General features: G+C 35.9%; 112 protein-coding genes and 1 tRNA gene (2 of these 113 running past the window's edge). 66 read left to right on the top strand and 47 right to left on the bottom strand.

Annotated elements, in window-relative coordinates; translation table 11 throughout:
* The 5 genes from gpmI to PFY09_RS01710 form a co-directional block, all read left to right on the top strand.
* Positions 1-1,189, top strand: the 3' portion of a protein-coding gene (gene gpmI, locus PFY09_RS01690) for a 2,3-bisphosphoglycerate-independent phosphoglycerate mutase (RefSeq protein WP_271161199.1). It extends 353 nt beyond the left edge of the window; only the last 1,189 of its 1,542 coding nucleotides appear in the window; its start codon lies beyond the left edge, outside the window; the stop codon is at positions 1,187-1,189.
* A gap of 259 nt (positions 1,190-1,448) precedes the next feature.
* Positions 1,449-2,429: an acyl-ACP desaturase gene (locus PFY09_RS01695; RefSeq protein WP_271161200.1), complete on the top strand. Its 981-nt coding sequence runs from the start codon at positions 1,449-1,451 to the stop codon at positions 2,427-2,429.
* Positions 2,430-2,521: 92 nt separating this feature from the next.
* Positions 2,522-2,953, top strand: a complete 432-nt coding sequence (locus PFY09_RS01700) for a BT0820 family HAD-type phosphatase (RefSeq protein WP_271161201.1) — start codon at positions 2,522-2,524, stop codon at positions 2,951-2,953.
* A 92-nt stretch (positions 2,954-3,045) separates the two neighbouring features.
* Entirely contained in the window at positions 3,046-3,855 is an 810-nt protein-coding gene (gene map / locus PFY09_RS01705; protein ID WP_271161202.1) for a type I methionyl aminopeptidase, read from the top strand.
* Positions 3,855-4,622, top strand: a complete 768-nt coding sequence (locus tag PFY09_RS01710; RefSeq protein WP_271161203.1) for a class I SAM-dependent methyltransferase — start codon at positions 3,855-3,857, stop codon at positions 4,620-4,622. The genes map and PFY09_RS01710 overlap by 1 nt, the downstream gene beginning before the upstream one ends.
* A gap of 51 nt (positions 4,623-4,673) precedes the next feature.
* On the opposite strand, the gene PFY09_RS01715 is transcribed toward PFY09_RS01710, so the two are convergent.
* The 3 genes from PFY09_RS01715 to PFY09_RS01725 form a co-directional block, all read right to left on the bottom strand.
* Positions 4,674-5,378 carry a T9SS type A sorting domain-containing protein gene (locus PFY09_RS01715; RefSeq protein ID WP_271161204.1) on the bottom strand — a complete coding sequence of 235 codons (705 nt, stop codon included), beginning with the start codon at positions 5,376-5,378 and terminating at the stop codon, positions 4,674-4,676.
* Positions 5,379-5,503: 125 nt separating this feature from the next.
* Positions 5,504-5,833, bottom strand: a complete 330-nt coding sequence (locus tag PFY09_RS01720) for a DMT family transporter (RefSeq protein ID WP_271161205.1) — start codon at positions 5,831-5,833, stop codon at positions 5,504-5,506.
* Between the two features lie 127 nt (positions 5,834-5,960).
* Entirely contained in the window at positions 5,961-6,527 is a 567-nt protein-coding gene (locus PFY09_RS01725; protein ID WP_271161206.1) for a Crp/Fnr family transcriptional regulator, read from the bottom strand.
* Positions 6,528-6,871: 344 nt separating this feature from the next.
* Here PFY09_RS01725 and PFY09_RS01730 point away from each other — a divergent pair, with 344 nt between their 5' ends.
* The 4 genes from PFY09_RS01730 to PFY09_RS01745 all read left to right on the top strand — a co-directional run bounded on the left by PFY09_RS01730 (position 6,872) and on the right by PFY09_RS01745 (position 10,294).
* Positions 6,872-7,870 (top strand): LacI family DNA-binding transcriptional regulator, encoded by a 999-nt coding sequence (locus tag PFY09_RS01730; protein WP_271161207.1) that lies wholly within the window; start codon positions 6,872-6,874, stop codon positions 7,868-7,870.
* A gap of 6 nt (positions 7,871-7,876) precedes the next feature.
* Positions 7,877-8,800 carry a carbohydrate kinase family protein gene (locus PFY09_RS01735; RefSeq protein ID WP_271161208.1) on the top strand — a complete coding sequence of 308 codons (924 nt, stop codon included), beginning with the start codon at positions 7,877-7,879 and terminating at the stop codon, positions 8,798-8,800.
* Positions 8,801-8,921: 121 nt separating this feature from the next.
* Positions 8,922-9,797: a GTPase Era gene (gene era / locus PFY09_RS01740; protein WP_271161209.1), complete on the top strand. Its 876-nt coding sequence runs from the start codon at positions 8,922-8,924 to the stop codon at positions 9,795-9,797.
* A 68-nt stretch (positions 9,798-9,865) separates the two neighbouring features.
* Positions 9,866-10,294: a DoxX family protein gene (locus tag PFY09_RS01745; RefSeq protein WP_271161210.1), complete on the top strand. Its 429-nt coding sequence runs from the start codon at positions 9,866-9,868 to the stop codon at positions 10,292-10,294.
* Between the two features lie 59 nt (positions 10,295-10,353).
* On the opposite strand, the gene PFY09_RS01750 is transcribed toward PFY09_RS01745, so the two are convergent.
* Positions 10,354-10,515, bottom strand: coding sequence for a hypothetical protein (locus PFY09_RS01750; protein ID WP_165814839.1), 162 nt, complete (start codon positions 10,513-10,515; stop codon positions 10,354-10,356).
* 121 nt (positions 10,516-10,636) lie between these two features.
* On the opposite strand from PFY09_RS01750, the gene PFY09_RS01755 reads away from it, so the two are divergent.
* The 4 genes from PFY09_RS01755 (at position 10,637) to PFY09_RS01770 (ending at position 14,962) form a co-directional block, all read left to right on the top strand.
* Positions 10,637-13,039 (top strand): alpha/beta hydrolase family protein, encoded by a 2,403-nt coding sequence (locus tag PFY09_RS01755; RefSeq protein ID WP_271161211.1) that lies wholly within the window; start codon positions 10,637-10,639, stop codon positions 13,037-13,039.
* A 63-nt stretch (positions 13,040-13,102) separates the two neighbouring features.
* The gene (locus tag PFY09_RS01760) at positions 13,103-13,531 is read left to right on the top strand and encodes a hypothetical protein (RefSeq protein ID WP_271161212.1); all 429 of its coding nucleotides are present in this window, start codon (positions 13,103-13,105) and stop codon (positions 13,529-13,531) included.
* A 296-nt stretch (positions 13,532-13,827) separates the two neighbouring features.
* Positions 13,828-14,406, top strand: coding sequence for a Crp/Fnr family transcriptional regulator (locus PFY09_RS01765; protein WP_271161213.1), 579 nt, complete (start codon positions 13,828-13,830; stop codon positions 14,404-14,406).
* A 52-nt stretch (positions 14,407-14,458) separates the two neighbouring features.
* Entirely contained in the window at positions 14,459-14,962 is a 504-nt protein-coding gene (locus PFY09_RS01770; RefSeq protein ID WP_271161214.1) for a GNAT family N-acetyltransferase, read from the top strand.
* Between the two features lie 46 nt (positions 14,963-15,008).
* Here PFY09_RS01770 and PFY09_RS01775 read toward each other — a convergent pair whose 3' ends face one another.
* The 9 genes from PFY09_RS01775 to PFY09_RS01815 all read right to left on the bottom strand — a co-directional run bounded on the left by PFY09_RS01775 (position 15,009) and on the right by PFY09_RS01815 (position 25,628).
* The gene (locus PFY09_RS01775) at positions 15,009-15,728 is read right to left on the bottom strand and encodes a hypothetical protein (protein WP_271161215.1); all 720 of its coding nucleotides are present in this window, start codon (positions 15,726-15,728) and stop codon (positions 15,009-15,011) included.
* Positions 15,729-15,787: 59 nt separating this feature from the next.
* On the bottom strand, positions 15,788-17,146 hold the full coding sequence (locus PFY09_RS01780; protein ID WP_271161216.1) for an MATE family efflux transporter: 1,359 nt from the start codon (positions 17,144-17,146) through the stop codon (positions 15,788-15,790).
* Positions 17,147-17,239: 93 nt separating this feature from the next.
* Positions 17,240-18,424, bottom strand: coding sequence for a sigma-54-dependent transcriptional regulator (locus tag PFY09_RS01785; RefSeq protein WP_076390353.1), 1,185 nt, complete (start codon positions 18,422-18,424; stop codon positions 17,240-17,242).
* 56 nt (positions 18,425-18,480) lie between these two features.
* On the bottom strand, positions 18,481-19,140 hold the full coding sequence (locus tag PFY09_RS01790; protein WP_271161217.1) for a YggS family pyridoxal phosphate-dependent enzyme: 660 nt from the start codon (positions 19,138-19,140) through the stop codon (positions 18,481-18,483).
* A 437-nt stretch (positions 19,141-19,577) separates the two neighbouring features.
* Positions 19,578-20,444, bottom strand: coding sequence for a polysaccharide deacetylase family protein (locus tag PFY09_RS01795; RefSeq protein ID WP_271161218.1), 867 nt, complete (start codon positions 20,442-20,444; stop codon positions 19,578-19,580).
* Between the two features lie 117 nt (positions 20,445-20,561).
* Positions 20,562-21,290 carry a DUF72 domain-containing protein gene (locus PFY09_RS01800; RefSeq protein ID WP_271161219.1) on the bottom strand — a complete coding sequence of 243 codons (729 nt, stop codon included), beginning with the start codon at positions 21,288-21,290 and terminating at the stop codon, positions 20,562-20,564.
* 240 nt (positions 21,291-21,530) lie between these two features.
* Entirely contained in the window at positions 21,531-24,371 is a 2,841-nt protein-coding gene (locus PFY09_RS01805) for a heavy metal translocating P-type ATPase (RefSeq protein ID WP_271161220.1), read from the bottom strand.
* Between the two features lie 298 nt (positions 24,372-24,669).
* Positions 24,670-25,230: a helix-turn-helix domain-containing protein gene (locus PFY09_RS01810; protein WP_271161221.1), complete on the bottom strand. Its 561-nt coding sequence runs from the start codon at positions 25,228-25,230 to the stop codon at positions 24,670-24,672.
* Complete coding sequence (locus tag PFY09_RS01815) at positions 25,227-25,628, bottom strand: acyl-CoA thioesterase (protein WP_076390346.1); 402 nt, start codon at positions 25,626-25,628, stop codon at positions 25,227-25,229. Before PFY09_RS01815 ends, PFY09_RS01810 begins: the two co-directional genes overlap by 4 nt.
* A 429-nt stretch (positions 25,629-26,057) precedes the next feature.
* Between PFY09_RS01815 and PFY09_RS01820 the strand changes: the two genes are divergently transcribed.
* The gene (locus PFY09_RS01820) at positions 26,058-26,456 is read left to right on the top strand and encodes an RNA recognition motif domain-containing protein (protein ID WP_271161222.1); all 399 of its coding nucleotides are present in this window, start codon (positions 26,058-26,060) and stop codon (positions 26,454-26,456) included.
* A 54-nt stretch (positions 26,457-26,510) separates the two neighbouring features.
* Here the strand turns inward: PFY09_RS01820 and PFY09_RS01825 are convergent, their stop codons facing one another.
* Both PFY09_RS01825 and PFY09_RS01830 read right to left on the bottom strand, forming a co-directional pair.
* The gene (locus PFY09_RS01825; protein ID WP_076390344.1) at positions 26,511-26,999 is read right to left on the bottom strand and encodes a BlaI/MecI/CopY family transcriptional regulator; all 489 of its coding nucleotides are present in this window, start codon (positions 26,997-26,999) and stop codon (positions 26,511-26,513) included.
* A gap of 8 nt (positions 27,000-27,007) precedes the next feature.
* Positions 27,008-27,610, bottom strand: a complete 603-nt coding sequence (locus PFY09_RS01830; protein WP_116547566.1) for a phosphatase PAP2 family protein — start codon at positions 27,608-27,610, stop codon at positions 27,008-27,010.
* 127 nt (positions 27,611-27,737) lie between these two features.
* On the opposite strand from PFY09_RS01830, the gene pdhA reads away from it, so the two are divergent.
* From pdhA to PFY09_RS01880, 10 genes are all read left to right on the top strand, one after another.
* Complete coding sequence (gene pdhA / locus PFY09_RS01835) at positions 27,738-28,739, top strand: pyruvate dehydrogenase (acetyl-transferring) E1 component subunit alpha (RefSeq protein WP_076390342.1); 1,002 nt, start codon at positions 27,738-27,740, stop codon at positions 28,737-28,739.
* 108 nt (positions 28,740-28,847) lie between these two features.
* Positions 28,848-30,467 carry a pyruvate dehydrogenase complex dihydrolipoamide acetyltransferase gene (locus PFY09_RS01840; protein WP_271161223.1) on the top strand — a complete coding sequence of 540 codons (1,620 nt, stop codon included), beginning with the start codon at positions 28,848-28,850 and terminating at the stop codon, positions 30,465-30,467.
* Between the two features lie 195 nt (positions 30,468-30,662).
* Positions 30,663-31,598 carry a bile acid:sodium symporter gene (locus tag PFY09_RS01845; RefSeq protein ID WP_271162367.1) on the top strand — a complete coding sequence of 312 codons (936 nt, stop codon included), beginning with the start codon at positions 30,663-30,665 and terminating at the stop codon, positions 31,596-31,598.
* Between the two features lie 60 nt (positions 31,599-31,658).
* A complete protein-coding gene (locus PFY09_RS01850) occupies positions 31,659-32,327 on the top strand; it encodes an ABC transporter ATP-binding protein (RefSeq protein WP_087709976.1) in 669 nt (222 codons plus the stop codon).
* A gap of 11 nt (positions 32,328-32,338) precedes the next feature.
* Positions 32,339-32,920 (top strand): murein L,D-transpeptidase catalytic domain-containing protein, encoded by a 582-nt coding sequence (locus tag PFY09_RS01855; RefSeq protein WP_271161224.1) that lies wholly within the window; start codon positions 32,339-32,341, stop codon positions 32,918-32,920.
* 20 nt (positions 32,921-32,940) lie between these two features.
* Positions 32,941-33,618 (top strand): RadC family protein, encoded by a 678-nt coding sequence (gene radC / locus PFY09_RS01860; RefSeq protein ID WP_271161225.1) that lies wholly within the window; start codon positions 32,941-32,943, stop codon positions 33,616-33,618.
* On the top strand, positions 33,615-34,481 hold the full coding sequence (locus PFY09_RS01865) for a hypothetical protein (protein ID WP_271161226.1): 867 nt from the start codon (positions 33,615-33,617) through the stop codon (positions 34,479-34,481). Before radC ends, PFY09_RS01865 begins: the two co-directional genes overlap by 4 nt.
* A gap of 77 nt (positions 34,482-34,558) precedes the next feature.
* Positions 34,559-35,071: a DUF7935 family protein gene (locus PFY09_RS01870; RefSeq protein ID WP_076390335.1), complete on the top strand. Its 513-nt coding sequence runs from the start codon at positions 34,559-34,561 to the stop codon at positions 35,069-35,071.
* A 22-nt stretch (positions 35,072-35,093) separates the two neighbouring features.
* On the top strand, positions 35,094-35,705 hold the full coding sequence (locus PFY09_RS01875; RefSeq protein WP_076390334.1) for an inorganic pyrophosphatase: 612 nt from the start codon (positions 35,094-35,096) through the stop codon (positions 35,703-35,705).
* A 512-nt stretch (positions 35,706-36,217) separates the two neighbouring features.
* A complete protein-coding gene (locus tag PFY09_RS01880) occupies positions 36,218-38,944 on the top strand; it encodes a sodium-translocating pyrophosphatase (protein ID WP_271161227.1) in 2,727 nt (908 codons plus the stop codon).
* 177 nt (positions 38,945-39,121) lie between these two features.
* Here the strand turns inward: PFY09_RS01880 and PFY09_RS01885 are convergent, their stop codons facing one another.
* A complete protein-coding gene (locus PFY09_RS01885) occupies positions 39,122-40,261 on the bottom strand; it encodes an aminotransferase class I/II-fold pyridoxal phosphate-dependent enzyme (protein ID WP_271161228.1) in 1,140 nt (379 codons plus the stop codon).
* A gap of 88 nt (positions 40,262-40,349) precedes the next feature.
* Here PFY09_RS01885 and PFY09_RS01890 point away from each other — a divergent pair, with 88 nt between their 5' ends.
* From PFY09_RS01890 to PFY09_RS01905, 4 genes are all read left to right on the top strand, one after another.
* Positions 40,350-41,396 (top strand): M28 family metallopeptidase, encoded by a 1,047-nt coding sequence (locus tag PFY09_RS01890; protein WP_271161229.1) that lies wholly within the window; start codon positions 40,350-40,352, stop codon positions 41,394-41,396.
* Between the two features lie 75 nt (positions 41,397-41,471).
* Positions 41,472-41,915: a GNAT family N-acetyltransferase gene (locus PFY09_RS01895; RefSeq protein WP_271161230.1), complete on the top strand. Its 444-nt coding sequence runs from the start codon at positions 41,472-41,474 to the stop codon at positions 41,913-41,915.
* Positions 41,912-42,274 carry a VOC family protein gene (locus PFY09_RS01900; protein ID WP_271161231.1) on the top strand — a complete coding sequence of 121 codons (363 nt, stop codon included), beginning with the start codon at positions 41,912-41,914 and terminating at the stop codon, positions 42,272-42,274. Before PFY09_RS01895 ends, PFY09_RS01900 begins: the two co-directional genes overlap by 4 nt.
* 66 nt (positions 42,275-42,340) lie before the next feature.
* On the top strand, positions 42,341-42,841 hold the full coding sequence (locus PFY09_RS01905) for an endonuclease V (RefSeq protein ID WP_271161232.1): 501 nt from the start codon (positions 42,341-42,343) through the stop codon (positions 42,839-42,841).
* Positions 42,842-43,033: 192 nt separating this feature from the next.
* On the opposite strand, the gene PFY09_RS01910 is transcribed toward PFY09_RS01905, so the two are convergent.
* Positions 43,034-43,402, bottom strand: coding sequence for a winged helix-turn-helix transcriptional regulator (locus PFY09_RS01910; protein ID WP_076390327.1), 369 nt, complete (start codon positions 43,400-43,402; stop codon positions 43,034-43,036).
* Between the two features lie 247 nt (positions 43,403-43,649).
* On the opposite strand from PFY09_RS01910, the gene PFY09_RS01915 reads away from it, so the two are divergent.
* Positions 43,650-44,567, top strand: coding sequence for a ClpXP adapter SpxH family protein (locus tag PFY09_RS01915; RefSeq protein ID WP_271161233.1), 918 nt, complete (start codon positions 43,650-43,652; stop codon positions 44,565-44,567).
* A 401-nt stretch (positions 44,568-44,968) separates the two neighbouring features.
* Here the strand turns inward: PFY09_RS01915 and PFY09_RS01920 are convergent, their stop codons facing one another.
* Positions 44,969-45,739 (bottom strand): alpha/beta hydrolase, encoded by a 771-nt coding sequence (locus PFY09_RS01920; protein ID WP_271161234.1) that lies wholly within the window; start codon positions 45,737-45,739, stop codon positions 44,969-44,971.
* 269 nt (positions 45,740-46,008) lie between these two features.
* Positions 46,009-48,801 carry an excinuclease ABC subunit UvrA gene (gene uvrA, locus PFY09_RS01925; RefSeq protein WP_271161235.1) on the bottom strand — a complete coding sequence of 931 codons (2,793 nt, stop codon included), beginning with the start codon at positions 48,799-48,801 and terminating at the stop codon, positions 46,009-46,011.
* A gap of 187 nt (positions 48,802-48,988) precedes the next feature.
* Here uvrA and PFY09_RS01930 point away from each other — a divergent pair, with 187 nt between their 5' ends.
* From PFY09_RS01930 to PFY09_RS01945, 4 genes are all read left to right on the top strand, one after another.
* Positions 48,989-49,924, top strand: a complete 936-nt coding sequence (locus tag PFY09_RS01930; RefSeq protein WP_076390323.1) for an IS1595 family transposase — start codon at positions 48,989-48,991, stop codon at positions 49,922-49,924.
* Between the two features lie 202 nt (positions 49,925-50,126).
* Positions 50,127-50,348 carry a hypothetical protein gene (locus PFY09_RS01935; RefSeq protein WP_271161236.1) on the top strand — a complete coding sequence of 74 codons (222 nt, stop codon included), beginning with the start codon at positions 50,127-50,129 and terminating at the stop codon, positions 50,346-50,348.
* A 333-nt stretch (positions 50,349-50,681) separates the two neighbouring features.
* A complete protein-coding gene (locus PFY09_RS01940; protein WP_271161237.1) occupies positions 50,682-52,493 on the top strand; it encodes a TonB-dependent receptor plug domain-containing protein in 1,812 nt (603 codons plus the stop codon).
* A gap of 74 nt (positions 52,494-52,567) precedes the next feature.
* The gene (locus PFY09_RS01945; RefSeq protein ID WP_076390320.1) at positions 52,568-53,284 is read left to right on the top strand and encodes a DUF2490 domain-containing protein; all 717 of its coding nucleotides are present in this window, start codon (positions 52,568-52,570) and stop codon (positions 53,282-53,284) included.
* On the opposite strand, the gene PFY09_RS01950 is transcribed toward PFY09_RS01945, so the two are convergent.
* The 4 genes from PFY09_RS01950 to PFY09_RS01965 all read right to left on the bottom strand — a co-directional run bounded on the left by PFY09_RS01950 (position 53,281) and on the right by PFY09_RS01965 (position 56,551).
* Complete coding sequence (locus PFY09_RS01950) at positions 53,281-55,332, bottom strand: M48 family metallopeptidase (RefSeq protein ID WP_271161238.1); 2,052 nt, start codon at positions 55,330-55,332, stop codon at positions 53,281-53,283. The two genes, PFY09_RS01945 and PFY09_RS01950, sit on opposite strands and share 4 nt — an antisense overlap.
* A 20-nt stretch (positions 55,333-55,352) precedes the next feature.
* Complete coding sequence (locus tag PFY09_RS01955) at positions 55,353-55,799, bottom strand: phosphohydrolase (protein ID WP_084196341.1); 447 nt, start codon at positions 55,797-55,799, stop codon at positions 55,353-55,355.
* An 81-nt stretch (positions 55,800-55,880) separates the two neighbouring features.
* Entirely contained in the window at positions 55,881-56,213 is a 333-nt protein-coding gene (locus PFY09_RS01960) for a YegP family protein (RefSeq protein WP_271161239.1), read from the bottom strand.
* 26 nt (positions 56,214-56,239) lie between these two features.
* Entirely contained in the window at positions 56,240-56,551 is a 312-nt protein-coding gene (locus PFY09_RS01965) for a hypothetical protein (RefSeq protein ID WP_116547741.1), read from the bottom strand.
* Between the two features lie 155 nt (positions 56,552-56,706).
* Between PFY09_RS01965 and PFY09_RS01970 the strand changes: the two genes are divergently transcribed.
* Positions 56,707-57,111 (top strand): DUF805 domain-containing protein, encoded by a 405-nt coding sequence (locus tag PFY09_RS01970; protein ID WP_087710015.1) that lies wholly within the window; start codon positions 56,707-56,709, stop codon positions 57,109-57,111.
* Between the two features lie 52 nt (positions 57,112-57,163).
* Here PFY09_RS01970 and PFY09_RS01975 read toward each other — a convergent pair whose 3' ends face one another.
* The 9 genes from PFY09_RS01975 to PFY09_RS02015 form a co-directional block, all read right to left on the bottom strand.
* Positions 57,164-58,942, bottom strand: coding sequence for an acyl-CoA dehydrogenase family protein (locus tag PFY09_RS01975; protein ID WP_268053968.1), 1,779 nt, complete (start codon positions 58,940-58,942; stop codon positions 57,164-57,166).
* Positions 58,943-58,990: 48 nt separating this feature from the next.
* The gene (locus PFY09_RS01980) at positions 58,991-59,347 is read right to left on the bottom strand and encodes a four helix bundle protein (protein ID WP_271161240.1); all 357 of its coding nucleotides are present in this window, start codon (positions 59,345-59,347) and stop codon (positions 58,991-58,993) included.
* 36 nt (positions 59,348-59,383) lie between these two features.
* Positions 59,384-60,565: an acetyl-CoA C-acyltransferase gene (locus tag PFY09_RS01985; RefSeq protein WP_271161241.1), complete on the bottom strand. Its 1,182-nt coding sequence runs from the start codon at positions 60,563-60,565 to the stop codon at positions 59,384-59,386.
* Positions 60,566-60,569: 4 nt separating this feature from the next.
* On the bottom strand, positions 60,570-60,989 hold the full coding sequence (locus tag PFY09_RS01990) for a hypothetical protein (protein WP_271161242.1): 420 nt from the start codon (positions 60,987-60,989) through the stop codon (positions 60,570-60,572).
* A gap of 5 nt (positions 60,990-60,994) precedes the next feature.
* Complete coding sequence (locus PFY09_RS01995) at positions 60,995-63,388, bottom strand: 3-hydroxyacyl-CoA dehydrogenase/enoyl-CoA hydratase family protein (protein ID WP_271161243.1); 2,394 nt, start codon at positions 63,386-63,388, stop codon at positions 60,995-60,997.
* Positions 63,389-63,484: 96 nt separating this feature from the next.
* Positions 63,485-63,934, bottom strand: a complete 450-nt coding sequence (locus PFY09_RS02000; RefSeq protein WP_076390553.1) for a MarR family winged helix-turn-helix transcriptional regulator — start codon at positions 63,932-63,934, stop codon at positions 63,485-63,487.
* A 164-nt stretch (positions 63,935-64,098) separates the two neighbouring features.
* The gene (locus PFY09_RS02005) at positions 64,099-65,022 is read right to left on the bottom strand and encodes an ABC transporter ATP-binding protein (RefSeq protein ID WP_271161244.1); all 924 of its coding nucleotides are present in this window, start codon (positions 65,020-65,022) and stop codon (positions 64,099-64,101) included.
* A gap of 449 nt (positions 65,023-65,471) precedes the next feature.
* The gene (locus PFY09_RS02010) at positions 65,472-66,443 is read right to left on the bottom strand and encodes an iron ABC transporter permease (RefSeq protein WP_271161245.1); all 972 of its coding nucleotides are present in this window, start codon (positions 66,441-66,443) and stop codon (positions 65,472-65,474) included.
* A 12-nt stretch (positions 66,444-66,455) separates the two neighbouring features.
* On the bottom strand, positions 66,456-67,010 hold the full coding sequence (locus PFY09_RS02015) for a TlpA family protein disulfide reductase (protein ID WP_271161246.1): 555 nt from the start codon (positions 67,008-67,010) through the stop codon (positions 66,456-66,458).
* A 33-nt stretch (positions 67,011-67,043) separates the two neighbouring features.
* Between PFY09_RS02015 and PFY09_RS02020 the strand changes: the two genes are divergently transcribed.
* Together PFY09_RS02020 and PFY09_RS02025 are read left to right on the top strand one after the other, a co-directional pair.
* Positions 67,044-68,168 (top strand): ferredoxin--NADP reductase, encoded by a 1,125-nt coding sequence (locus PFY09_RS02020; RefSeq protein WP_271161247.1) that lies wholly within the window; start codon positions 67,044-67,046, stop codon positions 68,166-68,168.
* Entirely contained in the window at positions 68,165-68,782 is a 618-nt protein-coding gene (locus PFY09_RS02025) for a SanA/YdcF family protein (protein ID WP_084196340.1), read from the top strand. The genes PFY09_RS02020 and PFY09_RS02025 overlap by 4 nt, the downstream gene beginning before the upstream one ends.
* Positions 68,783-68,823: 41 nt before the next feature.
* Here PFY09_RS02025 and tamL read toward each other — a convergent pair whose 3' ends face one another.
* Positions 68,824-71,001: a translocation and assembly module lipoprotein TamL gene (tamL, locus tag PFY09_RS02030; RefSeq protein WP_333781134.1), complete on the bottom strand. Its 2,178-nt coding sequence runs from the start codon at positions 70,999-71,001 to the stop codon at positions 68,824-68,826.
* Positions 71,002-71,421 carry a hypothetical protein gene (locus PFY09_RS20880; RefSeq protein WP_333781135.1) on the bottom strand — a complete coding sequence of 140 codons (420 nt, stop codon included), beginning with the start codon at positions 71,419-71,421 and terminating at the stop codon, positions 71,002-71,004.
* Here PFY09_RS20880 and PFY09_RS02035 point away from each other — a divergent pair.
* The gene (locus tag PFY09_RS02035; RefSeq protein WP_271161248.1) at positions 71,407-72,138 is read left to right on the top strand and encodes a TrmH family RNA methyltransferase; all 732 of its coding nucleotides are present in this window, start codon (positions 71,407-71,409) and stop codon (positions 72,136-72,138) included. The genes PFY09_RS20880 and PFY09_RS02035 overlap by 15 nt on opposite strands.
* Positions 72,139-72,268: 130 nt before the next feature.
* Here the strand turns inward: PFY09_RS02035 and PFY09_RS02040 are convergent, their stop codons facing one another.
* From PFY09_RS02040 to porQ, 5 genes are all read right to left on the bottom strand, one after another.
* Positions 72,269-72,766, bottom strand: a complete 498-nt coding sequence (locus PFY09_RS02040; protein ID WP_076390304.1) for a phosphoribosyl-ATP pyrophosphatase — start codon at positions 72,764-72,766, stop codon at positions 72,269-72,271.
* Positions 72,767-72,769: 3 nt separating this feature from the next.
* Entirely contained in the window at positions 72,770-73,078 is a 309-nt protein-coding gene (locus PFY09_RS02045) for a phage holin family protein (RefSeq protein ID WP_076390303.1), read from the bottom strand.
* 84 nt (positions 73,079-73,162) lie between these two features.
* On the bottom strand, positions 73,163-73,507 hold the full coding sequence (locus PFY09_RS02050; protein WP_076390302.1) for a YtxH domain-containing protein: 345 nt from the start codon (positions 73,505-73,507) through the stop codon (positions 73,163-73,165).
* Between the two features lie 95 nt (positions 73,508-73,602).
* A complete protein-coding gene (gene cmk, locus PFY09_RS02055; protein WP_271161249.1) occupies positions 73,603-74,277 on the bottom strand; it encodes a (d)CMP kinase in 675 nt (224 codons plus the stop codon).
* 97 nt (positions 74,278-74,374) lie between these two features.
* Positions 74,375-75,367, bottom strand: coding sequence for a type IX secretion system protein PorQ (gene porQ / locus PFY09_RS02060; protein WP_076390300.1), 993 nt, complete (start codon positions 75,365-75,367; stop codon positions 74,375-74,377).
* A gap of 381 nt (positions 75,368-75,748) precedes the next feature.
* Here porQ and pyrH point away from each other — a divergent pair, with 381 nt between their 5' ends.
* The gene (pyrH, locus tag PFY09_RS02065; RefSeq protein ID WP_040999212.1) at positions 75,749-76,456 is read left to right on the top strand and encodes a UMP kinase; all 708 of its coding nucleotides are present in this window, start codon (positions 75,749-75,751) and stop codon (positions 76,454-76,456) included.
* A 105-nt stretch (positions 76,457-76,561) separates the two neighbouring features.
* The gene (frr, locus tag PFY09_RS02070; protein WP_076390299.1) at positions 76,562-77,116 is read left to right on the top strand and encodes a ribosome recycling factor; all 555 of its coding nucleotides are present in this window, start codon (positions 76,562-76,564) and stop codon (positions 77,114-77,116) included.
* 64 nt (positions 77,117-77,180) lie between these two features.
* On the opposite strand, the gene PFY09_RS02075 is transcribed toward frr, so the two are convergent.
* The 6 genes from PFY09_RS02075 to PFY09_RS02100 all read right to left on the bottom strand — a co-directional run bounded on the left by PFY09_RS02075 (position 77,181) and on the right by PFY09_RS02100 (position 84,441).
* The gene (locus tag PFY09_RS02075) at positions 77,181-77,819 is read right to left on the bottom strand and encodes a hypothetical protein (protein WP_271161250.1); all 639 of its coding nucleotides are present in this window, start codon (positions 77,817-77,819) and stop codon (positions 77,181-77,183) included.
* Positions 77,820-78,131: 312 nt separating this feature from the next.
* Positions 78,132-78,920, bottom strand: coding sequence for a hypothetical protein (locus tag PFY09_RS02080; RefSeq protein ID WP_076390297.1), 789 nt, complete (start codon positions 78,918-78,920; stop codon positions 78,132-78,134).
* A gap of 130 nt (positions 78,921-79,050) precedes the next feature.
* On the bottom strand, positions 79,051-80,511 hold the full coding sequence (locus PFY09_RS02085; protein WP_271161251.1) for an LptF/LptG family permease: 1,461 nt from the start codon (positions 80,509-80,511) through the stop codon (positions 79,051-79,053).
* A 109-nt stretch (positions 80,512-80,620) separates the two neighbouring features.
* Complete coding sequence (locus PFY09_RS02090; RefSeq protein WP_185204480.1) at positions 80,621-81,268, bottom strand: LolA family protein; 648 nt, start codon at positions 81,266-81,268, stop codon at positions 80,621-80,623.
* Between the two features lie 106 nt (positions 81,269-81,374).
* Complete coding sequence (locus PFY09_RS02095) at positions 81,375-81,854, bottom strand: hypothetical protein (protein ID WP_271161252.1); 480 nt, start codon at positions 81,852-81,854, stop codon at positions 81,375-81,377.
* A 13-nt stretch (positions 81,855-81,867) separates the two neighbouring features.
* Complete coding sequence (locus PFY09_RS02100; RefSeq protein ID WP_271161253.1) at positions 81,868-84,441, bottom strand: FtsK/SpoIIIE family DNA translocase; 2,574 nt, start codon at positions 84,439-84,441, stop codon at positions 81,868-81,870.
* Between the two features lie 416 nt (positions 84,442-84,857).
* Between PFY09_RS02100 and ccsA the strand changes: the two genes are divergently transcribed.
* The 3 genes from ccsA to PFY09_RS02115 all read left to right on the top strand — a co-directional run bounded on the left by ccsA (position 84,858) and on the right by PFY09_RS02115 (position 90,040).
* A complete protein-coding gene (ccsA, locus tag PFY09_RS02105) occupies positions 84,858-88,103 on the top strand; it encodes a cytochrome c biogenesis protein (protein ID WP_271161254.1) in 3,246 nt (1,081 codons plus the stop codon).
* A 510-nt stretch (positions 88,104-88,613) separates the two neighbouring features.
* Positions 88,614-89,480, top strand: a complete 867-nt coding sequence (locus PFY09_RS02110) for an SPFH domain-containing protein (RefSeq protein WP_076390292.1) — start codon at positions 88,614-88,616, stop codon at positions 89,478-89,480.
* Positions 89,481-89,851: 371 nt separating this feature from the next.
* Positions 89,852-90,040 carry an Arc family DNA binding domain-containing protein gene (locus PFY09_RS02115; protein WP_076390291.1) on the top strand — a complete coding sequence of 63 codons (189 nt, stop codon included), beginning with the start codon at positions 89,852-89,854 and terminating at the stop codon, positions 90,038-90,040.
* Between the two features lie 88 nt (positions 90,041-90,128).
* Here the strand turns inward: PFY09_RS02115 and PFY09_RS02120 are convergent, their stop codons facing one another.
* Entirely contained in the window at positions 90,129-90,329 is a 201-nt protein-coding gene (locus tag PFY09_RS02120) for a hypothetical protein (RefSeq protein WP_076390290.1), read from the bottom strand.
* Between the two features lie 136 nt (positions 90,330-90,465).
* Between PFY09_RS02120 and amaB the strand changes: the two genes are divergently transcribed.
* From amaB to PFY09_RS02170, 10 genes are all read left to right on the top strand, one after another.
* Positions 90,466-92,016, top strand: coding sequence for an L-piperidine-6-carboxylate dehydrogenase (gene amaB, locus PFY09_RS02125; protein ID WP_076390289.1), 1,551 nt, complete (start codon positions 90,466-90,468; stop codon positions 92,014-92,016).
* A 97-nt stretch (positions 92,017-92,113) separates the two neighbouring features.
* Positions 92,114-93,439: an L-lysine 6-transaminase gene (gene lat, locus PFY09_RS02130; RefSeq protein WP_271161255.1), complete on the top strand. Its 1,326-nt coding sequence runs from the start codon at positions 92,114-92,116 to the stop codon at positions 93,437-93,439.
* A 62-nt stretch (positions 93,440-93,501) separates the two neighbouring features.
* Positions 93,502-93,729, top strand: coding sequence for a DUF2007 domain-containing protein (locus PFY09_RS02135; RefSeq protein WP_076390287.1), 228 nt, complete (start codon positions 93,502-93,504; stop codon positions 93,727-93,729).
* A 209-nt stretch (positions 93,730-93,938) separates the two neighbouring features.
* The gene (locus tag PFY09_RS02140; RefSeq protein ID WP_076390286.1) at positions 93,939-94,208 is read left to right on the top strand and encodes a SemiSWEET family sugar transporter; all 270 of its coding nucleotides are present in this window, start codon (positions 93,939-93,941) and stop codon (positions 94,206-94,208) included.
* A gap of 29 nt (positions 94,209-94,237) precedes the next feature.
* Positions 94,238-94,750 carry a GNAT family N-acetyltransferase gene (locus PFY09_RS02145; RefSeq protein ID WP_271161256.1) on the top strand — a complete coding sequence of 171 codons (513 nt, stop codon included), beginning with the start codon at positions 94,238-94,240 and terminating at the stop codon, positions 94,748-94,750.
* A 117-nt stretch (positions 94,751-94,867) separates the two neighbouring features.
* Positions 94,868-95,320 (top strand): transcriptional regulator, encoded by a 453-nt coding sequence (locus tag PFY09_RS02150; RefSeq protein ID WP_087710068.1) that lies wholly within the window; start codon positions 94,868-94,870, stop codon positions 95,318-95,320.
* A 2-nt stretch (positions 95,321-95,322) separates the two neighbouring features.
* Positions 95,323-96,507 carry an efflux RND transporter periplasmic adaptor subunit gene (locus PFY09_RS02155; RefSeq protein WP_271161257.1) on the top strand — a complete coding sequence of 395 codons (1,185 nt, stop codon included), beginning with the start codon at positions 95,323-95,325 and terminating at the stop codon, positions 96,505-96,507.
* Positions 96,507-99,653 (top strand): efflux RND transporter permease subunit, encoded by a 3,147-nt coding sequence (locus PFY09_RS02160; protein ID WP_271161258.1) that lies wholly within the window; start codon positions 96,507-96,509, stop codon positions 99,651-99,653. Before PFY09_RS02155 ends, PFY09_RS02160 begins: the two co-directional genes overlap by 1 nt.
* Before the next feature lie 89 nt (positions 99,654-99,742).
* Entirely contained in the window at positions 99,743-101,158 is a 1,416-nt protein-coding gene (locus PFY09_RS02165) for a TolC family protein (RefSeq protein ID WP_076390281.1), read from the top strand.
* Between the two features lie 200 nt (positions 101,159-101,358).
* Positions 101,359-101,432: transfer RNA gene (locus PFY09_RS02170), tRNA-Ala, on the top strand.
* Positions 101,433-101,757: 325 nt separating this feature from the next.
* Here PFY09_RS02170 and PFY09_RS02175 read toward each other — a convergent pair.
* On the bottom strand, positions 101,758-102,237 hold the full coding sequence (locus PFY09_RS02175) for a hypothetical protein (RefSeq protein WP_271161259.1): 480 nt from the start codon (positions 102,235-102,237) through the stop codon (positions 101,758-101,760).
* Between the two features lie 428 nt (positions 102,238-102,665).
* Here PFY09_RS02175 and PFY09_RS02180 point away from each other — a divergent pair, with 428 nt between their 5' ends.
* From PFY09_RS02180 to hisA, 14 genes are all read left to right on the top strand, one after another.
* On the top strand, positions 102,666-103,043 hold the full coding sequence (locus tag PFY09_RS02180) for a hypothetical protein (protein WP_271161260.1): 378 nt from the start codon (positions 102,666-102,668) through the stop codon (positions 103,041-103,043).
* A gap of 421 nt (positions 103,044-103,464) precedes the next feature.
* Positions 103,465-104,031, top strand: a complete 567-nt coding sequence (locus PFY09_RS02185; RefSeq protein ID WP_408640196.1) for a C40 family peptidase — start codon at positions 103,465-103,467, stop codon at positions 104,029-104,031.
* 511 nt (positions 104,032-104,542) lie between these two features.
* Entirely contained in the window at positions 104,543-105,355 is an 813-nt protein-coding gene (locus PFY09_RS02190) for a 2,3,4,5-tetrahydropyridine-2,6-dicarboxylate N-succinyltransferase (protein WP_076390279.1), read from the top strand.
* A gap of 77 nt (positions 105,356-105,432) precedes the next feature.
* Complete coding sequence (locus PFY09_RS02195; protein WP_271161262.1) at positions 105,433-106,029, top strand: hypothetical protein; 597 nt, start codon at positions 105,433-105,435, stop codon at positions 106,027-106,029.
* A 5-nt stretch (positions 106,030-106,034) separates the two neighbouring features.
* Entirely contained in the window at positions 106,035-107,216 is a 1,182-nt protein-coding gene (locus tag PFY09_RS02200; RefSeq protein ID WP_271161263.1) for a glycosyltransferase family 87 protein, read from the top strand.
* 2 nt (positions 107,217-107,218) lie between these two features.
* Entirely contained in the window at positions 107,219-108,148 is a 930-nt protein-coding gene (locus PFY09_RS02205) for a glycosyltransferase family 2 protein (RefSeq protein ID WP_087710078.1), read from the top strand.
* Positions 108,149-108,925, top strand: a complete 777-nt coding sequence (locus PFY09_RS02210; protein WP_271161264.1) for a polysaccharide deacetylase family protein — start codon at positions 108,149-108,151, stop codon at positions 108,923-108,925.
* Entirely contained in the window at positions 108,922-110,016 is a 1,095-nt protein-coding gene (locus PFY09_RS02215) for a glycosyltransferase family 4 protein (RefSeq protein WP_271161265.1), read from the top strand. Before PFY09_RS02210 ends, PFY09_RS02215 begins: the two co-directional genes overlap by 4 nt.
* Before the next feature lie 244 nt (positions 110,017-110,260).
* Positions 110,261-111,118 (top strand): ATP phosphoribosyltransferase, encoded by an 858-nt coding sequence (gene hisG, locus PFY09_RS02220; protein WP_271161266.1) that lies wholly within the window; start codon positions 110,261-110,263, stop codon positions 111,116-111,118.
* 1 nt (position 111,119) lies between these two features.
* Positions 111,120-112,412 carry a histidinol dehydrogenase gene (hisD, locus tag PFY09_RS02225; protein WP_271161267.1) on the top strand — a complete coding sequence of 431 codons (1,293 nt, stop codon included), beginning with the start codon at positions 111,120-111,122 and terminating at the stop codon, positions 112,410-112,412.
* On the top strand, positions 112,399-113,424 hold the full coding sequence (gene hisC / locus PFY09_RS02230) for a histidinol-phosphate transaminase (RefSeq protein ID WP_271161268.1): 1,026 nt from the start codon (positions 112,399-112,401) through the stop codon (positions 113,422-113,424). Before hisD ends, hisC begins: the two co-directional genes overlap by 14 nt.
* A 66-nt stretch (positions 113,425-113,490) precedes the next feature.
* The gene (gene hisB, locus PFY09_RS02235; RefSeq protein WP_271161269.1) at positions 113,491-114,585 is read left to right on the top strand and encodes a bifunctional histidinol-phosphatase/imidazoleglycerol-phosphate dehydratase HisB; all 1,095 of its coding nucleotides are present in this window, start codon (positions 113,491-113,493) and stop codon (positions 114,583-114,585) included.
* Complete coding sequence (gene hisH, locus PFY09_RS02240) at positions 114,585-115,163, top strand: imidazole glycerol phosphate synthase subunit HisH (RefSeq protein WP_271161270.1); 579 nt, start codon at positions 114,585-114,587, stop codon at positions 115,161-115,163. The genes hisB and hisH overlap by 1 nt, the downstream gene beginning before the upstream one ends.
* Positions 115,164-115,171: 8 nt before the next feature.
* Positions 115,172-115,343, top strand: partial view of a 1-(5-phosphoribosyl)-5-[(5-phosphoribosylamino)methylideneamino]imidazole-4-carboxamide isomerase gene (gene hisA, locus PFY09_RS02245; RefSeq protein WP_271161271.1) — the 5' end (the start) only. The gene runs 551 nt beyond the window's last position; the window shows 172 of its 723 coding nt (coding positions 1-172); it begins with the start codon at positions 115,172-115,174; its stop codon lies beyond the right edge, outside the window.

Raw genomic sequence — 115,343 nt, forward strand, 5'->3', positions numbered from 1 at the left:
TGGAGGAGTACATTCACATATCAACCATTTAAAAGGACTTTTAACGGCAGCTCACGAATTCGGACTGAATGAAAATGTTTTCGTTCATGCCTTTACAGACGGGCGCGACTGCGATCCGCTTTCAGGAAAAGGGTTTATCGAAGAACTTCAGGATCACATGGAAAAAACAGTAGGAAAACTGGCAACCGTAGTCGGAAGATATTATGCCATGGATCGTGATAAAAGATGGGAGCGTGTAAAACTCGCTTATGATGCGATGGTAGAAGGAGTGGGAGAACAGTCGACGGATGCATTGGCTTCAATTCAGAAATCTTATGATAATCACGTGACGGATGAATTTATAAAGCCGATTATCATGATCGATTCCACACAGACAGGAAATGTGGTTCCGATTGCTAAAATAACAGATCAGGATGTGGTAATCTGCTTCAATTTCCGTACAGACAGAGGTCGAGAGATCACTGAAGTACTTTCCCAGAAAGATTTCCCGGAGTTTTTCATGAGAAAACTGCCGCTTTACTATGTTACTTTAACAAACTATGATAAAACGTTCCAGAACGTTCATGTAGTTTTCGATGAAGAAGTTTTGCACGAAACGATGGGCGAGATTTTAGAAAAAAATCATAAGACACAGATCAGGATTGCGGAAACAGAAAAATATCCTCACGTTACCTTTTTCTTTTCAGGAGGGAGAGAAGCTGAATTTGTGGGCGAAAAAAGATTGCTTTGCCCAAGTCCGAAAGATGTTCCAACCTATGATTTAAAACCCGAAATGTCAGCATACGATATTACCAACGCGATTGTTCCCGAGCTGGAAAACGAAACCGCGGATTTTATCTGTCTGAATTTTGCAAACGCAGATATGGTAGGTCATACCGGAGTTTTTGAAGCAGCCGTTAAAGCAGCCGAAACCGTAGATCAATGCATTGAAAAAGTGGCAACTACAGCTTACGAACACGGTTATGCCGTTTTCATTTTGGCAGATCACGGAAATTCTGATGTGATGATTAATCCGGACGGAACCCCAAATACACAGCATTCCACCAATCTGGTTCCTTTCATCGTAATGGACAAAGATCAGACATGGAATCTTAAGCCCGGAAAATTGGGCGATGTGGCACCTACGATCTTAAAAGTAATGGGAGTGGAAATTCCTGAGATTATGACTGGCGATATTTTAGTCAGCTAAACAAGAGATAAAAGTTTTAAAGAATGAAATCATGGTTAAATGCGACAGACTTTTCAAACTTAAAAAAGGACAGTAGAAAAAATCCTAACGAACTTTAATCTAAAATATTATTTAAAATTCAGAAATAATAAAGAAAAAATGCCGTTATTATTTACATAGCGGTATTTTTTTATGACTAATATCAGAAATAATTAACAAAATATTATGTCCTAAATAATAAATAAAACTATAAATTTGCAGTTTAATCTAAATTCTAAAAATGTATCAAAAGCTTGTAAGGAAAGAAGTAATGGGAATTTTGGAAAAGGAGGTAGGTTCTTTTCTGAATAAATTTTTAACACCAATCGAGAAAATCTGGCAGCCTTCCGATTATCTTCCGGATCCGTCGAGTGAAGATTTTAAACATGATTTAGAAGAAATACAGACTTTCGCACGCGAAATGCCTTATGATCTTTTCGTAACGCTTATTGGCGACTGTATCACAGAAGAAGCTTTGCCTTCTTACGAATCCTGGTTAATGGGAGTAGACGGAGTAGATCAGGAGCAGAAAGAAATCGGCTGGGCAAACTGGGTAAGAGCATGGACTGCTGAAGAAAACAGACACGGAGATCTTTTAAGCAAATATCTTTACCTGTGCGGAAGAGTGAACATGAGAGAAGTTGAGGTTACCACTCAATATCTTATTAATGACGGTTTCGATCTGGGAACAAGCATGGATCCTTACAGAAACTTCATCTATACAAGTTTTCAGGAAACTGCGACCAACATTTCTCACCGAAGAGTAGGAACTCTCGCAAAACAGTCCGGAAACGGAAAATTAGCTAAAATGTGCGGAGTAATTGCGGCGGATGAAGCAAGACACGCGAAAGCTTACAAACATTTTGTAGAAAAAATCCTTGAGATCGATCCTTCAGAAATGATTCTTGCTTTCGAAGACATGATGCGTAAAAAAATCGTAATGCCGGCTCACATGATGAGACAGTCCGGACAAAAAGCAGGAGAGCTTTGGGGACATTTCTCAGACGCTGCGCAAAGATGCATGGTGTATACAGGACAGGATTACATTAATATCCTTAAAAACCTTCTGGACGAATGGAAAATCGAACACGTAAAAGGTCTTAATGAAAAAGCTGAAAAAGCACAGGAATATTTAATGAAACTTCCTGCAAGACTTCAGAAAATCACGGACAGAATTTCAACGCCGGATCTTCAGTTTCAGTTCAGTTGGGTGAAAAGTTAGTTCTATAATTGGATAAATTATAAAGTAGGAGTGCTAAGTGTTTTTGGCACTCTTTTTATTTTGTATCTTTGCATTTCTAAATCTTAAATATAATGATGAATAATAAGAAAATTGCTGTTGATTTCGACGGAACCATCGTAGATGATGCGTACCCTGGAATCGGCAAGACAAAGGTTTTTGCTTTCGAGACACTTAGAAGACTTCAGGCAGAGGGGTTCAGATTGATTCTGTGGACATACAGACACGGAAAAACATTAGATGAAGCAGTAGAATTCTGCAGAAAAAACGGGATTGAATTTTATGCAGTCAATTCAAGTTTTGAAGGAGAAGTTTTCGATCCGGAAACACAATCCAGAAAGCTGGATGCAGATTGGTTTATAGATGACCGAAATCTGGGAGGTTTTCCGGGATGGGGCGAAATTTACAATATTATTCAGGAAAGAATAGAATTCCGTGTGGAAGGAAAAGAGGTTTTAGCCTATTCAAAACTAAAAAAAGAAAAGAAAAAAGGATTATTCTGGTAGGATAATTAAAATGTAACGATTTAATAATGTATCAATTTACCAATTATTGATATTGTTACATTAATATACTAATACATTGGTAAATTAAAACAATGATTCAATTAAAAACAATAGACGAACTACGTCTTATGAAAGAAAGTGCCCGTTTGGTTTCCAGAACATTAGGAATGTTGGCGAAAGAAATCAAACCCGGGATTACCACTTTATATCTGGACAAATTAGCGCACGATTTCATCAAGGATCATGGTGCAGAACCTGCATTTTTAGGATATGGAGGATTTCCGTACTCTTTGTGTATTTCTCCGAATGAGCAGGTGGTTCACGGTTTTCCGAGCAAAGAAGAAATTAAAGAAGGAGATGTGCTTTCTGTAGACTGTGGTGCTATTCTGAACGGTTTCGTAGGCGATCATGCCTATACTTTCGAAATCGGAGAAGTAAAGCCGGAAACCAAAAAATTATTAAAAATAGCCAAAGAATCTCTTTATAAAGGAATTGAGCAGTGTGTGAGAGGAAAAAGAATCGGGGATATTTCCCACGCTATTCAGGCGCACTGTGAAAAAGAAGGATACGGAGTAGTAAGAGAATTGGTGGGTCATGGTGTCGGAAGACAGATGCATGAAGATCCGCAGGTTCCGAATTATGGAAGACAGGGAAGCGGAAAAGTGATTAAAGACGGATTAACGATTGCAATCGAACCGATGATTAATCTGGGAACTGAAAAAGTGAAATTCCATAATGATGGATGGACGGTGACAACTTTAGACAATCAGCCTTCTGCGCACTTCGAGCACGATGTTGCGGTAATTAACGGAAAACCGGTGTTGCTTTCAACGTTCCAGTATATTTATGATGCTTTGGGAATCGTAAGCGATGAAGAAAAAGCCTTCCAATTGGATTTTTAATGAAAAAAGTCACTAAACTTTTACTGAATAAGATTCCGCGTCCGATGCTTATCAAAATGAGCATTTGGGCACGGCCACTTATCTATCAGTTCTTTAAAGGCGATACGTTTTTTGATCCTATTGACGGAAAATCTTACCGTAAATTTCTTCCTTACGGATACGGAAGTCAGCGTGAAAACGCCTTGTCTCCCGGAACGTTGAGTCTGGAAAGACACCGCCAGATGTGGCTTTACCTGCAAAATGAGACCGATTTTTTCATTAAAAATTACAAAGTTCTGCATATTGCTCCGGAACAGGAATTCCTTAGAAAGTTTAAAAGAATGAAAAACTTAAACTACATTTCAGCCGATCTTTTTTCGCCGATTGTAGACGTAAAAGCAGACATTCTCGATCTTCCTTTTGAAAATGAAAGCTTCGATATTATTTTTTGCAACCACGTTCTGGAACATATTGAAGATGATGCCAAAGCCATGAGCGAACTGTACCGTGTTTTAAGACCGGGAGGTTGGGGAATTCTGCAGGTTCCGATGAGAAATTCTCTGGAAAAAACGTACGAAGATTTTACGATAAAAGATCCGAAAGAACGTAAGAAACATTTCGGGCAGTACGATCACGTTCGTTGGTACGGAATGGATTATTTCGACCGACTGAAAAAAGCTGGATTTGAAACGGATATTAATTTCTATTCCAAGCAGTTCACCCAAGAGGAAATAAAAAAATACGGGCTTAGAGAAAATGAAATTCTGCCTTTAGTGTATAAAAAATAAGAAAAACGTCTTCATTGCGAAGACGTTTTTTGCTATATTAATCACAAGGAATTATTCTTTAATAAATTTCAAAGGTTTTTGTCCTTCAATTATTAAAATATATTGTCCTTTTACAAAATTCCGGGTATCAATCTTCACTTTTTTGTCAGATGTTTTACCTTCATACATCATTTGTCCAAGCATATTGAAAACCTTTACAGGAAGATCATTTTCCAGATTTATCACAATTAAATTGTCCTTTACAGGATTTTGAAAAGAAAAGGTTGCTTTGAGATTATTCTCTTTTGTTGATAAAATGGAACTGTTGTAATAGATTTTATTACCATTAGAAGGATTTGTTATAATTAAAGTCTTTCCTGAACCATTGGGAACAACCTGATAATTATAAACCTGACCAATTGCCGGATTAACGTAAAAGTCGCAGTTTTTTTGATCATATCCTTGTACAGCCGTCATATTGTTTCCCCAGTAATCTGCCAACGTACATCCTGCAGAACTGTTTTTAATAAAGGAATCATCTATCGTAGAAAAGGTAAGCGGTATTCCGGAAACATTAAAATACTTTGAAGTAAAAACGTTACTTCCGGATGAATTTGAAAATGTGGAAGGCTGAAGAGACTGATCCATAGTCGGCGTAACAATGGTCTGTCCGCTAATGGTCATTTGTGAAATATACCAGTTTGTATTGAATAGTTGGGAACTATTCTGTGCAAAGATAAGACTGCTTGTAAATAACAATAGTAAAGTTTTTTTCATGGTTGAAATTTTCTCAAAGATAATTAAAATTATAAACTTTCTGTAATAAAAAAAACCGCTTTCAAATTCTGAAAACGGCTTTGCTATAAAGCATTTAACAAGATTATAAATTTATCTTTAATTTTTTAATGTGCAGAAACAGCTTTCAGTCCAACCACAGATCCAATTAAAGTCACAATAAAGAAAATTCTCCAGAAGCTTACCGGATCTTTAAAGAAGAAAATTCCCATTAAAACAGTTCCTACCGCTCCGATTCCCGTCCAGACTGCATAGGCGGTTCCGATGGGCAGAGTCTGGGTAGCTTTGATCAGTAGAAGCATACTTACCGTTAAAGAGATCAGAAAGTAAGCAAACCAAAAATACATTGCTGTACCGCTTGTTTCTTTTACTTTCCCCAAACATGAAGCAAAGGCAACTTCAAATAATCCTGCAATAATTAAGATAATCCAATTCATTTTTCTGTAATTTTCAACTGCAAAGTTCTGTAATTTGGAAAGAATAAAATTTTACAATTGTTAAAAAATCTACTGTAAAGATTAAATTTCATCTATCCAAACCCTCCAACCCTCCAACTCTCAAACGCTACAACTTAATCTCCGCTCTTATTCTGCTCAGGCTTACCTGCGAAATCCCTAAATAAGAAGCAATGTGCCCAAGCTGAACCCTTCTGAGCAGGTCAGGTTTATTTTTTACAAGATCTTTATATCTTTCAAGAGCCGTTTTATATTGCCTAGAAATGATCAGTTCTTCGGTTTTTACAAGTTCTCTTTCCGCAAACTTTCTTCCCCAATTGGCTATATGAATATCCTCGTTGAATAATTTTTTAAGATGCTCTGTTTCCAGTTTGTAGAATTCGCAGTTTTCCAGCAGTTCAATATTTTCGTATCCGGGATTGTTTTCCACATAACTTTTCATGGAAACCACCGGTTCGCCTTCACTTCCGAACCAGAACGTAATATCTCTTTCTTCTGTGGATGCGTATGCGCGTACAATTCCTTTTTTCAAAAAATAGATATGAGGAATTATTTTTTCAGCTTCCATCAGACAGAAATTCTTGGGATAAGAAACTTCTGTAATGTATTGTTTCAGTTTTATTTTTGAGATTTCAGGAAGTATGTATATGCAGTCGAGAATTTGGTCAATTTCCATAATTAAGTCTTGGATAATTTGTCTAAAATATTGGTTTTAACAACAGAAAACAAGAAAATTATTCTCCTCTGTTTTGAATTAAATTAAAAATTAAATAAATTTAGAAGGTAAAACGTTTAACCAAAACAACAGTCGGGAAGTATATAAAGACTGCTGTTGAATTAATATACAAACAATTTAAATTTAGAATTATTTTTAATTAATTGATTTTCAGTCGTTTGTATTTTATTTCATTTTGATTTTGAAAAATTGCCAATCTACAATTATTTTCAAAACGACCAAAAAAATCGTCTATTGTTTTTTATATTTTTTATGAAATATTTTTGCACCAAAGTCAGAAAATTATGAAAAGAGCTTCTATTAAAGACATAGCAAGAATTGCAGAAGTTTCTGTGGCTACTGTTTCCTATGTTCTCAACAAAAAAGAAGGAAGCAGAATTAGCGAAGCCACAAAAACAAGGATTCTGGAAGTGGCAAAAAGCATCAATTATACGCCCAATAAAATTGCAAAAAGTCTGAAAATGAACAAAACGAAGCTTATCGGGCTGATTGTTGCAGATATTTCAAACGACTTTTACTCCAACATTGCAAGAAATATTGAAGATGAAGCCATGAAGCTGGGATATACACTTCTGATCGGAAGCTGCGATGAAAATCCTGAAAAATTTAAAAAATTAACGGAGCTTTTCTCAGAACAGCAGGTCGACGGAATGATTATCGCTCCGGTTGTGGATTCGGATGAAGCCATCAATAAGCTCATTCAGGAAGAATATCCGATTGTAACCATCGACCGCTATCTTAAAAATGTAAGTCTTCCGGGCGTAATGATCAACAATTCAGAAATTTCAGAACATATTTGCGATCATCTGGTAAAAAAAGACTTTGATGAAATTATTTATGTAGGTTACGATACAGAGCTACCGCATTTGCTGGACAGACAGGATGGATTTGATAAGAGAATTGGTGAGTCGGATATTTCGACGAAAAGAATTTTAATCGGAATTCATAATATTACGGAAGAAGTGCATCAGAAAATGCAGGAAAATCTGGATCTTTCCAAAAAAACGGCCATTTATTTTTCAAGTAATAAACTGGGAATTGCAGGTCTCAGATATCTGATCGATCATAACATCAGTGTTCCGGAACAGGTTTCACTGGTTGCGTTCGATGAGACTGAAGCCTATTATCTTTTCCCGACGGAAGTTTCATTTGTACAGCAGCCATTGTATGATATGGCAAGAGAATCGGTAAAACTTCTTGACAATCAAATAAACAATTATACAACAAACGGAAAAAGGGTAACCTTCCATGCTAAATTTATGGAAAGAAGCTCCGTAAAATAATAAAAAATGATAATGACAGAAGATGTAATGACGACAGAAAAAAAGCCTTATATTGTATGTTTCGGTGAAGTTTTGTGGGATATTTTCCCGGAAGGTTCAAGAGCAGGAGGTGCACCTTTTAATGTTGCCTATAATGTTCATAAAATGGGCATTGACGTAAAAATGCTGAGCAAAACAGGAAAGGATGAACTGGGAGAAAAATTAACCGATAAAATTAAAAGTTGGGGAATTACCACAGATTTTATTCAGGTAGATGAAGTTCATCCTACGAGTACGGTGATCGCTAAAATAGATGAACACAATGAAGCGAGCTACGAAATCGTTGAAAATGTAGCATGGGATTTTATAGATTTTCTTCCTGAACACCAAGATTTGGTTGCCAATGCGAAAGCTTTTGTTTTCGGAAGTCTTTCTGCCAGAAATGAAAAGACCAGAGAAACCTTGCTTCAACTGCTTGAATTGGCAAAACTGAAAATTTTTGATGTAAATTTCAGACCGCCTTTTATCGATTTTGAATTCATTAAAATATTGTTGAATAAAGCCGATATTGTAAAGATGAACAAAGCGGAAATGAAGCAGATTCTTGAATTTATTGGGGAAGAGTATAAAAGTGAAGAAGAAAGTGTTTCATTCATTCAGAAGAAATTTAAGGTTAATGAAATTATTTTAACCAAAGGAAGCAAAGGCGCAGGTTATTTTGTGGGAAGTCAAAATTACAGTTTTCCTGCCGTTCCCATCACCATTGCAGATACAGTAGGAAGCGGTGACGCTTTTCTTGCCGGTTTTATTTCCAAAAGGATTCAGAATCAGGAGCCTGAAGAAATTATTAAGGAAGGAATTGCTTTAGGAGCATTCATCACTTCAAAATCAGGGGCGTGTCCGGATTACAGGTATTCCGAATTTAAAAATTTTAAAGACTCAAAATTTTAATTTTACAAGAAAATCAAAGGCTTTTTCTAACCGGAAAAGTCTTTTTTTGTCGGTAAAAGTTTCCAATTAATTCCAAAGACCGATTAAGTTTAGTAACTTTGCAAATCCTAATATAATTTTTATGCACAAAGCAGGATTTGTAAATATAGTTGGAAAGCCCAATGCCGGAAAATCTACCTTGTTGAACCAACTGATGGGGGAGAAACTGGCGATTGTAACCCAAAAGGCTCAGACAACACGCCACAGAATTTTCGGAATTTATAATGAAGAAGACTTACAGATCGTATTTTCAGACACTCCCGGAGTTCTGGATCCAAAATACGGTTTACAGGAAAAAATGATGGATTTTGTAAAGGATTCTTTGCAGGATGCCGATGTTTTCCTTTTCATTGTAGATGTTACCGACAAAGCTGAACCTTCGGAATTTCTGATTGATAAGCTGAACAAAATTCCTGTGCCTGTTTTGCTTTTGCTGAATAAAGTTGACCAGACCAATCAGGAAGGTCTTGAAAAACTGGTTGAAATATGGCATGAGAGAATTCCGAAAGCGGAAATTCTGCCTATTTCTGCATTAAATGCTTTTAATACAGACATTATTTTACCGAAACTTAAATCTTTACTGCCGGAAAATCCGCCTTATTACGATAAAGACCAGTATACGGATAAGTCTGAAAGATTCTTTGTAAATGAAGCAATCCGTGAGAAAATCCTTTTAAATTACGAAAAAGAAATTCCGTATTCTGTGGAAGTGGTTACGGAGCAGTTCAAGGAAAAGGAAGGAATTATCTTCATCGATTCTATTATTTACGTGGAAAGAGATACCCAGAAAGGAATTATCATCGGACATAAAGGAGAAGCGATCAAAAAAGTAGGGACAGAATCCAGACTGGATCTTGAAAAATTCTTCAATAAAAAAATTCACCTGAACCTTTTTGTTAAAGTAAAAAAAGACTGGAGAAAAAACGACAGAGATTTGAAAAATTTTGGGTACAGATAGACTAAAAACCATCTAAAAACCGTTCTATTAGAAGAATTTTCACTATCTTTAAATGTAAATTGCTTTTAATGAACTATTCGAACACAACAAATTCAGATTCTGTTTTAAAAGATGTTGCATTGCTTATCGTGCGGGTTTTCATTGGTTTTGCCATGCTCTCTCACGGTTTTCCAAAGCTTCAGATGCTTTTAGAAGGAAAGTCAGACTTTTTCGATTTTTTAGGATTAGGATCGCAGATCACTTTAGGTTTAACGGTTTTCGCAGAATTTGCCTGTTCAATTCTCCTTATTTTAGGACTGTTCTCAAGAATTTCATTAGGATTTCTGATGTTTACCATGATTATTGCGGGTTTCGTAGTTCATGGAGCAGATCCTTTTGAAAAGCGGGAAATGAGCCTTATTTATCTTTCCGTCTATCTTTTACTGATGGTTTTCGGGGTAGGAAAATTTTCTGTCGATTATATGATTGAGAAAAGAAAAAGAGCCAATGATTGGTAACGATTTTTACAATATAAATTAAAAAGAGCAGTTGTTTTCAACCGCTCTTTTTTGTTTTTCTAAGGGTTACAGGGAAGGTTGGACGGAATGCAGCTCCATTTCGGAAGTTCACTCGTTTCATCGATTTTCATGCAGGGTTTGTATCCTGAAGGACATTGCGGCGCATTTCCGCCATTCATGGCGCGAAGTTCTCTTCGCTCTAATTTTCTTAGATTTTTCATAATGATTCTGAATTTGATGAATACTAAAGATAATATTATTTTATTAAATCCCATAAAAGTGTTTTAATATAGAATTGTATATTCTCTAATTTTCATTAATTTCGTGGAAATTGAAATTATTATGAAGATAAGACTGACCATATGCCTTCTTGCGTTCCTCAATTTCTATGAAGCGCAGGAAAATATTACCTACCAAAAGCCGTCTCCGGAAATTCTGAAACTGGCTGATTATGAAAGACCGCCAAGTGTTTTAATGAACAGTAAAAAAGACTGGATTGTTTTTACCTACCGTCCGACTTATAAAACTCTGGAAGATTTAAGTCAGCAGGAAATGAAGCTCGGAGGATTGAGAATAAATCCGGTAACCAATATTTCAAGTTCAGCAACGTATGCCAATAACCTGAAAGTGAGAAAAATGAACGATAAAACGGAAGTTCAGGTTAAAAATTTACCTTCCAATCCAAAAATCACCAATACTTCATTCTCTCCGGACGAAAAAAAACTGGCGTTTACCAATACCACCAATAAAGGTGTGGAGCTTTGGATTGTGGACCTTGAAACCGCTACCGCAAAGAAAATAACTTCAGATAATTTAAATGCAAATTTGGGAAGTCCTTACATCTGGTACAAAGATTCTCAGAATTTATTAATCAAAACCCTTCCGCAAAACAGACCTGCTTTAATCGATTCGAGCAAAGATCTTCCGACAGGTCCCATTGTTTCTACGGCAGATGGAAAAGTTTCGCAGAACAGAACGTATCAGGATCTTCTGAAAAATCCGCAGGATGAAAAGAATTTTGAGGTTTTAACCGCTTCAGAAATTTATAATGTTGATCTGAACGGAACTTTAAAGAAAGTAAAAGATCAGGATATGTATTCCGGATTGAGCTTTTCGCCGGACGGAAATTATCTGATGGCGACAACCATTAAAAAACCGTTTTCTTACATTGTTCCACTAAGCAGATTTCCGATGACAACCACGGTGTATGACATGAACGGAAATGTAGTAAAAGTTGTAAACGAGACACCTCTGAACGAAATTATGCCTAAAGGATTCTCTTCCGTAAGAACAGGAAAAAGAGATATGGGATGGAGAAGCGATATGCCTGCAATTTTGGTATATGCAGAAGCTCTGGACGGAGGAGATCAGTATAAAAATGCCGAATTCAGAGATGAGATTTTTACCTGGGAAGCACCTTTCACCAACGCACCGAAATCTTTCTTTAAAACAAAACAGAGATACGAAGATGTAAGCTGGACGAATGATCATTACGCCATTGTTTCCGAAGGTTGGTACGATACAAGAAATACAAAATCTTTCTTAGTTGATCTGAACAACGGAGAGTCCAAAGTCATTGACGACAGAAATTATCAGGATGTGTACAGCGATCCCGGAAATTTCAACACCACAAAAAACCAGTACGGAAGATACGTTGTCGACATGAAAGGAGGAAAGTCTTACCTCATCGGAGCCGGATTCACAAAAGACGGACAGCATCCTTTCATTGATGAGATGGATGTGAAAACCATGAAAAAGAAAAGACTGTATACTTCCAATCTTAAAAATGCCAAGGAAGAAATTATTGATATTTTAAATCCTGCCAAAGGAGAAGTTCTTACAATTCAGCAGTCTTCAAGTCAATATCCGAATTATTTTAAAAAGAGCATTAAATCCAGTAAGACAGAAGCGGTAACCAATTTCGCGAATCCTTTTGAAAGCATTAAAGATGTCTACAAAGAAGTGATTACCTATAAAAGAAATGACGGCGTTACGCTTACCGGAACACTTTATCTTCCTGCTAACTACGACAGAAAGGCAAAAACAGAAAAATTACCATTGCTGATCTGGGCTTATCCTACCGAATATAAAGATAAAAACACGGCAGGACAGAATACGCAGAATCCAAACGATTTCACTTTCCCTTACTACGGTTCTTTCGTGTATTGGACAACGAAAGGATATGCCGTTTTGGATGATGCCGCATTCCCGATCATCGGAGAAGGAAAAACAGAACCGAATGATACATTTATTCCTCAATTGGTAGCCAATGCAGAAGCAGCAATTAATGCGGTAGATCAGTTAGGGTATATTGATAAGAAAAAAGTGGCTGTAGGAGGACATTCTTATGGGGCTTTTATGACGGCAAATCTTTTAACCCATTCCAAGCTTTTCGCATGCGGAATCGCGAGAAGTGGAGCTTATAACAGAACTTTGACGCCTTTTGGTTTTCAGAGCGAACAGAGAAATTACTGGGATGTTCCGGAAATCTATAACACCATGTCCCCTTTCATGAATGCGGATAAGATGAAAACGCCGCTTTTACTGGTTCATGGAGATGCAGACAACAATCCGGGAACGTTCACTTTGCAGACGGAAAGATATTTTCAGGCGCTTAAAAATCTCGGAGCCCCTGTAAAAATGGTTCTTCTGCCTAAAGAAGCTCACGGATATGCCGCGAAAGAGAATATTCTTCATTTGCTTTGGGAACAGGATCAGTTCTTGGAGAAATGTTTGAAAAAATAATAATTTACATAAAAACTCGTTCAATTTTGGACGGGTTTTTATTTTCTTTGTTAAAAAATTCAAATGCCAATCATAAGACGATCAGAACAAAATCAACAGTCACTGCAGGATTTTTATAGAGAATTTCTTCCCAAACCAGGTGATACATTTGGAAATGCAGGAATTCCGATGCTTAAAATTTTAGATTTTATAAATGATACTTTTAAAGATACCTTCATTTATGGTTTGACGTCACATGCACATTTGCTTTTATTTAATAATGATGAAGAGGATAAACACTATGTTGAAATTATAGGTTTTCAATCAGAATCTTATGAAGTATTTGCGGTGCAGTATTTCATTCCGGAACACAAAAGTCCGTGGAAAAATGCTGTTGTAAAAGGTGAAACGACACAATTTGAAGAGTTTAAAAAGATGATTGTCATTTCCATGATGGAATCTGGCGGTTGGAAAGATAATTTAGAACTGATAAACTTTCAGAAGATCATGTAAAATTTGTTTTAAAAAACTGTTCCCATTTTGTATTAGATTTATTTCTCGCTGATAATGCAGATTTAATTTCAAAGTCTATTAAACAGATATTCAGTTAAAATCAATCGGAGAAGAATATGTTAAGAAAAATAATGCTAAAAATTACAGACAATTAGATCTAAGTAGACTTTACCGGAACATCAAAAACAATTTGATTACTTACATTATTCATATTCTGTTTACTTTAGTTTTTGTAATTTTCAGCCCGCAAAATTCAGTAAAAAATAAAAAAACAGGGACATTGATTCCGAAAAGATATGTTAAGAACCAATCAGACATTTTTAGACTACCTTGAAGGACTGTACAGCAGTGAAGAACATAAAGGGAATATTGTTTTAGAATCTTTTGAAAAAGGCGATAAAATATTAATTCAAAATCAGATCTCCACAAAGATCATGCTCGTTAAAAGCGGCATTACCAAATGCTATTTCGTGGAAGAAAACGGAAAAGAATATATTGTTGAATTTATGGGAAAAGGAGAGATCATCGGTGAAATCGAAGTCATTAAAAATGTTCCCTGCATCTGCAGTATTGAAGCGATTACGGAAGTTACCGTTTATTCGATGTCGATTCCCTATTTTCAGGCATTGATCAAAAAAGATCTTACCCTCAATAATTTATTGTTGGATGTTTTTGCAGAGCGTATTTTCAATACTTCAAGCCGCGCTTCTTATCAGCAGCTTCACAAGACAGAACATACACTTTCACAACTTTTGGAAGTGAAATCCAGAGAAATGGAAATTTCAAAAGAAGATATGGCAACCTATCTCGGAACTACCGTGGAAAGCCTGAACCGAGCGTTGGAAGAGTTTCAGGAGAATAATTCTGAAGAATAAATTTAAAGGATTTAAACACTTCTTTTATCTTTGCAGAAATATGCTGAAATCAATGGAAGAACTGAAATTCAGGAATGCTGAACTGAAAGATTTGCCCAAAATTGTAGAAATTTATAACTCAACCATTTCTTCAAGAATGGTGACTGCCGATACGGAAAATATCTCTGTAGAAAGCAGAATCAAATGGTTTCATGACCACAATCCTGAAAAAAGACCACTCTGGATCATTGAAAATGAGCAGAACGAAGTTTTAGGCTGGGTTAGTTTTTCATCATTCTACGGAAGACCGGCCTACAACGGAACGGTGGAACTCAGCATTTACATGGATGAAAGCTCGCGCGGAAAAGGCTACGGAAAAAAAGTACTGCAATACTGCATTGATAACGCACCAAAATTTGAAGTAAAAATACTATTGGGATTCATCTTCTTACATAATAAACCCAGCCTGAAATTATTCCGACACTTTGGTTTTGAAGACTGGGGCGTTTTTCCGAATGTTGCCGTTTTGGACGGCATTGAAAGAACTTTGGTGATCTTGGGAAAAAGAGTAGGGTAGTTTGTCATTGCGAGGAGCGAAGCGACGAAGCAATCTCTAAAGTTATTTAAATTAATTCCAGAAATATTTTTGCCTTGCTCTTTATTTCAGTAATAATATTTTCGCTTTTATTACTTTCTTTCATCATCCAATACTTATTCTCATTCCATCCAAATTCGCGGTTAATTCCTGATCCATGTTGTGTTATAAATCCCCAGAACCAAAGATCATCCCAGACTTCGATTTCTTTTCCTGTGTAGTGTTTTTCCAATAATGTATTAATACTTTTAAAATTCCATTTACCTTCTTGCATTTTATTGAAGATTGAAATTATTACAAAATCCACAGGCAAAAAGAATTTGTCATCATCTAAAAATGACGGAGTATCGTCCCAAATCGAAAATTTCTTAGCATACTCTTTATTGTGTAAATGGAATATTACTTTTGTAAATAAAGCGGCTGTTTTATCTCCCCATCCTTTTTGTTTTTTCATTCCATCAAATAAAGATTTATAATTTTTTGGACTATTAGGATTTATTTTTTCAGTAAAATTGTTGAAAGATGCTAAAATATTTGAATGTGAGTGAATTGATTTAAAAAAATCTGACAGTTCATCAATTTTCGGTCTACTTTGAGTTGATGCTATATTATAAAGAATGGAAATTAACTTTTCCTCTTTAGTTTTGAAAGGCTTAATAAGTGATGAGTAATATTTTTTTTGAAAATCTTTATTGTATTGTCTATTTTCTTTTAAGAATTCAAAAATAGCCTTAAGTTTTTGTTCCATATTATGTTTTGATTTAACAAATATAAAAAAGCGATCCAAAAAAGACCGCTTTCCTATTACTAATTCTGTTTAATTCTTTTTGCAGACATATTCAAAAATCGTTTGACAAGCATGACCGCGGAAACCGTTAATCCCAGTCCTAAAGCGATCCACATTCCGAAAGCACCCATTTCCATCTTTACACAAAGGAAATATCCTAAAGGAATTGTGATAACCCAATACGCAATAAACGTATAAATAGAAGGAATTTTTACATCCTGTAAACCTCTCAACATTCCCAAAGCTGTCACCTGAATTCCATCTGATAACTGGAACAACGCAGCAATTATCATTAATCTGGAAGCTAAAGCAATCACTTCAACTTCCTCTTTTTTGGTGAAAAATGTCGGAAGAATATTTCGTCCCAAAATGAAGACAATTCCGCAGATGCACATAAAAATAAAGGCAATTTTCAAATTGTTGATTCCTACCTTTCTTAATTCAACGAAATTCTGTTCGCCCAGTTTTCTTCCGATCATAACCGTTGAAGCCACACTGAAACCGATACATAAATTAAAGGTAAAAGAAGCCATGCTTAATGCAATCTGGTGAGAAGCAATATCGTGCGCCGAAATCAGTCCGCAGATAAAAGCGGCTCCCGCAAAAGCAGTTACTTCAAAAAACATCTGTAAAGCCGTTGGAAAACCGAGTCTTATCATCTTTTCAAACATTTTCTTTGAAAAAACTTCAATTTTTAACGAAAAATCTTTGATGTACTGTTTCGTCTTTTTCTCATTGGAGAGCACAAAATACAGGAAAACCACCATGAAAATTCTCGCAATTAAACTTGCGAGGGCAGAACCTTTTACGCCCATTTCCGGGAAAATCCAAAGTCCTTTAATGAAAACATAATTTAAAACAATATTAATGACATTGGCAATAATAGTCGCTTTAGTAACTCCAATCGTGTAAGAAAGCCCTTCCGAAACTTCTCTTAACGTCTGAAAAGCCATAAAAGGAACAATGCTGATTGCCATAATTGTTAAAAAATCAACCGTATCCGGAATGATCTTCTCCGGCTGTCCGGATTTGTAAAGCAGCGGCATTCCCAGAAGTAAAATTGCCATCAGCAAAATTCCCACCGTCATATTGATAATAAAGCCATGACTGAAGACCGAAATAATCGTCTTATGGTCATGTTTCGAATGCGCTTCCGAAACCAAAGGCGGAATGGCAAAAGAAAATCCCAAAGCCAATACAAACATCGAGAAAAACACAGCATTTCCCAATGAAACTGAAGCCAGAGCATCTGCTCCCAGAAGATTTCCTACAATAATATTATCAAAAAGATTCACCGAAACCTGCCCGACCTGCGTTAACATCACAGGAAGAGCCAGAGTAAGGCATTCTTTCGTATAGTTTTTATTTAAAAAGTTCATAATTGTTTACAATTCATATAGTTTTTATTCAAAAAAAATTGCAGTAACAAATGATACTGCAATTTTCATAATTTATTTAAAGTAATAATTACATTATTTCCTTACAAAACTTGCAACGTCTTCGGCAGAAACTGTATTTCCTCCTAAAATAATCAATCTTTCTACAACGTTTCTCAATTCTCTGATATTTCCGGTCCATGAAAGCGCTTTTAAAGCATCAATCGCCTTATCATCGAATTTTTTTACAGCAGTACCATGTTCATCAGCAATCATTCCGGAGAAATGCTCAACCAGTAATCTGATGTCTTCTTTTCTTTCATCCAATGGCGGAACATAGATTTCAATAACAGAAAGTCTGTGGTAAAGATCTTCTCTGAATCTTCCCGCTTCAATTTCCTTCTGCATATTTTTGTTGGTTGCTGCAAGAACTCTTACATCTACCTTAATTTCCTTATCGCTTCCTACAGGCGAAACTTTGCTTTCCTGTAATGCTCTCAACACTTTTGCCTGAGCAATTAAGCTCATGTCTCCGATCTCGTCAAGAAAAATCGTTCCTCCGTTTGCCTGCTCAAATTTTCCCTGCTTATCTTTAATAGCACCTGTAAAAGACCCTTTTACGTGACCGAAAAGTTCAGATTCAATCAATTCAGAAGGAATCGCAGCACAGTTTACCTCTATCATCGGACCTCTTGCTCTGTCACTTTGGTTATGAATGGCATGAGCAACCAATTCTTTTCCGGCTCCGTTTGGTCCCGTGATCAAAACCCTTGCGTCAGAAACTGCAACTTTACCGATCATATCCTGAATTTTCTTCAAACCTGCGGATTCGCCGATCATCTGGTATTTTTTGCTTACCTTTTTCTTTAGCGTTTTATTTTCTGTCTGAAGATTTTTATTTTCTTTTTTCAGCGTTTCTTTAGCTAAAGCGTTTTTAACGCTGGTAATCAGTCTGTTGATGTCGATTGGCTTGGAAATAAAATCATAAGCACCGTCTCTAAGGCATGAAACCGCAGAATCGATGTCTGCGTGTCCTGAAATCATGATGAAGGTAGATTCTGGTTTCAGCGCTAAACTTTGCTTTAAAAGTTCAGTTCCTGAAAGTTTTGGCATCTTGATATCGGAAATAATCAGTGCGAAATCTTCTTTTTCTACCTGTTTATAGCCTTCAAGCCCGTCTTCGGCAATTACAAATTCATAGTCGGTTAGTTCGTCAGAAAGAATACTGTGGAGTACTCCTGAGATTGCTTTTTCGTCTTCTACAATAAGGATTTTTTGCATAGTTGCAAATTTAGATTTTTTTGATTGAATTATTAGCAAAAACTATACCTAATCGTTTAGTTGGAATAATCTCTTCTCCCGAAAATCGCCGATCCCACTCTTACGGAATTCGCACCGCATTCAATGGCAATCGGAAAATCGTCACTCATTCCCATTGATAATGTTTCGAGCTTTTTTAATTGATTTAATTCATCAAAAAGATTTTTCAGGTTTAAAAATTCCTTCTTTACCTGATCTTTATCGTCCGTGAAAGTTGCCATTCCCATCAATCCGGTAATTTCAATATTCTGAAATTCTCCGCTGAGATACTGTTCAAATATATCTTTAGCTTCATTAATTTCAAGTCCGAATTTGCTTTCTTCTTCGGCAATTTTCACCTGAAGCAATACTTTAATAATCCGGTTGTGCTTTGCTACTTCTTTGTTGATCTCACGGATCAGCTTTTCAGAATCTACGCTTTGGATCGTATCCACAAATTCAGCGATATATTTTACTTTATTCGTCTGAAGATGCCCAATCAGATGCCATTGAATATCTTTGGGAAGGAGCGGATATTTTTCTGCCACTTCCTGAACTTTATTTTCACCAAAAACTCTCTGTCCAAGATCATAAACTTCCTGAATCGCAGAAACAGGATGTGTTTTTGAAACAGCAACCAACTGTACATCAGAAGGAAGCTGGCTTTTAATATGATTGTAATTTTCCTGAATACTCATAATGCAAATTTCCGAATTTTAAAGACGAAAAGCTAATGAATATTGAAATTTTTAGACTTGAGATTCTTATTGAGTCTAAAACAGAATGTCTGTCATTCTGACGAAGGAAGAATCTAAATTTTATTGTTAAAGATTCTTCACTCCACTTCGTTTCGATCGGAATGACAGACATACAATATATTAAATTTCAATATTGTCCGATAAAACATATAAACAAATTTATGAGCTCAATGTTGATTGCACAAATCGACAGTTCGTTCCTCTGGAGCTTTTTTTGATGGCGTCTTTTTTTCTACTAACAGTAAATCCCGATGGGATTAAATGCAGCTCCATTAGGAGCAAGCTGTTCATAGAAAATAGTTATTCTTAGAATTTAAGCTCCAGAGGAGCGACCTTATAATTGTGTTTCAATGTTTATCGGACAAGGATGATTAAATTTAATTCAAAACCTCATTAATTTTAGGATATTCCGAGATTTTTCTGAAAACAAAACGGTTGCTTTTCTGAAGTTTTTCAATAAAAAGATCGAGTTCATTTATGGAATCTGCATCGGTTAAATACTGGTCATGCGTAAGAAAAACCAGATGTCTTGAAGTTTTTTCAAGGTCATTAAAGAAAATACTGTCCACTTTTTTCAGCATTTCTTCATGTTTTCCCTTTAATGCCATTTTATTGGTCGGTTTCCACTCAAGATCCCAACCGATCACCTTATAACCTGCCTGTTTTAGCTTATTCGCAGCTTCGGTAGAACTTTTAAGATCGGTTACGGTAATGTTATTCAGTCTCCAGATATTTCTTCCCGGAGTTCTCGCAATTTTATCATACAGTTTCAGGCTGTCTTTTGCTGCATTGAAATCTTCAACAACACCCGCCGGATTTTTGTAAAAATCGGTGTATTTGTTGTGCGCGTGCGTGAAACTGTGATTCGCAAGTTCTATTAAATGATCTTTTCTCAACAGTTCCAGATCTTCCTGCTGCTTTTTGCTTCCGTAAGCGTGTTTGCCTACAAGAAATGCGGTGGCGCAGATGTTTCTTTTGTGTAAAATTTTCAGAAGATTTTCGGTTCCGCGATTCGGACCGTCATCAAAGGTCAGATAAATTACTCTTTTATTTGAAGGAACATTTTCATCATCAAGTTTGGGGACAATTTTTGCGACGGGATGGTCTTTCGGAATCAGTTTTTCAGATTCTTTCTTGTCTTTTTTTTGATTACAGCTGTTGAATAAGATTGAAGTTGCACTCACCAATGCAAGCATCCCAAGAAAAGTCTTGTTTCTAGACTTTTCCGCAAAAGTTTTTGTCATAAAATTTAATGGAATTTTGTTGTTAAAAATTGTTAATTTTTCCAAATTATTCTTAACAAAAATTACGCCAAATTTCACTTATTTTTGACTTTTTAAGTTTATTTTAATAAAATATTTTTACTCCAGAATTTTCTTTAAATACAGTGAATTTTTAATGGCAGCATTTCCCCACGTATTATTGAAAAAGATAAATGATTTATGTTGTAAATTTTTAATCTTTTCAGCTAATTTTTCAAGAAATTCATTGCTGTATTCAGATTTGTAAAGCACAGGTTTTCCGTGAAGCCGATAATATAAAACTTCAGGATTATTGATGATAACATCTTCCGGTAGATTTCCGGGAAAACTGACACCGGAAAAAATGACCTTATTTTCTGCCAAAATTTTAAATACCTGTTCATTCCACCACGATTCGTGACGGAATTCAATGACATTCAGATAATTGAAATTAAGATTATTAAGGATTAAATCAATATTTTCCTGAGTATTTTTAAAAGAGGGAGGGAACTGGTACAAAAATCCGGAAAGTTTTTCCTTCAAATGAGATTGAATATGATGACAGAATTCTGAAATTTCTTCTTTGCATTCTTTCAGTCGCTTTTCATGGGAAATGGCTTTCGGAATTTTAATGAAAAATTTAAAATCATCGGACGTTTCATCATACCATTTCAACAACGTTTTTGCAGTAGGTTTTCTGTAAAAAGTAGAATTGATTTCCACACAGTTAAACTCCTTTGAATAAAGAATTAGAAAGTCTTTACTTTTAGAATCTTCAGGATAGAATGAACCCTTCCAGTCATTATTGTAGAATCCCGAACAGCCAATGGATAGATTTTCTTTTTTCATATCGTTACTTTTTGCTTTCGCAGATTTAGGAGATAATTGTACTGTTATTATTTACGTTTATTAATAAGCCTGTTTTAAACAAATTCAGAATTAACCGCAAAAGTTGCAAAAGACATTCATACAGCGATTATCAGAATTTTTAAAGTTCTCAAAAGAATAAAAATCAAAGATTTTTAAAAGCTATTGTGATCTTTTTTGTTGATAATCAGTGATTTTAGTCTCCAAATCTGCGAGAAAAATTTATTCAATATCCAAATCCACCGAATTCAGTCGCAAAGAGTTTAAAATTACAGAAAGAGAACTAAAACTCATCGCCGCTGCTGCAATCATCGGAGATAACAGTATTCCAAAAAACGGGTACAATAATCCTGCCGCAACGGGAACTCCCAAAACATTGTATATAAAAGCGAAAAACAGATTCTCTTTAATGTTTTTCAGTAGTTTTTCACTTAACAGTTTTGCTTTTGCAACGCCTAAAATATCTCCTTTCAGCAAAGTAATTTCTGCACTTTCGATGGCAACATCGGTTCCTGTTCCCATCGCGATTCCGATATTTGCCTGAGCTAAAGCGGGAGAGTCGTTGATTCCGTCGCCGGTCATTGCAACAATTTTCCCTTGTTTCTGAAGTTTTTTTACTTCGTTTAATTTATCTTCAGGAAGACAGTTTGCTTTAAAATGTCTGATTCCCAATTCCTCTGCAACGGCTTTTGCAGTGTTTTGATTGTCTCCGGTCATCATGATAATGTCAATTCCCTCACTCAATAACTGCTGAACCGCTTTTTTAGAACTTTCTTTAATTTTATCGGTAAAACTGATGAATCCTAAAACTTCGTTTTCCTGAGCGACATAAGAAATGGTATGTGCTTTCGCCTGGATTTCTTCTGCCTTTTGTTTTATATTTTGAGTAATAAAAATCTGATGTGAGGTTAAAAGACCTTCGTTTCCAAGGAAAATTGTTTTTCCGTTGATGTTTCCTTTGATTCCTTTTCCGGAAATATTTTCAAATTGTTCTACTTTTTCAGGAGTTATACTTTCAGCTTTTGCCTTTTTAATCACTGCATTTGAAAGCGGATGTTCCGAATTCTGATTTAATGAATAGGCTAATTTTAAAATGAATTTTTCGTCTTTATCAACTGTTTCAATATGTTCTAAGGATGGTTTCCCTTCGGTTAAAGTTCCTGTTTTATCAGTAATCAGCACATTTACCATATTCATCTGTTCAAGAGCTTCTGCATTTTTAATCAGAATTCCGTTTTTTGCACCTTTCCCGATTCCTACCATCAGAGACATTGGTGTTGCCAAACCTAAAGCGCAAGGACAGGCCACAATTAAAACAGCGACCGCATTGACAAAAGCAAACAGGATTTTCTGACCTTCCGGACCGAAAATCTGCCACAGAATAAAGGTTAAAACGGCAATCAATATAACAGCAGGAACAAAAATTTTAGAGACTTTATCCGTCAGTTTCTGAATCGGAGCTTTGCTTCGGCTCGCTTCATTAACCATTTTAATAATTTGGGAAAGCAGGGTTTCATCGCCAACTTTTTCCGCTTTCATGATGAAAACATGATTTCCGTTGATGGTTCCTGAAGAAACTTTATCATTAACGTTTTTCTCAATGGGAATCGGCTCTCCTGTAATCATACTTTCGTCAACTACAGAACTTCCTTCCGTTATTTTTCCGTCCACCGGAATTTTCTCCCCCGGTTTTACTTTTAATAAATCGCCGATTTTAATCTGTGAAAGCAGTACTTTTTTCTCTTCTCCGTTAACGATAAGATTGGCTTCATCGGGTGATAAATTCATCAGTTCACGGATGGCGTTTCCTGTTTTTTTGTGCGCCGCAGCTTCCATTAGCTGTCCCAAAATAACCAGCGTTAAAATAACACAGACCGCTTCGAAATATAAAGGAATTTCGTGATGGCTGCCACGAATTTCATGTGGAATTATATCAGGAAAAATTAAGGCGACAATACTGAAAATAAATGCGGCTGCAACTCCCAGAACAATCAGGCTGAACATATTTAAGTTCCCTGTTTTGAAAGAAACAAATCCTCTTTTCATTAAAAACCACCCTGAATAAAAAATGACAGGAAGCGTTAAAATCAATTCAATAATTCCCTGAATTTGATGGGAAAAAGGAAAATTAAACAGCATTCCGCCCATCGAAAGAATGAAAACGGGAACGGTAAAAGCCAGTGAAATGATGAATTTCTTTTTTAATATATTGTAGGTTTCATCTTCTTCCTCATCTTTATCGGGCATTCTTACGAGATCCATTCCGCAGATCGGGCAGTCTCCCGGTTCGTCACGAATGATTTCAGGATGCATCGGACAGGTGTATTTTGCCACTTTTTTCTCAGGATATTTTACGAGATCCATTCCGCAAACGGGACATCCAACATTGCTGTCGTAGACTTTATCGCCTTCGCAATACATCGGACAATAGTATTTTCCAGCCATTTCATCGGTTACTTTCGGTGCTTCTTGATGATGGGTATGATCGTGAGAATGTTGATGCGAATTTGAAGTGGAATTTTTAACTAAATCCCCTGTAATTTCTTCCAGATGCATATTGCAGACAGGGCAGTCTCCTTTTTCATGATAAATTTTATCGCTTTCGCAGAACATCGGGCAATAGTACTTTCCAATATTGTCTTTGAAATTTTCAGGTAGATTTGTTTTGGAATAAGCCGGTCTAAAATTGGGATCTTTAGCGTGCTTTTCCTCAATTGGAACCAGATACATATTGCAAGTCGGACATCTTTTTCCCTGCTGAAAATAAACTTTTTCTCCTTCGCATTCCATTGGGCAATAGTAAACCGAAGACGGAGAAACTCTGTTCTGTGGTTTAATGAACGCTTTTTCAGGATTGTCCGGATCTTCTAGTTTGTAGTTGCCGATTTCTTCGATCGCTTTATTTAAAGTATGCAGTTCAAATTCTTCGTCGGAGATAATGATTGCCGTATTGTTTTCGAGATTTATATCAGCTTTTATATTTTCTAAACTGTTCAGTTTTTCAGAAATCTTTTTCTGACATCCGGAACAGGTCATTCCGAGAATTTTATATTGCTTTTCCATGATCCTTCTGATTTATGGTACAAATTTCTAAAAAGCAATCGGAAGCCTGTTATAATTTTAAGGATAATGTTTACAGAATTCTGTCTTATGAGTGGGAGGGGTTTTGTGTTTTAGGGTATTGGAGTTTTAGGGTAAGAGTGTGTTTTTTAATTTTTCTCGCAGATTTTGGCAGATTGATTACGCAGTTTCTTTTTTAATTTAAATACAAGAGAAATTTACACAAACATCTGCTTAACCTGATAGATCTGCGCGATTTTAAACCTAAAAAGCTCTCAAACTCTAAATATTCTCCAACCAATTAAATTTGGTCCAGCGGTTTTCTGTTGTGAATTTTCAGTTTTTTAAATTCAGTAGGAGTGAAGCTTATGCTGTTTCGGAACTGGGAAGATAAATGCTGAACACTCTTATAGCCAAGTTTTCCTGCGATCTCTGTTAAAGTAAATTCATTATATAAAAGAAGTTCTTTTACTTTTTCAATTTTTTGAAGAATGAAAAACTGTTCAAGCGTGATGTTTTCGTTCTGAGAGAAGGTTTTTGAAAGAGAACTGTACTCTTTATGGAGTCTGGAGGTTAAAAATTCAGACAAAAGAAAACTTTCAGCGATATCCAGTTCGCTGATTTTTACAATAATTAAATTTTTAATTTTCTCAATTAACTGATGGGCAGAGTCTTTAATTCTTTCAAAACCTGTTTTCTGAAGAAGTTCCTCAAGTTTTTCCATATCATGAACTGAAATATCCTGCTGAGTCTCCACTTCTCCGAGAGTGATTGATTTTAAAGGAATACATGCTTCAGCAAATATAGCTTCCACAGCAGAAATGCATCTGCCGCAGACCATATTTTTTATGAAAATTTTCATAAGGAGCTTTGGTTGTTCAATCTGTCTTTCACAAATTCCACTTTCGTTTTTCCGTGAGGAGCAGGATTTCCGTTTTCGTCGAGATTTACCATAACGATTCTGTCGACGGTGATGATGGTTTGATGGGTCATTTTGTTTCGCACTTCACATCTTAAAGTAAGAGAAGTTGAGCCGAACGCCGAAACTTCGATCCCGATTTCAATGATATCTCCTTGTTTTGCGGAGCTTACGAAATTGATTTCTGAGATAAATTTGGTGACTACTTTTTTGTTTTCAAGCTGAATAACTGCATACAACGCAGCTTCTTCATCGATCCACTGCAACAGTCTTCCTCCGAAAAGAGACTGATTGGGATTAAGGTCTTCCGGTTTTACCCATTTTCTTGTGTGATAGTTCATATCTGAAATTTTACTGCACAAATTTAGCTTTTATAACCGGCTTTGTCAAAAGATTTAGATTCAGTAATCCGAAAAGAAATATTTATATTCTCAATTATTTCTTTGGGAGCGTATGGTTTTTACTTTTGAGATTCATGTTTTGGATTTAAATTTATCCAAAGTAGGAGGTCACGGTGTTCCGTTATTTTGTAGATGTCACTCTTTTTAATGATTATTCATAAATATTTCATGATAAATTAATACTTTTTAACGAAATAATATTTTGATTGAAAAATTTATTGAAATAATTTCAAAAAAAGCTTTGATATGAAATTAATAATCGTATCTTGCACCTGTATTATATCTGGAATCAATATTTGTTCATTCTTTATGTTGTTTTTCTTTTATAAACCAAATCATTTTTAACTTATTTTAATTTTATTAATCAAGATGAACATTTTTGTTTCAAACATCAACTACGCAACTAAAGATTATGAGTTGCAGGATTTATTTTCAGAATTTGGAGAAGTTTCTTCTGTAAAAATCATTACAGATAAAGAAACTGGTCGTTCTAGAGGTTTCGGATTTGTCGAAATGGAGGACGCAGAAGGACAACAGGCTATTGAAGCTCTTAACCAGAAAGAATTCAACGGAAAAGAACTTAACGTTTCGGAAGCTAAACCAAGAGAAGAAAAGCCAAGAAGAACTTTCAGCAACAATGGTGGAGGTAACAGAGGTGGCGGTTACGGAGGTAACAACAGAGGTGGCTACGGTGGCGGTAACAGAAGCGGTGGCGGTGGCTACGGTGGAGGAGATCGCGGCGGAAACGGCGGTGGAAAACGTTGGTAAAAAATATAAGCGGTTCTTTTGGAACCGCTTTTTTTATGATGTTTTTTAAAGGAATTATTCTTTTTCCTTCTTTTTTTTCTTTTTCCTGTCTTTGTCTTTTTCCTTATCCTTGTTTTTCTTTTTCTCCTTTTTAGGATTCAGAATTTCATTGGCATACTCAAATTCTTCTTTTACTTTCAGAGGTTTTATCTCTATTGCAGGATTAAGTTCCTTCAGATCTTCCTGAGAAATTAATTTTTCCTGAAGCAAAAGATTTAAAATTTCCTTACCCGAATTGTCAAAAAAATGCTGTGAAAGTTCTTTTAATAAAAATTTCCGGTATTCTTCCAAAGGTACAATCACGGAATATTTAAAGATCCTTCCTTCCTTTTCTGTAGAAAGATATCCTTTTTCAACCAGTATTTTAAGGTAAGTGGAAACGGTATTCTGATGGGGTTTGGGTTCAGGATGCTGTTCCATAATATCCTTTAAATAAAATGATTCCAGCTTCCAGAACAGCTTCATTAAATTTTCTTCCGCAGATGTAAGATGATTGATTTTCATATAAATTCTTAATGTTGAAACTGAATATTGCAATAAAGGTAAAGAAAAGATACTATAAAAGCAATTCCGGCTCCCATGAACACCTCTTTTGGTGTATGCCGTTTTAGAATAATTCTTGTAATTCCTACGAGTATCGCAATGCCTAACCAGATGATTCCCATTGTGGTATTCAGCGCAAAAAATAAAGCAGCTACAAATATATTAAATGCAGTATGCATCGAACTTTTGATGAAATAATTGCTGATCTGCAATGCAAAAAGCAATATCAGAATAAAGAGCATTACAAAATCGATCTGTCCGTTTCTGAAATAATTAAAGCCGATATACGATATCACAGAAGCTGCAATAAAAATATATAAAGTTTTTCGCTGTACCCTGTTGGATACATCCATATTGGTATATCTTCCTGTTTTTACATTCCAGACCAGCCAGATAATGACAGGAGCAATTACTATTATTAATATAGGAAGAAATGAGGTAATGGCTTCTTTCAGAGAGTATTTCAGAAAACTCATGTAAACGAAAAATATAAACAGGGAGAGCAGAGGATTGAAAAAATCGGATATAATTCTTGATATTTTATGCAATAATGAAGGCTGTTTTTCTTCCATATAAAGGTTTAATGATGTAAATATAATACTATAACCAAAAAAACAATAGGTAGGTATACAATAAAAATGAAGTTTTTTTTATAATTTTGCTCAACTATTTCATAATAAATTAGCAAGAGCTCAACACATGAAAGAATTTTCTAAAGAGGTATACCTGAAGTGGTATGAAGATATGACAATGTGGAGAAGGTTTGAAGACAAATGCCGTTCTCTTTATCTAAAACAAAAAATCAGAGGTTTTTTACATTTGTATAACGGTCAGGAAGCGATCCCTGCAGGTTTTACGCATGCAATGGATTTAACTAAAGATAGTATGATCACTGCTTACAGATGTCACATCCATCCGATGGCGATGGGAGTAGATCCTAAAAGAATCATGGCAGAACTTTGTGGTAAAGCTACAGGTACTTCCGGAGGTATGGGCGGATCTATGCACATTTTCAGCAAAGAGCACAGATTTTACGGAGGTCACGGTATTGTAGGAGGACAGATTCCTTTGGGAGCAGGTATTGCTTTTGCAGATAAATATTTTGACAGAAAAGCGGTAAATATCTGTTTCTTCGGAGACGGAGCGGCTAGACAGGGTTCATTACATGAAACGTTTAACATGGCAATGAACTGGAAGCTTCCTGTAATTTTTGTTGTAGAGAACAACCAGTATGCAATGGGAACTTCCGTAAAAAGAACAGCAAACCATGAAGATATCTATAAGTTAGGTTTAGGATACGAAATGCCTTGTCTTGCAGTAGATGCAATGGATCCTGAAAAAGTAGCTGAAGCGGCTTATGAAGCAATTGAAAGAGCAAGAAGAGGAGACGGACCTACTTTTATTGAAGCAAGAACTTACCGTTACAGAGGACACTCTATGTCTGATGCAGAACCATACAGATCTAAAGATGAAGTGGCTCTTCACAAAAATGATGACCCTATCGAGCTGATCAAACAAAGAATTTTGGCTAACAGTTGGGCAACAGAAGAAGAACTGGAAGCGATGGATAACAAATCGAGAGATTTTGTGGAAGAGTGTATCGAGTTCATGGAAAACTCTCCTTATCCGGATGCAGAGAAGATCTACGAGTATGTATATGCTCAGGAAGACTATCCGTTCTTAGACAAATTAGAAAACTAAAAGATAATAAATCGGTTTGAAAGTTTGAAAATTTGAAAATGATTTATTATCATATCTTTTTTAATTTTCAAATTCATAAAATCCCAAATTTTCAAATTATAAAAAATTATGGCAGAAGTAATTACAATGCCGCGTCTTTCCGATACAATGACGGAAGGAAAAGTGGCAAAATGGCATAAAAAAGTAGGTGATAAAGTAAAGGAAGGCGATATCTTAGCTGAAATCGAAACAGATAAGGCAGTTCAGGATTTTGAATCTGAAATGGAAGGAACTCTTTTATATGTTGGTGTGGAAGAAGGTAATGCAGCAGCGGTAGATTCTGTTCTGGCAATTATCGGTAATGAAGGAGAAGATATTTCAGGACTTACTGGCGGTGCAGCAGCTCCGGCTCAAGGTGGTTCCGAAGAGAAAAAAACAGAAGAAGAATCTAAAACTGAAAACAGTTCTACCACTGTGGAACAGACTTCTGCGGAAGTTCCTGCAGGGGTGGAAGTAATTACTATGCCAAGACTTTCGGATACAATGACGGAAGGTAAGGTAGCAAAATGGCACAAAAACGTTGGTGATACCGTAAAAGAAGGAGACCTTCTTGCTGAGATAGAAACAGATAAAGCCGTTCAGGATTTCGAATCTGAATTCAACGGAGTGTTGTTGAAACAAGGCGTTGAAGAAGGAGGAGCAGCTCCCGTAGATTCGGTTTTGGCAATTATAGGACCTGAAGGAACAGATGTTTCAGGAGTTGGCGCTCCGAAAGCGGCTGCTTCATCATCAGAAAAACCTGCTGAACAAAAAACTGAGGCTAAAGCAGAAGAAAAAGGGGCACCGGCTGCAGATCATTCATCTACAGACAGGGTTGCCATTTCTCCGTTAGCGAAAAAAATGGCTCAGGATAAAGGCGTAGACATCAACAGTATTCAGGGTTCAGGAGAAAACGGAAGAATCGTTAAAAAAGATATTGAAAATTATCAGCCTTCTGCGGCTAAACCAGCGGCTTCAGCTTCGTCTGCAAGTCCTGCGGCGGCTCAGGTTGCATTAAGCTTCGTACAGGGTGAAGATACGGAAACTCCGAACTCACAGGTAAGAAACGTAATTGCAAAACGTCTTTCTGAAAGTAAGTTCTCTGCGCCTCACTATTATCTGATGGTGGAAATCAATATGGATAAGGCGATCGAGGCAAGAAAAGAGATCAATTCTTTACCGGATACCAAAATTTCTTTCAACGATATGATTATTAAGGCGACTGCTGTTGCTTTAAGAAAACATCCACAGGTAAATTCAAGCTGGGCGGGAGATAAGATCATTCACAGAGGAAACATCAACATTGGGGTAGCAGTTGCAATTCCGGACGGATTGGTAGTTCCTGTTCTTAAGAATACAGACCAGATGAATTACACGCAGATTTCTGCTGCGGTAAAAGATATGGCTTCAAGAGCGAAAAACAAAGGTCTTAAAGCTAACGAAATGGAAGGTTCTACCTTCTCTATCTCAAACTTAGGGATGTTCGGAATCGAAACATTTACAAGCATCATCAATCAGCCAAACGCTGCGATCCTTTCAGTAGGAGCCATCATCGAGAAACCTGTTGTGAAAAACGGACAAATCGTGGTTGGAAACATCATGAAGCTTTCATTAGCTTGTGATCACAGAGTAGTAGACGGTGCTACAGGAGCACAGTTCTTACAGACTTTAAAAACATATCTGGAAAGTCCTTTAACATTGTTACTGTAATTTTCTGTTTAGATATACAATTTTAAAAAGGTTTACCGGAATAAATTCGGTAGACCTTTTTGCTTTTAAGATAATTTTAAGGTGATTTTAATATGGTCATAAAGATTTTAGAATGATCCTTGCTACTTTTAAAAAATGAAATTGAGCAGAATAAAATTAGACAAACAAAATATTTTTCTTTTATTGCTGATCGTAATGGTTGCAGCAGGTAAACTGATTCCTTTCAGGAGCGAATACAATCAGTATTTTAATCTATCAGCATTTATAGACTGGGGAATTGCAGCTATCTTCCTTCTGTATGGACTAAAGCTGAATATCAAAGAAATCATCAAAGATATTTCCAACTGGAAACTGCATCTTTTGGTTCAAACCGGAACATTCATTATTTTTCCGCTGCTCGTTTTTTTGTTTTATGGTTTTGTAAAAGATACTGAATTTTTCGTTACCTGGCTTTCCATATTTTTTCTGGCAAGTCTGCCTTCAACAGTCTCTTCTTCAGTCGTTATGGTTTCTATCGCGAAAGGAAACGTAACTTCCGCTATTTTCAATGCCTCCATTTCAGGAATTATCGGAATTGTCATTACTCCTTTACTGATGAGTTTTTTTGTACAGCCCGATCAGGAAAATATTAATAATGCAGAAATTATCCAGCAGCTTATACTTAAAGTTTTACTGCCGATTATTTTAGGATTAATTTTAAACCCGTTATTGAAAAACTGGGTGACAAAGTATGCGAAAATTATTGCAGAATTTGATAAAATGATCATTCTACTCATCGTCTACGAAAGTTTTTCTGAAGCTTTTTCACAAAACGTATTTGCTTCGGTTCCTCCTTCTGTATTTCTTATTATTGCGCTCAGTGTAGTTTCTTTGTTTTTCTCGGTTTACGGAATTTTAAAACTGATTTCCCGAAAGCTTCATTTTAAAAGAGAAGATGTGATTACAGCCACTTTCTGCGGATCCAAAAAATCTCTGGTTCACGGAAGTCTTTTCATAATGGTTTTAGGAATTCCGGAAGATCAGAAAGTACTTTTTCTGCTTCCTGTGATGATTTATCATAGTTTTCAGTTGTTTTACGTGAGCTGGCTTGCCAATAAAATTGAGAAAAAATATCGTTTGCAAAAAATATAATCCCTGTAAATTATATTTTTATTGCTTTTCAGATTTAAATCAATTCACTATTTTTGAATCATGATTAAAGCAAGGAATATCCATAAATTTTATGGGAATTTAGAAGTACTGAAAGGCGTTGATATTCATATCAAAACAGGAGAGGTGGTTTCAATTGTGGGAGAATCCGGTGCCGGAAAATCTACACTTTTGCAGATTCTGGGAACACTGGATCAGCCAACCACTTCGAATAAATTTGATACGGAAATAGAAATTGCCGGAGAATCTTTCATCAATATGAATGACAAACAGCTTTCTAAATTCAGAAATCAGAATATCGGTTTTGTATTTCAGTTCCATCAGTTATTGCCGGAATTTACAGCTTTAGAAAATGTTCTGTTGCCGACAAAAATCGCAGGAGCCAACGAAAAAGAAGCTATAGAAAAGGCATATGCTCTGTTTGAAGACTTAAAAATTGAACAGCGACTCCACCACAAGCCCAACCAGCTTTCGGGAGGGGAAGCGCAAAGAGTAGCGGTAGCAAGAGCTTTAATCAACTCACCGAAAATCATTTTTGCAGATGAACCTACCGGAAATTTAGATTCGAAAAATGCAGATGATCTTCACAGATTGTTTTTTGATCTGAGAGATAAATACAATCAGACTTTTGTGATCGTTACGCATAACCCGAATCTAGCAGAAATCACTGACCGAAAGCTCGTGATGAAAGACGGAATGATTATCGAATAAAACTTCCGCAAATGATGAAACCCTTTATTTTTTTATTTCTTTTCTTTATTTCTTGTTCAAAATTTGATTCTCAGGCTTCAAATACTGTTGAAGATTTGCCTAAGTCTAAAATTTTGGAAGTAAAGAATTTTATTAAAGGAAAAAATTACAATCAGAATCTTGCTGTCTTTATCAATTTTAAAATTCATTCAGGGAAATACCGTTACTTTGTTTACGATCTGAAGAACAATAAAATCCTGCAGAAAGCAATTGTTGCTCATGGTGACGGATCTGTTGTAAAAAACTCCTCTGCCTTGAAATTCAGCAATGTTGATGGTTCTCACCAATCCTCTTTAGGAAAATACGAAATTCGGGAAAGTTATTCCGGAAAATTCGGAAAAGCCTATCGACTGGATGGTCTGGACGAAACAAACAGCAATGCAAGAGCCAGAGCAATTGTATTGCATTCTTATTATTGTATTCCAGACAAAGAATCTGCAAATCCTGCCTGTTTAAGTTTTGGATGTCCTATGCTTTCTAAAAATGCATTCAACGAAACTTCTAAGTTTATTGACGGTTCAAAGGAAACGATTATTTTATATGCTTTTTACTAATTTTATTTTAAACTAAAAAAATGCGCATTAAACTCCTTGCCGAAGACGACAGACCGAGAGAAAAATTTTTACGGAAAGGTAAAAGTTCGCTTTCTGATTCTGAACTGCTTGCCATCATCATGGGAAGCGGAAGCAGGGACGAAACGGCAATTGAACTGGCAAGAAAAATTTTAGCATCTGTTAATAACAACTGGCATCAGTTAAGCCTGTTGTCTTTAAAAGATTTAATGAAATTTAAAGGAGTGGGAGAGGTAAAAGCTATTTCCATTATTGCGGCTTTGGAGATCGGGAGAAGAAGAGCAAGTCAGGAAATTCCTGAGAAACCTGTGATTTCAGGAAGTGATGGCGCATATCAGATTTTCAGAAATCATTTGTCGGATCTCCGGACAGAGGCATTTTGGGCAATTTTTCTGAATCAGAGCAACAGAGTCATTCACCTTGCCCAGCTTACACAGGGAGGAATTAATCAGTCGATTGTGGATATAAGAGTCCTTTTTAAAACAGCTTTAGATCATTTTTCGACAGGAATTATCGTGGCACACAACCATCCTTCGGGAAATCTGAAGCCAAGTAGAGAAGATATTGAAATCACTCAAAAAATAAAGGAAGCAGGAAAAATGCTAGGAATTCAGCTCCTGGATCATCTTATTGTGACACAGAATTCATACTTTAGTTTCTCAGACGACGGATTATTATGATTAAAAGATTGAAATACAATGAAATAGATTTTGAGAAATATTCTAAGTGTCTTGAAAATTCTGCACAGAAAAACTGGTACGCAAGAAAAGAAGTTTTAGATCAGCTTTCGGGAAACTGGCATATTTTGGTTTATAATGATTATGAAGCGGTGATGCCGGTTCCTTTAAAAAGAAAATTTGCTTTAAATTTAGTGGTTATGCCGCTTTTTTGTCAACAACTGGGTGTTTTTTCATCTAAAGATGATTTTAAAATTAATGATCAGTTCCTGAATTTTCTCAAAAACAGATATAACATATTTTCATACTCTTTCAATCATTACAATTCTTTTTCGAAGGATTTGGATAAAAAGAAAAATTACACAATCCAGATTTCAGATTATATTCTGCTGAGAAGAAAAAAATATTTCAAAGGAAGAAAATCTACGGCAAAATGCGCTCAACATCTTATTTATAAAGAAATTGATTTCAGCGAAGAAAGCTTTTCTTTCATGCAGAAAAACTTTAAAGGGCTTTCTAAAGATGGAGATGTAGAAAAATACAGAAAATACTTAAATTTTCTTTACACCAATAATTCTCTGAAGCTTTCAGGAGCCTATCTTGATGAAAAACTAATCAATATCGCAGTTTTGATTGACGAAAAAGATCAGCTTTCTTTGTTGGGACTTATTAACGATGAAGAGTATAAAGATGAAAATGGTCCTTCCTTTCTTATTGATAAAATTCTGAGTTTTTATATTCATGAAAAGAAATTTAATTTTATGGGAAGCAACATCCGGGGAATAGAGGTTTTTTTTAAAAGTTTTGGCGCAGAGCTTCAGAAATATCCTACTCTCGAAAATAAAATTCTGAAAAAGTTTTTTTAGATAAGATATTGGATTTTTTATTGTGGATTTTTCATATATAGATTGAGAAAATATTAGTAATTTTGCTACCTCAAATTATGACAAGTTTTTCAGGATATTTACCCTATGCTTTTGCATTGATTATTGCAATACCTTTTTTGGTTTTGCTGAGACAGTTTGTATTTACTTACATTAAACTTAAAGAACAGGAAATCAGGTTACTTTCTGTAAAGTCCAATTCCGAAAATAAAACCCAGTCTTACGAAAGAATGACGCTTTTTATGGAGAGATTAAAACCTTCCAATCTTATCCAGAGATTTGATAAAGGTCTTGCAGCCCATGAATTTATTTTTCTGACTGAAAAAGCGATCAATGAAGAATTCGATTACAACGCTTCACAGCAATTGTACATCACCAAAAATTCATGGAAAAACATTGTCGATTCCAAAAACGCAGTTATAGAACTTCTTCACAGAACCTATGAAGGAATCAACGGAAATGCAAACCTTGATGAGTTCAAAACTATTTTTCTGATGAACTATATGGAAGGAGAAGACTATATTTCTATGACCATTGAAGATTTAAGAAAAGAAATTTTAATAATAGCTTAACTAAAAAAATAAATTTTAAATAATGATTCCAAATTTTAAAGCACATCCATGGCACGGAATTTCTGCAGGAGAAGATGCGCCAAATGTTGTAAATGTTTTCGTGGAGATCGTTCCTTCAGACACTATTAAATACGAAGTAGATAAAGAAACAGGATTTTTAAAGGTAGACAGACCTCAGAAATTCTCAAATATTATTCCGGCATTATACGGTTTTGTTCCAAGAACCTATTGCGACAGCGCAGTAATGAATTTAGCAGTTGAAAGAGGCGCTACAGACGTTACGATGGGAGATCACGATCCGCTAGACATCTGCGTTTTAAGCTCTCACAACATTCACGCAGGAGGTTTGTTAATGGAAGCTATTCCAATCGGAGGTTTCAAAATGATCGATGGAGGTGAAGCGGACGATAAAATCGTAGCAGTAATGATCGGAGATCATGCATTCGGACATTTCAGAGATATTTCAGAACTGCCGGAAGCAGAAGTGAAACGATTAATGCACTACTTTCTTACTTACAAGAACTTACCGGATGAGCCTGCAAAATGCAGAATTCAGGAAGTTTACGGAGCAGAGCACGCTAAAAAAGTAATCAAAGCTTCTCAGGAAGATTATTCAAACAAATACGGAGGATAAATTCTCTTTATTTCGGATAAATTAAAGGATAGACGGTTTTCGTTTATCCTTTTTCTTTTTAAGAGTTCTGTATTGTAATAAGAATTCCGAAATCATACCTTTCGAAAACATAAAAAACGAGATATTGTCAATTTTTAATTTTTTTAGGAGCTGTTTCCTGCTTTCCACTGTATCTTTTTTGTTACGGGCTCCTGAACTACGTTCGTAAACCTCCAGTTTATGCTCCGCCCGCAACAAAAAAGGATGCCGTTTCAATCAGGGCTAGTAATTATCACTCTTAATAGATTGCTAACCAAAACCTCAGAGATTTTCATTCCACCAAAAATTTTTGCAACATTGTTCTTTTGATTTCTCTAATCAGCATATAATTTACATCAGTTGCTTCAAGCATATTAAATTTAATCCGTTTAATCGTTTAACTGCTAATTTTGAAATACTTATAAAGATTTTAACATAATCCATAGAAATTATTCGTTATATTTAATAATCTATTACCAAAAAAATATTAAACTATGGATCTATTTGTGTTAGTACCAATTTTTGGTGTCGTTGCTTTACTGTATACTTTTTTTCAGAGTAACTGGGTAAGTAAGCAGGATGCTGGAAATGAAAAAATGAAAATTATCAGCGGACATATTGCTGACGGTGCAATGGCTTTCCTGAAAGCCGAGTACAAGATTTTAACCTATTTCGTAGTTGTGGTAGCTATTCTTTTAGCGGTGATGGGGATGAGCAATGCCAACTCCCACTGGAGTATCGGGATTGCCTTTGTAGTCGGAGCAATATTTTCCGCATCTGCTGGTTTTATCGGGATGAAAATCGCCACAAAAGCCAACGTAAGAACGGCACAGGCTGCCAAAACATCCCTTTCTAAAGCATTAAAAGTTTCTTTTACAGGAGGTTCCGTAATGGGAATGGGCGTTGCTGGTTTGGCTGTTTTAGGATTGGGAGCTTTATTTTTAATCATCAAACAGATTTTTGCACCCGACGCAACCGTGGATTCCCACGAAATGGAAAGAACGATTGAAATTCTTACAGGATTTTCTCTGGGAGCTGAATCCATTGCCCTTTTTGCAAGAGTGGGTGGAGGAATTTATACCAAAGCAGCAGATGTAGGAGCCGATCTGGTAGGAAAAGTAGAAGCCGGAATTCCCGAAGACGATCCTCGAAATCCTGCAACTATCGCAGATAACGTAGGAGACAACGTAGGAGATGTTGCCGGAATGGGAGCCGATTTATTCGGTTCTTACGTAGCAACGGTTTTAGCAACCATGGTTTTGGGAAGAGAAACCATTTCTCAGGATTCTTTCGGTGGTTTTGCCCCGATTCTTCTCCCAATGCTGATTGCCGGAACAGGAATCATTTTTTCAATGATCGGAACCCTGTTTGTCCGAATTAATGACAATGAAGATTCTTCCACATCAAGCGTGCAGAATGCTTTAAACCTTGGAAACTGGGGAAGCATTGTAATTACGGCTGTAGCGTCTTATTTTTTGGTAAATTATATCTTGCCCGACAAAATGGTTCTCAGAGGACATGAATTCTCTAAAATGGGCGTTTTTGGGGCAATTATGGTAGGATTGGTTGTAGGTACTTTAATGAGCATCATTACAGAATATTATACAGCGATGGGGAAAAGACCGGTATCGAGCATTGTAAGACAGTCCTCAACAGGTCATGCAACCAACATCATCGGCGGACTTTCTGTAGGAATGGAATCTACACTGCTTCCGATTATTGTTTTGGCAGGCGGAATTTACGGATCATATCTTTGCGCAGGATTATATGGCGTTGCCATCGCAGCAGCCGGAATGATGGCAACAACAGCAATGCAGTTGGCAATTGATGCTTTCGGACCGATTGCGGACAATGCAGGAGGAATTGCTGAAATGAGCGAACTTCCCAAAGAAGTTCGTGAGAGAACGGATATCCTTGATGCAGTAGGAAATACAACGGCAGCCACAGGAAAAGGTTTTGCGATTGCTTCTGCTGCTTTAACGGCTTTAGCTTTATTCGCAGCTTTTGTTGGAATTGCAGGAATTGACGGAATTGACATTTACAGAGCCGATGTTCTTGCCGGATTATTTGTCGGCGGAATGATTCCGTTTATCTTTTCATCATTGGCAATTACCGCAGTGGGACAGGCTGCAATGGCAATGGTAGAAGAAGTAAGAAGACAGTTCCGCGAAATTCCGGGAATTTTAGAAGGAAAAGCACAGCCGGAATACGAAAAATGTGTGGCCATATCCACCGATGCCTCCATCAGAAAAATGATGCTTCCGGGAGCTATTGCCATCGTTTCCCCTTTGCTCATCGGGTTTATTTTCGGACCGGAGGTTTTGGGAGGTTTTCTTGCCGGAGCAACGGTGAGCGGAGTTTTAATGGGAATGTTCCAGAATAATGCAGGCGGAGCCTGGGACAATGCAAAGAAATCTTTTGAAAAAGGAGTGGATATCAACGGACAGACTTATTATAAAGGTTCTGAACCCCATAAAGCTTCCGTAACGGGAGATACGGTGGGAGATCCGTTCAAAGATACTTCAGGACCTTCGATGAACATTTTGATTAAACTGATGTCGATTGTTTCTCTGGTGATTGCTCCGACATTGGCTGTTTTACATAAAGATAAAATAGATGCCAACAGAAAAGCGAAAATTGAAGCTTTAACAGGCGTTTCAGCAGATTCATTAACTAATCAGACAGGATCAGCAGCAATTGTTCCACAGGAAATTAAAGGCTACGTTAATGAAAGCGGTGACTTTGTCTATGATACAGGAAATATTCAGGAGATTCAGTTGGACGGAGGAAAAAAGATAAAAATCGGAGAAGGAAGCCAGTTGTATCAGATGTACAATTCGGTTAAAAATAAAGATCAGGGAATTTTGGATCCGAATGAATGGTTTACGATAGAAAATCTTTACTTTGAGACAGGTTCCAGTGATTTAAAAGCGGGTTCTGAAGTCCAGTTATTAAATTTAGTTGAAATTATGAATGCCTATCCAACTTTAAAAATTAAATTGGGAGGTTATACCGATAATTCAGGAAATGAAGAGAGCAACCAGAAGCTTTCCAATCTGAGAGCTCAGACTGCGAAACTGAAATTGCTTGAACTGGGAATTTCCGGAGACAGGGTGGAAGCAGAAGGATACGGTTCTCAGCATCCTGTTTGCGCAGCCAACGATACCGACGACTGTAAGGCAAAAAACAGAAGAATTGATGTAAGAGTTTTGTCTCTGTAAAAATCAACTTTAAATATTGAAAGCACTGCATCATGCGGTGCTTTTGTTTTAAATATCATTTAAATTTTCTTGCCAAGAAATCTGCTCAACTAACGAAACAAAATATTTAATGTTGTCATTTCGACAAAGGAGAAATCTAAAAATAAAAAGGTGGAGATCTTTACGCTTGCAGTGATTTTAAAGATGCTTTTTTAAATACTCAAGCGCATCAATAATCAGATCATCATTTTTAGCAAAACTGAATCGTACATAATCTGAATTCTTTCTGGAATTGTAAAAAGCAGATAAAGGAAGACACGCTACTTTTTTCTCGATGGTAAGCCATTTCGAAAACTCTACGTCTGTCATTGTTTTTGAAACAGTTCTGAAATTCACGATTTGAAAAACGGCGCCTTCTGCTTTTTCTTCAACAATGAAAGGCGTTTCTGTAATCAGATCACTAAAAAGATCGCGTTTTTTTTGCATTAAAATCTGGTTCTGTGAAGGATCAAAAACTTCCAGATATTTGGCTATTGCGTACTGACAGGGCGCGTTTGCACTGTAGGAAATATACTGTTGATGACAGCGGAATTTCGCCGTTAATTCTTCAGGTGCCAAAAGATAGCCGACTTTCCATCCGGTAGAATGAAACATTTTTCCAAAAGAAAAAATGCAGAATGTCCTTCTTTTGAGCTCAGGATGAAGAAACGAACTGTAATGTTCCTTTCCGTCAAAACAATACGTATCGTAAATCTCTTCCGAAATCAGATAAATTTCCTGATCTTTAATGATGCTGTATAATTGATTCCAGTCGCTTTCAGACCATATTTTTCCGGTTGGATTTTGTGGAGAATTTACAATAATGGCTTTTGTTTTTTCAGAAATGCAACTTTGCAGTTTTTCCCAATTTACCGAAAAATTATTGTCAAGATCATAATAGACAGGAATACCCCCATTCAGAAAAATAGAAGGACCATACGTGTAATAAGAAGGCTGTATAACGATAACTTCATCTCCTTGATTAAGAATGGATTTAAGGGAAGTATATAAAGCAAAAGTTGCACAGGGAACAACGGTTATTTCATTTTCCTGTAATCGGATGCTGTTTTTTCTTTTGAGATTAAAACGGATTATATTTTTTATCAGAAGCGGATTTCCTGCAAGTGGTTCATAATTATGGCTGTTAAGATCTGCAGCTTCTTTCAGATACTCCCTCAAACGGTGGTCGATATCAAAATCCGGCAAACCTAAAGACAGATCAAAACTGTTGTTTTGGGTTGCCAGTTCAGACATTTCAGTAAAAAAAGAGTAATGATTGAATCCGTAGATATTCTCCATACTTTTTGCATTTATTTCAAATATAAGAAAAATAGCAATCCGTAAAAGATTAAATATTTTTTGTTATTTTTAAGCAAATTATTCCATAATGAGAAAATTATTCATTCCACTATTTTCACTTGCTGTACTGGTAAGCTGCGGAACGGCAAAAAATGCAGCCGATGCAGGGACAACTCAAACTTCATCTGCCGCAAAAGGTGATAAAGCTTATTTGGCTGCCTATAAGGAAATTAAGGCAGAAGATCTAAAGAAAAACCTGTACGTAATTGCTTCCGATGATATGGAGGGTAGAGATACGGGAAGTCCGGGACAAAAAAGGGCAGGAGAATACATGGTGAATTACTATAAAGGCTTAGGAATTTCTTATCCTAAAGCTTTGGGATCCTATTATCAGAAAGTTCCGTCTGATTTCATGAAGAAAAGAGGCGGCGGAAATCTTCCTGACTCTGAAAATATTCTGGCATTTATTGAAGGATCTGAAAAACCTGAGGAAATTATTGTGATTTCGGGTCATTACGATCACGTAGGAACAAGAAACGGAGTAGTTTACAACGGAGCAGACGACGATGGAAGCGGAACAGTTGCAGTAATGGAGATTGCAAAAGCTTTTCAGGCAGCTAAAAAAGCAGGAAACGGTCCGAAAAGATCCATTTTATTTCTTCACGTAACAGGAGAGGAACATGGTTTATTTGGTTCTGAATTTTACACGGATAATCCGGTTTTTCCTTTAGCCAATACCGTGGTTGATTTGAATATCGATATGATCGGTCGTGATGATCCTGAAAACAGAGGAAAACAGTATGTATATGTCATTGGATCTGAAATGCTGAGTTCTCAGTTAAAAGTAATTAATGAAGCGGCAAACAAAAAGACCAATAATCTTGAGTTAAATTATAAGTATGACGATCCGAATGATACCGAAAGACTGTATTACAGATCAGATCACTATAATTTCGCTAAAAATAATGTTCCTGTAGCATTTTTCTTTGACGGAATCCACGAAGATTACCACAAACCAACGGATGATGTAGAGAAAATAGATTATAATCTGCTGGCTAAAAGAACCCAGTTGGTTTTTACAACGGCTTGGGAAATCGCCAACAGACCAGACAGAATCGTTGTAGATAAGAAATAATTGAATTAAAAAATACAATACAAAAGGCAAATTAGCAGATCAGCAGTTTGCCTTTTTATTTAAATTAAAATTTACATGAAAATCCGTGAAGCTGAGCTGAAAGATATTCCACAGATCCAAATCGTAAGAAATTCGGTGAAAGAAAACACGTTATCTGATCCCAATCTTGTTACAAATCAGGATTGTGAGAACTTTCTTTTTGACAGAGGAAAAGGCTGGGTTTGTGAAGATAATAACAGAATTACAGGATTTGGAATTGTAGATATGAAAGAGAAAAGCATCTGGGCGCTTTTTGTTCATCCGGAATTTGATAATCAAGGAATCGGGAGAAAACTTCACGACACCATGCTGAATTGGTATTTTGATCAGACGAATGAGAAAATCTGGCTGAGCACTTCTCCAAGTACAAGAGCGGAGATATTCTACAGAAAATCAGGATGGACAGAAAACGGAATTCACGGAAAGAATGAAATAAAATTTGAAATGACTTATAACGACTGGAAAAACAGATTACAATGAAACAGAATATAAAATCAATGCGTCCTTTTATAGGCTCTGAAAACTTTGAAACCAGCAGGAGTTTCTACCGTGATCTGGGTTTTGAAGAAGTGATTCTGAATGCTAAAATGTCTCTGTTCAAATGGAATGAGACTGCTTTTTATCTTCAGGATGCTTATGTAAAAGACTGGATTGATAACACCATGCTTTTTGTAGAAGTTGAAAATACAGACGAATTTTATCAGGAACTTATCAGTTTACATCTTACTGAAAAATATGAGAAAGTAAGAATTTTGCCTGTGAGAACAATGGATTGGGGAAAAGAATGTTTTGTTCATGATCCTTGTGGAATTTTGTGGCATTTCGGAGAATTTTTCTAATCAATTGCAGTTAAGAGAAAATTACATTACCATCATTTAAAAACAATAATCAACTACAAACGAAGAATGATCTACGCTTTTGATACCTATTATTACGACGATTATGCCCATACAGTCTGTTTAGCCTTTCAGGATTGGAATTCTGAACAGGAAGCAGAAATTTTCACAGAGAAAACAACAATTACCTCAGAATATGAAAGCGGAGCTTTTTACAAAAGAGAATTACCCTGTATTCTCAGTCTTTTAAATAAAATTCAACTTCAGCAAGGCGATGTTATCATTATCGATGGCTATGTAACTCTGGATGAAGAAGGAAAAATAGGACTTGGAGGGCATCTTTACGAAGCTTTAGACCAAAAATTTCCGGTAGTCGGAATTGCAAAGAACGGTTTTAACAGTCCGGATTCCGGAAGAAGAATCATTTATCGGGGAGAAAGTAAAACGCCTTTGTTTCTTACTGCAAAAGGAACTGATGTAGATGAAATTAAACAAAAGGTAGAACAGATGCACGGAAATTTCAGAATTCCGACATTACTTAAAAAATTAGATCAGCTTTCCCGAAGTTAAAATATTTTAATTTCCAACGACTAAGAAATCTGTTAAACTTTGATTTGTACGATTTTTCTATAATGTGACAAATATCATTCAAATATTATTTTTATTAAGTCTAAATAAATATAAATTTGTTTTAACAAAAATCAATGTTTAAACACATATCAATCATATCCATATCAATTTTTGTTTTTTAACCGGCAGAATCTATTTGTCGGTTTTTTGATAAAGAGATTTTCGGTACTCAATTCCCCATTTGGCAATTTCATCAATAATCGGTTCGATAGTTTTTCCGTATTCTGTGATTTCATATTCCACGGTTACAGGTTTTGTGTCTAAAACAGTACGTTTGATGAGATGATTGATCTCCATGTCCTGAAGCTCTTTTGAAAGCATTTTGGCAGCAATACCGTCAATTTCCCTTAAAAGATCCATAAAACGCATTTTTTCACTCTGCATTAAAGTTCCCAGAATATGAAACTTCCATTTTCCCGATAAAATTTCCATTGAATCTTTAATGGCGTTCATGCGGTTTTTACAGATAGGAGTGATATTCAGATTGGCTTCTTTTTTCATGATTTCAAAATAAATTATAATGATGTAAAGATAATAAAAAAACAGAAAGGTAGTTTCCTCGAGGAAACCAGTTTCTAAAAGGAAATCCATTACCAAAGTATGATGATTAAATATTAGATTTGTGGTAACATTAAAAAGTGTGAAACCTTTATCATCACAAAAAATGATAAATAATAAAATACTAACATTTGTGTTCCTCACGGCGGCTTTAAGTAGTTGTAACGGACAAAGTGACAAAAGTAAAAAAATGGAAAACAGATCTACAAATCCGCTATTATGCGATCCTGCGACAGGAGTTTGTGAAGTTCCCGGAGAAAAGTTTGAAATTGGGAATATTGATGTAATGACTGACGAAAAACCTGTAAAAGTGATTTATTTTACAGACCCAATCTGCTCTTCATGCTGGGGAATTGAGCCTCAACTGAGAAAATTAAAACTGGAATACGGAGATAACGTAGATATAGAATACAGAATGGGAGGTCTTCTTCCGGACTGGAGCTACAACAGCGGAGGAATAAGCAAACCTTCGGACGTGGCGCATCACTGGGATGAAGTAAGTTTGTATTACGATATGCCGATCGACGGTGATATCTGGTTACAGGATCCGCTGGATTCTTCTTATCCGCCTTCTATCGCCTTTAAAGCGGCACAGATGCAGGACAGGGAAAAAGCACTGGATTTCATGAGAGAACTTCGTGAAATGGTGTTTTTGAAGAAGAAAAATATCGCAAAATGGGAACATATTGCAGCAGTAGCCAAAAAAGTAGGATTGAATACAGATCAGTTGAAAAAAGACTTTGAAGGAAGAGGAAAAGAACTTTTTCAGGAAGATCTGAAGCTTGCCAGAGAAATGGGAGTTCGCGGTTTTCCTACCATGTTTTTTACCAATGATGCAGGAAAAAGAGAGATTGTTTACGGCTCAAAACCTTATGCATTCTACGAAACTGCTGTTCTGAGAGTAAATTCTGACACCAAGAAATCTGAATATTCCAAAAACTGGGAAAGTCTTTTTGCAAAGTATAATTCACTTACCGCAAAAGAGTTTTCAGAATTATCGGGAACGCCGAGAAAAGAAAGCGAAAGATTATTAAATGAGCTTTCCGACAAAGGAACGCTTGAAAAGCTTACCACCAAAAACGGTTCAATCTGGACTCTGAAATCGTAATTAATTTCATTAATATTTAGCAAGTTTTTTTAAGAAACCGAAAATTCTTTGAATTTTCGGTTTTTGTTGTTTTGTAGCTAACTCAATTATTGTACATGAATTTTTTTATTAATCTTAAAAATGTATAAGATTAAAACTAAAAGAATCTGCTCTTTAGGAGCAGATCCAGTAGATAAATACATCTCATTTTTTTAATTAGACAACAATAAAAAAGCACAGCCGACAATGCTGTGCTTAAATTTTTATAAATTTAATTGCGATTTCAAAGCTGAAAAATGCAAAATATGTTTCCACTTCAGTTGTATTTCATAGTAAATGTAGGAATAAATTTTATGCCAAACAATATACTGAATGTTAAAATTTACAACTGTCTGTTATCTTTCCGTTAATAAATCGCGAGGTTACTTTTCACGCAAATATTGTTCGATAAAAAGATTTAAAGATGCTTTTTCCTGATCATTTGCTTTATCATCCATTTTTCCATGATTAATACTTGTTGGCTGAACAGTGATATGGAATTTTTTTTGCTCTTCCATTGTCGGCAAAACTCCTTCATCGGCAGGATAGTCGTTTGAGCGTAAAGTATAAATTTTCGGAATCAAAGTTTTGGGCAAATACATTCTCCGGTTATCCAAGGTAATGATTTTATACACAAAATTGGGATACTTATTGGCGAAAAGAGCCGTCATATCTCCGCCGTTTGAATGTCCGATTAAAGTAAGATGTTTATAATCAAGCTCAGGTTTCGTTTTTTTTAGTTCATTCAAAACAAATAAAATATTTTCTGTACCACGTTCCCAGAAAGGCATTCTTACGATTTGAGGTTTTCCCTCTGAAGGAATGAGCTGATCTGTCAGAAGCTCATGCTGAATGCTTACCACAAAATATCTTTTTGAAGCCAGATTCTTTGTTAAGTAGGAATACTTTAAATAGTCTCCCCCTGTATTGGCACCATAACCGTGACTGAAAATGACGATCTGTTGTTTTGAAATTTTCTCTGAGGTTTTGGGACTGAAATAAGCAACCGGAATTTTGCGGTTTCTCGATTTATCAAACATTGTCAGAGTATCTAATTTTACAGGGTAACTGCTGTTCAGATTTGCATTTTTTTTCGTTGAACAGCTCATGATTACCAAAGCAATTAAAAATAAAAAGATGGAATTATATTTCATGGTAAAGTTAAATCATTGAAATTATTTAAAGTAAAAGAGTTTTGCTCCTTTAAGAGCAGAATCTGTGTAGAAACAGGAGTAAGTCTATCAATCAATCCGTAGGTTTAATATCGATACTACAAAAAATGTTCTAAAGATAGCGTTCCTACGGAACGCAAACGTCCTCCGAATATGATGTCTACACAAATCAAACTCTATAGAGTTTTCTGACATTTTACTTTAGCAAGTTTAAAAATATAAAACAGAGAGTAATCTTTACTCTCTGTTTTTTAGTTCTCCAGCTTTTCTTTAATATATCGTGCTGTATGAGATTTCTTATTTTTTGCCAGTTCTTCGGGAGTTCCGGTGAAGACAACCTCACCGCCGTGTTTTCCGGCTTCAGGACCGATGTCGATGATGTAATCTGCAGATTTAATGATATCGGGTTGATGTTCAATCACAATCACAGAATGTCCAAGATCAATCAAAGCCTGTAAAGACTTCAGTAATTTCTGAATATCATGGAAATGAAGTCCCGTTGAAGGTTCGTCAAAAATAAATAACGTCTTATCTGTTGTGACCCCTTTTACAAGGAAGGATGCCAGTTTTACACGCTGTGCTTCACCGCCGGAAAGGGTAGAAGAGCTCTGTCCCAACTGCAAATATCCTAAACCTACATCCTGTAAAGGTTTTAATTTGGTTGCGATCTTTTCTTCCTTATTATCTTTGAAAAATTCCAAAGCTTCATCCACGGTCATGTGAAGAATATCTGAAATGTTTTTTTCGTCGTACTTTACTTCCAGAATTTCACTTTTGAAGCGGGTTCCTTTACAGACTTCACATTCAAGTTCAATATCTGCCATAAACTGCATGGAAACGTTGATGACACCTTCTCCCTTACATTCATCACATCTTCCGCCGTCTACGTTGAAGGAAAAATGTTTAGGTTTGTAGCCCATCATTTTTGCCACTTTTTGCTTGGCGAAAAGATCTCTGATGTCGTCATAGGCTTTAAGATACGTTACAGGGTTGGATCTTGAAGACTTTCCGATAGGATTCTGGTCGATCAGTTCAATATGCTGGATCAGTTTTTTCGGAAAATCCACAGCATCATAATCTCCTTTTTTACCTCCCATCCCAAGCTGAATCTGGATATCATTGGTAAGGATTTCCTTCATTAAAGTCGATTTTCCGCTTCCGGAAACCCCCGAAATTACAACAAGATTTTCCAAAGGAACATCTACATCAATGTTTTTTAAATTATTTTGTCTTGCTCCTTTTATGTGAATCCATTCTTTACCTTTTCTCCGCTTTTTGGGAACTTCAATTTCCAGTCTTCCGGTAAGATATTTTGAAGTTAACGTATCTGCATCTTTCAGCTCTTTGTAATCTCCTGCGAAAACCAATTCTCCACCAAGATAACCTGCTTCCGGACCAATATCAATAATATAATCGGCGGCTTTCATTACATCTTCATCATGTTCCACAACGATTACCGTATTGCCAAGGTCACGAAGATTTTTTAAAACTTCAATTAAATTTTCCGTATCTCTTGAGTGAAGTCCGATTGAAGGCTCATCCAGAATATAAATGGAACCCACCAAAGAACTTCCCAGACTTGTTGCTAAATTTATTCTTTGACTTTCTCCGCCGGAAAGCGTATTGGATGTTCTGTTTAAGGTTAAATATCCTAAACCGACTTTTAATAAAAATTCAAGTCGGGTTGTAATTTCGTACAATAATCTTTTGGCAACTTCCTGATCGTGTTCGGATAATTTTAAGCTTTTAATTAAAGGAAAAAGCTCATCCAGAGGAAGCTCGATCATCGATTGGATATTGTGTCCGTCGATTTTCACCCAGCTTGTTTCTTCACGCAGTCGCAAACCTTCACAAGTCGGGCAGAGTGTTTTTCCGCGATAACGGGAAAGCATTACACGATACTGAATTTTATAGAGGTTTTCCTCAAGCATTTTGAAGAAATTGTCAATCGATGGGAACGTGCTTTTTCCGTCTCCTTTCCAAAGATATTTTTTCTGTTCTTTGGTTAACTGATGATAAGGCTTATGAATCGGGAAATCTTTTGCTTTTTTAATGAAATCTTTTTTCCATTCGCTCATGCTTTCGCCTTTCCATGAAGCAACCGCATCTTCGAAAACGGATAATGTTTTGTTGGGAATTACAAGATCTTCATCAATTCCGATGACTTTTCCGTATCCTTCACAAGTCGGACATGCTCCGTAAGGATTGTTAAAACTGAAAAAATGGACATTCGGCTCTAAAAATTCGATTCCATCCAATTCAAATTTATTTGAAAATTCTTTGATCTTTCCGGTATCTACGTTTTTCAATGAACAATATCCGCGACCTTCATAGAAAGCCATCTGAATAGAATCTGCCAAACGCTGAAGAAAACTTTCATCTTCCTCGTAAGTGAAGCGGTCTATTACCAGATTAATTTTCATTCCTTTTTCGGGAGTAAAGCCGAAACTTTCCAAATCTTCGATTCCTGCAACGTTACCATTGATTTCCAGTCTCGTAAAACCTGCTAATTTCAGAACATTTAAATTTTCACCAAAATTCGCGGCATCGTAATCGTAAGGAGCCGTTAATAAAAATGAAGTATCTTTTTTAGAAGATTTGATGAAATCCACTACATCCGAAACCGAATCTTTTTTCACTTCCTCACCAGAAGCAGGAGAATAGGTTTTCCCGATTCTTGCAAAAAGAAGCTTCATATAATCGTAGATCTCTGTGGAAGTTCCGACGGTAGATCTCGGGTTTGAAGAAATTACTTTCTGCTGTATCGCGATAGAAGGTGCTAAACCTTTAATATCATCAACTTTAGGTTTTTCTAACTTTCCTAAAAACTGACGTGCGTAAGAGCTTAAGCTCTCTACATATCTTCGCTGTCCTTCCGCATAAATCGTATCAAATGCCAATGAAGATTTTCCGCTTCCGGAAACTCCTGTAATGACGATCAGTTTATTTTTCGGGATAAGAACATCTATGTGTTTCAGATTGTTAAGATGTGCGTTCTTAACGAAAATCTGTTTTTTAATATCTATTTCTGTTGTATGAGCCATAGTAAAATTAAGACTAACAAAATTACGAATTTTTAGCGGATTATAGAGTGATATAATTTTTGGTAATTACTTACGTTTTTACACTATAAAGGGAAAAATATAAAAAAATGTTAATTTTTCTCTTATGAGTGAACCATTACTAAATAGATTGCATCTTTCATAATGTAAACTTAATATTTACTATACCATGATAAACACTAATATAAAGTCTGTATTGGAATTGCTGCAGACTTTTTCAACGGAGGAAAAATGTATCGATTATCTAGAACAGATGAGATGGGGAGGGGTAATAGAAAGCCCTTTCGATTCTGAATCTCAGGTATATAAATGCAGTAAAAACCGATACAAATGCAAAAATACAGGGAAATATTTCAATGCCAAAACAGGATCTATGTTTGAAAATTCTAAGATCAGTCTGCAAAAATGGTTTCTGGCAATATGGCTGATAACTTCTCATAAAAAAGGAATAAGCTCTCTTCAGCTGGCAAAAGATATAGACGTCACCCAAAAAACAGCTTGGTTTATGTTGCAAAGAATACGCGCTTGTTTTGGAATTGAAAATCATAATGAGTTAGAAGGAACTGTAGAATGTGATGAAACTTTTATCGGTGGAAAAAATAAGAACAGGCACAAGAATAAAAAAGTAAAAAACTCTCAGGGGAGAAACTATAAGGATAAAGTTCCGGTGATGGGAATGCTGCAAAGAGGTGGTAAAATGAATGCTTTTGTGGTGGATGATACAAAAAAAGTGAGCATACAGCCTCTGATTTATAAATATATTCCCATTAAAAACACAAGAGTTATTAGCGATGAATGGTGGGCTTATGACGGATTGTATGAAACTTATGATCATAAAATAGTCGATCATTCTAAAAAAGAATACGTAAATCAGGAAGACAGCAGTATTCATACAAATAATATAGAGGGATCGTGGAAGATATTGAAAAACTCGCTGAATGGAACATATAATCATGTATCGAAAAAGCATCTTCAGAAGTATGTAGATGAATTCATCTATAAATTTAATTTGAGGGAGACGTCAAATAATGATAAGTTTAAATATTTTCTAACAAATAGTGAGGTAAGAACCAGATATAAAGATTTAATTCTGGATAAGGATTAAAATAATTAATTTTAAGTCATAATTCTATTTTATTTTTTAAATGGAAAAGTCGGGATTTGTTAATTTCTTAATAATAAATGAAGATATAGGTGTTAAATCATAAATTAATATTTTAATTTTTTTCATTTTTGCAGTTGTTAGCAAATTATATCCTAAAAAGTTTTAATTTAATATAATTTATGATAATCTAATGACTTATAAAATGACACCAAAACTATTAAAATATAAAAACGTTAAAAGTATTACTGATAAAGGAAGTACATACTTTGATATTGTTGATATCAAGAAAAATCATCCTGACTTAAAAATTGATACAGATAAAGTTACATTGATAAATAATGTTAAAGTAATTAAAGCGAAGTACGTTTCAGAATGTACGGAGTTTGATAAGAACATTAAAAATGTCTTCAAAAAGAAAATATAAATTCACATAGTGTAGAATTGTATATACTTGCCTAAGCTAATAACCACGGTAATAAATATTTAACCATATAGTGAATTTTTTAAGTATTTTTAAGTTCAAAGTATTGTTTTTTATTTTAAAATTTGTTAAAATTGTACCCATAAATATGTAATATAGAAATGAGAAAGTTGTTCAGAGATCTTATTACACATTTAATGAGAAAAAGATAACAAAATTACTTCCCAAGATGCGATTTTTTCAGTCGCATCTTTTTTTATGACAACTATCATTTGTCATTCTTCATGATCTCCAGTACTTTTGCGCTCACGAAACTAACTGAGAATAAAACTGATTATGATTAAAAAAATACTTCCTGTTTTTCTTGTAGGAACTTTCTGCTTTACGCACGCACAGGAAAAATCTACCGATATTGAAACAATTGAGGTTCAGGGAAAACTTATTTCAACCCCTTACAAAACGGCAAACCAGAATATTACCATCATTACAAGAGAAGAAATCATCAATTCTCCTGCAAAAAGTATAGACGAAATTCTTCAGCAGGTTCCGGGAATGGATATCAGAAGGAGAGGAGCCAATGGAGTACAGAGTGATATCGGTTTTCGGGGAAGCTCTTTCGAGCAGGTTCTTCTGCTTCTGAACGGAATCCGTATGAACGATTCTCAAACCGGACATAACTCCATGAATCTTCCGGTAGATCTTGATGATGTGGAGAGAATTGAAGTAATAAAAGGTCCTGCAGCAAGAAGATTCGGGCAGAATGCCTATGCCGGAGTGATTAATGTGATCACCAAAACGAATCCGGGAAAAAGAGTAAAAATAAGTGCAGAAGGAGGAGATTACGAAACGTATGGCTTTGGCGTAAACGCTCAGCTTGGAAATGAAAAATTCTCCAATTCTTTACAGGCAAATTCTGCCGGTTCGCAGGGATATATGTACAATACGGATTACGAGATCAGGAATGTATTTTATCAAAGTAAACTGAATATAAAAGACGGTGACATCAGACTTCAGGCCGGTTTTTCTGAGAAAAAATTCGGGGCAAACGGTTTTTATGCATCAAAAGCAGCTACGGAACAGTATGAAGAAACGCAGGCTTCAATTGTAAGTTTAGCACATCAGCAAAGATTTGGCAAGATGAAGCTCAGTTCAAATGTATACTGGAGAAGGGGGCAGGATATGTATCTTTTCAACAGACAGAAGCCAGAAATTTACAGAAATATGCACATCGGGAACAATGTAGGAGGAGAAGTTAATTCTACTTACGAATGGGGATTGGGAACTACAGGAATAGGGGTAGAGCTTCGAAAAGAATTTCTGGTAAGCAATAATTTAGGAGAAAGAAACCGTTTTGTTTCACAGGTTTTCTTCGAACACCATTTTTCTTTACTGGATAAAAAGTTAAATATCACTCCCGGAATTTCCTGGGCAAATTATTCCAAAGAAGGAAACTTTTTCTATCCCGGTTTAGATGTAGGATTTACCTTTAATCAAAACAATAAAATCTACGGAAATATTGCAAAAGTTCACAGGGTTCCTACCTTCACAGATCTGTATTATGTAAGTAAAACCGAGGTTGGAAACCCTAATCTTAAACCTGAAAGTGCGGTATATGCAGAAGTAGGATACCAGTATCAGACGAAAAATATTCTGGCGAAAGTGAGCGGATTCCTTCGTGATTCGGGGGATGCGATCGACTGGACAAAAATTAAACCGAATGATGCGGTCTGGTATGCGCAGAACATTGGAGATACCACCATAAAAGGAATTGAAGCTGAGGTGAATCACAGGCTGAACGAATGGCTGAAATATACAGTAGGCTATACTTATCTGGATAATAAACTGAATCAGCCGGGTAATTTCGTAGCGAGATATGTACTGGATAATTTAAAACATCAGTTTATTGCAAAACTGGAAACAAAGTTCCTGAAAAACTTTACCAATGAAGTCGTTTACCGTTACAACGAAAGACTGAATAACGGAAGCTATAATCTTCTGGATGAAAAATTAAGTTTTACCAAAAAAGATTTTTCAGTGTACGTTTTGATCAATAATTTAACAAATACTTCATATACAGAAACTTTTGGAGTTCCAATGCCGCAAAGATGGTTCCATATTGGTTTATCGTATACTATTAATATTAAGTAAATGTTAATTAATGATGAATTAAAGTTAATATTACGAAATTGTTAATTCATTTACATTTGCAAAAATTTTTTTAGATGAAACTATTTGTGAGTTTGGGTTTACTTTTAGGGGTTACATTTTTTAAAGCACAGGAACATATTTCCAGCTTCAACGCACTCACCATCACTTACAAATTTCATCCTAAATTTTTCCTTTATCTGGAAGGACAGTCAAGAGGAATTGAAGAATATACATACCCCGATTACTACGAAATTAAAGGAGGATTGGGGTATAATCTTACCAAAAATCATAAACCTTTTATCGGTTTGGGAAGATATGCGACTTATAAAGATCGCTCTATCAACAAAGAAGAGTTCCGGGTATGGTTACAGGACGTAATCGATTTTAAAAAAGGAATTGTAAAGTTTGAAAACAGGATCCGTGCAGAAAAATCATGGTTTTACGAACCTCAGTCTGACAAAAATTCTGAAAGAATGCGTTACCGTTACCGTCTGAATGTAAGTGTTCCTCTTAATGCAAAAGAAGTAAAGAAAGGAACTGTGTTTGCCAATGCATACGATGAGGTTTTCTTTGTAAGTCCTATGAAACCGACTTTTGCAAGAAACAGAGTGTACGTTGGCGGTGGTTATCAGATCGATAATAGTGTGGGAGTTGTTGCAGGATATCTTTGGCAGAGAGAATTCAATGCTTCCTCAAACCAGAATTTTCATTTCCTGTATGTTGCTTTAAACATTAATATTGACGGAACGAAACACCCTGTTAAAACATTTGAATATCCCGGAGCGGATTAATAAGCTTTCTCTAATCTTTTCTGATATTCAATAAGTTCTTCTTTAAAATCGGTATAGATTTTATTGATTGTGATCTGATATTCATTAATCAAAGAAAATAAAACATCCACTTCCTTCTGAATATATTTGTCATGATTGAAATAAATATATTCAGAACTGATGAAATCTTTCATAAGCTGTTTATTTTCAATCGTTAAAAAGTCTTTGTAGGCAGATTCTTCCGTAAAATGTTTCAGGATATCTTTAAACGGTTTTTCATTCTTTAGTAAAACAGCTCTGTACTTACGAATTTCTTCCAATGGCAAAGTTACCATCATAAATTCCAGATGAGGGGTGAAATTATTGATAGAATTCTGAAAGACATCAAATTCTGTATCCAGTAAAGCAAATTTTCTGTATTTATCGGCTAAAATTCCTTTTTCGTGATCATCGGCGAGACTGTAAAAGTATCTGAAAACAAGAATGTCATTTTCGAGTAGCTGCTTTTTAAGGATTTCAAGCTCTTCTTTAATTTTCGGAATTAAAAGTCCGGCTTCTTTTGATTTGTATAATCTTCCTTTGTAGGTAAAGGTTTTAATGGCTTTCGGATTGGCAACCAGATAATCCAATGTATACAGATCGCTTTCTGCTCCTGCTTTTTCATAAACCAAAGTAACTTTTTTATCACTGAAAAAATCCTGCTTTTCTGTACCTTCAGTATCATTTATAAGCTCATCAATATTTTCCAGAACAGGATTATGACTTTCGTAATATCCGTTGAACCCCGAACTTATCAGTCTGTAAGGGTATTTTTCATTGTAAAGCTGAAGAAATAGATCATTATCATCAATTATCTTACCCGTATTTTTGATATTGTATAAAGTCAGATATTTACTCGTTAAAATTTTACATACTTCCGAATATCCGCGAATGATATTTTTTGCCAGATTATTGTTTTCCGCAGTATTTTTTGTTTCGTTTTTCCGGATCATTTCAATTCTTTTATCCGTTTCAGGATGATATGACCACTGATCTTCAATTTTTACGTTTGTTTTATTATATCGGGTTATATCTTCAAGATCAACTTTCGGAAGACCATGTTCAAAAAGATGATTATTTCTTTCGCTGAAAACCTTCATCAGCAAAGTCTGGTTTTCAAATAAATTTTCAGGCAAATATTGGTTGCCGCTGTCTGCATAAAACATAAATGCACTGTTGAACGCAGCATTGCTTAGTTCCAGTCTTAATAATGAAGAAGCCTGTTCTTTGGGATTGGTAACGTAAGTCGCCACTGCATCGGCATGAAATTCCATTTCTCTTCGTAAAGAAGCATTGTTTTTAAACAGAAAATCTGAAAACATTTTTAAAATATACTGAAAAACGTTTATAAATCCTACCGAAATAACTCCTGTGATCTGAAATGCCCAATGTCCTGAACCGTGCTTAATAGAATTTTCAAAATCTTTATTGTTATAAACCGTATCAAAAATAATTTTTTCAGCCTGATTCACGTATCCTCCAATTTTCATGCTTCGCTGCGAGAAATGTCCGAATTCATGCGCAAGAACGGTTTTAAGCTCACCAACCGTTAAAGAATTTACCAGTCCGATGCCGATGGTAAGATTTTTTTTAACTGGTAAAAACATACTCCAGAACGGAGAACTGTAACTTACACTTGCGTTAACTTCCGGCGACAAAAAAACTTTTCCGGGTGTGCTAACTTTTGTCTCACGAATAATTTCATCAATGATGCCAAAAAGTTCAGGCTGACTCTTTCTGTCGATTTCTATTAAATGTCTTGTGGTGTGCGTATTTTTTTTGAAAATAAATTTAATGAGGAAATAAAAAACAATAAATCCTATACTTATAAGTCCCAAAGCAATAATGGCTGTAAAATAATTTGCATATAATGCGACAAGCCTTATCGCTCCATAGCCCAGCAGAAAAATCATCAGCAGAGAGATAAGAATCAGGATAAGGTATACAACAAAGAATAAAGATACCGAAATAACAGCAGAAATCAACTTAGAACGGTAAGTTGATGAAATAGGAGGAAGGTTATTAGTCATTGTGTGTTTTTTATGTTTTTCTAATATTTTTCAATCAGATAATGATAGGCTTTCAGGTATTTATTGAATCTCTTGATGTCTTTTGGAGTAAGTTCTCGGTTTACCCTTCTCAGATCCATGTTATCGCGCAGATCGTTTAATTTTACGGCAACCGCAAGAGGAGAACGTTCGGTTCTTCTTACGAAATCATCATAATCTTCATCAGGATCAAATTTTGTGAGGCAGCTTATCGCAAAAATAATATATTCCGGAAATCCCTGATCTCTTAAATAATCAAGGCTGAATTCCTGAGGATGATCTTCAACAACATCGTGTAAAACGCCTACAATTTTTTCGTCCATTGTTTTTCCGTATTCCATTACCCGCATAACGTGTGCAATGTATGGAGCGTGATATTTGTCGGTTTGTCCTTTATGTGCCTTATCGGCTATTTTTATTGCCCGGTGGAGCATTTCTTCTTTTGTCATTTTTTGTAAAGTAGATTACAAAAATAAAAAATGCCTCAAAACTATGAGACATTTTACAAAAATTATTTTAGGATATCTTTTTTAATCGAGTTCTTCTTCCACGGAGGCGTTTGGCGCATTGTTTTTTACAGATTCAATGCCTTTTTCCATGCCGTTGTCAGATTCATACATCTGGCTGCTTCCGATAATCTGCCCGTTGGTAGCTTTCAGATTAAAATAAAAACGATCGTCTTTTGAGGTAAGTCTTTCAAATTTAGAGTCGTCCTGAGAGTTTTTTCTTACCGACTCAATACCATTCTGGCATCCTGCTTTAGAACTGTAGCCTTCGCTGGAAAGAATTACCTGTCCGTTTGCCGCCTTTAAATTAAATTGAAACTCACCGTTTTTTCTTGTAGAAATAATAAATTTTCCCATGTGTATAATAATTTTTTAAAATTTGTTTATTTGGATGTTGAAGGAAGCTCTTTCTCCTCTTTTTTTGGTGCTTCCGGAGCAATAGAATTCAGCATTTTATAATCGTGATGATCTGTTTTGTTGTTTTTAAGACCAGAATACGCTGTCCCTTCTTTCGGTTTTGCAGAAGGCATTTTATACAAGTTTCTTTGATCCGATTTCTGTGGCGGCTGAATTGTCTTAGAATCCATTTTGTAAACCCTTACAGAATCTGTTCTCGGCATTAGTGGTTTTCTGATTTTTTGCTGTGCTGAAAGTGAAGCTGAAAACAGCAGAATGGCTAATAATGTTATTCTCATTTTTTGTATTTACGTTAAAAGTATAAAAAATAATTGAATTTAAAAAAAGGTTAAATGTAATATTTCAAAGACAATTGAATTTTCTTTTTTATTACATCTGAAAAATTTTAATTGAAAAATCATTACTTTTGAAAACAACAAAAAAAATTATAACTATGAAATGGTACTTAAAAGTATTAAAACAGTACGCTGATTTTAACGGAAGAGCAAGAAGAACTGAATATTGGATGTATCTTTTATTTAATCTGATTTTTGCAGTTATTGCTGCGGTATTAGATAATATTCTTGGTTTGAAATTTACACCTGAAATTCCTTATGGATACCTTTATTTATTGTATGCACTGGTAACTTTTCTTCCGGGGTTGGCTGTTTCTGTAAGGAGATTGCATGATGTGGATAAAAGCGGGTGGTTCCTGTTTATTTCTTTAATTCCAATTATCGGGGGAATATGGCTTTTAGTGTTGTATGCGACTGAAGGAACACAAGGTAGAAATCAATATGGAGATGATCCTAAAGGAAACTATAACGAAATAAACGAAATTGGACAAAAACAATTTTAATAAAAAAATCCCGAAAGTAATTTCGGGATTTTCTATTATATTCAAACTATTTTTAATAGTGTCCTTTCTCAATAAAATGAGCTGCCACTTTTTCTGTTAGTGCAACCACATTAGGATGATTGGTATACTTCGTGAATCTTCTTAGTCCGGAAAGCATCATTCTCTGCTCGTCACCTTCTGCAAAAGAAACAATTCCTTCTTTTGCTGCAACAATGATTTTTTCAACCGCTTTGTATAGGTTTAACTGAGCCATTGCTGCTTCCACAGAATCAGGAGAGAAATGTTTTTCAACTCTTAAAACTGCAGATTCTGCCATATAAATCTGGTTAAGAATTTCTGAAGCATTTAACAGTAAATGCTGTTGTTTTTCAATATCCATCATGTATTTCTGAAGCGCAGCTCCGGAAACCATTAAGAACACTTTCTTGAGATTTGCAATAATTGCTTTTTCTTCGCTCATGAAAGCTGAATAATCCGGAACTTCGAATGAAGGAATTCCCATCAGTTCTTTGCTGATTGCCATTGCCGGAGATAATAAGTCTAATTCTCCTTTCATCGCTTTCTTGATGAGCATTCCAACCGCTAATAATCTGTTGATTTCGTTGGTACCTTCATAAATTCTTGAAATTCTTGAATCTCTCCAGGCTGCTTCCATTGGAGTATCTTCAGAGAATCCCATTCCTCCGTACACCTGAATTCCTTCATCCGCAGTATGCTGTGCTAAATCTGAAACGAAAACTTTAAGAATTGAACATTCTACAGCGAATTCTTCAACTCCTTTCAGTTCTGCAGCCTGATGATCCAGTCCTCCTGCAACAAGTTCTTCGATTTTGTCTTCAATATTTTTTGCTGCTCTGTAAGATCCTGCTTCACTTACGAAAACTCCGGTTGCCATTTCAGCCAGTTTCTTTCTGATCGCTCCGAAAGTCGAAATAGAAACCCCGAATTGTTTTCTCTCGTTAGAATATTGAATAGAGTGGTTTAAAATTCTTCTCTGCGCATCCAGACAAGCCGCCGCTAATTTGATACGACCGACATTCAGCGCGTTTAAAGCGATTTTAAATCCGTTGTTTCTTTCTCCTAATAGGTTTTCAACAGGAATTTTCATATCATTAAAGAAAACCTGACGCGTAGAAGAGGCACGAATACCCAATTTATGTTCTTCTTCACCAAAAGTAAGGCTTTCAGGATTTTCCAGTTCTGAACGGTTGATTACGAAACCTGTGATGTTTTTATCATCATCAATTTTGGCAAACAAAGTAAAAGTATCGGCAAATCCTGCGTTGGAAATCCACATTTTCTGTCCGTTGATGATGTAATGTTTTCCGTCTTCAGACAATTTTGCTCTTGTTTTCCCTGAATTGGCATCAGAACCTGCATCCGGTTCAGTCAAACAATAAGCACCGAATTTTGTTCCCGCTGCTAAGTCCGGAAGATATTTTTGTTTCTGAGCTTCTGTTCCATAAAGAACGATGGGAAGTGTTCCGATTCCGGTATGTGCTCCGTAAGCTGTTGCCAGTGAACCTGTAACTCCGGAAATGTAATCGCAGGCAAGCATGGTTGTTACGAATCCCATTCCAAGACCTCCGTAATTCTCAGGAACAGCAATTCCCAATAGTCCCATTTCTCCAAGTTTACGCATTACTTCTTCGGTAAATGCATAATCTTTTTTTTCGAAACGTTCTTTTTGCGGAACTACTTCTCTGTCTATAAATTCTTTCGCAGAATCGCGAAGCATTTTTTGTTCTTCATTCAGTTCTTCAAGACTGAAGATTTCGTTTGCAGGAATTTCTTTAATTAAGAATTCTCCTCCTTTTAATATATTGCTCATTATTGTTTATTTTAAATTTTAGATTATAAATTTTAAATTAGATTTCAGTTATAAATTTTCAGATGAAGTCTTAATAATCTTTGTTAAAATATTAATTATACTTTCAATCTCTTGTAGATAAGAATCAATTTCGATTTGAACTAAATTTGAAGACTGGTAAAGTCTCAGCCAATATCTAGTTTCCCGGGCTTCTTTGTTTGCAATTGAAAGTTTGGAAATAAAGTCTTTTTTAGATTGAGCGGCAATTCCTTCTTCAACATTGGCTCCAATTGACGTTCCGCAACGAAGAATTTGTTTTGATAAAATAAATTCATTCTGAGATTTGCACTGGATATAAAATTTAATAATTTTCAATGCAAATTCAAATGTCTTAATCTGAATCAAATTGTCTTCCTTAAAACTCATTTCATCTAAAATTTATAATTTAAAATCTATAATTAATTAAAGAAGTTCAAAGATTGAAGCTGCTCCCTGTCCTGTTCCAACGCACATTGAAACCAAACCATATTTATTTCCGCGTTTTCTCATTTCGTCAAGAAGCTGAACCGTTAATTTTGTTCCGGTACATCCAAGAGGGTGACCTAAAGCAATCGCTCCTCCGTTTACATTTAGGATATCCGGATTTAAGCCTAATTCCTTTTTGATCGCTACCGATTGAGAGGCAAATGCTTCGTTCAGTTCGATAAGCTCAATATCTTTTAATTCCAGACCTGCCTGTTTTAAAGCTTTCGGGATTGCATAAATTGGTCCCATTCCCATAATTCTTGGTTCCAATCCTGCTGCGGCATAAGCAACAAGTCTTGCTTCAGGTTCAAGTCCCAATTCTTTTACCATTTCTTCGCTCATGACCATTACGAAAGCTGCTCCGTCGCTCATCTGGGATGAGTTTCCGGCAGTTACACTTCCTCCGTTGGCAAATACAGGTCTTAATTTCGCAAGACCTTCAAGTGATGTATCTACTCTTGGACCTTCGTCTATTGAAAAATCAAACTTTTTAGTCTGCATTTTCTGGTTTTCATCCAGGAAATTATATTCAACAGGGATTGGAACGATCTGATTTTTAAATTTTCCTTCCTGATTTGCTTTTAAAGCTTTCATGTGAGATTCAAACGCAAACTGATCTTGTTCTTCTCTTGTAATTTTATATTGTTTGGCAACTTCTTCCGCCGTGTAACCCATTCCCCAATAATAATCAGGGTTTGTTTTGGCAATCTGAGTTTCAGGAACCGGTTTGTAACCACCCATCGGAATGTAAGACATCGATTCCGTACCTCCTGCAATAATGCAGTCTGCCATTCCTGCCTGGATTTTTGCAGAAGCAATCGCAATCGCCTCACTTCCAGAAGCGCAATATCTGTTTACCGTAACTCCGGGAACTTTGTCTGTATTTAAGCCCATCAAAGAGATAAGACGTGCCACGTTTAAGCCCTGTTCAGCTTCCGGCATCGCATTTCCTACGATAAGGTCATCGATTCTGTTTTTGTCTAATTGCGGAAGTTCAGCCATTAATTTTTCAATTACAGTTGCCGCCATGACATCGGGTCTTGTGAATCTTAAACTTCCTTTTGGCGCTTTTCCAACGGCAGTTCTGAACCCTTTTACTATATATGCTGTCTTTGACATTTGTTTATTTTATTAAGTTAAATATGCTTATTATGGGATTTACCGTAGATGCAAATTTTGAAGATATATCTAAAAATTTTGCTAATTTCTCAGTATTACTTTTTTTAATTATTTCTTTTTCTTCTTCAGAAAGTTCATTTAATTCATCGATTAACCTCTCAACATGATTAATTCCAATCTTAGTTAAACCTAAATAACTATATGATTTGAAAATTCCTTCACTTAGTAAAAAATCTAAATTTTTATTGAAATAGTTTACTTCAAAATCATCTTCGAGCAATTCTTTAATTGATTCTTTAATTTTCATACAATCAGTCCCTTGACTTACATCCATATGTCCATTACTTAAGAAATAACTTTTTAAAAGAATTAAATTTCTATATAAATTATTTTTATCCTTGAGATTAACCCAAACATTCCCCATAATTTTTAATTTCTCAACGGTTTACCATTCTGTAACATATACTGAATTCTCTCCAGTGTTTTTCTTTCCCCGCAAAGCTGTAAAAACGTTTCTCTTTCGAGATTCAATAAATACTGCTCCGTTACAACCGTTGGCTCAGAAAGATTTCCGCCCACCATTACGTTGGCTAGTTTGTCTGCAATTTTCTTATCGTGCTCAGAAATATAATTTCCGGTTAACATTTGATCGGTTCCAACGTAGAACATTCCTAAGGCATCTTTACCTAAAACTTTTACTTTTTGCTCGATAGGTTGTGTATATCCATGTTCTGCTAAGCTTTTTGCCAGCATTTTAGCCGTTTTGATCTGGGTTCTCTTATCTACGGAAACAATATCTTTTCCATGTTCTAAAATTCCCATATCGTAGGCTTCGTAAGCGGAAGTTGCCACTTTACCCATTGCAATATTCATGAAAGCCTCACGAAGTCTGTTGTTTTTCACATCATCGCTGTGGAATTCTCTTGATGTTCTTAAAGTTAATTCCTTAGTTCCTCCACCGCCAGGAATTACTCCCACTCCGGTTTCTACCAATCCGATGTACGTTTCTGCTGCGGCAACCACTCTGTCGGCGTGCATCGTCATTTCGCAACCACCACCAAGTGTCATTCCGTGAGGAGCAACCACTACAGGAATAGAGGAGTAACGAACTCTCATCATTGATTTCTGGAAATACGCAATTGCCATATTCAGATCATCCCAATCCTGTTCGATAGCCATCATTAAAATCATCGCTAAATTCGCTCCGACAGAGAAATTCGTACCCTGATTTCCGACAACCAGTCCGTCATATTCTTTTTCAGCTAAATCAATCGCTCTGTTTAAGCCATCCAGAACTTCTCCTCCCAAAGAATTCATTTTGGAACGGATTTCAAAGTTGATAATGCCGTCTCCTAAATCCTGTATAGCAGAACCGGAGTTGCTCCAAAGCGTTTTATTTTTTCTGATATTATCCAGAATAATAAAAGAATCCTGTCCCGGAATTGTATTGTAAACTCCTGAATTTTTATCTACATAAATACTTTGTCCTTCTTCATTCACTTTATAGAAAGTCTCAACATGTTGCACCCAGTCTGAAACTTCATAACCTGCTTCTTTAGCCAGTTCAATACCTTTCTGAACGCCTACAGCATCCCAGATTTCAAACGGACCGTTTTCCCAGCCGAAACCGGCTCTCATCGCATCGTCGATTTTGTAAACCTCATCGGAAATCTCAGGAACTTTGTGAGAAACGTAAGCGAATAATGCACCCAAAGATTTTCTGTACAATTCTCCCGCTTTATCTTTTCCGCCAATTAACACTTTAAATCTGTCAATCGGTTTGTCGATATTTTTAGTTAATTCTAAAGTTGCAAAAGAAGATTTTCCCTGAAGCTCATATTCTAAGGTATCAAGGTTTAATCCGTGAATTTCAGATTTTCCTTCTGCATTTTTCACTTTTTTATAGAAACCTCCATCTGTTTTGGATCCTAACCATTTGTTATCAACCATTTTCTGGATGTAATCCGGAAGGGCAAAAACATTGTTGAAGTCATTGGCTTCAGCACCACTTTGGCGAACACCGTTTGCTACCATTACCAATGTATCAAGACCTACAACATCCGCTGTTCTGAAGGTCGCAGATTTCGGACGACCAATTACCGGACCTGTTAATTTATCAACTTCAGAAACGGTTAACCCTAATTTCTGAACATTGTGAAGCAGATCCATCATAGAGAAAACGCCGATTCTGTTGGCGATAAATGCAGGAGTATCTTTTGCTGAAACCGTTGTTTTTCCTAAGAATTTTGCCCCGTAATTCATGTAGAAGTCAATAACTTCAGGAGCGGTATCGTTTGTCGGAATAATTTCTAGAAGAGGAAGATATCTTACAGGATTAAAGAAGTGTGTTCCTGCAAAATAATGTTTGAAATCCTCGCTTCTTCCTTCTGTTAATAAATGAATAGGAATTCCGGAGGTATTGGAAGAAATCAATGTTCCCGGTTTTCTGAACTGCTCAATTTTCTCATAAACCGATTTTTTGATGTCCAGTCTTTCAACCACAACCTCAATAATCCAGTCTGTATTTTTTATTTTTGGTAAATCATCATCAAAGTTTCCAACCTTTATTCTGTCTGCGAATTTCGGAGAATAGAGTAGTGCAGGACTTGCTTTCTTGAGTTTTTCAAAGTTTTCTGAAGCGATTCTGTTTCGTACCGCTTTGTCATCTTTGGTCAAACCTTTTTTCTGTTCAGCTTCAGAAAGTTCAAAAGGAACAATATCCAGCAACAAAACTTCTACACCAATATTGGCAAAGTGTGCTGCAATACCGCTTCCCATAATTCCTGAACCAAGAACTGTAACGTGTTTGATTCTTCTTTTCATTTGATTTATTATTTGTAATTGTATTAATTCTTTTGTTTGGTCATTCTAAATGATATGAATAGATTCTTTCTTAGTCAGAATGACATCTTGTAGATTTTATTTTTTGTTGTTTAAGTCGGTTGCAATTTTCATGATTTCGCTCATCACTTCCTTGAAGGTATCAAGCTTTTCAGGAGAGATTTTTTCCATCACTCTTTTGTTGAAATTTACCACAACTTCCTTGGAAAGATTTCTGGAGTTCAGACCTTTATCTGTAAGCTTTATAATGACTTCTCTTTTATCAGTTGTTGTTTTTTCCTTATAGATATATCCGTTATCTTCCAGAAGTTTAATAATTCTTGTAAGGGAAGTAGGTTCAATTGCCATTTTCGGACCCAGATTTGTACTTCTTGTACCTTCTTTAGGATCAATTTTTAGAAGAGTAAGCGCCTGAACCGCCGTCGAATCGTGCTCCTGAGCTAATTCGGTGTACATTTTAGAAACAGCTAACCATGTCTGTTTTAAAATAAGATCTACGTTTTCTATTTTTTCTTTATTGTTATCCATCATTTTTGCCGAATGGTTATACCCAAATTTAGTAAATATTATGCATGCATAATATTTATTTGCGTTAAATTTTGTTAAATAAATGAAAATCAATAGATTAAATTATATGATAAGCATAATACTATGCATGCATAGTATATGATTTATATAAAGAAAATACGGTATTAATGAATGGTTTTCACTAAATTAACGATTTCTTCAAAAGATTCGCATTGGAAGTTCTGTGAACCGTCATTAATGTTCCAAAAGTTGTCCTGAAACTCAAATTTCAGAGAAGAAAGATCTTTTTGAAAGTTTTTTTGAAGCAAAGAGTATAGCATTTCTTTGTAAGCGTCAGAAGCGATGATTTTTGGTGCCACAAATTTTTCATTGATCTGAAACAATGAAGGATTGATCAATTCATCATGCTGAAGCAGGACATCTTCTACGATTCCGGAAAACAAATCAGCATCTTTTACATACCAGATTTTGTCTGCAAATTCCTTGGCAAGACGCCAGTCGTGAGTTGAAAATAGAATTAATTTGTTCTGTTCTTTTGCTAATTTCCGGAGTGTTTTGAGAATGATAATTTTATTTTTTTCATCCAGATGAGTCGTGGGTTCATCCAGTATAATGATGGGAGCATTCTGTGTAATGGCTCTTCCGATAAATGCTTTCTGAAGATTTCCGTCCGACAGATTTTTAAGCAGCGTGTTTTTGTACTGCCCAAGATCAAGTTCTTCAATAATATGCGCAACTTCTTCTCTGTCTTCTTTTTTCAGCTCAAAATAAAAAGGATAATAAATGTATTTCCCCAACGAAATTAGATCTTCAACAGTATAATTCTGCGGAATTACCGAACTGGAGAAAACAATGGCAATCTGTTCTGCAATCTCCTTGACGGAAAGATTTTTCACATTCTTGTTATTGATGAAAATTTCACCGCTTAAAACAGGGATCTGATGCAAAATAGATTTAATAAGAGTGGTTTTCCCGACACCATTATTTCCAATCAAAAGGCAGACCTCGCCTAATTTCAGATGAGCTGTTGCATTTGAAATTAAGGTTTTATGATAGCCAATGTTTGCTTGTTTGATTTGTAGGTGCATTTTTTTTAAAGAGAAATAAATATTATTAATAAGATAAGAGGAATTAAACTGGAAATAAAATATAAAAATTTATGCTCATTAGTTTTCCACAAGCTATAAACTCCTAAGATTAACGATCCAAAAAATGTTAATGGTACTGCGATTGTTATCCACCAGCTGTGTCCGGATGAATATATCCAATGCATTTCCTTACTCATTCTGAACATTTTCGAATATTCCAAAAATAAATAACTTAATGCAAACAAGACTATGTTCGCAATTATTAATTGTTTTTGTGTTATTCTTATATTCATATTTTATTTATAAGTTTTTCATGCTAAAATCTTTAGGTTCGACGGAGTCAAAGCATCTCTACAAAGTTAGTTTAGATTCAATATAGATAAAAATTATAATGCATTGTTATTTGCTCCTTAAAAATTGACAATTTTCTTATTGACTTTATTCACTATTTACACTTTATTCTGCTTCAAAAGCATCAGTAAAATTACGGGAATTCCGAAAACGGAGCTTATTACATTTAAAGGAATCTGTGTTTTTTCTGCGATGATGGAGAAAAAAAGCATCATCAACATTCCCAGCATCATGTTTAAAATCCATTGCTGCCAAAGCTTTGCCGGATTATAAATCAGTCTGCTGAAATGTGGAACAATGATTCCGATAAATAAAATGGGACCTAAAAAAGCGGTGATAGAAGCGGAAAGAAGGGAAGAAGCAGCAATAATAAACAGTTTAAGCTGATTGAGATTAACTCCCAAACTTTGTGCGTATGAAGTTCCCAATGAATTTCCAATCAATGGTTTTATGGTTTTAAAGCAAACAAATATTCCGATTATTATTAAAACAGATAAAACATAAATCTGATTTCTTGAAACCATATTATTCGCTCCGAAAGACCATAAAATATAGTTTTTAAGACTCTGATCTTCTCCATAAAACTGCAACAGAGAAACAATGGCTCCTGCAAAAGCCGAAACCAGAAACCCAAAAATAATGAGGTACGATTTATCCTGAAATCTTTTAGAAATGGAAAGAAGAATCAGCATCAGTAAAAGACTTCCGCCGATGGCTGCAAAGCTTAAAAAACTGTTCTGAAGAAATTCCGGGATGAGAAGATCGTGCGAAAAAAAGATGTAAAATGCGACAGATAAACTGGCAATGGAAGTAATTCCTAAGATATCCGGTCCGGCAAGAGGATTCTGAAAATATTCCTGCATGAGAAAACCGGAAGTGGGGATCGAAATTCCTGCCAAAAGCATTATCAAAACACGGTTCACGCGTATTTCCGCAATCTGGCTGTTGGAAGATTCTCCCCAAAAGTCCTGAAAATGTAAACTTAAAAATCCTGTATTCAGGTTAATAACCGCTGCCAAAATAATGGCAATCAATAGCACCAAACACATGATTTTAAACTTGTCTGACATAAAGTCTGAAGTTTATTTTAATAAAGAATTGATTTTTTCGTTGAGCATTTCCTCAGACATAGATCCTTCAACTTCTTCTGTTTTATCACCTTTTCTGAAGTGGGTAAAAGGAATTCCGTTTCCTTTCCACGTTTTGAAATTGCCGAAAAAAGTATCGTCAAATTTAGATTCGTCTACTAAAACAATATGGTTTTCCAGATTATTTTCTTTGGCAAAGGCAGGAACTTTATCTTTCCAGGCTGCTTTATCAAGAATATCTACAAAAGTAAATTTTACAGGTTTACCCTTTAGTTCCTCTATTTTTTTCTTAAAATGAGGAATTTCCATCATACAGGGACCACACCAGGTTGCAAAGAAATTGGTAACATACAGGGTATCATTTTTTTTAGATAAATTCTCTACAAGATTTTGTTGAGAAATTTCTTTTAATTCAACTTTTGCAGCTTCTGTTTTATTTAAAATGGTAGTAGAATCTGTTGTTGCAACGCCTTCTTCATTTTTCTGGCTTTCCTTTTTACAGCTCGCGAGTGAAAAAACAACAAGCGTGGATAAAATTATCTTCTTCATAAATTATTTTTTATCTATTTTTGAGTTGAAGTTATGAAACAACAAATCTATAAAGGGAAACTTACACAGTTTCATTGGTTAAAAATAGCGAAAAAGGAAGAACTGACCAAAAATACTTTTTCTCTGGAATTCGAGATTCCGGAGAATCTGAAAGAAAATTTCAGGTTTGATGCCGGTCAGTTTGTCAGCATACAATTTCACGCTCACGGTAAGGAAATCATCAACGATTATTCGATGACTTCTGCTCCTTATGAGGATAAAATATCGTTGGGGATCAAGGTTAATTCTCCTGACGGAGCCACTTCACAGTTATTTAAAAATTATCATGAAGGTGATGAGCTTCTGGTAAGCGAGCCCAACGGAAGATTTACCTTAATTTCAAAACCGCATGAATTCAGAACCATTGTAGGATTTGCGGCAGGAATAGGAATTACCCCGATTTTAAGTCATTTTAAAAATATTCTGCATAACGAACCGAGAACAAGATTATTTTTATTTTTTGGAAATAAGAATTCGGAAGAATTAGTGTACAGGGATGAGCTTGATCGTTTAGCAAAAACCTGCGGCGACAGATTGCAGATTTTTTATTTTTTTTCTCAGGAGAATACCACAAACAGCTTTTTTCATGGGAGACTGGATGATAGAAAATTAAGCTTAATCATTAATCAGATCCTTCATCTGGACGAAACTGATGAGGAGTCTACAATCTGGGATGCGGTGGATGAAGTTCTGATCTGCGGAAAAGGAGAGATGATAAAAACACTTGCCAATGCATGTTATCATCACGGAATTCCGAAAAAAAATATTCATTTTGAGCTTTTTGAAGAATTTAATGACGATATTTATCCTGTAGAAAAAGAATTTCCGTTATTAGAAAACGTTGAACTGGCTTTTAAAATGCTTGGAAAAGAATATACTACCGTACTTCCGACCAACGAGGAAAGAATTTTGCAGCAGTTACTTATACAGAAATTTCAGGTTCCGTATTCCTGCAAATCGGGAATTTGCGGAAGCTGTGAATGTATTCTGGAGGAGGGCGATGTGGAATTGCTTGAAAATGAATATTTAACGGAAAATGAAGAGGAGAGAGGACATATTTTAGCTTGTATGTCGATTGCTAAAAGCAAAAAAATAAAGCTTAACTTTGACCTTAGTTGAGAATAATAAAAAACATATTTAACCTGATATTCATATCAATAGAAATGGGAATTCTGTTGATATGTCTCGCCAATGCGTGGGTTTTTGCGCTTACAGACGGAAGAACCTATACCAAAATTTCAAAAATTCCTCCAAGAGAAGTAGCTCTGGTTTTGGGAACTTCACCCAAAATGAGATCAGGTGTATCCAATCCTTATTTTACGAAAAGAATGGATGCGGCAGCCTTGCTTTATCATCACGGGAAAATCCGGAAAATTCTTGTAAGCGGTGAAAAAAGCAAAGGATATGATGAGCCTGCTGCCATGAAAAACTATCTTATTTATCAGGAAGGAGTTCCTGAGGAAATTATTATGGAAGATCCGAAAGGCTTTAATACCTATCAAAGTATTCTCCGCTGTAAAGATGTGTATAGAAAAGACAATGTAATTATTGTTTCTCAGGGATTTCATAATCTTCGGGCTTTATTATTTGCCAGAAACAACAGTATGAATGCGCTTGGTTTTGATGCGCAGGATGTTACAAAACCTGAAAGTTATTACAGAAATCAGTTTAGAGAAATCCTTGCAAGAACGGTCGCGGTGGTGTATTTCGCTTTGGGAATTTCGCCGGATTAAAAGAAAAGGTGGCATTTATGAGAAATACCACCTGTAAATTTTTAGAAAGGATATCCGAATGCAATATTCAGAGTAGGTTTAAACGGCTGAATGTATTTCAGTCTCCATCTTTCACCTTCCGGTCTGTTGGGTTCGTACATTTTATAGGCTAAATCCAGTCTCAGTTTAATGTAGGCAATATTTACCCTTAATCCGAAACCGCTTCCTACACCAACCTGTCTGATGAATTTGTTGAATTTAAACTCATCTCCATATCCGTTGTTGTAGTTTTTAAGACTCCAGATGTTGCCGATGTCCGTAAAAAGAGCGCCTTCATACATATCATTAAAAGGCATCCTGAATTCGATATTTGTAGTCAGTTTTAAATTATCAGTCATATACGTTCGAACTCTTTCATCCACCTGCGAATCGGCAGGACCTAATCCTCCGAAAGGAACCCATGCTCTGATGTCATTCGGTCCACCGTTGAAATAAGAACGGATGACAGGCATATTGGAAGAGTTTCCGTACGGAATTCCGACTCCGATAAACTGGCGAAGCGCTAAAGTATTGTTTCCGAATTTAAAATATTTTCTAAAATCAAGATCAAATTTCACAAACTGCGCATAAGGAATATTGAAAATGGTTCTTTCCGGACTGGTAACAACACCTCCGTCATTTCTTTTCTGATTAAAAATACTAAAGATATTTCCTGCCAGTTCTACTTTTCCGTTAAAATAAAAAGCATTTGGATAATCTTTTTTCCCTATCTCATTGTAAATAAAATTATAAATGAAAGAAGAAATCAAAACATCCTGAGTCTGTCGGTCTTTATTCACCAAAGTTCCCACAAAAGCTACAAACCGGTCAACTCCCTGCTGATTTAATCCCTGAAGATAGGTCGTATCTTCAATAATGCGCTGCGAAACCTGATCAATCGTCAGTAATCCGGCTTTAAATTCCTGATATACCGATGAGTTGTAAGCAAAATAATCTGCGAAAAACTCTTCACGGATAGCATTATCGTTAACGAAATAATCATAATACGCATCTTTGTTTTTCGTTAAACTCAGTTGCGTATTAAATAAGGTAAGTCTGTGCGTTACTTTATCATTTACCGTTGCCAGATAATTCAGTCCAGTATTAAAGTTAAGTCTTCCCAAACCGATGTTACTCTGATCTGAAACACCCAGAGTAATAGAGGAGGTTGGGCTGTATCTTTTCGGAATTAATTTGTAGTAATCGAAAGGCAAAAGCAATCTGGGAAAATTCAATGAAGCCTGCGCCGAGATTTCGTAAGCCCAGATCCTGTTATCGATATTTTTAGGATTTACGATTCGCCCGAAAGTTCCGGAAAGACTGGTTGTAAGGTTTTCCGCCCCTCCAAAAATATTTCTCGTGGTAAGATCGATGGAAGGAGAAACCCCGAAATTCAGGACTTCGGAATAGTTTAAATCTGTTCCCACTTTCAGGTCGTATTTCGGAAGCGGTTTTAACACGTATGTTACATCTACGATGCTGTCATTCGGGCTTGTACCGCCGCCTCTTCTTAAAGAATCTCGGGCTTTCAGAATACTGAAATTGTTCATCGCCAGAATATTTCTTTTGGTAAGATCCAGTTTTTTCTGATCGTAAACCTGTTTGTTTCCTACAATAATAGCTCTCCAGATCGCACGGGAATCGTAGCTGTTGTCTGTTTTATGAAAACGGATACCTCTTAAGCTGTCTTTTCTTGTATTATTCGGAAAATCTTTTGCCTCGTCTACGATGGCAACATCAATATTTCCGATGGTTGCCTGTTTATAAGGACTATCAAGAGAATCTTTGCGGATTTCCAGAACCAGCGGAACCTGTTTTGTGCTTTTAAGAGAATCTGCCACAAAACCTACCTCATCGCCAAGGTTGTTAAAACGGTAATACCCATATTCCCGCATGAGATCATTAATCCTTCCAACTTCTTTCTCCAAAACGGTCTGATCCAGAATTTGTCCTTTCTTTATAAGAGTTTCACGGATTTTCTGCTGATAAAGGCTTTTGATATTTGGATCTGATATGTTGTAATAATAATCCTTAATATAAGTAGGCTGATTGTGGGTAATAAAATAATTAACGGCAGCTTTTTTTGCAGCGGAATCAAGTTCATGCTTAAATTTCACTTCTGCATCCCAATAGCCGCGGTACGTCATTCTTTTTTGGATAGATTCAGCACTTTTTGAAGTTTTTGTCTGGTCGAGAATCACTTATGCGGAACCCCAGTTGTGGTATAACCTGTCGAAAAACAGACTTTTACCCACACTGTTTTTCATATTGTATTTAATGAAAAGAGAATCTCTCAGTTTTTGATTTCTCAGTTCATTTGGATACGTCATGTACTCGTTAAGAAGCGTGTCGTATTTGGGATTGGCAGCATTGTAAAGCCAAAGGCTTAAAGGCATGAAAAGAAGCTGTCTTTTATTGGGCTTTTGCTGTACGTAATCTTTAAGTTCGCCATCGAAGGGTTCTTTCTTATCTTCAAACTGAAAATTGTTTTTTACCAGCAAATATTCGCCGTCCGGAACTTTTTTAGTGGTACTACAAGCATAAAGGAGACCTACAAATGTTGCAAATGATATAATTTTATAATACTTTTGAGGAGAATTCTTATAATGCTTACAGCTCATACAATAAAAATTTTACAGTCTTTAGATAAAAAGAAGTTCAGGCAAAAATACAATTTGTTTTTGGTTGAAGGTAATAAAATCATTCGTGAACTTCCTGATTCCAGATTTAAAATTAAAGAAATATTTTCTACGGATCCGCAAAAATTAGACCGTATGGAAGCTCCGGTAACTCATATCTCTGAAAATGAGTTGAAAAAAATCAGTTTTCTGCAAAATCCAAAAGATTCTGTGGCGGTCTGTTATCTTCATCCTGAAGAAAAAACAGAGGATAAAAATCTCCAGTTGGTTTTGGATGGGATTCAGGATCCCGGAAATCTGGGAACGATGATCCGTCTTGCAGACTGGTTTGGTATCGAGCAGATTATCTGCAGTGAAGATACCGTAGATTTCTATAATCCTAAAGTTATTATGGCAAGTATGGGATCTTTTACGAGGGTAAATATCGTTTATACAAACCTGACTGAATATTTATCCGAAACAGGAAATGTCAACATCGGAACCGATATGGATGGTGAAAATATTTATTCTTTCGAAAGACCTGAAAAAATGAATTTAATTTTAGGAAATGAAGGCAAAGGGATGCGTCCGGAAACGGAAAAACTACTTCATAAAAGTGTGATGATTCCTAGATTCGGAAAATCGCAGTCTACAGAAAGTCTTAATGTTTCAATGGCAGCAGGGATTATTTTAGGACAATTGTTTGGAGGAAGTGAGTAAGAGAGTCGGAGAGTTTGTGTGAAAAAGATCAATAGATAGATCTTGAGATTTAATCAAATATTAAAGGGTTTTAGAATGGGAGCATAATGAGATTAACTCTTGAACACTCCAACTCTAAAACCCTCAAACTTTAGATAAGCTGTTCCATACTCGAAACGCTTTTGTTTTTCTGATACGTTTCAAGTTTCTTTCTTACATATCTTAAGGCGACAGGAGCGAGATAGATCATCGCAGCGCCAATTAATTTATTCTTCCAGTTTGAACTTTTAAAGTTTTTTCTGGCATAATTTCCGACAAATGTTGTAACTGCAAGGTTTATCATAATATCTGCCGCATCTCCTTTGAAGGCCGAATTGGCGATTCCCATTGCTGTATTTTTATTGATCAGGGCTCCTTTAATTTCAGAGGTGATCTGTCTGGCAATAACATCTTTTCGCAGAACTACTTTTTCATCACCGTCTTCATCTACTTTTTCCTGAAGGTACTGGTCTGTTAAGCCATTGGTAAAAGCACTAAGGCTTTCCTTGGTATTTTTGAAGGTAAGGAGGTCTTCCAGACCGTCTATTTCCTGCTTCAGCAGCTTTTTCTTTCTTCTCAGTTCCTCTAAGCTTTCATATTTTCTGCTCATAGTTTAATGATTTAAAAATTTAATTACCTGATCTGCCACATAATTTACGATTTTCTTTTTAAACAGCACGATAAGAATCATGGTTAAAAGATAGAATGCAGCTACAATAAGGAATCCGTAAGACTGGTCGCCCAATGCTTTACCGATAAGAAAGGCAATTCCGAAGTTGAACAGAATGATGAAAAAACCAAAAGCGACCAGCAAAACCACGAAATAGGTGATCATTCCTGCCGAAAGAGAGGATTTTTCGGTAGCTTCAATTTTCAGGAGATCGATCCTTTTCGAAGCGTATTCTTTAATAGTTTCAATCATTGTTTTTCTTTAAAGTTACAAAAAAAGGAACTTTCGTTTATAAAGTTCCTTCTCATAATTTACCTAAAAAAATAAACTATATTATTATTTTAGATCATTTAGTTCAGATTCTACATTTTTTACTACGTCTGCAGTTTTAGAAACGATCTGATCTTTATATTTATCATATCCGTCTTTTACGGTGTTTGCAACACTGTTTGCTGTTTCTTTAAAAGTAGAAGAGATGTTACCATACTGGTCTTTTACTTTTTCAGAAACTTCTCCGTATTTATTTTTAGCCTGATCTTTAAGATCGTTCGCTTTTGTTTTAATTTTCTTTCTTGTTTCTTTACCTTCTTCAGGAGCATAAAGCATTCCTAAGATAACACCCGCTGCAGCACCTGCAAGAAGTCCTGCCAAAATACCCGCTGTATTGTTTTTTTTAGACATTTTCGTTTTTTTTAATAGTTAATAATATTAGCTTTTTACTTATGATGAAATGTACAATTAACATACCAAAGGAGAAAGACATCTATTAAAAAATGTTAAATCTTTTGGATGTGAGATAAAATCTCATCAATAGTTTCTTTCTTAGAAATGTTGGTATTATCAATAACAATGGCATCTTCAGCCTGCTTTAACGGAGCGATTTCGCGTTCGCTGTCTATTCTGTCGCGTTCTATAAGGTTTTCTTTTACCTGCTTTTCGTCTGCTTCAATTCCTAAAGAAATCAGTTCCTGATAACGTCTTCTGGTTCTTTCATCAATACTTGCGGTAAGGAAAAATTTATATTCCGCATTTGGCAGAACTACTGTCCCGATGTCACGTCCGTCCATAATAATGCCACCTTTTTCTGCCAAATTGCGCTGAGACTGAAGAAGAAAATCTCTTACTTCTTTCTGTTTGGCAACAAAACTTACATTCTCCGAGACTTCATTCGTACGTATTGCTTTGGAAATATCAATATGATTCAGGAAAAGAACCAGTTCTCCATCAAGATTTTTAAATTCAAGCTCGATCTGATCAAACGAAGAAAATAATTTCTCAAGATCAATGGTACCGCTGTCATTTAAACAATTTTGAAGAGCAAACCATGTTACTCCTCTGTAAAGCGCACCTGTATCCAGATGAATAAGTCCCAGCTTTGCAGCAATGACTTTAGAAATTGAACTTTTTCCGGTAGACGAGTACCCGTCGATAGCTATTACAGGTTTTTTCATACTGCAAATTTCAAGATTTTTTCTTAAAAATCAAGAAACCTCAAGCGATTTTCTTGAGGTTTCTGATATTTATTTCGTTTTGAAAAATGATTAATGATTAGTATCCTGCATGGCTTGTAAGGTCAATAGAAACTCCTATCTGATTGACATTCGAAGAATTATGATATCTTACGTGTGCGTAATCTACACGGAATCTGGAAATTTTAATCCCGAATCCGGCAGAAAGTCCTGAGAAATTTCTCTGGTCTGCAACGGCTAGTTCATTTCCTCTTTTTACATTGTACCCCAATCTGATGTTGAAGCCTTTTTCCGGAAACAGTTCTGCTCCGATAGAGAAATGATCGGCGATTTTTCTGCCTGTATTTACTTCCTGCCCGTTTACATTGTACTGGGAAGAAATATTAAATTCCTGTAAATCATGTGCTGTAATGGTAACCGCCAAAGGAATTACTTTTAAAATTCTTGTGTATCCCAAATCTACACGAAACGGAAGGTTTTCCCTTGTTCCGTTGAAAGAATTGAACTGATATCCGAAATTTCTGAAAACAACAGATGCTGTTTCCTTATTTTTTTTGTTGTGGTACGTAATTCCTGCGTTTCCTGAAATGGCGGAAGAAGTATAGGTATCAATTTTCGAAGTAATGAAATTCAATCCGCCTCCGATCGTCCAGTCTTCTTCAAACTGATAGGCATATCCTGCTCCGATGGCAACATCCGAAGCTTTAAAAGTTCCGTTCTCGAAACCGCTGTCGTCTGTTCGCGGAATATCTCCGTAGCTCATGTATCTTGCATTGATGGTCGCCATGTGACCGTTATCAAAGTCTTTTGCATAGGCTATCGTTCCGTATTTGGAATCTGCAAGATAAGCAGTTGCGTTTACAGAAAGCTGATTATCGGAATCTTTATTCAGTAATGAGGGGTTTGCAATAGCAAAGGAAACATCACGATCTCTCACAGAAATTGCATCTCCTCCCAAAGCTGCCTGTCTCGCTGAAACAGGGATATTTAAGAATGGATAAACGTTTGTTCCTGTTTGTGCATAAGAAACAATTCCTGACAGAAATAATGAAAAAATGACAATTTTCTTCAACTCAGTTTATTAGTAATGCAAAAATAATCCTTTTTCGTACTTTTCAAAATATTTCTCACATTATTTATATTTAAATATTTAAGTTTTGTGAAAATCATGGTTTTATTTTAAGTTCTATGCCATTTTTATTGAGCTTAATCTTTTAGCGTAAGATTAGTATTTTGAATCTTCATGTTTTGTAATTTAATTAAACAGCCATGTTTTCACTCAAATTATAAAATACAGGGGCATTATTTATCCGGAAAAATGCTTTGTCGATCCCATAAAACACCACTTTTAAAATTTATAATGTATAATGAAAAATCAACCTTATTAATGATTATATTTGCAAAGTCAAATTTTAGACAGATATATCTAACGAAAAAAAGTTATTTACATACAATGAAATATAAAAGAATCCTTCTGAAACTGAGTGGTGAAGCCTTAATGGGAAACAGACAATATGGTATTGATAATGAAAGGCTACAGGAATATGCTGCAGAGATTAAAAAAGTAGTAGAAAAAGGCTGTGAAGTTGCCATTGTAATCGGAGGAGGAAATATTTTCCGCGGTGTAGCAGGAGCTGCAAAAGGAATGGACAGAGTACAGGGAGATTATATGGGAATGCTTGCAACGGTAATCAACGGGATGGCTTTGCAGGGTGCTCTGGAAGATGCGGGAATTAAAACAAGACTGCAGTCTGCCATTGAAATGGATAAAGTGGCAGAACCATTCATCAAAAGAAGAGCAGTAAGACATCTTGAAAAGGGCAGAGTAGTGATCTTCGGAGCCGGAACAGGAAATCCTTATTTCACAACAGATACTGCTGCAACGTTAAGAGCCATCGAAATCGGCGCAGATGTTATTTTGAAAGGAACAAGAGTAGACGGAATCTACGACAGCGATCCTGAAAAAAATGCAGATGCGGTAAAATATAATTCACTATCTTTCGACGAAGTTTATGCGAAGAATCTAAAGGTAATGGATATGACGGCATTTACTTTAAGCCACGAAAACAAATTGCCGATTATTGTTTTTGATATGAACAAAGACGGAAATCTGGAAAAAATTGTTGATGGCGAAAATGTTGGTACTTTAGTTGATTTGTAATAGTAAGTTCAGGGTTTTGAGTTTAAAGTTTTAAAGATTACTCATTACCAATTACTTATTACTTATCATTAACATATGTGTAACTTATCAAATTTTATTATAATAATGGAAGAATTAGATCTTATAGTAGAGTCTGTACAGCAGGACATGGAAGCAGCTATTAAGCACCTGGATCATGCATTTCAGAGAATCAGAGCGGGACGTGCGTCTACAACGATGGTTCAGGATGTGATGGTGGAATATTACGGAGCATTAACTCCAATTAATCAGGTTGCCAATGTTTCTATTCCCGATGCAATGACGATTTCTATTCAACCTTGGGACGCAAAAGCCATTAATGATATTGAAAAAGCAATCATCAATTCCAATTTAGGTTTTGCCCCTTCTAATAACGGGATCAACATTATCCTTAATGTACCGCCTTTAACGGAGGAAAGAAGACGTGAACTGGCAAAACAGGCTAAGTCTGAAGCAGAAGATACGAAAGTAGTCGTAAGAAACGCAAGACAGAACGGTCTGAAAGAGCTTAAAAGACTGGAAGGAGTTTCTGAAGACATCATTAAAGGTGTTGAAGCAGATATTCAGACGCTTACCGACAAATATGTAAAAGCTTGTGACGAGCATCTTAAAGTAAAAGAAGCTGAAATTATGAAAGTCTAATTTTCGGCTCCTGAAAATATAAAAAGCGGTTTCATTTTGAAGCCGCTTTTGTTTTTTGTATGCATTACAGACAATTAATTTCTCCTTTTCTGTCTTTATTTTTAAGGATTAAATTATAGTTTTTTATCAGCTCGGAAACGTCGCACTTTGTTTCTTTATTCGGAATTGAATCAGGATTCCTGTTATTTCCTTTTGAGCGAATCGTATAATTTTTTTCGAGGCACTGAATGTCTTTATCGTTTAAAACATAGATTCTTTTTTCATTGATATCATCTTTTGTTTCCGGTTTTTCGGGTGTTCCGCCTTCATCAAAATTCCATACCGTTTCCTCTTTAAAAATGAAAAATACGCTGTTGTTTTTTACATAATATTTTGTGGATGAAGAAAAATGACTGTGTTCTGCATAAGAATCTTTGATCATTCTGAGATCTTTATTCTCATAATACAAAACAACTTCACCTTCTTTTTCGTTGCAGTTATACTTGAATTTTGTTGAGTCCAGTTGTTTTGCAGACAAAAGATTATTTATAGCTGCATGTTCTTTCTTTATATCTTCAACGGAAGTAATGGAATCACTCAATTTTTCCGAAACTGTATTCATGGTTGTATTATCAGTCACTGAATTATTTTGAATGGTTTCTGCATTTTCTTTTTTACAGGAAAAAACGGCAAGAAAACTTAAAGTTAAAAGAAGTATTTTCATAAAAGATGATTTTGATACATCGTACTGCAAAAAATATGCGCAAAACTTATTTAAACTTAATCACTGTAACCATCGCAAAGGCGGAAAATATTCATTAAATACTGTCCTGTTTTAAAGCGCAAAGATTTTATCTAAAATAAAATTAAGTATCATCCTTATTGAAAATCTTTGATTTTCTTGCGCCTTAAAGATTTGAGATTAATAAAAATCTTGCTTTTTTGTACTTTTTGACAAGAATATTTCCATTAATAAAAAACTAAAATAAAAAAGCAGCTCCAAACTGAAACTGCCGTAAAAAATATTTTTAATAGATTATTTACAATTTTCGTTATAATCGTAGATCACTTCATTCACGATCGAAAGATTATCTGCCATCGCATTATCGATTTCATTTCGGATGAATTTTCCTAAACCTGATCTCTTTTTGGTATCATTTTTTAAAGAACCGTATTCTCCTTTCGTTACTTTAGCTTTCACAACTGGGCAGTCTGCGGTAATGATTTTTGCCTTTGCAACATTCAGTTCTTCCGGTTTTCCGCCTTTTTTGGAATACACATACGCCGGATTTTCTCTCATTCTTTTGTTTTCCTCGTCTGCAACAGCGATTTGTCCGCCTGCTGAGAAAGTAGTCGGGAAACCGTATACCTTATACACTTTAATTTTTCCGTCTGCCACAACTTCAGCAAACTGATTGCTTTTTGTCAGGTTGTTGAAAGCTTTTAAACCGCCACTTAAACCTCCGTTCTGGGTGTTGTACGCTTCTTTGGTGTTCGTGTATTTTATCGTCTCAAAAACTCTTTCCGTATTGTTGTCGATCGCCATATAACCTTTAAGATCATCTACATCATACGTTTTGAATTTTTGCTTTTTCTTTGAATTGTCAACGTCCGAAGTCGCAATGAATTTCACTTTTTTCTGATTCGTCCACGGATTCATTTCGTCTCCGGCAAGTCTTACAATACCTTCGATCTTTTTCCCGCTTTTATCAATAATGTATCCCGGCTTTTCCCCGATTCTCATTTCGTATTCCGTATTGTCTTCCTGCGCATACGCATTGAAAGAAACGATACTGAATAAGCCAATCAATAATAATTTTCTCATATAAAACTGTTATAATTTTTGACAAAGATAATTTTTTATAGCTGAAATGAAATTGAAATTCATTTTTTAACATACCACAAAAAAATCCGGAGAAATTCCGGATCTTTTATATTGTATAGGGTACAGCTTATTATTGATACCTTTTGTGTTCTTTATTCTTTACAAAAAGTTTGATAACAGGCTTGAAAGCCGCTTTGTATTTCTCGGCATCAAACAGTTGAGAATCCGTAAGAGCTTTGTACGTCATCCATACTCCGAAAGGAAACAATACCAGATTCGGAACCCATGCTGCAAGATAAGGATTGATCTTTCCGGACCACGCCATATTTTCAAAGCCTACATTAATCACGTAGAAAATAATGAAAATAACAATTGCAATCACTACAGGAAGTCCCATTCCTCCTTTTCGGATAATGGAACCCAAACTCGCACCGATCAGAAAGAAAATGATGCAGGTGAAAGAATACGTCACGATTCTTTGCTGATAAATCACTACTTTGCTGTAATATTTTACGCCGGGATCAATCTCGTTATTTTTTCCTTCAAGCGTACTTTTCAGGTTATCAAGACGGTTATAAGCATTATTGATGATCTCCAGTTTTTTATCCCCTTTCACCGTATCGAGCTTAATAATCTGCTTCGGTTTTGCCTTTGCGCTGTTCTGTTTGGTGTCCATATAACTTACCACAGAATTGGTCTGTCCCAAAACATCGCTGCTTACATTGGTGAAGAATTTCTGATTGTCTTTTTTCGTTTTATCGATTGTCGTATTCAGCTCATGGAACGTCTGGAAACGGTAATCGTCCGTAATTTTTTCTTCTTCAATGGCTTTGTTAATGATCTCACTTACGTCGAAATGAAGCGTTAATGTATCAAATTTAATCACCTGGTCGGGCTGTTTCAGACGGATGTTTTCTCCTTTCCCGGCAAAATTATCTTCATAAACAAATCCGTTGAACAATTTTAGCTTTAAATAATTTGTATTTTCTGCCGGAGCAAAAACACCTTTCTGAGCAATTACCGTCTGCTGATTTTCATAAGAGCTTGCTTTCTTATGAACAAAAACACCTTCTATATTTTCATCATTTTTACCATAAATTTTATCGAATTTCACCATGTTTCCGGGAATCTGATCGATAAACTGTCCCGGTGTGAAATTCAGGGCAGGTTTGGTCTGCGCAATATTAAAAAGCATATTTTTCGCCTTCCTCTGAAAATCCGGAATGATATTGTTGGAGAAAAAATACAGCATAATGGAAAGAACAACCGTTACTCCCAAAAGCGGCATCATCACTCTGGTGAGCGAAATTCCCGCCGCTTTCATGGCGGCAAGTTCATACCGTTCTCCAAATTCTCCAAAAGACATAATGCTCGCAAGAAGAATCGTGAGCGGTAAAACCATACTGATTACACTTACCCCGAGGTAAAAAAGAAGTTTCATGATTTGCCAGTAGCTCAGTCCTTTTCCCATAAACTGACCCAGCTGAATCCAGATAATGTTCACAATAAAGATGAAAAACAATACGCTGAATATAAAGAAAAACGGTCCGAAGAAGGTTTTTATAATATATCGGTCTAGTATTTTTAACATTCGCCAAAATTAAACAAAAAGCCACAAAGTTTTCTTTGCAGCTCTTATATTTTATGAAATTTTTATAATTAAAAGCAAATCGGCGTATTCGCTTATCTGCTGATTATTTTTAAAGTTCTGTGATCAGGTAATTTTTGTATTTGTTTTTATCAAATGTAAACATTCCCGGATCCAAAGTCTGGTTTTCCTTGTATTCTTTAATCGCAATTACGGCAAGGTCTTTATTGTTTCCGTGCTGTTCCAGTTTTACCATCTGTTTTTTAGCAGAATCTACAAAAAGATAAACGTATTTTATTCCGTTGGATTTTACCGGAGTTAATTTAATGAAATCCGCATTTACGCCATCTACATTTTTCTTTCCTCCGTACGTTACATTATAATCTTTTCTGTAGGTAGAAAGGTAATTGATAGGGGAGAACATGGAGCTGCTTCCGTTAGGTTTCGCTACCGTAACTTCCATATCTTCTGTATTGATGTTGTAGATTTTACTTCCGTCGAAGATCTGCTCCGTTTCCATGATCTTCAGTTTGTATTTATCTCCCGCAGCGTAATAAATTCCGGGTTCCGATTTATCTACTTTTCCGTTGGTTCCGCTTCCGAAAGAAAACTTGAAATACGAATTTTTCTTAGAGTTATAATTAGCTGTAATATCATCAAGGATTTTTTTTGCCTTTGCATCAATTTTCTGTGCATTCGTAAATCCGACCGCTCCAACTACCAAACTGCTTACTATAACTTTTGAAATAATATTTTTCATTTTTATTAAATTCTTTAATCTTTAGACTTTCTTTAATGTTAAAAGTTAAACTGAAATTTCTCTTTAACTGCGCAGATCTTCCAAAAACTGTTCCAATTACTAAATTTTATTTTTGGTAAGTAAGTAGGAAATTATAGATAGCGTTTTTAAAAGATCTTTTAAGATTGTTACCGGCTGAACCTCCGAAATTTTTAAAATGCCCTGTACTTTCGTAGTTCTTTCCATTCGTATTGAAATTAAGCTTTGTGATCATATCGGTACGAGATAAGCCGAAATGCCAGTCAATATCAAGAATTTTCACATCAATACTTGCCTGAGAAATATGATCTGCTGTCTTTAAATTTAAATGGGTTTCTTCTGCCAGTTCTGCAACCGCCTGTTTAAATACTTCATTAACGTCCGGATTTGAAGGATAACCTGAATGAGGACCTGTTACATTTATATATTTAACACTTGCGGAACTTAAAGTAAAGACCATCATTTTCTCTTGAAAAAATTCCTGCCTTAAATCATTTTGGGTGTAATTCTCCACCGATCCGCAACCGATTGCCGAAAACAGCAACAGTCCGTATACAATTTTTTTCATAGGTAAGGGTTTATTAGTTTTTCAGATCATCTAAAAACTGTTCCAAAGAATGAAGGTCGCTAATAAGAACCTCTCTTGCTTTTGCCCCGTTAAATCCGCCGACAATTCCGCTGGCTTCCAGTTGATCCATAATTCTTCCGGCTCTGTTATATCCCAGTTTCAGTTGTCTCTGAAGCATGGAAGTAGAACCTTGCTGAGTAGAAACAATAATTCTCGCAGCATCTTCGAACAAAGCATCTTTTTCATTCGGATCGAAAGCTCCCACTGTACTGGTAGAATCTTCAGAAACGTATTCCGGAAGGATAAATGCGGAAGCGTATCCTTTTTGTTCCCCGATAAATTCTGCAAGTCTTTCCACTTCCGGAGTGTCTACAAATGCACATTGAAGTCTTAAAATTTCATTTCCGTTAAAATAAAGCATATCTCCTTTCCCAATAAGCTGATCTGCTCCCGGAGAATCCAGAATCGTTCTGGAATCTACACTGGAAATTACCCTGAATGCTGCTCTTGCAGGGAAATTCGCTTTAATCATACCTGTAATTACATTTACCGAAGGTCTTTGTGTTGCAACAATTAAGTGGATTCCCACCGCTCTTGCCAACTGAGCCAATCTGGCAATCGGTAATTCAACTTCTTTTCCGGCAGTCATAATTAAATCTGCAAATTCGTCCACCACCAAAACAATGTAAGGTAAGTAACGGTGACCGTTTTCCGGATTCAGTTTTCTTTCTGTGAATTTTTTATTGTATTCCTTTAAATTTTTGCAGAATGCATTTTTAAGCAAATCATATCTCGTATCCATTTCAATACATAAAGAATTCAGAGTGTTGATTACTTTATTCGTATCGGTGATGATGGCTTCCTCTGCATCCGGAAGTTTGGCAAGATAATGTCTTTCGATTTTTGAATATAATGAAAGTTCCACTTTTTTAGGATCTACCATTACAAATTTCAGTTCACTCGGATGCTTTTTATATAGGAGAGAAGTGAGAATTGCATTAATTCCGACCGATTTACCCTGTCCTGTTGCTCCTGCCATCAATAAGTGAGGCATTTTGGATAAATCTGCCATGAAAATTTCATTAGAAATGGTTTTACCGAAAACAACCGGAAGATCCATATCTGTATTCTGGAATTTTTGCGAAGCAATCACTGAACGCATAGAAACCATCGTCGGATTTTTTCTCGGAACTTCAATCCCGATGGTTCCTTTTCCGGGCATCGGTGCAATAATACGGATTCCCAAAGCGGAAAGATTCAGGGCGATATCATCCTGAAGTTTTTTAATTGCTGCTACACGAATTCCCGCTTCCGGTACAATTTCATATAAGGTTACAGTCGGTCCTATCGTAGCTTTAATTTCGGCAATTCCTACGTTAAAGTTTTTCAGCAATCCGACAATTTTATTTTTGTTTTCTTCCAGTTCGTCTTTGTTGATCGAAATTTCTTCGTTTCCGTAATCTTTCAGCAATTCAACAGGCGGCATCTGGAATTTGGCAAGATCAAGCTTGTGATCGTACAATCCGTGTTTGTCTACCAGTTCCTGAGATTTTTTATCGGCATCATCCAGAATATCGATAACCGGAGCTACTTCTACATTAAATTTAATATTTTCCTGAGGTGCAGCCGCAGTAACTGTACCTACCGGAATAGAAGGCGTCATATCAAAAGCCTGTTCCGGACTTGAAGTAGGAACTTTAGGTCTGGAGTCGAGATTTAAATTGATGGAGTTTGAAAAATCATTTTTAGGTTCCTCATCAAAAGACGTTTTATTCGGCGTTACAATCGGATCTAAATTGCTGGATACCGGAACTTCCGGAAAACCTTTCGGAACTTTTACAGGTTCAAGCTCCGCCATTTTGGGAGCTGGTTTTTCTGCAACTTCCGTTACTTTTATTTTAGGTTGTTCTTCTTCCTGTTCTGCCGTTTCAATTTCCTCAATCAATTCTTCATCGGCTTCAAAATTTTCATCAGAACTCGGCATCATCGATCTTACTTTTCCGAGGGTATTTTCATTAATGTCATTTAATTTAGACTTGATAGAACTTGGACGAAGATTGAATTCTAAAATAAAATACAGAGCAATACTTGCAATTAAAACCAGCCAGAGACCATAAGAACCAATAATCGTATTCAGAGATTCCATGATCTGATATCCGTAAACTCCGCTTAAAACACCCTGTCCTTTAGTAATCGCTCCAAAAAGGATCGGAAGCCAGCAAATGAAAAACAGGGAATGACCTACCGTTTTCCAAGGTTTGAACATTTTCTTTTTCAGGATAACGGTTCCGAAAACCAGAAATAAAAAGGCAATGATGAATGAAGCCACTCCGATACTTTCGAAAATAAAAATATTTCCGAGCCAGTCGCCCAGTTTTCCGAAAAGATTGGAAGATTTTATACTTTTATCGAGCATCGTTCCTGCCTGACTCTGATCTGCCTTCCAGTTCATCAGGTAAGAAACGAACGAAAAAGTAAGCACTACAGAAAAAAGAATGAAAGTAAGCCCGAAGAATACTCTTGGCTTAGATAAAAATTTGCCCTTATCAGGCGATTCAGTCGGTTTGTTTTGTGTGTTTTTATTCATAATGTCAATTGGCAAATTTAATGTTTTTCCTACATTAAACGATTGCTCATAAGCTTAAAAAAGTAACTAATTTTCCTTTATTTCAAAAGAATTTTTGGATTGATTTGGTTTTGATGATTAAAAATATTTAAAATAAAATGAACTGGGAAAAAATATTCGATCATTTTTTGCTGTTTTGAAAATTTGAATCAAATAAAGATTAAAAATTCTGAATAAATAGAGCTTGTCAATCAGTTTTATAGCTTTTATGAATTCAATTCTGATGGTTTTTTCGTTTTAAATTTTCCTCAAAGGAAATTTACTTATTAAGAATCAATAAAAATAAGATTAAAAGCAGTCTCAACTGATAAATGACAGTTTTTTTTGGAGTCTTTATGGTTTATCATCCTTATTTTTGCATGTCAAGTATATAAATCATGAAGAAGCTGCAAGATATTCTTATCTCGACCAGGACAATGGCTGTATTGTTACTGGTGTACGCATTTGCGATGGCTTATGCAACGTTCTTGGAAAACGACTACGGTACTCCTACAGCAAAAGCATTAATCTACGAAGCAAAATGGTTCGAACTCATTATGCTCCTGCTCATTCTCAACTTCATCGGAAACATCGGAAGATACAGACTTTGGAAGAGAGAAAAATGGCCGGTTCTGGTGTTTCACCTTGCTTTTATACTCATCTTCATTGGTGGTGCAATCACAAGATACATCAGTTTCGAAGGGACTATGCACATCAGAGAGGGAGAAACATCCAATGAAATCGTAACGGATAAAAACTTCCTCAAAGTACAGATTGAAGAAAAAGGAGATGTTCTTAACTATAAAGACATTCCTTACTTAATGTCTCCTTTGCACAAGGATCTGGAAGCAACCTACGATTTCCACGGAAAGCAGGTGAAAGTAGTTGCTAAAGAATATGTTCAGCGAAAAAAAGACAGTCTTCTGGCTGATCCGAATGGGGCAGAATATCTTCATTTGGTTTCCACAGGACAAACCGGAAGACAGAATATTTTCATCAAGCCGGGCGAAACAAAATCAATCAACGGAACTTTGGTAACGTTCAACAGAGCTATTGAAGGAGCGGTTGAATTTAAAAACGAAGGCGGAAAACTGTTCATCAAAACTCCTGTGAATGCAAGTTATATGACGATGGCAACTCAGGCAACCGGAACAACGGTGAAAGATGAATTCCAGCCTTTGGCTTTAAGAAGTTTATATTCCATCAACGAATTAAAATTAGTAGTTCCGGAAGGTCTTAAAAAAGGAAAACTGATGGCGATTGAAGGCGACAGAAAAAAAGATCAGAATGTTCCGGATATGTTGAAGGTAGAACTTCAGGGGCCTAAAACAAAGCAACTGGTAGATCTTTCGGTTGAAAAAGGAAATCCGAATGCTTACAAACAGGTAACAATGGACGGACTGAACATTATGATCGGTTTTGGTCCTAAAATTTACAATACGCCTTTCTCGCTTAAACTGGATGATTTCATCATGGAAACTTATCCGGGAAGTTCTTCTCCGAGTGCGTACGAAAGCCACATTAAAATTATTGATGAAGGAAAACAGACTCCTTTTAAAATCTATATGAACCACGTTCTGAACCATAAAGGATACCGTTTCTTCCAGTCGAGCTTCGATCCGGACAGAATGGGAACGGTTCTTTCCGTAAACCACGATTATTGGGGAACTTTAATTTCCTACATCGGGTATACATTCTTATTCGGGGGAATGTTCTTTATGTTCTTCTGGAAAGGAACCCACTTCTGGAAATTAAACAAAATGCTGAAAGACGTTAACAAAAAGAAAGCAGCAGCAGTAATTTTATTATTGTTGAGTTTCGGCTTAAATGCCCAGAAAATTGATACACATGGCACAACCGACGGAAGCAGGGAACACATCCATGTGGAAGGTGATAATCACAGTCATGCTCAGAGTTCAGAAACATTAAAACCGCAGGGAGCGCAGCCGTTTACAAAAATGAAAGTGGTTTCTGCCGATGAAATTATTGCCAGAAATAAAATCAGCGCAGAACATGCCGATAAATTCGGATATCTTTTGGTGCAGAATTTTGAAGGGAGAATCGTTCCGATTAATACCGAAGCTTTGGATGTTTTAAGAAAGCTTTATAAAAAAGACGAGTTTAAAGGAACAGACGGAAAATCTTTAACAGCAAACCAATGGTTTTTGTCGGTGAATATCGATACGCCAAGCTGGACGATGGTTCCGATGATTAAAGTAGGAACAAAAGGCGGAGACGAACTGAAAATTAAAACCAAAGCAGACGAAGACGGATATACTTCTTTAATGAACCTTTTTCCTGCGGATGCCAACGGAAATTTAAGATATATCCTTGAAAGCGATTACAACACTGCGTTCCGTAAAAAACCGGCTGAACAGACCAATTATGATAAAGAAGTGATTGCGGTAAACGAAAGAGTTCAGATCTTCAACGAATTTTTCAGCGGTCAGTTTATGAGAATTGTTCCTGTAAAGAACGACGCTAATCATACATGGCATTCATGGCTAGATCAGAAAATGGAACCGGATATGGAATCTCAGCAGGTTATGGGGCCTTATTTTGCAGAAGTTTTGCAGGCTCAGCAATCAGGAAACTGGGCAAAAGCAGATGCGCAACTGGCGAAGCTTTCAGACTATCAGCAAAAATGGGGGAAAGCTGTTGTTCCTGCGAAATCCAAAGTTGATCTTGAGGTGTTCATGAATAAAGTGAACATCAACTTCAAATTGTTAATCTTCTATACATTAATCGGAGGATTGCTATTAATCTTAGGTTTTGTTGAATTATTTAAGCCTAAAAAAGTTTTAAATAAAGCAATTAAAGTTATCATTGTTTTAGGAATTGTAGGATATCTTTTCCATTTCCTTGGTTTGGTGGCAAGATGGTATATTTCCGGTCACGCTCCGTGGAGTAATGGGTATGAAGCCATTATTTTCATTTCTTGGGTAGGAATTACAGCAGGTTTATTACTCTACAGAAATTCCAACGCATTAATTCCGGCAGCCGGATTTATGGTAGCTGTTATTATGATGGGATTTGCGCATGGAGGTTCTGCTCTTGATCCGCAGATTACGCCGTTGGTTCCTGTATTGAAATCGTATTGGCTGATTGTTCACGTTGCGATTATTACGTCAAGTTATGGGTTCTTTGCATTATCCATGATCATTGCAGTAATTAGTTTGGTATTTTATATCATTTCCAATAAAGAAACGTATAAATTGCATCACGATACAACGTTGAAAGAACTGGTAATCGTTTCTGAAATGTCTTTAACCATAGGTTTGTTTGCATTAACCGTAGGAAACTTCTTAGGAGGAATCTGGGCAAACGAATCCTGGGGAAGATACTGGAGCTGGGATCCGAAGGAAACATGGGCATTCATTTCCATTATGGTATATGCATTTGTTCTTCACATGAGACTGGTTCCGGGATTAAGAAGCAGATGGGCATTCCACGTAGCGACGATGTTTGCATTCTGCTCGATGGTTATGACGTATTTCGGAGTAAATTATTATCTGAGCGGACTTCACTCTTACGCTGCGGGAGATCCGGTTCCGGTTCCGGCTTGGGTTTACATCGGACTTGCAACAATGGCACTTTTATCAGCCGCATCTTATTACAAGTTCAGAATTTTAAATAAAAAATAAATTTAAGATAATGATTCTCCATAATTTGGCATAATTAAAAACCCTTTGAGTTCTTAGCTGAGTGAAACGCCTTTGCGAACTTAAAAACAGTTAGTATATAAAAAGAATCTTAGCGATCCTTTGCGTTTAAAAGCAGTATTACTAATAACGGATAATCAATAAAATATCATACATACAATCCCTGAAATTAATTTTTCAGGGATTTTTTGTGCTTAGAATTTAACCGACAGTGGAAGCTGAATCGTTAAGAAAATTAAGATTTAATCCGTTAAAAAATTCTCACTGTTGGAAGCACGACACAAATATTGAACTGAAGAACAAATATCTGACTCGTGCAGGTTTTGAGAATTTTAGGAATTAAATTTTAATTTTTAGCATTCAGATTCCGGGTCTTGAATTTTTGTTTCTTTTGATTCATGTCAAAAGAAATTTTAAAATAAATGATTTTTCATATGAAAAAAGTTATACCTTTATGATATCAAAATAATATCAAATTAAAAAATCAATATCATGGAAAAAATCTTAAAACCAATGTCGGGATACCTTACTTTGGTCATTTGTCTTGGATTGTTTGCCGTTTCCGTTTATTTATTTGCAATCGGTGTCGATAACAGTGTTACGCTTGTCGTTTTATCATTATTGTCATTTATTCTGTTTTGCTTTTTCATGAAAGGGTTAATGATTATTCAGCCGAATCATTCAAGAGTGCTGAACTTTTTCGGAAAATATGTGGGAACCGTAAAAGACAACGGTTTGTTTTTTATCAATCCTTTATATTCCTCACAGAAAATCAGTCTCCGTTCTGAAAATTTACAGGGACAGACTCTTAAAGTGAATGACAAGATGGGAAATCCTATAGAAATTGCAGTGGTGATTGTCTGGAAAGTGGGAGATACCTACAAAGCGGCTTTTGACGTTGAACGGTATTCAGATTTTGTGAAAATGCAGAGTGAAGCCGCGGTACGTCATCTGGCAATGAGTTTTCCTTACGATAATTTAGAAGACGATCATGCGCCGATTACTTTAAGAGAAGGCGGTGAAAAGATCAATGCAATCTTAGAGCAGGAGCTTACCGAAAGACTTTCAAAAGCCGGAATTACCATTCAGGAAGCAAGAATTTCACATCTGGCTTACGCGTCAGAAATCGCAGGAGCGATGTTACAGAGACAGCAGGCAACGGCAATTGTAGCGGCAAGAACAAAGATCGTGGAAGGAGCTGTAGGAATGGTAGATTTAGCCCTGAAAAAGCTTTCGGAAGAAAATATTGTAGAACTGGATGACGAAAGAAAAGCCGCAATGGTAAGCAATTTAATGGTGGTTCTTTGCGGTGAAAAAGCTGCACAACCAATTTTAAATGCCGGAACTCTATATAATTAAAGATTTGCAATGTATCTTGTCATTTCGACAAAGGAGAAATCTTTTTATGATTGTCCGTAATTTGTCATAATTAGAAAACCTTTGAGTTCTTCGCTGAGTGAAACGCCTTTGCGAACTTAAAAACAGTTGGTATATAAAAGAATCTTAGCGATCCTTTGCGTGAAAATTAAGCATTATGATCAATAACGGATAATCATAATCTCTTTAAAATAAAGTTAAAAAAACGATATTTTTCATCTCACTACGTTTCATTCAGAATGACAAACATAAAGCATTTGCTGAGTGAAGCGCCTTTTCGAACGAAAAATATTCACAATAATTAAAAGAAATTTTTGCGCCATTTGCGTTGAAAACAAAAAGAATTAACAAAAATGAAATCAGAAAAAGCTCAGAATCCTTCCGAAAATAAAGGCAAAAAATCTTTTGTTTTAAGGATTGATGAGTCTACATTTAAGCTTCTGGAAAAATGGGCAAATGACGAATTCCGGAGTGTAAACGGACAGATTGAGTATTTGCTGCATCAGAGCCTGATTAATTCAGGAAGGAAAAAGAAAGAATAGGTGAAAAATACGGTCATTTCGAATGACATTGAATCCAAAACAAAAGCTGAGAAATTTTCTCAGCTTTTTGTATGTATGTATCAATCAATTAATCAAATATTCCCGTAACATAATCGGAGATCACCGTCCAGAAATTTTTCCCCAGAAAATAGATCAGCGTAGAGGTAATAATTCCTTTTACGGTAAAAAATATAATTCCGCCGATCCCGAATTTTTTTACAAGGCTTTTCCATCTGGAGGATTTTTTTTCCTCTGTGGCAGGTTCTTTATTGATCTTATTATTTTCCATTTCTGAAATAAAAATGATTCCTATACAAAGATAACTATGTTTATAATTAGTCCAAATAAAAAACATGTTAAAAAATTAAAATTTTGCGTTTCGCATAATATTTCTATCTTTAGAGGAAACGAAAAGTAAAATTTTTATGTCTAAAAAAGTAAAGGATTTTGGAATCGAAAAAACACTCAAAAATCTAGGAATTAAGGATGAAAATAAAGGAACTTCAGTAGGCGGAAAATACTTTGCAGCGGGGAAAATCATAGAAAGTTACTCTCCCGTAGACGGTAATCTGATCGCTAAAGTGAAGACTTCCGGAGAATCTGATTATGACAAGGTAATTGAGACGGCTGAAAAAGCTTTTAAAGAGTTCAGACTGATTCCGGCTCCTAAAAGAGGGGAAATTGTAAGACAGTTAGGTCAGAAATTAAGACAGTACAAAGACGATTTGGGGAAACTGGTTTCCTATGAAATGGGAAAATCTCTGCAGGAAGGTCTTGGAGAAGTTCAGGAAATGATTGATATCTGCGATTTTGCAGTAGGGGTTTCAAGACAGCTTCACGGGTACACAATGCACTCGGAAAGACCGGGACACAGAATGTATGAGCAGTATCATCCGCTGGGAATCGTGGGAATCATTACCGCATTCAACTTTCCGGTAGCGGTTTGGGCTTGGAACACAGCTTTAGCATGGATCTGCGGTAACGTTACGATCTGGAAACCGTCAGAAAAAACACCGCTTTGCGCGATTGCCTGCCAAAACATCATGAACGAAGTGCTAAAGGAAAATAATCTTTCCGAAGGTATTTCCAGCGTATTGGTTGCAGATCATGAAATCGGACAGAAATTAGTGGATGACAAGAGAGTTGCTTTAGTTTCTTTCACCGGTTCTACAAGAGTCGGAAGAATGGTTTCAGCAAATGTTGCGCAGAGATTCGGGAAATCGATCCTTGAATTAGGTGGAAACAATGCTATCATCATTTCTAAAGATGCAGATATTGATATGTCAATTATCGGAGCTGTCTTCGGAGCTGTAGGAACGGCAGGACAGAGATGTACTTCAACAAGAAGACTGATTATCCACGAAAGTGTGTATGATGAAGTGAAAAACAGACTGGTAAAAGCGTACGGACAACTGAAAATCGGAAATCCTCTGGATGAAACGAATCATGTGGGACCGCTTATCGATACCGATGCGGTAAATATGTATCAGGAAGCCATTAAAAAAGGCAAAAAAGAAGGCGCAAAATTCATCGTGGAAGGTGAAGTTCTGAAAGGAAAAGGATATGAATCCGGTTGCTACGTAAAACCATGTATCGCTGAAGTAAAGAATTCTTATGAAATCGTTCAGCATGAAACTTTCGCACCCATCTTATATTTAATCAAATACAAAACTTTAGAAGAAGCAATTGCCATCCAGAATGATGTTCCTCAGGGATTGTCGTCTGCAATCATGACGCAGAACTTAAGAGAGGCAGAATTATTCCTTTCTCATGCAGGTTCAGACTGTGGAATTGCCAATGTAAACATCGGAACTTCAGGTGCGGAAATCGGCGGAGCTTTTGGTGGAGAAAAAGAAACCGGAGGAGGAAGAGAATCCGGATCAGATGTTTGGAAGTATTACATGAGAAGACAGACCAACACCATCAATTATACCACAAACTTACCTTTAGCACAGGGAATTAAGTTTGATCTTTAAAAAAACTAACATTCATGAGTTTAAAAATCTAAAGTCCCGGTTTTTAAGCCTCAAATTATTATTAAATTTTAATCACCCCTAAGATTTTTATTTAAAAATGGAACAAACAATTGAAATAAAAGCAAATAAAGTAAAAGAAACCGTTGGCAGACACGTTTTGGCAGATGGTTTCGACTTCGTGATGGATATTGAAAAATCCCACGGATCATGGTTATATGATAAACTTACAGACAGAGAATATTTAGATATGTTTTCCATGTTTGCTTCGGCATCCATCGGTTACAATCATCCCTATATCGTTGAGAAATCGGCATGGCTGGGAAAAATGGCGGTAAACAAACCTACTTTGGCAGATGTATATTCTGAGGAATATGCTCATTTCTTAGAAGTTTTCGAAAGAGTGGTAATTCCTGAAGAACTGCAGTATGCTTTCTTTATCGAAGGCGGAACTTTAGGGGTAGAAAATGCCCTGAAAGCGTGTTTCGACTGGAAAACGCGTAAAAATTTCGAAAAAGGTCTTGATGTGGAAGCGGGAATCTGCATCCATTTCAGACAGGCGTTCCACGGAAGAAGCGGGTATACTTTAAGCTTAACCAACACTTCCGATCCCAGAAAATATCAGTATTTCCCGATGTTCGACTGGCCAAGAATCCTAAATCCTAAACTTACTTTCCCAATCACGGAAGAGAATTTGGAAGAAACCATTAAAAACGAAAGACTGGCTTTATTAAATATCGAAGAAGCGATTTTAATGAGTCCTGATAAAGTGGCGTGTATCATCATCGAGCCGATTCAGGCTGAAGGAGGAGACAACCATTTCAGAGACGAATTTTTAATGGGATTGAGAAAGATTTGCGATCAGCATGACATTCTTTTAATTTTTGACGAAGTTCAGACCGGTATCGGAATTACAGGTAAAATGTGGGCATTTGAACATTTTACAGCAAAACCGGATATTATTTCTTTCGGTAAAAAAGCGCAGGTTTGCGGAGTTTTAGCCAATAAAGAAAAATTTGATGAAGTTCCGAACAATGTTTTCAGAGAAAGCTCAAGAATTAATTCCACTTTCGGAGGTAACTTTATCGATATGCTACGTTTCCAACTGGTAATGGAAGTTATTGAAAAGGAAAATCTTGTGGAAAATGCGAGAGTGGTAGGAGAATATTTGCTGAACGGATTAATCGGTCTTGCAGAAAAATATCCTGAAAAACTATCCAATGCAAGAGGAAGAGGACTGATGTGCGCCATCGATCTTCCGACTTCTGAGCAGAGAAATGCATTAAGAGACGAGCTTTGGAACGACGGAATGATTATCCTTTCATGTGGAGATCAGTCACTTCGCTTCAGACCGCATCTGAACGTTACGAAAGAAGAAATTCAGATCGCTTTAGATAAAATCGAAAATAATATTCATAAAATTTAAAAGCTGAAATTTGTGATTTTCAAAAAAACGTTATATATTTAGATACTCAAACGAGACAGAATATGGAAAGAAGTACAAGAGTATCAGTTTTTGAAAGTGACAAACCTGCAGAAATCCAATTGATAAAGTCTAAACTGGACGATGCGCAGATTAAAAATTCAGTAGAAAACAATTACCTTACTTTTACAACCACGCCCACGGCGACATCGCTGAAAGTAATGGTGAAACTTGAAGATGAGAAAAAAGCATTCGAAATTATCGATGCATATCTTCAGCAAAGTGAAAATTAACAAAAACAATTTCATAATTTTAAATTTTACTACTTCGAACCGAAAATTAATATCATTAGTTTTCGGTTTTTTATTTATCTGATAATCATACATTTGCATGAGATAATTAGCATAAATAACTGTCATATTTTAACAAAATAAGTATGGTTTAACGTTTAATCTTTGTTTTATTTTTATTATATTTAAGTTATAATTCAAAAAATACTAATATGATAGAGCAGATAATTGGTTATTCTGGAGCATTAATTTCATCCATTTCTTTTTTACCTCAGGTAATCAAATTGTGGAAAACAAAATCCGGAAAAGACCTTTCAATGGTCACTTTATCATTTCTTACTTTAAACGCTTTGCTTTGGGCTGTTTACGGAATGATGAAGGATGCAAAACCTCTTTGGATTACAAACGTTTTAATGTTAATTATGCTGATTGTGATGATATTTCTAAAAATAAAATACAGAAATAATAAAGCTGATTCTTAATAAACAAACTTAAAATCAATAGAATAAACGTGGCACAGGAAATTAAGCTGAGAAAAGCAGAAATTGAAGACAGAGATATAATCTGGAATATTCTGCAGCAGGCAATCGAAAGAAGAAGAAAAGACGGAAGTACGCAATGGCAGGAAGGTTACCCGAATTTGGGAACCGTGGAAAGCGATATTGCAAAAGGTTTCGGATATGTAATGACGGTAGATGGGGAAATTTCTGTTTATGTTGCTTTAATCCTGAATGATGAACCCGCATACAGCACCATTGAAGGAGCCTGGCTAAGTAACGGAGAATTCGTCGTGGTACACAGAGTTGCTGTTGATGAAAAATTTGTAGGACAGGGAATGGTAAAAATTCTTTTCGACCATATTGAAGAATTCACCAGATCTCATGGAATTCAGAGCATTAAGGTCGATACCAACTATGATAATATTCCGATGCTGAAAATTCTCGAGAACAAAGGCTACAGCTACTGCGGCGAAGTTGTTCTCGCGGGAGGCGTAAGAAAAGCTTTTGAGAAGATTATTTTTTAGTCCAAAAGTTAAATCCATTTTCATTGAAATTTTAAAAAGCCTGATATTTATAAACTCTATCAGGTTTGTTCGTTTAGTTCAGAACTAATTTCTATTTTTGTTTCAAATTTATATACAATGCATAAGAGTATAGAAATTGATGAAAAAATTTTTCAGAATGCCGTAAAGTTCTACGGTACCATTTTCAGCCTTCCGCCGTTAGCTTCAAAGATTTACGCGTACCTTTTATTCGATTATGATAAAGTGGGCATTACTTTTGATGAATTTGTGGAAGTGCTTTCCGCGAGCAAAAGTTCGGTATCTACAAGTATTTCTTTACTGCTGAATGCAGAGCTCATCGTAGATCACAACAAAATGGACGAGAGGAAACGGTATTTTTTCATCAATGACGGTTATAAGAAGATAAGATTTGAAAAAATAGTTCAAAAAATGCAAGACGAATTACAACTACTGGATGATTTAGACAATTTTAAAAAAAATCATGACGATTACAATGAAAAGATGGAAGCTTATAAAGCTCTTTTAAACAGGAACATTAAAAATATTCAGGAATCTCTTAATAAACTATAAAAATGAATAATAAGCTAGTTATACTTTCTGTTGCAGCTCTTTCTTTAGTGGCTTGCAAAAAAGAAGCTCCCAAACAGGACGGCCCGAAACCGTATCCTGTGGTAAAGGTGGAGGCAAAAAATATAGTAGGCTATCAGACTTTTCCGGCTACCATTCAGGGGAAGGTTAATAATGATGTCCGTGCTAAAATTCAGGGATATATCACACAGGTTTTGGTAGATGAAGGGCAATACGTAACCAAAGGACAGCCGCTTTTCCGTCTGGAAACCAATATTCTGAACGAAAATGCGGCGGCTTCAAAAGCAGGAATCAGTGCTGCAGAATCCAATATTGCGGCAGCTCAGGCTGCTGTTGCGGCGGCAAATGTTGAAGTGAACAAACTTAAACCGCTGGTTCAGAAAAATATCATCAGCAATGTGCAGTTACAGACCGCACAGGCAAATTTAGCACAGGCTCAGGCACAGCTAAAACAGGCACAGGCTGCAAAAAGTCAGGCAGTTGCCAATTATAAAGGAGTAGAAGCCAATATAGAATATTCTGTTATTCGTGCGCCTATTTCCGGAGTAATCGGAAAGCTTCCTTTAAAAGTGGGAAGTTTGGTAGGCCCTTCAGACCAGACTCCTTTAACCACCATTTCAGATACTTCTCAGATTTACGCCTATTTTTCAATGAACGAAAAAGAATATTTTGATTTCCTTGAAAAATCTCCGGGTGCATCCATGCCTGAAAAAATAAAAAACCTTCCGATGGTGGAATTACAGCTTGCGAACGGAAGCCTTTATCCTGAAAAAGGAAGAATTGAAGCCATTACAGGACAGATCGATCCAACAACGGGAACCATCCAGTTCAGAGTTGCGTTTACCAATGCGCAGAAACTTTTAAGCAACGGAAACAGCGGAACCATAAGATTCCCTCAACGTTACGACAATGTTCTGGTAGTCCCGGAAAGTGCAACTTACGAACAACAGGGAATTGTTTACGTATATAAAGTGGATAAAGACACTGCGAAAAATGTGGTGATTAATGTGATCGACAGAATCGACAATATGGCATTGATAAAATCCGGAGTTAACAAAGGGGAAACCGTAGTTGCAGCTGGAATCGGAGGTTTAAAACCGGGAACTGCCGTGATAAAGAAACCTGTGAAAATGGATAGTCTTGTTCAATCTATAAAACCGAAATTCTAATGATTAAAAATTTTATCAACAGACCGGTTTTATCTACCGTAATCTCAATTTTAATTGTGATTCTCGGTGTTTTAGGACTGATCTCGTTACCCGTAACGCAGTATCCTGATATTGCACCGCCGACGGTAAGTGTCTCGGCAAACTACACCGGAGCGAACGCAGAAACCGTAATGAAAAGTGTGGTTGTTCCTCTGGAAGAACAGATTAACGGGGTGGAAGGAATGGATTATATTACTTCGTCTGCCGGAAATGACGGTTCTGCACAGATTCAGGTATTTTTTAAGCAGGGAATTGATCCGGACATTGCAGCGGTAAACGTACAAAACCGTGTCGCAAGAGCAACTCCTTTACTTCCAAGTGAAGTAACACGTTCCGGAGTAGTTACGCAGAAACAGCAGACAAGTGCTTTGATGTATATGTCTTTCTATTCTGAAAATAAAGATCTGGATGATGTATATCTTCAGAACTTTTTGAACATCAATGTTATTCCGAATTTAAAAAGGATTAACGGAGTAGGAGATGCCAATGTTTTCGGAGGTAAAAATTACTCGATGAGAATCTGGCTGGATCCTGCTAAAATGGCAGCTTACGGATTAACGCCTACCGATGTTACCAATGCCATCAATGAGCAGAGTAGAGAAGCTGCGGCAGGTTCTATCGGACAAAACAGCGGAAGTTCTTTCGAATATATCATTAAATATGTAGGGAAGTTCAACGATAAGGAACAGTACGATAACATCATCATTAAATCTTTACCGGACGGACAGAATTTAATGTTAAAAGATGTTGCCAAAGTAGAACTGGCAGGACAGTCTTACACCGGAATCGGGGAAAACGGAAATAATCCTTCCATCAGTATGGGGATTTTCCAGACACCGGGTTCCAATGCGCAGGAAATTATTAAAAATATCAAGTCTTACCTGAAATCAGCAGAAGGAAGTTTTCCGCAGGGAATTAAATATACTTTCAACTTTGATACTAACGAATTCCTTGATGCTTCTATTGAAAAGGTAGTACATACCTTAATTGAAGCGTTTATTTTGGTTTTCATTGTAGTGTACATTTTCCTGCAGGATTTCAGATCCACTTTAATTCCGGCAATTGCAGTTCCGGTTTCTATTGTGGGAGCCTTTTTCTTCCTGAATTTATTCGGATATTCATTAAACCTGTTAACATTATTTGCTTTGGTTCTTGCGATCGGTATTGTTGTGGATGATGCGATTGTCGTCGTCGAAGCCGTTCATGCCAAAATGGAACACGGTATTTCGGATGCGAAAAAAGCAACCGTGGAAGCAATGGACGAAATTACAGGAGCTATTATTTCAATTACTTTGGTAATGGCATCTGTATTTATTCCGGTAACATTCATTACAGGTCCTACCGGAGTCTTTTATCAGCAGTTCGGGATCACTCTTATTGTAGCGATCATAATTTCTGCAATCAATGCATTAACGTTGAGTCCGGTTTTATGTTCATTATTCTTAAAACCTCACGATGCGCACCATAAAGAATATAAAAATTTAAATTTCATTCAGAAGTTTTTCTATAAATTCAATATTGCTTTTAAAACAACAACAGAACGTTACGGAAGAGGATTCATCTTCTTACTGAGACATAAGTGGGTTACGCTGATTATTTTTGCTGTAACAGGCGGAATTTTATACTGGGCGAGTTCTACCATGAAAAAAGGTTTCGTACCTACGGAAGACCGCGGAATTATCTTTACCGATGTTCAGCTTCCTCCGGGAGCATCTATGGAAAGAACCTACAATGCGTTGAAGACTCTTCAGGCAAACGCTTTAAAAGTTCCGGGAGTACAGAACGTTACAATTTCCACCGGTAGAGGATTCTTATCAGGAAACGGAAGCAACAACGGTTTGGCTTTCATTAAATTAAAACCATTTGAAGACCGTAAAAAAGACGGGCAGACTTCTGAAGATATTACGAAAAAATTATTCGGAATTTCAGGAAAAGTTCCGGATGCAAAAGTGGTTTTCTTCCAGCCGCCGAGTGTACCCGGTTTTGGTAGCAGTGCTTATTTCGAAATGGTACTTTTAGACAAATCAGGAGGAGAATATGCAGATTTAGATACAAAAACCAATGAATTTATCGGAAAACTGATCGAAAGACCGGAAATCGATTTTGCCCAGACTTCATTCAATACAAAATATCCTCAGTATGAAATGAAGATCAATGTTCCTTTGGCTAAACAGTTGGGAGTTTCTGTAAGCGATATTTTAGCAACGATGCAGGGATACATCGGAGGAGTTTATACAGCCGATTTTACAAAATACGGAAAACAGTTCAGGGTAATGGTTCAGGCACTTCCTGAAAACAGACAGAATATTGAAAACCTGAACGAACTGTATGTAAAAACAGGTTCCGGAGCCATGTCGCCGATCTCACAGTTTGTAACGCTTACCAAAGCTTACGGACCACAGTCGGTGAGCCGTTATAACCTCTTTACTTCAGTGAAAATTACAGGAGCAAACTCTGCGGGATTCAGTTCCGGAGATGCCATTTCAGCAGTGCAGCAGGTAGCGAAAGAAACCCTGAACCAGAATTATGATGTAGAATTTACAGGGCTTTCAAGAGAGGAGTTAAATTCCGGATCTCAGACAGTATTGATTTTTGGATTGAGTTTGATCTTCGTTTATTTCATCCTTTCTGCACAGTATGAAAGTTATATTCTTCCTTTAATTGTAGTGATTTCTCTTCCTCTTGGAGTGATGGGAGCTTATTTCGGGCAGAAAATCATGGGCTTGGAAAATAACATTTATTTCCAGATCGCCCTGATTATGTTGGTCGGTTTATTAGCAAAGAATGCGATTTTGATTGTGGAATTTGCCGTTCAGAGAAGACATCACGGTGAAACCATCGTTATGTCGGCAATTAATGCGGCTAAAGCGAGATTAAGACCGATTCTGATGACTTCATTTGCCTTCATCTTCGGTTTATTGCCATTGGTTTTGGCAAGCGGAATCGGGGCGGTAGGAAACAGATCCATCGCAACAGGAGCCGCAATCGGTTTGTTGATAGGAACTATTTTAGGACTTTTCGTGATCCCTGTTTTATATGTCATTTTTGAATATTTACAGGAGAAAGTAAAACCTATCAAACCAAAAGAAATCAATTTAGCAGAATAAAATTAAGTGAGTTCGGGGTTTTTGATGTAAAGTTTAAATAATAACTAAAAACTGAAAAGCCCTGATCTTTAAACCTTAAACTTCAAATAATGAAGAGTATTTTAAACATCATAAAAGGAATAACATTTTCAGTCGCTGTTCTTGCCGCCGTATCATCGTGTATGGCGAGGAAAGAATACCAGAGACCGGATAATGTGGTAGACGAAAAACTCTACCGTACAGATATGCTTCCTACAGACAGCACCAATATCGCGAATGTTTCCTGGAAAGAAATTTTCACAGATCCTGTTCTTCAGGGACATATTACAAAGGCTTTGGAAAATAATCTGGACATCAGAATTGCTTTACAGAGTATTTCTTCAGCAGAATCTTATTTAAAACAAAGCAAGGCAGCGTATGAGCCAACCTTATCAATAGGACCGAATTATACATTCCAGACACAGTCTATCAATACCCAGTTTGGGCAGATTATCGGAGAAAGACGATATGTAAATCAGTTCGATATTACGGCAAGTCTTGGTTGGGAAGCCGATATTTGGGGAAAACTCAGAGCACAGGAAAAAGCGCAGTTAGCAACATATTTAGGGACTGTGGAAGCTCACAAAGCTGTAAAAACAGACCTTATTGCTTCCGTGGCTTCATCATATTATCAGTTGCTTACCTATGATGCCCAGAAAAGAATCATCACAGAAACCATTAAAGTACGTGAGCAGAATTTAGAGACGACAAAAGCTTTGAAGACGGCGGGAACTTTAACGGAAGTTGCAGTGCAGCAGAGTGAAGCTTTGGTGTACAACGCAAAATCTTTGTTGATTGATATTGATACACAGATTCAGTTGCTGGAGAACACCATGAGTCTTCTGATGGGAGAGCCATCTCACACCATTGAACGTTCTTCTTTGGAAAATCAGAATGTTCCGATTGATCTTAAATTAGGATATCCTGTACAACTGTTATCCAACAGACCGGATGTAAAAAGAGCAGAATATAATCTGATGAATGCTTTCGAACTGACAAATTCTGCAAAAGCACAGTTTTATCCGACTTTAAAGTTAACAGGAAGCGGAGGCGTTCAGTCGGTGGATATCGATCACCTTTTCAGCGTCAATTCTTTATTTGCGAACGTTGTTGCAGGTCTTGCGCAGCCGTTGCTGAACAAAAGAGCCATTAGAACCAATTACGAAGTAAGTCTTGCCAATCAGGAAACCGCTTATCTGAATTTCCGAAAAGCCATTCTTACCGCAGGAAAAGAAGTTTCTGATGCCATTAGAGTGTATTCCGTTCAGGATCAGTACATCGATTTAAAACAGAAAGAACTGGTGAATTATAAAAATTCCGTAAACTATTCTCAGGAATTAGTAAACTACGGAATGGCAAATTATCTTGAGGTACTGAATGCCAGTGTTAATTCTTTAAATGCAGAATTGAATATTGCCAATGCACAGTACAGTAAAATGAAAGCCGGAATAGAGCTTTATCAGGCTCTCGGCGGCGGTTGGAAATAAATTCTGACAATAAAAGTAAAAAGAAAAGCGCATACGGATTTATTTCTGTATGCGTTTTTTATTTGGTCTTAAAAAAATCATTTCTGCTAAAATATTTACAGATATTTCCATCAGTTTTTAAAGAAAATGTAATAAAATGTTTGTATATGTGGTTTAAATACTTACTTTTGTACGGCTTCGGAATTTTGAAGAAAAAATAGGGGGAATTAGCTCATCTGGCTAGAGCGTTAGACTGGCAGTCTAAAGGTGACGGGTTCGATCCCCGTATTCTCCACAATAGACAAACCCAATCCCACAAAGGGTTTTACAGGAAGATAGCTTTTTGGACGCGTATTAATCAGTAACAAAAAAAGTAACAGATTAGTACATATGAAAGTTTAAATTTTGGTTATAACAAATAAATTTTTTATAACCAATTCAAATATTCGAATGAAAAGAATTACTTTACATTCAAATATAATCACTTTGGAAAAGATCATAAATACTAAAACCATAACTTTTTCATATTCTTAATTCTCAAAACTTGCGAAGCTTAGGTATAGTGTTTGTGAAATTCTTTATATTAAACGTGGAAAAGCTGCCTTTTGAGACAGTATCTTTTATTTAATCAAATGTAAAACATGATATTTTTCTAAAAGTTTTTCTTTGTAGTTAACAATGTTCATTAATTCTCCGTTATTATAAAACGGAAGAGGTTGTTTGTTAAATTCTACCATATTATATCTATCTTTTGTTTTATAAGAAAAATTCACATTGTAACCTATGATTTGTTTTGATTTATTGATGTATCCCAATCTTTCTAATTCGATTGATTTTTTATAAAGATTCTCTACGTTTTCATTATCATTACTTAAAACAGCATTTCGTAAAATAGCAGAAACCATAAGCAACTCCCTTTTTTCATTAATAGTATCAATTTTTTCTATTTTAATATCTAAAATTTCTTTATCCTCATTTAGTTCTATCAAAAATTTATTTGAATTTTCTATAAATTTGTCTTTTAATTTTTGTTCAGGAGATTTACAATTAAATAAAAATAAAAGTGTGACTAAGCATAGTAGGTAATTTATATTTTTCATGTTTAAAAGTTTTCTCACAATATACAAAATCTTTATAAATCCATTTACGGGAAACCTTTTTCCTGATTTTAAAAAATCAAGTTTTAAAAGCTAAATTATTATAAGTGTAACGTTCAGAACCTGATACATTATATCAGAACTTATACTGATAATTCTTTCTTTAAATTCTCTCAACCGCTTACTTTATAGATTTCTAAACGATTAATGAAATTTTGATTAGATGAAGATATAAAAAGTACTCAAATTTTTTTCAAAAAAAGTAACAGAATTAGTAACAATCTATTATCTTTACACCGAAAAATTAACAATAATAACAACAATTTATGTGGTTTAATGCGCTTTTTATACTGGATATCTTACTGATACTCTAAAATTGATGTTTCTATTCACCGTATTCTCCACAAAAATTGTTTAACTACTTGTAAACTATGAAGAAAATATTTTTACTTTTATTAACAGCTTTCTTATTCGTTGGTTGTGGCAAAGATGAAGATACAATTTATGATTTCATCGGAACCTGGGCGGGAACGTACGAAGGAACCGAAAAAGGCGACTGGAATGTAGTGGTAGCTACCGACGGAAAAGTAACCGGAACATTACATTCTAATCAGACGACAGAAAACTATTATATTTCAGGACATCTTAGCGAATCCGGAGACCTTGTTGCAACGATCGGTTTTCCTGAAGATGGCGAATTCAGAGGAACTTTCACAAGAGAAGACAAAAAAGCTACAGGAACATGGTCTAATGCAGTTCCTACGCCTACAAGAGCCGGAACATGGAAAGGTGCTAAAACTTCAAAATAAAAAGATTTTTTACATAAAATATAATAAAGCTATCCTTCTGGGATGGCTTTTTTTATTAAGTTTTTAAGCAGCGGTTATATGAAAAAGACTTTATTGGATTTATTTAAACTATTTCAAAAGCCTGCAAAGTTAAAAAATTAAAAATTTTTTAACTTATATGCTCTTTTTTTTCAATTAAATTAAACTTAAAAAACTAAAGTGTTTAAATCTTTTGTGGTAAAAAAGTTTAAACATCTAATGTCTTTGTTAGGCTAAAAAATCAACAGACAATTTTAAAAAGAAAACTTCGCATTCTTTGAGTTTAAAAAAATAATATCACTCAAATGAATAGTCTTAAAATTTTTGTGGTATTTCTTACTTAAGCTCTGCGAAAGCATAATTTTATTATATTTGTATAGATTGTAAAATTCAGGGAAATATGATGAATAGATTTTTAGGCAAAAAAAAGTTTGTTAAAAACATATTTATTGTATCACTTTTTTCCGTATTTATCATTTCCTGCGGAAGTTCAAAAAACGTTGTAAAAAAAACTCCGGTTACCAAAACCGTTACCAAATCTGAAAACCTCAGAAAACTCGATTCCAGATTTGACGGGAAAATTTCAAAATCCATCAACGAGCTCCTGAAAGACGCAGAAAAATATTTGGGTGCGCCTTATAAATTCGGTGGAAACACATCTTCAGGTTTCGACTGTTCCGGATTTACCGTAAAAGTTTTTGAGGAAAACGACTTCAAACTTCCGAGAAGATCCGCAGATCAGGCAGAAGCCGGATCTCAGATAGACATCAAAGATGTAAAGCCGGGAGATCTTCTGTTTTTTGCGACAGCAGGAGGAAGCAGAGTTTCACACGTCGGGATCGTTCACGACATCGGAAGTGACGGCGAAGTCAAATTTATTCACGCTTCCACATCCAAAGGCGTTATTATTTCTTCCTTAAATGAAACCTACTGGAACAAAGCCTATCTTCACGCGCAGAGAGTTCTGTAGTTTAAGTTGCTTAGCTGTTTTGTAAATAAAGGAATTTTAATACCTTCTGATAATCAAAACATTAAAACTGTTTTGTATTACCTTAATACACAAAAAGGCATAAAAGCATAAACTTTTTAAAGTAAAAGAGTTTTGCTCCTTTAGGAGCAGAATCTGTGTAGAAATAGTAATAAAGAAACCAACCATCAATCCTACGGATTGATATCTGTAATGCGGCAATGTTCTAAAGATAAACGTTTCATATTATCTGATATATCAATAGAAATGGGCTTTAGCCCATTTTAAATAATTAAGAATACAATTGGCTTTAGCCAAAACATATCATAAATTTCCGCGTTAGCCGATTTTGATTTACTTAAATCGTATGTGGCTTATGCAATTAAATTAAAACATTGTTTAAAGCATCCGGAATATTAAAATCATTCTAAACAAAATACTTTCAAAAGGTTTTGCTGATCTTTTTTGTATCTTTGGCAGCGTATAATTTTTCAATTTAAATTAAATAATAAACATGTCGTTACAACAAACTATTGAAAATATCTGGGAAAACAGAGAACTATTGCAGAATGAAGACAGCCAGAAGGCGATTAGAGAGGTGATTTCTTTGGTGGATAAAGGAGAGCTTCGTACCGCAGAACCTACAGAAAACGGATGGCAGGTGAACGAGTGGGTGAAAAAAGCAGTAGTAATGTACTTCCCGATTCAGAAAATGGAAACGATTGAAGTCGGTCCGTTCGAATTTCATGATAAAATGCCTTTGAAGAGAAACTACGCTGAAAAAGGAGTGAGAGTTGTTCCGCATGCAATCGCAAGAGAAGGAGCTTACATCGCTCCGGGTGTTATTATGATGCCGTCTTATGTAAACATCGGTGCTTATGTAGATTCCGGAACTATGGTGGATACATGGGCAACGGTTGGAAGCTGCGCGCAGATCGGTAAAAACGTTCACCTGAGTGGTGGTGTTGGTATCGGTGGTGTTTTAGAACCGCTTCAGGCTGCTCCGGTAATTATCGAGGACGATTGTTTCGTAGGATCAAGATGCATCGTTGTAGAAGGAGTGCATGTTGAAAAAGAAGCTGTTTTGGGAGCTAATGTGGTTTTAACGGCATCTACAAAAATTATTGATGTTACAGGTGAAACTCCGGTTGAGATCAAAGGAAGAGTTCCTGCGAGATCAGTAGTTATTCCGGGAAGTTATACCAAAACCTTTCCTGCGGGAGAATATCAGGTTCCATGTGCATTGATTATCGGAAAAAGAAAGGAATCTACAGACAAAAAAACGTCTTTAAATGATGCGTTGAGAGAGAATAATGTTGCTGTTTAATGCAGAAAAGGTTTAGGAAAATTATTTTGTTAATTTTCATTTTCGGACTAATATTTTTTTCATATAAACTGTATTTTTTGGAATATAATAGTAAGAAAAATGAAAAGAGCAAAATAGTAGATAGTAAAAGTCCTCTACATTCTACAGCGACTGAAAATGAAATCATAATTTACAATCTGGAAAAATTCAGAGAAGCTTTACTCAATGATAATGATATTCAGAACTTCCTAGAATTTCCAATTGAAACAAGTCGTGTTGATATTTGGAGTTACAGCCGTGATATTTATTCTGATTCATCTGATTCGGGTCTTTTAGAAAAAGATTATGAGTTAAATAAAGATAAAATATTTTCTGATGTTTTTAGAAAGCTTTTAAAAAAAATTAATTTTAAAAATCTGAAAGAAAACGACAATACAGAAGCGGTTCTTCAACATAGTGACGGTAATACATATAGTATGACAGTAAAAATACAGTCTTTAAGTAATGGTGATCTTGTTGACGGAATCTGTTTTGAAATTATAAGTAATATAGATTATTCTAAAGATGATAAATTTTATGATTCGATCTTTAAAAGTAATAAAGAAAGTATTCATAAATATTTTTGGATGACACAACATTTATTTCGAAAGGATATGAAAAATAATATCAAACTTTCATATATAAATATTTTTTAGATGCTATGAATGAAAGCTTAAAAAAAAAATTCTTATCAATTATTTTAAACCCTAAATACATATTTGGGGTTTATCTTATTATAGCTGTTGCAACGGCGTTATCCAAATATTTCAGAGGACCACAGGCGATTAATAACTATCTGATCTTCAAAAATGTTTTCGTGAATACCTTCGAGCAGAAAAATCTCTACTTGCAGTATCCCGAAAGATACTTAGATGCCAATCATTATGGAATATTTTTCAGTATTCTGATTGCTCCTTTTGCTTTGATTCCCGATTGGCTTGGAATTTCATTATGGAATGTTGCCAACGCAGCCATTTTTCTGTTTGCCATTTACAAACTTCCGTTTTCAGACGCTAAAAAAGCACTTTTTGCCCTGCTTTGTCTTCAGGAATATATTACAGCAGCGGTAAGTCTTCAGTTCAATATCGCTTTGGTGGGACTGCTTATGCTGTCTGCCATTTTTATTTATGAAAAAAAAGAAGTACAGTCTGCTACAGCCATTTTAGTGGGAGTATTTGTAAAGCTGTACGGAATTTTGGGACTTTCGCAGTTTTTCTTTATCAAAAACAAGCTCAAATTTATTCTGTCCGGAATTGCAATTGCGGCTTTATTTTTTGTATTACCGATGGCAATTTCCAGCCCGCAGTTCGTTGTACAGAGCTATACAGACTGGTTCCATTCTTTGGCTGAAAAAAACGGACTCAATCAAAGTCTGGATTCTTATCAGGACATTTCTTTAATGGGATTTGTAAGAAGAATTTTGCAGGATGCTTCAATTTCCAACCTTACTTTTATGGCTTTCGGAGCGCCCTTATTCTTTTTGCCGTATGTAAGAATTAAACAGTACAAACATTACGCATATCAACTGATGATTCTGGCTTCAACCTTACTTTTTTTAGTATTGTTCAGTTCAGGATCAGAATCTCCCACCTACATTATTGCAGTAGCGGGAGTGATGATCTGGTTTTTCCTTCAGAAAAAAAGAACACCGATTGTTTATGCCATGTTGATTTTTGTAATTATTCTGACCTGTTTTTCACCATCAGACTTATTTCCGAAATTTATTAAACAGAATTATATTGTTAAATATTCCCTAAAAGCTTTACCTTGCATCGTTGTCTGGTTCAGGATCATTTATGAACTGGTAACAAAAGACTTCGAAAAAGACTACAGCCTGAACTGATTATGAAAAAAATTTCAATTGTAATTCCTGCGCATAACGAAGAAGGCAACGTGGCTTTGGTACATCAGAAAATTAAAGAAGTTTTTGATGGACTGGATGATTACGGCTTTGAAATTATTTTCGTGAACGACGGAAGCCGCGACAAAACCCAGCAGAAGCTCGAAGAACTTTCCGCAAAATATGACGAAGTAAAATTCATTGAATTTTCACGTAATTTCGGGCATCAACCTGCGGTAAAAGCAGGAATGGATAATGCTTTCGGAAATGCAGTCATTTCCATGGACGGCGATCTTCAGCATCCCCCTGAAATGATTCCTGAAATGATCCGGAAATGGGAAGAAGGCTACGACATTGTTTTTACTATTCGAACCTATCCGAAGCAGATTTCCTACTTTAAAAGAAAAACATCCGACTTTTTTTATAAAATCCTGTCGAGTTTGTCCGATGTTAATTTAACAAAAGGAGGCGGTTCAGATTTCAGACTGATGGATGCGAATGCGGTAGAAGTCATGAGAACTTTCAACGAGGATGACCTCTTTTTACGGGGTTTAACAAGCTGGATGGGCTTTAAACAGACCGGAATCGAATTTACAGCCAATGAAAGACTTTCAGGCGAAAGCAGCTATAACCTCAAGAAAATGATCACTTTTGCATTTACAGGGATTACGGCATTCAGTGTAAAACCGCTGTATATTGCAGCCTATTTAGGATTTCTTTTTTCCGCATTTTCAATTGTCGGATACGGTTTGTATGTCATTTATTCCTTTGTGGCAAAAACCGAAATTTCAGGTTGGGCTTCCTTAATTATGACCATCGTATTTTTTGGCGGTCTGCAACTGATTATTTTAGGAATTATGGGAATTTATTTAGGCAAAATTTTCAAACAGGTAAAAGAAAGACCAAATTATATCATCAAAAATAAAAATTTTTAAATGGTTTTATTAAGTTTTGACATCGAGGAATTTGATATGCCATTCGAATACAAAGGCGAAATTTCCTTTGAACAGCAAATCTCAATTTCACAGAAAGGCGTCGAAAGAATTTTAGATATTCTCAAAAAACACCATGCAAAAGCAACGTTCTTTTCAACCGTAGTTTTTGCGGAAAACAGCAAAGAACTCATCAGAAGACTGTTAAATGAAGGTCACGAATTAGCTTCTCACACATGGTTTCATTCAGATTTTGAAGAAAAACACCTTAAAGAATCCAAAGAACGGCTCGAAGAACTGTTTTCAACGCAGGTTACAGGACTCAGAATGCCAAGAATGATGCCTGTAAGCAAAAATGCCGTGGAAAACGCAGGATACTCTTACAATTCGTCTATCAATCCGACCTATCTTCCTGGAAGATATAATAATTTAAAAGTATCGAGAACTTATTTTAACGAGGGAAAAGTCGTGCAGATTCCGGCTTCCGTTTCACCCAATTTCAGAATCCCGTTGTTTTGGCTGAGTTTTCACAATTTTCCATTGTTTTTCTACAAAAAACTAGCCTCAGACGTTTTGAAAAAAGACAAATATCTCAACATCTACTTTCATCCGTGGGAATTTGCCGAAATAAAAGATGAAGCCTTTAAATTACCCGGTTTTACCGTGAAAAATTCAGGAGTAGAGATGGTAAAAAGGTTCGATGAATTTCTTACATGGTTAAAAAGTAAAAATTATTCATTCGAAACAATTCAGGAATTTCAAAAACAAATACAGCCATGAAGATAGCATTTGATGCCAAAAGATTTTTTCACAACACCTCAGGTTTAGGAAACTATTCCCGCGATCTCGTTAGAATTTTAGCACAGTATTTCCCTGAAAACGAATACATTCTGCTCAACAAAAACAAATCGGAAAGAGGTTCGGATATTTTAGAAAATTCCAACGTTCATTTTGTGGAAACTTCCAAAGGAAAAATGTCCCGACAGTTTAAAATGGGGAAGGATGCGCAGAAACAGAACGCCGATATTTTTCATGGATTATCCGGCGAATTGCCTTTGAAATGGGATAGAAAACCCATCAAAAAAATTGTCACCATTCACGATCTTATTTTTGAAAGATATCCGCAATATTATTCCTTTTTCGACCGTAAAATTCACTTCTGGAAATTCAGAAAAGCCGCAAATTCTGCCGATAAAATCATTGCCATTTCAGAACAGACCAAGCGCGATATTATCCAGTTTTTAAAAGTTCCCGAATCGAAGATCGAAGTCATTTATCAGGGATGTCATAAAGCGTTTAAAGAACAGCAATCCGAAGAATTCATTCAGAAAACCAAAGAAAAATACAGTCTTCCGGAAAAATTCATTCTCAATGTCGGAACCATCGAAGAACGTAAAAATCTTCTCAATGTGGTAAAAGCATTGAAAGACACCAATATTCCGTTGGTCGTTGTCGGCAAAAAAACAAAATATTTCAGGAAAGTGGAACAGTTTGTTCAGCAGCATAAAATCAGCGTGCAGTTTCTCGAAGGAGTTTCCATGGATGAACTCGCTGCAATCTACAAACTTGCCGATATCTTCGTTTATCCAAGCTTTTTCGAAGGTTTCGGAATTCCCGTCATCGAAGCATTATTTTCAAAAACAGTAGTTATTACAAGCAATACAAGCTGTCTTCCCGAAGCGGGCGGACCAGATTCCGTCTATGTAGATCCGGAAAATTATCTCGATATTAAGTCTAAAATTAAATTTTTATGGGACAACGAATCCGAACGTAAACGCCGTGCTGATAAAGGTTTTCACTTCGTTCAGCAGTTCAACGACGAACCGATTGCCAATAACCTGATGAATCTTTACCGAAAAATTATTTTGTAATTTTTTTGGCAGTTTAAAAATAAGCCCTACATTTGTACCACAATTTTCAACAATGAAACCGAATTTTTTAACAGTACATCATTATCATCATCTCTGCTAAGACGGAATTGATTGATAAGTACATATGTTAAAAATCAAAATAATTAAAACCGTCTGAGTAAACAGGCGGTTTTTTGTTTGTAAATTCATCCCGGGCAATTTATTTCCAAACCATCTTTTTACTCAGACACAACAAAAAAGTGAAATGAGTAAATTAAAAATAGCCATACAGAAAAGCGGTCGTCTTTACGAAGAATCTCTTCAGCTTTTAAAAGACTGCGGTATTTTCGTCAACAACGGAAAAGACCAGTTAAAAGTTTCCGTAGAAAATTTTCCGATGGAAATCATGTATCTCAGAAATTCGGATATTCCTCAGTATCTGGAAGATGGAGTGGTAGATATTGCCATTGTAGGAGAAAATCTTCTGGTAGAAAAACAGAAAAAAATTGAAATCGTTCAGCCTTTAGGATTTTCAAAATGCAGAGTTTCTCTGGCTGTTCCGAAAGAAATTGAAACTGATGATATCTCCTATTTTCAGGGAAAAAAAATTGCCACTTCTTATCCGAATACCCTGAAAAACTTTTTGGATAATAACAATATTTCCGCAGACATTCACATTATTTCAGGTTCTGTAGAAATCGCCCCGAACATTGGACTTGCCGACGGAATCTGCGATATTGTAAGCTCAGGAAGTACCCTCTTCAAAAACGGATTAAGAGAAACCGTTACTATCCTTACTTCTGAAGCCGTTCTGGCAAAAACATTCAGACTGGATGAAGAAAAAACCAAAATTCTTGAAAAATTTCTCTTCAGAATTAAAGCCGTTCTTAAAGCAAAAAATTCAAAATATATTCTCATGAACGTTCCGAACGACAAGATCGGAGAAGTTTCAAAAGCGCTTCCTGTGCTGAAAAGTCCTACGGTAATTCCGTTGGCGGAAGAAGGATGGAGCAGCATTCATTCGGTGATAGACGAAGCGCGTTTCTGGGAAGTGATTGATGAACTGAAAGACAAAGGAGCGCAGGATATTTTAATAATTCCAATCGATAAAATGGTGATTTAATATGAAGGTAGAAAGATATCCTGAAAGGGAACAATGGTCTGAATTAACAAAAAGACCCGTTATAAAAAGAGAAAGATTAACAGAAATCGTTGCCGGAATTTTCGATGAAGTGAAGAACAACGGAGATCAGGCGTTGATTGATTTTGCTAAAAAATTTGATTCCGCTGAAATAAACAACATTAAAGTTTCTGAAGAAGAAATTGAAACCGCTGAAAATCTGATCAGTGAAGAACTGAAAACAGCCATTCAGGAAGCAAAATCGAATATTACCAAGTTTCACGTTTCACAAATTCCGACGGTCGAAAAAATAGAAACAACAAAAGGAGTGGTTTGCTGGAGAGAAAACCGAGCCATTGAAAAAGTAGGAATTTATATTCCGGGAGGAACAGCTCCGTTGTTTTCTACGGTTTTAATGCTTGCTATTCCGGCTCAGTTAGCGGGTTGTAAAGAAATTATTCTCTGTACGCCGCCCGATAAAAACGGCAATGTAAATCCTGCCATTTTATATACGGCAAAATTGTGCGGAGTAACGCAGATTTTCAAGACAGGAGGCGCTCAGGCGATTGCAGCAATGACTTTCGGAACTGAAAGTATTCCGAATGTCTACAAAATTTTCGGGCCGGGAAATCAGTATGTTGTTGCCGCTAAAGAATATGCACAAAACTACAATATTGCCATCGATATACCTGCCGGACCGAGTGAAGTTCTTGTGATTGCCGACGAAAAAGCAGTTCCTGAATTCTGTGCAGCAGATTTGCTTTCTCAGGCAGAACACGGAAGCGACAGTCAGGTGATTTTCCTGTCCATAGACGAGAAAATTCTTAATGAAACCATTCTGGAAACCCAAAAACAGCTTGAAGCACTTCCAAGAAATGAAATGACAACAGAATCTTTGAAAAACAGCTACTTTATTTTACTGAATTCAATTAATGAAGCTTTGGAATTCAGCAATTTGTACGCTCCGGAACACTTGATTTTAGCCGTTAATGATTTTGAAAATTATATTCAGAAAATTCAGAATGCAGGTTCTGTGTTCTTAGGAAATTATTCTTGTGAGAGTGCGGGAGATTACGCGAGTGGAACCAATCACACCCTTCCTACGAACGGTTTTGCGAAAAATTACAGCGGGGTTTCTCTTGACAGTTTTGTTAAGAAAATTACTTTCCAGAATCTGTCGGAACAGGGATTGAAAAATTTAGGAAAAACCATTGAAATAATGGCGGAAGCAGAAGGATTATTCGCTCACAAAAATGCAGTAAGTATCAGATTAAAAGAACAGAATGAAAGAATTTAATATCAAAGATTTAGTAAGAAAAAATATTCTGGAATTGCAGCCTTATGTGAGTTTCAGGGACAACAATACATTTGAAAACCCTGTTTTTCTGGATGCGAATGAAAGCGCGTTCGGAGAATTGAACCGTTATCCGGATTCTACTCAAAAAGAATTGAAACAAAAATTGGCAGTTTTGAAAGATGTTTCGGCTAAGCAGATTGCAGTTGGAAACGGAAGCGATGAACTGATTGATCTTATCGTGAAAGTTTTTTGTGAACCGAAAAAAGATGCTGTTCTGATGATGAATCCTTCTTTTGCGATGTACGGATTCTATGCTTCGGTGAATGAAAATAAAGTGGTCAAACTGAATCTGAATAAAAATTTTGAAATCGATAAAGAAGAGTTTTTAAAAATCTCAAACGAAGAAAAACCAAAAGTTTTCTTTTTATGTTCGCCCAATAATCCTACCGGAAATTCAATCGAAGATATTGAATTTTACATTCAGAATTTTGAGGGAATTGTTGTGGTTGATGAAGCGTATATTGAATTTTCAGGAAAGAAATCGTGTGTTGAACTGTTGGAGAAGTTTCCCAATCTTATCGTTCTTCAAACCTTCTCAAAAGCTTGGGGAATGGCAGGAGCAAGAGTCGGAATTGCATATGCTTCACAAGAGATTATTCAACTGATCAATACGGTGAAATCTCCATACAATGTTAATTCTTTAAGTTTAAATAAAATATCAGAACTTATTATTAATAAAGAGATTATAAATTCAAATATAGAAAATACTTTAAATGAAATCTCTTGGTTAGGAAATGAATTAGAGATGGTAAATTGTATAAAAAAAATATTTCCAACCGATGCTAATTTCTTCCTGATTCAGTTTGAAAACGTAAATAAGGTGTACCGGAAATTGCTGGAAAATGAAATTCTGACGAGCAAAAGAAGTCCGCAGATTCCGGATTGCATTAGAATTAATGTGGGTAATAGAGAAGAAAACAATAAGCTGATTAACGTCTTAAAAAGTATTTAATTAAATCTGAAACCTGACAGATTTTTAAAAACCTGTTAGGTGTAGAAAAAGTAAAAGAAAAGTAAAATGAAAAAAGTATTATTTATAGACCGTGATGGAACTTTAATCTTAGAACCGCCCATTGATTTTCAGGTTGATTCTCTTGAAAAACTGGAATTTTATCCCGGAGTTTTCCAAAATCTTTCCAGAATTGCCAGAGAACTTGATTTTGAACTGGTAATGGTAACCAATCAGGATGGTCTGGGAACCGAAAGTTTTCCTTATGAGGATTTCATCAAACCACAGGAAAAAATGTTAAAAGCTTTTGAAAATGAAGGAATTGTTTTCAGTGATATTCTGATTGACAGAAGTTTTGAAAGCGAAAACCTGCCCACAAGAAAACCGGGAACCGGAATGTTGGGGAAATATATTTACGGAGATTACGATCTTAAAAATTCATTTGTGATCGGAGACCGGCTTACAGATATTCAGTTGGCGAAAAACTTAGGCTCAAAATCCATATTGATCAGTAAAGTTCAGAATGAAGAAGCCGATTTAACGACGGAAAACTGGAGTGAAATTGCACAGTTTTTGACGAATATTCCGAGAAAAGCCAAAGTCTCAAGAAAGACCAATGAAACTGATATTGAAATTGAAGTCAATCTTGATGGAAGCGGAGCTTCTGAAATTTCAACCGGATTACACTTTTTTGATCACATGCTCGAACAGATTTCCAAACACGGAAATTTAGATTTAAAAATTAATGTCAAGGGAGATTTGCAGGTTGATGAACACCACACGATTGAAGACACGGGAATTGTTCTTGGAAAAGCTGTTTTAAAAGCTTTAGGAAAGAAAAAAGGAATTGAACGTTATGGTTTTCTGCTTCCGATGGATGATTGTTTGGCGCAAGTTGCGATTGATTTCGGAGGAAGACCGTGGTTAATGTGGGAAGCGGATTTCAAACGTGAGAAAATTGGCGATGTTCCGACTGAAATGTTTTATCACTTCTTTAAATCCTTCACCGATTCTTCAAAGTGTAATCTCAACATTAAAGTGGAAGGTGATAACGAACACCACAAGATCGAATCTGTGTTTAAAGCATTTGCCAAAGCGGTAAAAATGGCAGTAAAACAGACGGATAAGAATTTTAATTTACCATCAACCAAAGGAAGTTTATAATGATTGCCATCATCAAATACAACGGCGGAAATCTCAGTTCCGTGCAGAATTCATTAAACAGACTGAAGGTAGAATCTATTGTTACGGATGATTTTGACCTGATAAGAAAAGCCGACAAAGTGATTTTTCCGGGAGTGGGTGAAGCATCTTCCACCATGAAATTGTTAAAGGAAAAAGGTCTGGATCAGTTAATTCCTACTTTAAAACAGCCTGTTTTAGGCGTTTGTCTGGGAATGCAGCTCATGTGTAAAAATAATGAAGAAGGAAATACAGTCGGGATGGAAATTTTTGATATCGATGTAAAAAAGTTTCCTGCAAAGAATATTGTTCCGCACATGGGATGGAATACGATTTCAGATTTTAAATCCGGAATATTTTCAGGGATTGAAGAAAACAGCGATGTGTATTTCGTTCACAGTTTCTATTGCGAATTATCTGAAAATACGACATCGATCTGCGATTATATTCTGCCGTTCAGTGCATCTCTGCAAAAAGATAATTTTTATGCGATGCAGTTTCACCCCGAAAAATCCGGAGATGTTGGAAGCCGTTTACTGGAAAACTTTTTAAAACAATAAAACTGAATATGAAAATTATTCCCGCTATAGACATTATCGACGGAAAATGCGTCCGGCTGTCGAAAGGAGATTACGATACCCAAAAAATATATAATGAAAATCCGCTTGAAGTCGCCAAAGAATTTGAAAGTTTTGGCATACAATATCTTCATTTGGTGGATCTTGACGGTGCAAAATCTA

Origin of the sequence: Chryseobacterium gambrini, assembly GCF_027920505.1 — a bacterium.
GTDB classification, from domain to species: domain Bacteria; phylum Bacteroidota; class Bacteroidia; order Flavobacteriales; family Weeksellaceae; genus Chryseobacterium; species Chryseobacterium gambrini.

What these genes read in the sequence shown, in the direction of transcription:
- PFY09_RS01695 (WP_271161200.1), top strand. Translation starts at nt 1,449, where the DNA reads ATGTATCAAAAGCTTGTAAGGAAAGAAGTAATGGGAATTTTGGAAAAG.
- PFY09_RS01700 (WP_271161201.1), top strand. Translation starts at nt 2,522, where the DNA reads ATGATGAATAATAAGAAAATTGCTGTTGATTTCGACGGAACCATCGTA.
- map (WP_271161202.1), top strand. Translation starts at nt 3,046, where the DNA reads ATGATTCAATTAAAAACAATAGACGAACTACGTCTTATGAAAGAAAGT.
- PFY09_RS01710 (WP_271161203.1), top strand. Translation starts at nt 3,855, where the DNA reads ATGAAAAAAGTCACTAAACTTTTACTGAATAAGATTCCGCGTCCGATG.
- PFY09_RS01715 (WP_271161204.1), bottom strand. Translation starts at nt 5,378, where the DNA reads ATGAAAAAAACTTTACTATTGTTATTTACAAGCAGTCTTATCTTTGCA.
- PFY09_RS01720 (WP_271161205.1), bottom strand. Translation starts at nt 5,833, where the DNA reads ATGAATTGGATTATCTTAATTATTGCAGGATTATTTGAAGTTGCCTTT.
- PFY09_RS01725 (WP_271161206.1), bottom strand. Translation starts at nt 6,527, where the DNA reads ATGGAAATTGACCAAATTCTCGACTGCATATACATACTTCCTGAAATC.
- PFY09_RS01730 (WP_271161207.1), top strand. Translation starts at nt 6,872, where the DNA reads ATGAAAAGAGCTTCTATTAAAGACATAGCAAGAATTGCAGAAGTTTCT.
- PFY09_RS01735 (WP_271161208.1), top strand. Translation starts at nt 7,877, where the DNA reads ATGATAATGACAGAAGATGTAATGACGACAGAAAAAAAGCCTTATATT.
- era (WP_271161209.1), top strand. Translation starts at nt 8,922, where the DNA reads ATGCACAAAGCAGGATTTGTAAATATAGTTGGAAAGCCCAATGCCGGA.
- PFY09_RS01745 (WP_271161210.1), top strand. Translation starts at nt 9,866, where the DNA reads ATGAACTATTCGAACACAACAAATTCAGATTCTGTTTTAAAAGATGTT.
- PFY09_RS01750 (WP_165814839.1), bottom strand. Translation starts at nt 10,515, where the DNA reads ATGAAAAATCTAAGAAAATTAGAGCGAAGAGAACTTCGCGCCATGAAT.
- PFY09_RS01755 (WP_271161211.1), top strand. Translation starts at nt 10,637, where the DNA reads ATGAAGATAAGACTGACCATATGCCTTCTTGCGTTCCTCAATTTCTAT.
- PFY09_RS01760 (WP_271161212.1), top strand. Translation starts at nt 13,103, where the DNA reads ATGCCAATCATAAGACGATCAGAACAAAATCAACAGTCACTGCAGGAT.
- PFY09_RS01765 (WP_271161213.1), top strand. Translation starts at nt 13,828, where the DNA reads ATGTTAAGAACCAATCAGACATTTTTAGACTACCTTGAAGGACTGTAC.
- PFY09_RS01770 (WP_271161214.1), top strand. Translation starts at nt 14,459, where the DNA reads ATGGAAGAACTGAAATTCAGGAATGCTGAACTGAAAGATTTGCCCAAA.
- PFY09_RS01775 (WP_271161215.1), bottom strand. Translation starts at nt 15,728, where the DNA reads ATGGAACAAAAACTTAAGGCTATTTTTGAATTCTTAAAAGAAAATAGA.
- PFY09_RS01780 (WP_271161216.1), bottom strand. Translation starts at nt 17,146, where the DNA reads ATGAACTTTTTAAATAAAAACTATACGAAAGAATGCCTTACTCTGGCT.
- PFY09_RS01785 (WP_076390353.1), bottom strand. Translation starts at nt 18,424, where the DNA reads ATGCAAAAAATCCTTATTGTAGAAGACGAAAAAGCAATCTCAGGAGTA.
- PFY09_RS01790 (WP_271161217.1), bottom strand. Translation starts at nt 19,140, where the DNA reads ATGAGTATTCAGGAAAATTACAATCATATTAAAAGCCAGCTTCCTTCT.
- PFY09_RS01795 (WP_271161218.1), bottom strand. Translation starts at nt 20,444, where the DNA reads ATGACAAAAACTTTTGCGGAAAAGTCTAGAAACAAGACTTTTCTTGGG.
- PFY09_RS01800 (WP_271161219.1), bottom strand. Translation starts at nt 21,290, where the DNA reads ATGAAAAAAGAAAATCTATCCATTGGCTGTTCGGGATTCTACAATAAT.
- PFY09_RS01805 (WP_271161220.1), bottom strand. Translation starts at nt 24,371, where the DNA reads ATGGAAAAGCAATATAAAATTCTCGGAATGACCTGTTCCGGATGTCAG.
- PFY09_RS01810 (WP_271161221.1), bottom strand. Translation starts at nt 25,230, where the DNA reads ATGAAAATTTTCATAAAAAATATGGTCTGCGGCAGATGCATTTCTGCT.
- PFY09_RS01815 (WP_076390346.1), bottom strand. Translation starts at nt 25,628, where the DNA reads ATGAACTATCACACAAGAAAATGGGTAAAACCGGAAGACCTTAATCCC.
- PFY09_RS01820 (WP_271161222.1), top strand. Translation starts at nt 26,058, where the DNA reads ATGAACATTTTTGTTTCAAACATCAACTACGCAACTAAAGATTATGAG.
- PFY09_RS01825 (WP_076390344.1), bottom strand. Translation starts at nt 26,999, where the DNA reads ATGAAAATCAATCATCTTACATCTGCGGAAGAAAATTTAATGAAGCTG.
- PFY09_RS01830 (WP_116547566.1), bottom strand. Translation starts at nt 27,610, where the DNA reads ATGGAAGAAAAACAGCCTTCATTATTGCATAAAATATCAAGAATTATA.
- pdhA (WP_076390342.1), top strand. Translation starts at nt 27,738, where the DNA reads ATGAAAGAATTTTCTAAAGAGGTATACCTGAAGTGGTATGAAGATATG.
- PFY09_RS01840 (WP_271161223.1), top strand. Translation starts at nt 28,848, where the DNA reads ATGGCAGAAGTAATTACAATGCCGCGTCTTTCCGATACAATGACGGAA.
- PFY09_RS01845 (WP_271162367.1), top strand. Translation starts at nt 30,663, where the DNA reads ATGGTTGCAGCAGGTAAACTGATTCCTTTCAGGAGCGAATACAATCAG.
- PFY09_RS01850 (WP_087709976.1), top strand. Translation starts at nt 31,659, where the DNA reads ATGATTAAAGCAAGGAATATCCATAAATTTTATGGGAATTTAGAAGTA.
- PFY09_RS01855 (WP_271161224.1), top strand. Translation starts at nt 32,339, where the DNA reads ATGATGAAACCCTTTATTTTTTTATTTCTTTTCTTTATTTCTTGTTCA.
- radC (WP_271161225.1), top strand. Translation starts at nt 32,941, where the DNA reads ATGCGCATTAAACTCCTTGCCGAAGACGACAGACCGAGAGAAAAATTT.
- PFY09_RS01865 (WP_271161226.1), top strand. Translation starts at nt 33,615, where the DNA reads ATGATTAAAAGATTGAAATACAATGAAATAGATTTTGAGAAATATTCT.
- PFY09_RS01870 (WP_076390335.1), top strand. Translation starts at nt 34,559, where the DNA reads ATGACAAGTTTTTCAGGATATTTACCCTATGCTTTTGCATTGATTATT.
- PFY09_RS01875 (WP_076390334.1), top strand. Translation starts at nt 35,094, where the DNA reads ATGATTCCAAATTTTAAAGCACATCCATGGCACGGAATTTCTGCAGGA.
- PFY09_RS01880 (WP_271161227.1), top strand. Translation starts at nt 36,218, where the DNA reads ATGGATCTATTTGTGTTAGTACCAATTTTTGGTGTCGTTGCTTTACTG.
- PFY09_RS01885 (WP_271161228.1), bottom strand. Translation starts at nt 40,261, where the DNA reads ATGGAGAATATCTACGGATTCAATCATTACTCTTTTTTTACTGAAATG.
- PFY09_RS01890 (WP_271161229.1), top strand. Translation starts at nt 40,350, where the DNA reads ATGAGAAAATTATTCATTCCACTATTTTCACTTGCTGTACTGGTAAGC.
- PFY09_RS01895 (WP_271161230.1), top strand. Translation starts at nt 41,472, where the DNA reads ATGAAAATCCGTGAAGCTGAGCTGAAAGATATTCCACAGATCCAAATC.
- PFY09_RS01900 (WP_271161231.1), top strand. Translation starts at nt 41,912, where the DNA reads ATGAAACAGAATATAAAATCAATGCGTCCTTTTATAGGCTCTGAAAAC.
- PFY09_RS01905 (WP_271161232.1), top strand. Translation starts at nt 42,341, where the DNA reads ATGATCTACGCTTTTGATACCTATTATTACGACGATTATGCCCATACA.
- PFY09_RS01910 (WP_076390327.1), bottom strand. Translation starts at nt 43,402, where the DNA reads ATGAAAAAAGAAGCCAATCTGAATATCACTCCTATCTGTAAAAACCGC.
- PFY09_RS01915 (WP_271161233.1), top strand. Translation starts at nt 43,650, where the DNA reads ATGGAAAACAGATCTACAAATCCGCTATTATGCGATCCTGCGACAGGA.
- PFY09_RS01920 (WP_271161234.1), bottom strand. Translation starts at nt 45,739, where the DNA reads ATGAAATATAATTCCATCTTTTTATTTTTAATTGCTTTGGTAATCATG.
- uvrA (WP_271161235.1), bottom strand. Translation starts at nt 48,801, where the DNA reads ATGGCTCATACAACAGAAATAGATATTAAAAAACAGATTTTCGTTAAG.
- PFY09_RS01930 (WP_076390323.1), top strand. Translation starts at nt 48,989, where the DNA reads ATGATAAACACTAATATAAAGTCTGTATTGGAATTGCTGCAGACTTTT.
- PFY09_RS01935 (WP_271161236.1), top strand. Translation starts at nt 50,127, where the DNA reads ATGACACCAAAACTATTAAAATATAAAAACGTTAAAAGTATTACTGAT.
- PFY09_RS01940 (WP_271161237.1), top strand. Translation starts at nt 50,682, where the DNA reads ATGATTAAAAAAATACTTCCTGTTTTTCTTGTAGGAACTTTCTGCTTT.
- PFY09_RS01945 (WP_076390320.1), top strand. Translation starts at nt 52,568, where the DNA reads ATGAAACTATTTGTGAGTTTGGGTTTACTTTTAGGGGTTACATTTTTT.
- PFY09_RS01950 (WP_271161238.1), bottom strand. Translation starts at nt 55,332, where the DNA reads ATGACTAATAACCTTCCTCCTATTTCATCAACTTACCGTTCTAAGTTG.
- PFY09_RS01955 (WP_084196341.1), bottom strand. Translation starts at nt 55,799, where the DNA reads ATGACAAAAGAAGAAATGCTCCACCGGGCAATAAAAATAGCCGATAAG.
- PFY09_RS01960 (WP_271161239.1), bottom strand. Translation starts at nt 56,213, where the DNA reads ATGGGAAAATTTATTATTTCTACAAGAAAAAACGGTGAGTTTCAATTT.
- PFY09_RS01965 (WP_116547741.1), bottom strand. Translation starts at nt 56,551, where the DNA reads ATGAGAATAACATTATTAGCCATTCTGCTGTTTTCAGCTTCACTTTCA.
- PFY09_RS01970 (WP_087710015.1), top strand. Translation starts at nt 56,707, where the DNA reads ATGAAATGGTACTTAAAAGTATTAAAACAGTACGCTGATTTTAACGGA.
- PFY09_RS01975 (WP_268053968.1), bottom strand. Translation starts at nt 58,942, where the DNA reads ATGAGCAATATATTAAAAGGAGGAGAATTCTTAATTAAAGAAATTCCT.
- PFY09_RS01980 (WP_271161240.1), bottom strand. Translation starts at nt 59,347, where the DNA reads ATGAGTTTTAAGGAAGACAATTTGATTCAGATTAAGACATTTGAATTT.
- PFY09_RS01985 (WP_271161241.1), bottom strand. Translation starts at nt 60,565, where the DNA reads ATGTCAAAGACAGCATATATAGTAAAAGGGTTCAGAACTGCCGTTGGA.
- PFY09_RS01990 (WP_271161242.1), bottom strand. Translation starts at nt 60,989, where the DNA reads ATGGGGAATGTTTGGGTTAATCTCAAGGATAAAAATAATTTATATAGA.
- PFY09_RS01995 (WP_271161243.1), bottom strand. Translation starts at nt 63,388, where the DNA reads ATGAAAAGAAGAATCAAACACGTTACAGTTCTTGGTTCAGGAATTATG.
- PFY09_RS02000 (WP_076390553.1), bottom strand. Translation starts at nt 63,934, where the DNA reads ATGGATAACAATAAAGAAAAAATAGAAAACGTAGATCTTATTTTAAAA.
- PFY09_RS02005 (WP_271161244.1), bottom strand. Translation starts at nt 65,022, where the DNA reads ATGCACCTACAAATCAAACAAGCAAACATTGGCTATCATAAAACCTTA.
- PFY09_RS02010 (WP_271161245.1), bottom strand. Translation starts at nt 66,443, where the DNA reads ATGTCAGACAAGTTTAAAATCATGTGTTTGGTGCTATTGATTGCCATT.
- PFY09_RS02015 (WP_271161246.1), bottom strand. Translation starts at nt 67,010, where the DNA reads ATGAAGAAGATAATTTTATCCACGCTTGTTGTTTTTTCACTCGCGAGC.
- PFY09_RS02020 (WP_271161247.1), top strand. Translation starts at nt 67,044, where the DNA reads ATGAAACAACAAATCTATAAAGGGAAACTTACACAGTTTCATTGGTTA.
- PFY09_RS02035 (WP_271161248.1), top strand. Translation starts at nt 71,407, where the DNA reads ATGCTTACAGCTCATACAATAAAAATTTTACAGTCTTTAGATAAAAAG.
- PFY09_RS20880 (WP_333781135.1), bottom strand. Translation starts at nt 71,421, where the DNA reads ATGAGCTGTAAGCATTATAAGAATTCTCCTCAAAAGTATTATAAAATT.
- PFY09_RS02040 (WP_076390304.1), bottom strand. Translation starts at nt 72,766, where the DNA reads ATGAGCAGAAAATATGAAAGCTTAGAGGAACTGAGAAGAAAGAAAAAG.
- PFY09_RS02045 (WP_076390303.1), bottom strand. Translation starts at nt 73,078, where the DNA reads ATGATTGAAACTATTAAAGAATACGCTTCGAAAAGGATCGATCTCCTG.
- PFY09_RS02050 (WP_076390302.1), bottom strand. Translation starts at nt 73,507, where the DNA reads ATGTCTAAAAAAAACAATACAGCGGGTATTTTGGCAGGACTTCTTGCA.
- cmk (WP_271161249.1), bottom strand. Translation starts at nt 74,277, where the DNA reads ATGAAAAAACCTGTAATAGCTATCGACGGGTACTCGTCTACCGGAAAA.
- pyrH (WP_040999212.1), top strand. Translation starts at nt 75,749, where the DNA reads ATGAAATATAAAAGAATCCTTCTGAAACTGAGTGGTGAAGCCTTAATG.
- frr (WP_076390299.1), top strand. Translation starts at nt 76,562, where the DNA reads ATGGAAGAATTAGATCTTATAGTAGAGTCTGTACAGCAGGACATGGAA.
- PFY09_RS02075 (WP_271161250.1), bottom strand. Translation starts at nt 77,819, where the DNA reads ATGAAAATACTTCTTTTAACTTTAAGTTTTCTTGCCGTTTTTTCCTGT.
- PFY09_RS02080 (WP_076390297.1), bottom strand. Translation starts at nt 78,920, where the DNA reads ATGAGAAAATTATTATTGATTGGCTTATTCAGTATCGTTTCTTTCAAT.
- PFY09_RS02085 (WP_271161251.1), bottom strand. Translation starts at nt 80,511, where the DNA reads ATGTTAAAAATACTAGACCGATATATTATAAAAACCTTCTTCGGACCG.
- PFY09_RS02090 (WP_185204480.1), bottom strand. Translation starts at nt 81,268, where the DNA reads ATGAAAAATATTATTTCAAAAGTTATAGTAAGCAGTTTGGTAGTTGGA.
- PFY09_RS02095 (WP_271161252.1), bottom strand. Translation starts at nt 81,854, where the DNA reads ATGAAAAAAATTGTATACGGACTGTTGCTGTTTTCGGCAATCGGTTGC.
- PFY09_RS02100 (WP_271161253.1), bottom strand. Translation starts at nt 84,441, where the DNA reads ATGAATAAAAACACACAAAACAAACCGACTGAATCGCCTGATAAGGGC.
- ccsA (WP_271161254.1), top strand. Translation starts at nt 84,858, where the DNA reads ATGAAGAAGCTGCAAGATATTCTTATCTCGACCAGGACAATGGCTGTA.
- PFY09_RS02110 (WP_076390292.1), top strand. Translation starts at nt 88,614, where the DNA reads ATGGAAAAAATCTTAAAACCAATGTCGGGATACCTTACTTTGGTCATT.
- PFY09_RS02115 (WP_076390291.1), top strand. Translation starts at nt 89,852, where the DNA reads ATGAAATCAGAAAAAGCTCAGAATCCTTCCGAAAATAAAGGCAAAAAA.
- PFY09_RS02120 (WP_076390290.1), bottom strand. Translation starts at nt 90,329, where the DNA reads ATGGAAAATAATAAGATCAATAAAGAACCTGCCACAGAGGAAAAAAAA.
- amaB (WP_076390289.1), top strand. Translation starts at nt 90,466, where the DNA reads ATGTCTAAAAAAGTAAAGGATTTTGGAATCGAAAAAACACTCAAAAAT.
- lat (WP_271161255.1), top strand. Translation starts at nt 92,114, where the DNA reads ATGGAACAAACAATTGAAATAAAAGCAAATAAAGTAAAAGAAACCGTT.
- PFY09_RS02135 (WP_076390287.1), top strand. Translation starts at nt 93,502, where the DNA reads ATGGAAAGAAGTACAAGAGTATCAGTTTTTGAAAGTGACAAACCTGCA.
- PFY09_RS02140 (WP_076390286.1), top strand. Translation starts at nt 93,939, where the DNA reads ATGATAGAGCAGATAATTGGTTATTCTGGAGCATTAATTTCATCCATT.
- PFY09_RS02150 (WP_087710068.1), top strand. Translation starts at nt 94,868, where the DNA reads ATGCATAAGAGTATAGAAATTGATGAAAAAATTTTTCAGAATGCCGTA.
- PFY09_RS02155 (WP_271161257.1), top strand. Translation starts at nt 95,323, where the DNA reads ATGAATAATAAGCTAGTTATACTTTCTGTTGCAGCTCTTTCTTTAGTG.
- PFY09_RS02160 (WP_271161258.1), top strand. Translation starts at nt 96,507, where the DNA reads ATGATTAAAAATTTTATCAACAGACCGGTTTTATCTACCGTAATCTCA.
- PFY09_RS02165 (WP_076390281.1), top strand. Translation starts at nt 99,743, where the DNA reads ATGAAGAGTATTTTAAACATCATAAAAGGAATAACATTTTCAGTCGCT.
- PFY09_RS02175 (WP_271161259.1), bottom strand. Translation starts at nt 102,237, where the DNA reads ATGAAAAATATAAATTACCTACTATGCTTAGTCACACTTTTATTTTTA.
- PFY09_RS02180 (WP_271161260.1), top strand. Translation starts at nt 102,666, where the DNA reads ATGAAGAAAATATTTTTACTTTTATTAACAGCTTTCTTATTCGTTGGT.
- PFY09_RS02185 (WP_408640196.1), top strand. Translation starts at nt 103,465, where the DNA reads ATGAATAGATTTTTAGGCAAAAAAAAGTTTGTTAAAAACATATTTATT.
- PFY09_RS02190 (WP_076390279.1), top strand. Translation starts at nt 104,543, where the DNA reads ATGTCGTTACAACAAACTATTGAAAATATCTGGGAAAACAGAGAACTA.
- PFY09_RS02200 (WP_271161263.1), top strand. Translation starts at nt 106,035, where the DNA reads ATGAATGAAAGCTTAAAAAAAAAATTCTTATCAATTATTTTAAACCCT.
- PFY09_RS02205 (WP_087710078.1), top strand. Translation starts at nt 107,219, where the DNA reads ATGAAAAAAATTTCAATTGTAATTCCTGCGCATAACGAAGAAGGCAAC.
- PFY09_RS02210 (WP_271161264.1), top strand. Translation starts at nt 108,149, where the DNA reads ATGGTTTTATTAAGTTTTGACATCGAGGAATTTGATATGCCATTCGAA.
- PFY09_RS02215 (WP_271161265.1), top strand. Translation starts at nt 108,922, where the DNA reads ATGAAGATAGCATTTGATGCCAAAAGATTTTTTCACAACACCTCAGGT.
- hisG (WP_271161266.1), top strand. Translation starts at nt 110,261, where the DNA reads ATGAGTAAATTAAAAATAGCCATACAGAAAAGCGGTCGTCTTTACGAA.
- hisD (WP_271161267.1), top strand. Translation starts at nt 111,120, where the DNA reads ATGAAGGTAGAAAGATATCCTGAAAGGGAACAATGGTCTGAATTAACA.
- hisC (WP_271161268.1), top strand. Translation starts at nt 112,399, where the DNA reads ATGAAAGAATTTAATATCAAAGATTTAGTAAGAAAAAATATTCTGGAA.
- hisB (WP_271161269.1), top strand. Translation starts at nt 113,491, where the DNA reads ATGAAAAAAGTATTATTTATAGACCGTGATGGAACTTTAATCTTAGAA.
- hisH (WP_271161270.1), top strand. Translation starts at nt 114,585, where the DNA reads ATGATTGCCATCATCAAATACAACGGCGGAAATCTCAGTTCCGTGCAG.